Source organism: Arthrobacter sp. UYCu712, assembly GCF_040547005.1.
Taxonomy (GTDB): Bacteria; Actinomycetota; Actinomycetes; order Actinomycetales; family Micrococcaceae; genus Arthrobacter.
In genome coordinates this window covers 173015-285402 of record NZ_JBEPOZ010000004.1, presented here as the reverse complement: position 1 = coordinate 285402, position 112388 = coordinate 173015, and the positions used below count along the sequence as shown (strand labels likewise).

Sequence of the window (112388 nt, the reverse complement as noted above, 5' to 3'; positions counted from 1 at the left end):
GAAGGCGTCGGGGTTGAACTTCACGTAGGCTTCCGGGGCGTCGAGGAAACTCAGCACGGCGCGCATGGAGGACTGCATGACGGCCGTGCCGATGCTCCCGGGCGAGGCGCCGATGATGCCGGTGGGTTTGCGGGCGAACGAGTTGGTTCCCCAGGGGCGCGAGCCCCAGTCGATGGCGTTCTTCTTGGTCCCCGCTTCGGCCATGGCGTCGTCGCCCCCTGGTGTGGAGTTTCACGAGATAAGCGGCAGCCACGGGATCCAGGAGCTCAACCGGGTGGACCTGGAACTAGCCTGGAACGAACAAACAGCGAATCCCGCGGTGAGACGGCTGCTGGAGCTCGTTGACTCCACAGGACTGGACGCCCCGAAGCAGGAGGGCACAGGTTACTTGGGTACTCCGGCGACGCACGGCCATGCCCAAAGTGACTAGGCCGGCATCGAGTGGCCGGCCGGGGGAGTGGCCTTCCCAGCAAACCCCAAGGTTCGGCGACGCATAATGGTCCGAAGCTCCGGTCAACCGCTATTTGACCGGAGCTTCGCCGTTGAGTGGAAACGGCGGCGCGGCGCCCCCCCTGGATTTCAACGGCTGCCGATCAGCTGCGCAAAGAGTCGTTGCTTCCTGGTTGCAGGGAGGTACTGTGGGGCGCATGGAAATGCATCTTGAAGTCGTGCAAGTGCCGGTGGCCGATGTCGACGCGTCAAAGTCGTTCTATACGGAGAAGCTGGGCTTTGTCCTCGACCACGACGTTGAGTACATCCCCGGGATGAGGGTCGTGCAGCTGACCCCGCCAGGTTCGGCTGCTTCGATCGTGATTGGCACGGGAATGACGCGCATGACACCCGGCAGCCTCGAGGGGCTGCAGTTAGTCGTATCCAATATCAGCGCGGCCCGCGCCGAACTCCTGAGCCGGGGCGCCGAAATCAGCGAGATCCAGGACATGGGCGGGGTACAGTTTGCCTTCTTCGGTGACCCGGATGGAAACCGCTGGGTTGTCCAGGGCGCAACGCCTTCCGAGGTCAAGGACGCGCACCTGGGCCGGTAGCGGCGTCGATTCGACCCGAACCACCTGCGCGGAATGCCGGCGGGGGAGTGGCGCTCCAGGCCGGGCACTCTGATCTCAATCCGGCTCTTGCGCTGCCGCGTGGAATCTACAGCTTCAGGGTGGCTCGTGCCGGTACCGGACATTTGTTTGGCTTCCCGGGCGGGTCCCACGGGACGGCGTCCACCGTCGATTCAGCGACGACGGTTTGCGTGCCCTCCTCATAAACCATGACGTGGCCAGCCCGGACGCCGGGGAAGACAAAGACGGAACTTTCCGTATCGGCGTCAAAGCGCTTACCGGCGGGCTGGTCGGAGCAGGATTCCTTGCCCGGGCAGCCAATCACGAAGTCAAGACCCGAGCCGGACTGCTGTAGCGCAGAGAAGTCCAGCGTAAGGGTGTTGAGCCGGTCGTCAAGCAGGTGATCGGCCGGCCTGCTGGTGGGTCGGCTTCCTGCTACTTTACATAATGTTGATTATCGGCGTTATGGGAGAGTGGCCGGCAGGGGTCCGGAAACCACCGCGGTTTACGCTGCTCCCACAAGGATCCTCCGGGCGTTTGTCCCGGTCAGTGCATTGTCTTATCCGCCGGACTCGCTGAGAATGAACCATGACGGTCTACCTGAGGTCCCTGGAAACTGCTGTCCCGCCAACTGTCCTGATCCAAACCGAGGCCCGTGACGTCTTTGCGGCCCAGCCCGGGCTGACCAGGCTCGGCACCAGGCTCGTCAGCACGTGTTTTGACTCGGCAGCCATCGACACCCGATACACAGCTGTCGAGGAACTCACCAGGGACAACCAGGCGGAAAATCCGCGTTTCTTCGACTCCACAACAGGCCTGCTGCTGAGCCCCAGCACCAAGGTCCGGAACGAAATCTTCGCCACCGAGGCCACAAAGCTCTTCATCGAGGCGGCCCGGAAAGCCCTGGACGCCTGCCCCGGAATCGATCTACTTGACATAACTCATCTCATCACGGTTTCCTGCACCGGCTTCTTCAATCCCGGCCCGGACTACAAGATTGTCCGCGCCCTGGGGCTGAACCCCGCCGTGCAGCGGTACCACCTCGGATTCATGGGATGCTATGCCGCGTTTCCCGCGCTGCGGGCCGCCAAATCCTTCTGCGAGGCCGACCCGGAGGCCGTGGTGCTGGTGGTCTGCGCGGAACTTTGTTCGCTCCACGTCCGCACATCCAACGATCCGGACACCATCATGGGTTCGGCCCTCTTCGCCGACGGGGCGGCTGCGGCAATTGTCAGCGCGCGGGACATCCCGGGCGAACCGGCACTGCTGCAGCTGGACCACTTCGAGACCGTCCTGACACCAGTCGGCGAGGAATCCATGGCCTGGAACATCGGCGACGAAGGCTTTGAAATGGTCCTTGGCAACTACGTTCCGCACATCATCGACGACCACATCATCGGCGCCCTGGAACCGCTCCTGTCCCGGGAGGCTTCCCTGCTCGGACTCCCCTACCGGGACATCAGGCACTGGGCCATCCACCCCGGCGGCCGCAGCATCCTGGACAAGGTGCAGTCCCGGCTGGACCTCAGCGATGAACAACTCGTCCCGGCCCGGGAGACGCTCCGGAACTTCGGGAACATGAGCAGCGCGACGGTGCTGTTTGTGCTCAAGCACATCCTGGACCTTCCGCCGGAGGACGGCGACGGGCGGATCTGTTCGATGGCTTTCGGGCCCGGACTCACGGTGGAAACGGGGCTGTTCACGAAGCTAAGCGACACCCGGGCGGCGGACGCCCCGGAACGAAATGCCGCCTCCGCCCAACCGGAATCCGCGCTGGCCTGAGGCGCAGCGTGCAGCTCCTGCGGGACCGTGCGGCCGATGCCGTCGAAGAAATGGATCTGCCCGGCTGCGACCCGGCGCGGCTGGACCGCACCTACGCGCAGTTCGCCCTGGTCAACCGGGCCGTCTCGGGCTGGCGGGGCATCTATCTGCGCCAGCTGAGGCCCCTGCTCCGCACCGGCTCGGCCGGCACCCTCCTGGACATCGGCTGCGGCGGCGGCGACGTGCCGGCGATGCTGTCCCGCTGGGCCGCCCGGGACGGACTCCGGCTCGAGATCACGGGCATCGACCCGGATCCGCGGGCCAGCCGTTTCGCTGCGGCACGGCACACCGAAGCCAGCGTCGCATTCCGGCAGGCGACGGCAGCCCGGCTGGTCCAGGAGGGCCGCCGCTATGACTTCGTGGTGTCCAACCATGTTCTCCACCACCTCGCCGCGGACGAGCTGCCCGGGTTCCTGGCAGACTCGGCCGAGCTGTGCCGCGGACGGGTGATCCACAACGACCTGCGGCGCAGCGCCGCCGCTTATGCCCTCTTCTTTGCCGCTTCCTGGCCGTTGACCGGCTCCTACATCCGCAAGGACGGGCTGACGTCCATCCGGCGCAGCTACACCGCCCCGGAGCTCAGCGCAGCCGCTCCCCCGGGCTGGAAAGTATCCCGCCACTCCCCTTTCAGGAATCTGCTGACCCTCGACAAGAGTGCCGCCGGTGCCTGAGGTCCTGATCGTCGGCGGCGGGCCGGTGGGGCTCCTGATGGCCGCGCTGCTGCTGCAGGACGGCGTCGACGTGCGGGTGCTCGAACAGCGCGCCGGGCGGGAACGGCACTCCCGGGCCATCGGGATCCATCCCCCGTCGCTGGACGTGCTGCACCGGATCGGCGTCGCGCAGGACTTGGTTGACCTGGGCGTACCGATCCGGCACGGCATCGCCGTCGGCAGCGGACGGCGGCTCGCCGAGATGAGCTTTGCGGGCGTGTCGGACAGCTTCCCGTTCGTCTTGTCCCTGCCGCAAAGCCGGACTGAAGCGGTCCTTGAAGAACGCGTCCGGGAGCTCGATTCCGGCGCCCTGCACCGGGGCGTCCGGCTCACGGGCCTGCACGACGACGGCGGAAAGGTCACCGTGGAGGGCACCACACCGTCCGGCCGGGTAAGATATTCGGCGGCCCTCGTGATTGCCTGCGACGGCGTCCGCTCAGCCGTGCGGACCCTCCAAGGTACCGCGGTGACGGCCAAGGACTACCCGGACAGCTACCTGATGGGAGACTTCGCCGACGGCACCGGCCTCGGCCCGGATGCCGCGCTCTACCTGGCGCCCGAAGGCATCGTCGAGTCGTTCCCCTTGCCCGGTGCGCTGCGCCGTTGGGTTGTCCGGCTGGACGGCAGGAAGCCCTTGGGCAGCCCCGGAAACGCCGCCGTTCCCGACGCCGGCTGGCTGGCCGAGCGCGTCCGGGAACGCACAGGAGTCCGCCTCGACGTCCGCAGCAACAGCATGCTGAACAGGTTCGGCGTGCGGACCCGGCTGGCCCGCCGGATGGTCACCGGCCGGACTGTGCTGATCGGTGACGCCGCCCATGAAGTCAGCCCGATCGGGGGCCAGGGAATGAACCTCGGCTGGCTCGACGCCGTGGCGCTGGCACCGCTCGTCCTCGCCGCGCTGCAGGGTTCTGGTGCGGGAGCGCAGCTGCGGCGATTCGAACGCAGCCGGATGGCGGCAGCGGCCAGGGCGGTACGGCAGTCCGAAATTAACATGGCCCTGGGCCGGCCCCTGAGCGGCGCCCTGCTCAGCATGCGCAACCACGCGATTTCCGCAGCCGCCGCCGTTCCTGCGGTGAATTCGTTCGCCGCCCGCCGGTTCACCATGCAGTGACCGGTAGGCGGCTCAGGCCGGGGTGTAGTAGCAGTCGTAGCTGTCCTGGCTGACGATCCGGCCGTCCCGCACCTCAAAGACGGCGGCGAGCCGGGCCCGGATGACCTCCCCGGCGTCCCAGTGCCGCAAGTCCATCAGCAGGGTCGCGGTCCACTCGGCTTCGAGCACAACGCGGCCGGCCTCGCATGTTGTCCGCCGCACGTCGAAGCGCTGCCCGGACACCACCTGGCCGCTGGCTTCCGCGCCCGCCAGCGCCTCAGCCCTGGTGCGGCGCGCGCCGGCCGGGGCCAGCAGGTGCGGCGCCTCGGTGAGTACGTAGCCCTCGGCCAGGAACGGACCGATTTCCGCCGCCCCGCCGCCGGCCTCGATGGCACGCAGCAGGCCGAGGACGCAGTCCAGAGGGGTGGCGCCGACGGCGGCGCCAGGAGCAGGGGGCTGGGCAGTCATGAAACGAGACCAGCCGAACGCTGCGGACCAGGCACCCGGCGGGTCCCGTGCGGGGATTACACTGACCGCATGGGCTGCCACCGCGCTAGGCACCGGCGCTCCGGACTCCCAGCAGCGGCCATGGCGGCGGTGCTGGCCGTCACGGCGTGCAGTGCGGAACACGGAAGCGCCGCGGGCACCGCGGCGGCGACGCCGGCCGTCCCGGTGGCAGCCGAGATCAACCAGCTCCGCGACAACTACAGCAAGCAGATCGTCTCGATCCAGCTCACCAACACCTCCGGCGGCGTGGTCACGGTGCTGGGCGCCAGGCTCGGGAGCGCGCTGTTCACAGCGGGGATCAGCTGGCAGGGGCCGCCCGGCGGGATCGAGCTCCCTCCGGGGCAGACGAAGAGCCTCCCGGCACAATTGCCCCCGCCGGTCTGCGGGCCCGCGGCCGGGAGCGCGGAGGACGCCGCCACGGTCTCCATCATGTTGGCCGCGGCTCCGCCCGCGGCGGCCACCCCGCTGGCGACCGCACCCGCGGCAACACTGCCCGCGGCGGATCCGTTCGGTGTCCTCAGCCGGAACAACACCGAAATGTGCCTCGCGCAGGCGGCATCCGCGGCCGCCGGGTTCCGGCTGGACCCCGGTCTGGACGTTTCCGCGGACGGCCGCACCGCCGTCGTGCGTCTCCTCATTACGCCGCGGGACGCCGGACCCGCGGACGAACCGGCAACGTTAACGATCGACCGGATCGACGGCACCACGCTGCTGGCCGAGGACCCGGCAGTGCCCTGGCCGCGGGCCGTTCCGGTGCGCGCCGGCGGGCCGGCCCAGGAGCTCCGGCTGGGGATCCGGCCCGCGCGCTGCGACGCGCACGCCGTGGCGGAGGACAAGGTCGGGACGCTGCTGCCGCTGCGGGTCACCGCAGGAGCCCGGGAAGGCGTCCTGAAAATCGACGCAGGCGCCGTGCTGCGCGGCCGCATCTACGACTTTGTGACGGCGGCCTGCGCGCCCCAGTAGTCTGTTTCCATGTCACCATCGGCCAAGGCCACGGACTTCAGCGCCGCCCGCATTCACGAAACCGTCCAGGAAATCCTCACCGCCGGGGTCCTTCCGCCGATTGTCCAGGCGGGCCACCCGGCCCTCCGTCACATGGCGTCGCCGTTCGACGGCCAGTTGAACGGGGCAGAGCTCGGGCAGCTGATCGACCTCATGCACAGCGTCATGCACAAGGCGCCCGGCGTCGGCCTCGCCGCCCCGCAGCTCGGCATTCCGCTGCAGCTGGCCGTCCTCGAGGACCAGTTCGAGGTTGATCCCGAGGTGGCCGCGGCCCGCGGACGGGAGCCGCTGCCGTTCTTCGCCATGCTGAACCCGTCCTACCGTCCGCTCGGCACCTCAACGGTGGCGTTTTACGAAGGGTGCCTCTCCGTCCACGGCCTGCAGGCTGCCGCGTCCCGGGCCGAGACCGTCCGGCTCGATTACCTGACGCCCGATGAAGTCGTCCAACAGCGGGACTTCAACGGCTGGCAGGCCAGGATCGTCCAGCACGAGACGGACCATGTGCACGGCATCCTCTACCTGGACAAGGCCGAGCTGCGTTCCCTCAGCGACAACGCCGAATACTCCGCCCGCTGGGCCCAGCCGGACATCAGCCTCGCCCGGCAGGAACTGGGGTTCCTGCCTGACGGCCCGGCTGCCGGACTTCGGCCTAGTCCTGCCGCGCCGGGTTGGCCGCCGGCGGCAGGTGCCGGGACCACCACCGAAGGATCTCGTCGAAGCGCTGCTTCCGGTGATGCGGCGTTCCCGAGCGTGAAAGCTCATGGTTCTCCCCCGGGAACACCAGGAACGCTGCCTCAACGCCCAGTTGTTTGAGCGCCGTGAAATAGCGCTGTCCCTGCTCCACCGGGCAGCGCAGATCGTCCTCGCTGTGGATCACCAGGGACGGCGTGCGCACTTGCTCCACCCGTGCCATCGGGCTCTGGGCCTGCATCTGCTCGGCCGAGCCGCCGGTGTATTCACCGCCGAAGAACCAGCCGATGTCGGAGGACCCGGTAAAGCTGACGGGGTCCAGGAAGCCGCGCTCCACAATGGCCGCCTTGAAACGGTGGTCGTGGCTGATGGTCCACGCCGTGAGATAACCGCCGTAGGACCCGCCCATGATGCCCAGGGCCTCCGCATCGAGCTCGTCGAATTTGCCGAGGGCGCCGTCGAGGAACGCCAGGACGTCCTGCATGTCCAGCGTGCCCATCTTCTCTTTGATGGCCTGCCCGTGAGCCTGGCCGTAGCCGGCCGATCCGCGCGGATTGCACATCAGCACCGCATATCCGGCCCCGGCGTAGACCTGGGCTTCGTCGAACAGTGCCCCGGTGAACTGGGCAAACGGTCCGCCGTGGATGTTCAGCAGTACCGGATGCGGACCCTTCCCTGCCGGTTTCACGAGCCAGCCGTGCACCGGGTAGCCGTCCGTCGACGGGAACGTCAGCGCCTGCGGCTCGATGATGCCCGCGTCGGTGCGCAACCCGGCGGAGAAATCTGTCAGGAGGCGCAGCTCTCCGCTGTCGAGCACCGCAACGTCCCCGGCGGTCGCCGCGTCGCTGTAACTGAGCACGAGCGATCCGCCCCGGGCGGCAGCCCCGGTGACCACACGGTCACCGTGGACCAGCAACGCGTGGTCTCCGGTGGCACCGAACTGCAGCAGTTCCGTCGTCCCCCGGGCATCATTGAGCAGCAGCGCACTGTCCGGGCCGCGCAGTTCGATCCCGCCGCTGGACCCGAGGTCCATGCCCTCGATGTCGCTCAGCACTGTGGCGTCCCCGCCGCCCGCGGGCAGGACATACAGGGCGGTGTTCCGGGCCACGAAGTCCTGGCCCGAGCCGCCAAGGTCCTGGGCGAGGAAGAAGAGCCACTTGCCGTCCCGCGACTCACGGACCGCCTGCACGCTCTGCCGCCCGGTATTGGCCGGCGCCACGGCCCGGGGTTCCCCGCCGGCGACGGCGATCGCGTAGATGCCGCTGGCGAGGTCGGCATCGGCGCCCTCGTGCAGTGCGGCGGTGAAGTAGATGGTGTTCCCGTCGGCGCTGAAGCCGGCGCCCGTGTGGTCAGTGGCCGCGGTGGTCAGCTGCTTCGCGGCCGGCAGTGGCGCCGTGGCGGCTGCCTCTGCGTTGCCTGCCTGATCGGTGCCTGCCTGATCGGTGGCTGCTTGTTCAGCGGCTGTTTGATCCGCGGCTGCCGCTACGGTGTGGCGGGCTTTCAGTGCCCGCCCGGTCAGTGCCACCTTCGGCTCCTCGTCGAGGTCCGGGAGGTCCACCAGGAAGAGCTGAAGCGGCTTGTCGGCGGTGTAGCCCACGCCGTTCATCCGGTACTTGTACTCGGTGATCAGCCGGGCGTCCTCGCCTCCCGCGGAGACGCCGTCGACGCTGCCATAGCGGCCTTCCTCCGGGGTCCGTGCGCTGAAGACGATTCTGTGGGAATCGGGGGACCAGGAAAATGCGGAAACGCCGAGCGGCGCATCAGTGACCGCCTGGGGCTCACCGCCGTCAGCCTCCACGACGTGGAGCTGGGGTTTGCCGCCCGGAGCGGCGCGCAGGAATGCCAGCACCAGGCCGTCCGGGGAAAAGTCCGGATCCGTGTCCCGGAAACCACGGGTCAGCCGGCGCGGACGCTTGTCCGGATCCAGCGGGACGTTCCAGAGCTGGCCCACGTAGGAGTCGGCATCGAAGTCGGGGCGGACCACGGACACAACGGCGCGCGAGCCGTCGGGGTGGACGGCAGGAGCGGAGACGGAATGGAGCAGCGGCAGATGTTCGGATTTCACGTGTGCGAGCCTAGCCCTAGTTTCCCAAGCTGTGAAATAGCTCACTGTGGCCGGGCCGGCGAGGGCAGCCGCGCGCCGGCCGTCCAAGGGCCGCCCTAGGATGGACGGTATGCCCCCCGTCTCCGCTGCTTCCCTGCTCTGTCCGGTGTGCCGAAGCAGGCTCAGCGGCGGCAAGGCCCGGACGCTGGTGTGCCCGGCGGGGCACAGCTTCGATGCCGCCAAGCAGGGCTACTTCAATTTCCTGGTGGGCAAGGGCACCGTGTTCGAAGCCGACGGGGCCGACATGGTTGCGGCCCGCTTCGAATTCCTCGCCGCCGGACACTACCGGCCCCTCGCCGATGCTGTAGCCGAAGTCTCCGCCCTTGCCCTGGCCGCCCGGCAGGGAGCCGGACACGGGTCCACGGCCACCGTGCTCGACGCCGGAACCGGCACCGGGCAGTACCTGCGGGCCCTGCTAGACAGGACCGTACGGGACAGCACGCCCGCCGTGGCGATCGGGCTGGATATCTCGAAGTTCGCGCTCCGCCGCGCGGCCAAACTGAACCCCGAGGCCCTGAACCTGGTCAGCGACGTGTGGCAGCCGCTCCCTGTCGCGGACGCCGCCGTCGACGTCGTGACAGTGGTCTTCGCGCCCCGGAACGCATCGGAATTCGCCCGCGTGCTCCGGCCCGGTGGGCGCCTGGTGGTGGTGACGCCCCGGCCCGGCCATCTTGCCGAGGTCGCCGCACGCACGGGCATGCTCGGGATCGAACCGGCGAAGGACGAACGGCTCGCGGCGTCCCTGGCGGCGCATTTCACCGTGCTCAGCGGCCGGGACCTGGACGTGCCGCTGGCCCTCTCCCCCGCAGACGTCGCCAGGTTGGCCCTGATGGGACCGGCCGGGCACCACCTGGACCGCGGGAAGCTGTCCGCGCTGGCGGCCGGACTTCCGCCGGTCACCGACGTCTCCGCCCGTTTCAGGATCAGCGTCTTCGAACCCCGCTGAGAGCCGGCCCCCGGACACCGTTCGTGGACCGTGCTGCAGGTGCCCGCCGGGGCGTCCCGGACGCCCCGGCGGCGTGCGTCAAAGTAACGACTTGGCCACGTTGACCACCAGTTTTGCACTGCCGCCCACTGTCAGCGGCCTTCAGCCTAGGATGGAATCACAGTTACTGAGGGGCTGCGCCGGTAGCTCCCGTGGCGAAGGGGGAACAGATGTTTGATTGGCTGGCCGAAAACTGGTGGGCGCTGTGGCTCACGGGTTTCCTGGTGTTCGCGGTAGTGGAGATGATCACTCTCGACCTGTTCTTCATCATGCTCGGAGGCGGCGCCCTGGCCGGGCTGCTTGCCGACTTCGCCGGCGCCGACCTTTGGCTCCAGATCGTCGCGTTCTGCGTGGTGTCCCTTCTCATGATCGGCTTCGTGCGGCCGGTCGCCCTCAAGCACCTCCACAAGGGTCCGGCGGAACAGCGCAGCAACATCGAACGCCTCATCGGCGAATCCGCGCTGGTCATGGAGTCCGTCAGCCAGAGCGGCGGACTGGTCAAGATCGGCGGGGATATCTGGAGCGCCCGTTCGGAGACCGGCGTCCTCGCGCCCGGCCAGCACGCGGTGGTCAGTGCCATTGACGGCGCAACGGCCGTCGTGGCACCGCAGCCGGAACCCGCAGGTCCGTGAGGGCGGACCTCTGATGCACTCCAGCCATGCCCCGACACCGGGGAAACAGACTTCCTGCCGCCGTCACCGGCGATAGGACACGCGGCGGGCATTCGGCCGCAGCCATAGGAAGACCACAATCTGGGGAATAGGTGATGTATGGATATCGCAGTTGCAATAGTGCTGCTGGTGCTCGTTGCGTTCGTAATTATCGTGCTGGTGCGTTCGGTGCGGATTGTCCCGCAGGCGCGGGCCGGCGTCGTCGAAAGGCTGGGCAAGTACCAGCGCACGCTCAACCCCGGCCTCACCATCCTGATCCCCTTCGTGGACCGGCTGCTTCCGCTGCTGGACCTGCGCGAACAGGTGGTGTCATTCCCGCCGCAGCCCGTGATCACCGAGGACAACCTGGTGGTCTCGATCGACACCGTGGTCTACTTCCAGGTCACGGATGCCCGCGCCGCGACCTACGAGATCGCCAACTACATCCAGGCTGTCGAGCAGCTCACCACCACCACGCTCCGAAACGTCGTCGGTGGCCTGAACCTCGAAGAAGCGCTGACGTCCCGCGACCAGATCAACGGTCAACTCCGCGGCGTCCTGGATGAGGCGACCGGCCGCTGGGGTATCCGCGTCTCCCGGGTGGAGCTCAAGGCGATCGACCCGCCCCACTCCATCCAGGACTCGATGGAAAAGCAGATGCGCGCCGAGCGTGACCGCCGCGCCGCCATCCTGACCGCCGAAGGGACCAAGCAGTCGGCCATCCTCACGGCCGAAGGCCAGCGGCAGTCCTCCATCCTGAAGGCCGAAGGCGACGCCAAGGCGGCGATCCTTCGGGCCGACGGTGAGGCCCAGGCGATCCAGAAAGTGTTCGATGCCATCCACAAGGGCAACCCGGACCAGAAGCTGCTCGCCTACCAGTACCTGCAAACCCTGCCGAAAATCGCTGAGGGTTCGGCGAACAAGCTCTGGATCATTCCGAGCGAAGTGGGCGAAGCGCTCAAGGGAATCGGCAACGCACTGGGTGGCGCGGTCGCCGGCCAGGCCTCGGACGGGCTGTTCGGCCCGGACGCGGACGGCAGGGCCGCCAGCGCTCCGTCAACGGGTGCAGCATCGGGTGCCGTTGGTACGGAAGCTGTCGCCCCGTCCGCCGGGGCGACTCCCCCGGCCCGGCCGCCGGCCTAGCCAGGCAAACGGCCCGCAGGCATCAGCCGGCAGGCAATAGTAAGAGGCATAGGAGGAGGCATCCGCCAGGGCGGGTGCCTCCCTCTTTGTGTCGCGAGCGGACGCTGCAGGGCGAAAGGCGGGCGGCAGCGGCTTTACCTGAAGTGCGCCGTTCCCGTATACTTGAATATTTGTCCGGCTGGTTCAGACCGTTGGAACAATTATGCTTCGCAAAGCGTTGAATCCAGTGACGATTTATCCGGTATTTGCCCAGTGGTTGTCCACTCAAAGCAACGCAATGCACACAGTAGTCCGGCGAGGCCTCACGGCCCCCGGATCACGCAGGGCATGACCCTGCAACCGAATAGAGGGAGAAAACATGAGCGATCGCAGCCTGCGGGGAATGCGCCTTGGCGCACAGAGCATGGAGACCGAATCCGGCGTCGAACCGGCTCCGCGCCAGCGGGTCGAGTACCGCTGCGAGGACGGCGAGCAGGTATTCGTAACCTTCTCCTCCGAAGCGGAGATCCCCCCGGTCTGGGTTTCGAAGACGGGCAAGGAAGCCTTGCTGGTCGACGGCGAACGTCCCGTCAACAGCAACGAAAAGGCAGTCCGCACGCACTGGGACATGCTGCTGGAACGCCGCTCCCTCCCCGAGCTTGAGCAGATCCTGGCAGACCGCCTCACAATCCTCCGCGAACGCCGCGGCGAACGCCGCACGGCCTAACTGCCGGGCAGCGCACAAAAGGGCCGGGCCCGCACCGTCATCACTGACGGTGCGGGCCCGGCCCTTTGTTGTCCGGCGCCTATCCCGCAAGTGCGGGCTGCTGCTAGAGAGCCTTCTTGCCCGTGAGCTTGTTCCAGCGGGCCCTGATGCCCCACTTCGTGACGTTGATCATGGCTTCGACCACAATGTTGCCGCTCATCTTCGAGGCCCCGAGTTCACGTTCCACAAAGGTGATAGGGCGTTCCACGATTGTCAGCCCGAGCTTCGCCACACGCCAGGCGAGGTCCACCTGGAATCCGTAGCCGACCGAGTCGACGGCGTCGAGGTTGAGTTTCTCCAGTGTGGTGCGGCGGAACGCGCGGAAGCCGCCGGTGACGTCCTTGATCTTGACGCCGAGCATGATCCGCGAGTAGGTGCTGCCCACGCGGGAGATCGCCTGGCGGTACAGCGGCCAGTTCACCACACTGCCACCGGGGACCCAGCGCGAACCCATGGCAAGGTCCGCACCCTGCTCCACGGCGTCCAGCAGCTGGGGAAGCTGCTCAGGCTGGTGCGAGCCGTCTGCGTCCATCTCCACCAGGACGTCATAGCCGGCGTCGAGTCCCCACCTGAACCCGGCGATGTAGGCGGCGCCCAGGCCTGCCTTGCCTTCGCGGTGCAGGACGTGGACCTGGCTGTCCTCCGCGGCGAACCGGTCCGCCAACTGGCCCGTGCCGTCGGGGCTGTTGTCGTCAACAACCAGGACGTCGGAGGCAGGCACAGCGGTGCGCAGCCGCCCGAGGGTCTTGGGCAACGATTCCAGCTCGTTGTAGGTCGGGATGATCGTGAGGACACGCACAGCGAGGCCTTTCCTTGAAGGGGGCGGTCAACGCCGGGAAATCTGCCGTTAGCGGACACCAGGCGCAACTCTCCATTATAGGGAGTCGCCGGGCCCGCAAAGGCCGCCGTCATCCTCCGGGCAGGTCCATCCGCTTCGGGCCAGTTCCGGGAAGAAGCCAAGTGTGCCTCCGGAACTGTTTTCTGCTGCGAGATGGACCCGCCCCCTTGGGGGTACCCGTGGCCGCAACCAAGGCAGCCGACACGAAGTCGGCTGGCTGGAACTGACCGGGGACGTCCGGACCGTGCCACCTGCGCAACGCCCCGTTGACGGTCAATGCTACGGGCACCCCGGCATCTGTCAACCGGATCGTGACCTGCCCTTTTGTCCATCGCCGCAGGCCAGCGGCGTCCGCCGGCGGGCTATGTTTCGGCCCGAACGCCGGAGTGTGTCAGGCGTCCAGGGCGCCGCTCGAGAAGAGTTCACGACCGTCGCGGACGGTCAGCAGGCAGCCCGGTTCGGTGCCCGTGTCGAGAGCGGGAAGCAGGGGCGTACGGGCCCGGGGGTCCGTGCTCCATGACTGCACCCTGCCGTCGGACACCTGCACCATAAGCTCTTCGACCTCCCAGACGGCGAAACTCGCCGGAGCGCCGGGGACCAGCTGGCCGGCCATCGGGTTCCGGTAGCGGGCGGCCCGCCAGCCGGCACGGGTGTGGCCAAGGAACGCGGCGCGGGCAGAAATCTGCTCCGCCGGGTTGCTGTGCTGCAGGCACGCGCGGACGCTCGCCCAGGGCCGCAACGGCGTCACGGGGCTGTCGCTGCCGAAGCTGATCGGGACCCCGGCGGCGTAGAAGGAGGCGAAGGGATTCATCCTCAGGTGGCGGGACCCGAGCCGCTGCTCATAGAGCTTCCCGGCCCCGCCCCACGCGGAGTCGAAGCCGGGCTGCGCGCTGACCGTCACGGAGTACTTGGCCAGCCGGGCGATGGCGTCGGCGTCGGCGAGCTCGACGTGTTCGAAGCGGTGCCCGGCGGCGCGGACCCGTTGCTCCCCGACCTCGGCGGCGGCCAGGTCCAGGGCGTCCAGCGCCGCATCGAGCCCGGCGTCACCGATCACGTGGAAACCGGCCTGGATGCCCAGCAGCGAGCAGGCCGCCAGGTGCGCGGCGGCCTCCGCGACCCGGAGGTACAGGCTGCCCCGCTCCCCCGGCGCGTCGCTGTAGTCCGCGCGCAACGCAGCGGTGCGCGACCCGATGGAGCCATCGATGTTCAGGTCCCCGGCGAGGCCCAGGACGGAGACGCCCAGGCCGTCGAGGATGGACTGGGCGTGTTCCTGCGATGTGGCCAGCTCGCCCCAGTACGGCAGGATCTCGGGGGCAGCATCCGCGCCGTCGTTCCAGGCCGCGGCGAGCCGCAGGTCCTCAACGCTGCCGATATGCGGTGCCGCCATCTCGGCGAGGGCCACGTAGCCGTTGGCCGCCGCTTCTGCGAGTGCCTGCTGCTGGTAGCCGCGGAGCGCAGCGGCGGGCAGGTGACGTGCCGCGAGCCTGGCGGCCGTGTGCGCGGCCCGTTTGACCTGGCTGCCGGCGGACACGCCGTCGAGCCCCGCCAGTCCGGCCGACGCCGCAAGGGCAGGTGAAACGAGGGCCGAGTGGACATCGACCCGGGAAAGGTAGACCTTCCGGCCGACGGCGGCCCGTTCGAGCTCTTCCGGGGAGGGCAGGGTGGGATCGGCCCACAGGGTTTCGTCCCAGCCGTGGCCCAGAACGGTGCCGCCCGCGCTGGAAGCGGAGACGCAGAAGCCGGCGACGGCGTCGAGCAGTTCCCGTGCCGAGCTGACGCCGCCGAGCCGCAATGAGTCCAGCGCGATCCCGGTCTCAGTCAGGTGGGCGTGGGAGTCGACGAAGCCGGGCGCCAGCAGCGCGCCCTTCAGGTCCACGATGTCCATCGAGGAGTCGGCGATGGATGTGGCGGCCTGTTCGGAACCGACCCAGGCGACGGTGTCGCCGTCGACCAGCATCGCAGTCGCAAACGGGTCTGCCGCCGTGTAGACGGAGCCGTTGCGGTACAGCGTCACCTTGCGGGCTGCGGGGGTGGCCGGTGAATCGGTCATGGTGCGGGAGCTCCTTGTAGCTGGTGTCCGGCGCGCGGCGGCCGGGTCCGGAGTGGATTTCTGGGTATTGGTGTGGCTGTTCCAGGGTGCCGTGGTCAACGGAGCACTAGGCCACCGAGGAATACGCGACCACGCCGCGCTTGATGAGTTTGATCGCTTCCCCGCACAGCCGGGCGATACGCGGGTCCAGCCCGGGGATCTTGGCGAGCTGGTCCAGCAGGTCGATGACCTGCTTCACCCAGCGGACAAAGTCCCCGGCGGCGAGGTCCGTGCCGCTGAGGACCTCCTGCAGGTGCCGGCCCCTGGCCCACTTGTAGATCGGCCAGGCGAGGCCGAGCTCGGGCTCGCCGGTGAGCGGCAGCTTGCTGGCCTCTTCCACGTCCTCGAGCGCCGACCATTCGTGCACGACGATGTCGACGGCGGATTCGAGCGAGACGCTGGGCATCTTGGGCCGCAACCCCCGGTCCTCGCGCTTGGCCTGGTACACCAGGACGCTCGCGAGGGATGCGACTTCGGCGGCGTCGAGGTCATTGAAGGCGCCCATCCGCAGAGATTGGGATATCAGCAGGTCCTTCTCCCCGTAAATCCGTCGCAGCCGCTGGCCGTCGCGGCTGATGGTGAGGACACCGGAGTCCGAGGTTTCCAGGTAGCCGTAGCTGGAAAGGAGTCCGCAGACCCGGTCAAAGGTTTTGGCGATGGTGTTGGTGCGGCCCTGGATCTGGCGGACCAGTCCGTCGGTCTCCTGCCGCAGCTTCCACCAGCGTTCGGACCAGCGCGCGTGGTCTTCCCGTTCGCTGCAGCCGTGGCACGGGTGGGCGCGCAGCTCGCGCCGCAGCTCCGCAATCCGCTTTTCCTGGTTCGGCAGGGCCGCGGCGCGGCCGAAGTCGTCGTTCCGGCTGGGCGGCGCCGGCGGCCGGTTCTCCCGGATGGCGTTGCGCACCGAGGACGCGAGGTCACGCCGCGATTTGGGCACCTTGGCGTTGAACGACTTCGGGATCCGGATCCGCGTGATCGGCGCGAGCGGTCCCTCGACGTCTTGGATGCCGATCCGGCGCAGCTGGTTGTCCAGGGTCATCACGGCAGGGCGGGGTTCCCGCGAGCTGTGGTCCGAGCTGAGGACGACTGCGAGGCCCGGCGCCCTGCCGCTGGGAACGTCCACCACGTCGCCGGGCAGCAGCCGGCTCAGGGAGTCCTCGGTCAGTGATTTCTGGGCCCGGGAGCCGCTCTTGGAGGCGTTCTTCTCGGCGTCCGAGAGGGCCCGCAGCAGCCGGGAGTATTCGGTGAAGTCGCCGAGGTGGCACGTCATCGCCTTGCTGAACCCGGCGAGCGATTCTTCCCGGCTCCGGACCTGCTTGGCCAGCCCGACGACGGACCGGTCCGCCTGGAACTGGGCGAAGGAGGACTCCAGGATTTCCCGGGCGCGCGGCCGGCCGAACTGGGCCAGCAGGTTGATGGACATGTTGTACGTGGGCCGGAAGCTTGAGTTCAGCGGGTACGTCCGCCGCGAGGCGAGACCGGCGACGGCCGCGGGGTCGGTGCCGGGCTGCCACAGCACGACGGCGTGGCCCTCGACGTCGATCCCGCGCCGGCCGGCGCGTCCCGTCAGCTGGGTGTATTCCCCCGCCGTGATGTTGACGTGCGCCTCGCCGTTGAACTTGTCGAGTTTTTCCAGCACGACGCAGCGGGCAGGCATGTTGACCCCGAGCGCCAGGGTTTCGGTGGCGAACACGGCTTTGACGAACCCGTCGACGAAGAGCTTTTCCACGACCTCCTTGAAGGTCGGCAGCATCCCGGCGTGGTGGGCGGCCAGGCCGCGGAGCAGGCCGTCGCGCCAGCTCCAGAACCCAAGGACGTCCAGGTCATCGGAGGGGATGTCCTGCGCGGCTTCGTCGACGCGGCGGGCGATGATGAGCTGCTCCTGCTCGGTGGTCAGCCAGAGTCCGGCGGCGACACACTGGGCGACGGCGGCGTCGCAGCCGGCGCGGGAGAAGATGAAAGTGATGGCGGGCAGCAGGTCCTGCCGGTCCAGGCTGGCGATGACCTGTGGCCGGCTCGCTTTCCGGACCGGGCTCCGCGGGCCGCCCTGCGGGGCATCGTCCCGCTGGCGCTGCTGCCGCCGCTGGTTGCGGCCGCCGTGGCCGAACCGGCCGCGGAAGTTCATCTGGCTTTCAGCCCGTGCCATGGACAGCAGCTCCGGGTTGACCTCGAATCCGGGGCGGGCGCTGAGGTCGGCGGTTTCCGCGGTGGCGGAGACGTCGGCTTCCCCTTCCGGTGCGATCTCGTCAAAGGTCGTGTCGCCGGCGAAGAGGTCCACGATTTTCCGGCCCACCATGACGTGCTGCCAGAGCGGCACCGGGCGGTGTTCGGAGACGATCACGTCGGTCTGTCCGCGCACGGTGTCCAGCCAGGCGCCGAATTCTTCGGCGTTGGATACCGTGGCGCTCAGGGACGCCACCTGGACCTCGCTGGGCAGGTGGATGATGACCTCTTCCCAGACGGCGCCGCGGAAGCGGTCGGCGAGGTAGTGGACCTCGTCCATTACAACGAATCCCAGGTCGCCGAGCGTGTCCGAGTCCGCGTAGAGCATGTTGCGGAGCACCTCGGTGGTCATCACCACCACCGGAGCGTCTCCGTTGATGCTCGTGTCGCCCGTCAGCAGCCCCACCTGCGCGGCACCGTACTTCTCGGCCAGCTCGGAGTATTTCTGGTTGCTGAGCGCCTTGATCGGGGTGGTGTAGAAGGCCTTGAGGCCGCGCTGGAGCGCCAGATAGATGGCGAACTCCCCTACGATCGTCTTGCCGGCACCTGTGGGGGCCGCCACGAGGACCCCGCGGCCGGCCTGCAGCGACAGGCACGACTCGCGCTGGAAGTCGTCAAGTTCGAAGTCCAGCGAGCGGATGAACCCGCCCAGGGAGGTTTTGGCTTCTGCGGTCCGTTCGGCGCTGGCGCGGTAGCGTTCAGCCGGAGACTCGGGCCCGGGGAGTAAGGACATGCTTCCAGCCTAGTGCGCGAACGGCTAGAGATTCTCCAGCTCGCTGCTGGGAGTTCCCTGGTCCGCTGTGGCCTCGGTCTCCGCTGCGCGCTTGACCTCGCGCCGTTCCCGGCGGCGGTCATTGAGGAGGCAGAGGCCGATCGCGGCGAAGAAGAGTGCCAGCATGGGTCCGGCCAGGTAGAACATGCTCATGGCATCGGCTCCGGGGGCGGCCATGGCTGCGAAGAGGCAGACCAGGAACACCGTGATGCGCCAGCTCTTGACGAGCTGCTTGCCTTTGACCAGGCCGGCCAGATTGAGGCCGAACAGGACCACCGGCAGCAGGAAGGCGATGCCGAAGGCCAGCAGCAGGCGCAGGACGAAGGACAGGTACACCTGGGCGCTGATGAAGTTGGATCCCCCGGACGGGGTGAAATCGGTCAGGACGCGGACCGCGTTCGGGAGCACCAGCCAGGCCAGCAGCACGCCGCCGACAAACAGTGGGACGGCGGCGGCGACGAACGACAGGGCCAGGCGCCGTTCCTTCTTGTGCAGGCCGGGGACGATGAACGCCCAGAGCTGATACAGCCAGACGGGGCTGGCGACGATGAGGCCGAGGAACACGGACACCTGGATCATCAGGTCGAAGGAGCTCGCCACTCCGTCGAAGTTCAGGGTGGCCTGCCGGCCTTCGTGCTCATTGAGGTCGCGGATCGGCTTGATCAGCGCTGCCAGCATCGGCTGATAGACGAGGAAACCGACGACTGTTCCCAGAACGACGGCGATCGCCGATTTAAAGAGTCGGTTCCGCAGCTCTTTCAGATGGTCAAGGAGCGCCATCCGCCCCTCGGGGTTCGACCGACCGCCCATGGTTACTGCCATGTGTACTTAGGCGCGGTTCGGGGGCGGAACGTCGGTTCCTTCTGCCGGACGGCTTTCCGTGCCGGCCGTCCGCGGGTGGTTCACGACCCGGCCTTCGACGGCGTCGGAATCATCCTTTGCGTCGGTGTTGCCGTCCTTCTTCATTTCGCGGACTTCCGACTTGAAAATACGCATCGACTGGCCCAGACTGCGTGCCATGCCGGGGAGCTTTGGAGCCGCGAAAAGCACCAATGCCAGAACGATGATGATGATGAGATGCCAGCCTTCAAGCCTCATGACAAGAGGTCCTTTCGTTTGAATACATCCTATGTCTAACTGAATCCGATGTCGCGCAGCCGCTGGGGCTGGTCATGGTCCGTCTTGCGCTGGACGCGCCGCCGGCGGCGGGCTTCCTGTCGGGACAGTTTGGATGCGTGGTAATCGTGCCGCATTTGGGCGGGCGAGGCAAAAACGGCGGAGCCGGGTGCTGCGGGCGAGGGTGTCGCCGCGTCGGCGCCATCCGGGTCTTCCTGGCCGTCATGAACCGCGGCTGGACCGGAGGCCGTGGGGCCGGACGGCAGCTGGCCGAACCGGTCCCCCGCTTCGCCGAGTTCCTTGACCGTGGTCATGAACTGCCGGAACAAGCGCGCTCCGAGCACAACGAAGAACAGCAGGGAGAGCGCGACGAGCGCTATCCAGATTACGATCCAGGACCACCAAGGCATGCTGATCAGTCTAGCTGGCGCAGTGCCGGGTCTTCATATTGGGCCCGGGCGGCGTCCACCCACGCCCGGGCGCTGTCCGCAAGAACAGCCGGCTGCAGGATCCTGGCGGTGCCGCCATGCTGGGCGGCGAACATCGGCAGCCAGTCGGGGCTGCCGAACCGGATCTCGGCTAGCATGCCGCCGTCGGGCAGGGCCGCCGTCCGTTCGGCGTAATAGTCCTCGGCGAGCCCGAGGCCCTGGCGGGTCAACTGGACCACCACGACGGTATCGTCGTCGTTCGGCGTGAAAAGCTTGACCGGGAAACTCCCGGCCGGCATGGCCGGCGCGGCGACCGGGCGGCCGTTGGGGTGCAGCTCCTCGATCCGGTCGAGCCGGAAGTTGCGCAGGCCGTGCGCGGAGTGGCAGTACGCCTCGAGGTACCAGGTGTTGTCCAACGAATAGAGCCGGAGCGGATCCACGTCGCGTTCTGACACTGCGTCCCTCTGCGGGGAGAAGTAGCGGATCCGCAACTGCGCGCCGGAGCGGATGGCTGCCCCTGCTGCTTCCAGTGCGGCGGAGTTGCCCGGTCCCACCTCGGGGCCGCTGATGGCGGCTGCCTTAAGGCCCTGCTCTCCGGCCGCTGCCATGAGTTTGACCGTCACGGACTCCAGGGCGGTGCCCTCGGCGAGTTCCGGCAGGCCGTTGAGGGTCTCCAGCCCGGTGAGGAGCGCACAGGCTTCCTCCACGGTGAAGCGCACGGGCTTGAGGTCCAGGTCCTGGGTGATGAAGACGTGGTCATCGTCCCACTGGATGTCAAGCAGGTCGTCCGGGTAACCCTCCGGCAGGCCCGAGCAGATCAGGATCCGCAGGTCCTCCTCGAGTTCCTTACGGGTGATGCCGAACCGGGCGGCGACGTCGCTGATGTGCAGGCCCTGGTTGTGCACGAGGAACGGGACCAGCTGGAGCATCCGTTTGAGCTGGTCCTCGGAGGTGCGCTTCCGGCCGCGCTTGGCCGGACCGGCCTCCGGGAAACTGATCGGCGGGACCGGCGCGGCGGCGAAGTCCGCCGCGGCTGCCAGCCGGCGGCGCACTGCGGTGACCAGCTCGGGCGGGGACACGACCTTCACCCGGGGTCCGTAGGAGGCGAGCTCCTCGCCGAACGTCTCCGCGTCCCGGAACGGCACCACGAACCGGTCGCGGCCGGCGTCGGGCTGCTTCGCTCCGGGTTCCGCCAGGCCGTCCGCCGGGCCGGGCGCGGCCCGTTTCCGCAGTCCCCGCAGCCTGCCGTGCTGGACATCGACGACGGCGGTGCGGACCGGCAGCTCCGCGAGCCCGGCAAGCTCGGCGCGGACGTTGAAACCGGCCGGCGGGGCGAAGGACGCCTTCTCCAGTACGGTCACGGCCGACGTCAGCCGGGAGAGCCGGAAGAAGCGTTTGTCCCAGCGGGTCCGGTCGTGCCCTACCAGGTACCACTGGCCGAAGCGGCTGCCCAGGCCCCAGGGCTCCACGAGCCGGTCCTCTTCTTTCCCGGTGCTGCCGGCAAGGTAGCGGAAGCTGACCGGGTGCTGGGCGTGCATGGCGGCGACGAGGTCCTCGAAGGCCTGCCCGGCGGGACGGATGCGCGGCTGGACGCCGGCGGGGAGTTCGGCGTCGGGAAGACCGCCGGCTGCCTGGAGTTTGCGCACCGCGTCCAGGGCGGCGGAGCCGAGTGCGGCGTGTTCCCAGAGCTGCGCGGCCAGGATCAGGACCGTGCACTCTTCGGGGGTGAGGCTGACGTCCGGCAGGCGGTTGGATTCCTTGCCGATCCGGTACCGGGTGGTGGCGGGGTCATCGGAGCCCCAGCCCTTGTCCGTCACCGTCTCGACTTCGAAGCCGAAGTGGCGCAGCTCGCCCTTGTCCCGTTCGAACATCCGCCCGAAGGCGACGCCGCTGCTGGTGGTGTCGTGGTAGACCTTGTCGCGCAGCTCACCGCGGCGAAGCCCGTACTTGGTGTTGAGCAGGGCGATGAGCAGGTTCAGGAGGCGTTCTGTACGTGAGGCTGACACCCCGCAAGGCTACTAAAGTCCGTGCCGGAAAATGACCAAAGCGCGGCAACAGCCGGAAGTACTTTTCCGATTGTTACCGCGCTTTGTAATTCGGAACGGCCTGTCTGTAAGGACGGCCGCTACGAGGCCCGCTGAAATTCTTAGCGGACGGCGACGAGGTCGACGACGAAGATCAGGGCTTCGTTCGGGCCGATGGCCCCGCCGGCGCCGCGGGAGCCGTAAGCCAGCTCGGACGGGATTTCCAGGCGGCGGCGGCCGCCGACCTTCATACCGAGCAGGCCCTGGTCCCAGCCCTGGATGACCTGGCCGACGCCGACCCGGAAGTCCAGCGGTGCGCCGCGGCCCCAGGACGCGTCGAATTCTTCGCCGGTGGACCAGGCCACGCCGACGTAGTGGGCGGAGACGGTGGTGCCGGTCGTGGCTTCGGCGCCGTCGCCCTCGATGAGGTCGGTGATAACGAGTTCGGTGGGAACGTCGCCCGCGGGGAAGTCAATTTCCGGCTTCTGGCGGTCGATGTTGCGCTGTCCAAATGACATGGTTGCTCCTTATTACGTGACTTGGGGTGGTGTTGTTACTTGACGCCGAGGATGTCGACGACGAAGACGAGGTCGCCCTTGGCTTCGCCCTGGCCTTCGTCACCGTAGGCGAGGTCCTTCGGGATGACCAGCAGGACGCGGGAGCCGACAGTCTTGCCGGCCAGGCCCTGGGTCCAGCCCTTGATGACGCCGGTGAGCGGGAAGGTGGCCTTCTCGCCGCGGTCGAAGCTGGAATCGAACACCTTGCCTTCGGTGAGGGTCACGCCAACGTAGTTGACGGTGAGGGTGTCGGTTTCCTTGACCACGGGTCCGGTGCCCTTGATGAGCTCCTGGGACACGAGGGCGGTCGGGGCGGCTACACCGGCGACGGAGATCTCGGGGATGCCCTTGTCGTTTTCCTTGACCGTGGGCAGACCTGCCGGCGGGGTGACGGCGTCGCCTTCGGGCTTGTCCATGACCTTCGGGGCCTCCTTGGCGGAGAGCACCTTAACAACCAGGAGCTGGGTCGGCTGGGCTTCGGCGCCCTCGGCCGCGGCCTTGCCCGGAACGGCGAGAGCCAGGTGGGAGCCGATCTTGGCGCCCACAAAGGCGTTGTAGATGACGGCGCTGCTGGTCTTGAGCTCCTCGTTCAGTTCGAGCGGCTCGGGATCGCCGGCGAAGGTGTCTTCGAGGGTGGAACCATCGGCGCCGCTGAGGGCGAGGATGGAGATCTCAGCGATCTGGTTGGCCTTGACCCGTTCGCCGCTGCCTTCCTTGATCACCTTGACGGTGGGTTCCGTGACGTCCAGCGGCTGAGTGAACTTTACGCCGGGGGCCTTCTTGTCGCCGTTCTCCGTCAGCTCAACGGAGTCCAGTTTCGCGGTCTCGCCCGCGGATTGGCTGGTGGGCTCCGGGGCGGGGGGTTCGCCGCCGCCGCAAGCGGTCAGCAGCAGCAGCCCGGGGAGAAGAATTGCTAGTAGTCGGCGCACTTAAAAACTTTCGTCGAGGCAGGATGGACGCAATGCCGCGCGGTTTCCAGCGGCAAAGAAAGCACTGGCCGTTGGACGGCCGCTACCAGAATAACGCGGAAAGCTGGGTATCAGCCCATAGAGTCCAGCAGCGCATCCACCCGCTCGTCGACGCTGCGGAACGGATCCTTGCAGAGAATGGTCTGGTGGGCGCGGTCGTTGAGCTTCAGGTGCACCCAGTCCACGGTGTAGTCACGGCCGAGTTCCTGCGCGCGCCGGACGAAGTCACCGCGGAGTTTGGCCCGCGTGGTCTGCGGCGGCGCGTCCACCGCGTCCTTGACCGCGGTGTCGTCCACCACGCGGCGTACGGCGCCGCGGGACTGCAGCAGGTAGTACAGCCCGCGGGTACGGGAGATGTCGTGGTAGGTCAGGTCCAGTTGCGCGATCCGGGGGGCATCGAGGCCCAGCCCGTGCCGTTCGCGGTAATTGTCCATCAGCTTCTTTTTGATCGCCCAGTCCACCTCGGTGTCGATGGTGCTGGTGTTGCCGCTTTCGATCGCGTCGAGCGTGCGTTCCCACAGATCCAGGATCAGCGGGACGTGGGGATTGTGGGCGCCGTGTTCGGCCACGAAGGCCGTGACTTTACCCAGGTATTCGCGCTGGATCTCCAGGGCGGTGAGCTGCCGGCCGTTGGCCAGCCGGACCAGCGCCCGGCCGCTCAGGTCATGGGAGATTTCGCGGATGCTGCGGATCGGGTTCTCCATCCTCATGTCGCGCATGATCACCCCTGCCTCGATCATCCGCAGGATCAGGTCCACGGTGCCGACCTTGAGCAGTGCCGTGGTCTCGGACATGTTGGAGTCGCCCACAATGACGTGCAGCCGGCGGTAGAACTCGGCGTCGGCGTGCGGCTCGTCCCGGGTGTTGATGATGGGCCGGGACCTGGTGGTGGCAGAGGAGACGCCCTCCCAGATGTGATCGGCCCGCTGCGAGAACGCGAAGGTGGCCCCGTGCGGGGTCTTCAGGATCTTGCCCGCCCCCGCGATGAGCTGGCGCGTGACGAGGAACGGGATCAGGATTTCCGCGAGCCGGGAGAACTCCCCGCGCCGCGGAATGAGGTAGTTCTCGTGGCTGCCGTAGGAGTTGCCGGCCGAGTCGGTGTTGTTCTTGAACAGGTACACGGTGCCGTTGAACCCCTCGGCCGCGAGCCGCTCCTGGGCTTCATCGACGAGGTCGTCCAGGATCAGTTCACCGGCGCGGTCGTGCGCTATCAGCTGGGCGAGATCGTCGCATTCGGCCGTGGCGTACTCCGGGTGCGAGCCGACGTCGAGGTACAGACGGGAGCCGTTGGTCAGGAACACGTTGGAGGACCGTCCCCAGCTGACCACTTTCCGGAACAGGTAGCGGGCCACTTCCTCGGGAGCCAGCGGGCGCGACTCCGGGCTCGAATAGGAAATCCCGAACTCGGTTTCGATGCCGAAAATTCGCTTGTCCATCTCAGTCCTCCTCAGCGAGCAATGCCACGATGTCGTCGTCGTCCAGGCGGCGGAACGCGCGGCGGGTGCCGCGCCTGCTTTCCGAACCGCGGTCCAGTACGGCCACTTCCACAGCCGACGCCGGCAGGGTGGCGGTTTCCTTGTCCGTCACGAGCGCCGCCAGGGCGAGCCGGATGGCGCCGGCGAAGTCGAGTTCGCTCTGCCAGCCGGCCCCGACGGCCTCGGCGACTTTCTCCGCCTGGCCTCCCATGACGACGAACCGTTTCTCGTCGGCGATGGATCCGTCGAACGTCAGCCGGTACAGGTGGTCCTCGTCCTGGCCGGTGCCGACCTCGGCCACGGCGAGCTCGACTTCGAACGGCTTCTGCTCGGCCGTGAAGACGGCGCCCAGGCTCTGGGCGTACACGCTGGCCAGCCCCCGGGCCGTGACGTCCTCCCGGTCGTACGAGTAGCCGCGCACGTCCGCGTACCGCACGCCCGCCTGCCGGAGGCTTTCGAACTCGTTGTATTTGCCGACGGCGGCGAAGGCGATTTTGTCGTAGATCTCGCCGATCTTGTGCAGCGACGGTGAGGGGTTTTCCGCCACGAGGGCGATCCCTTCCCGGCAGCTGATGACGACGACGGAGCGGCCCCTGGCGATGCCCTTCCGGGCGAAATCCGCACGGTCCTTCATCAGCTGTTCGGGCGATACGTAGAACTGCTGCGTCATCTCAGGCCTCCCGCTGGGCTATGGCCCTTGATTCTATGATCCTGCCCGCCACCTCGGCGAGTTCACGGTCCGGTATCCGGGAGGCACCGGAGCGGTTCACGATGTACACCACCGGCCAGAGCTGCCGGACGGGGTCCGGGCCGCCGGTGGCGGAGTCGTCGTCGGCGGCGTCGTAGAGCGCTTCGACGGCGACGGCCACGGCGTCCTGTTCGGCGAGGTTGGGGCGCCAGAGTTTCTTCAGCGCGCCGCGGGCGAACATGGACCCGGATCCCACAGTGTGGTGTTCCTGTTCCTCGTAGCGCCCGCCGGTGACGTCATAGGAGAAGAGCCGTCCGATGCCGGCGGGCCGGTCGAACCCGGCGAACAGCGGCACCACGGCGAGTCCCTGCATGGCCATCGGGAGGTTGCCGCGGATCATCGCGCCGAGCCGGTTGGCCTTGCCTTCCAGGCTCAGCAGGGTCCCTTCAATCTTTTCGTAGTGCTCGAGTTCCACCTGGAACAGCCGGGTGATGTCGAGCGCGATCCCGGCGGTCCCGGCGATGCCCAGCACGGAGTACTGGTCCGCCGGGAAGACTTTTTCGATGTGCCGGCTGGCGATGACGTTGCCCATGGTGGCGCGCCGGTCCCCCGCCATCAGCACACCCCCGGCGTAGCTGAGGGCGACGATCGTCGTCCCGTGCGGCACCTGGAGCGGTGCGGCGGCGTGCGACACATTCGGCAGATCGCCGGACGGAAGCCGGCCGAAGGTCAGCTGGCCGAGGGTCACATGGCCAAGAGGCAGTAGATCGGGCCGTTCGCGTTGCAGGTGCTCGGTGAAGGACGACGTCGCGTTGGCTGCTACCTGGTTGGCTGTTGTTTCCTGCACTGATGCGCTCCCTCAACGTGGTGTGGATCAACGAGTTCCTCGAGCCCGGTGCCGCCCGACCGGCGGCCGCACCGCGGCCCTACTGGCCGCCCTTTTGGACGAAGGCACGGACGAATTCCTCGGCGTTGGATTCAAGCACGCCGTCGATCTCATCGAGCAGATCGTCCACGCCCTGCGTGGCGGCTGATGCCTGTCCTTCCGCCGGTGCGGGCGGGGCGGCGGGGACGTCCTCGTCAACCTCGGTATCGCGTGACTGCGGCTTCTGCTGCTCCTGGCCTGCCATTGTTTTCTCCTTCTGTCCGTCCCTTTTGCCAGGGACATCCTGTAAGCAATATTGCCACGCCCGGGGCCCTGACGGGGCACTTTGTCCTCACGAACCCGGGGCGAGCCCCAGAAGCTCCGAGAGGAACGGACCGGCCTCGCGGTGCCTCGCAAACAGGGCGCCGGTGAGGGCCTCCGTCCCGCGCAGCGGCTCCCGGGTGGGGACCCGCTGCAGCCTCCCGCGGCCGGGCACATCGAAGATCACGGAGTCCCAGCTGGCACCGACCAGGTCGGATCCGAAGCGGCTGACACAGCGTCCCCGGAAGAAGGCGCGGGTGTCCGGCGGCGGTTCGGTCACGGCCCGCTGGATGGTGGCGTCGTCGACGATCCGCTTCATCCGGTCCCGGGCGAGGAGGCGGTAGTAGAGGCCCTTCTCCGGCCGGATATCGGCCCATTGCAGGTCCACGAGACCAAGCCGGGCGCTGTTCCAGTCCAGCCCGTCGCGTTCCCGGTAGCCTTCGAGCAGGGACAGCTTGGCAAGCCACTCCACAGACGACGCGGCGGCAGCGCGGTCGCTGCCCAGCTCGGTCAGCGTCGCCGACCAGCGTTCCAGCACGGCGTGAGTATGCCCGTCACCGTCCACGGCATCGGCTACGCCGGTGTCCTGGGCGTGCTTGGCGGCGGCCTCATAGTAGATCCACTGCAGGTCCAGGGCGGTGATCCGGCGGCCGTCCAGCAGGCGCAGCGTGGCCGTGAGCGAGGTGTCATGGCTGATGGCCTGGAGCGCCCCGACCGGTTCGTGGACTTCCAGGCGCGGGGCCAGTCCGGCCTCGATCAGGCTCAGGACCATCGCGGTGGTGCCGAACTTGAGGTAGTTGGACGCCTGGCTGAGGTTGGCGTCGCCGATGATGACGTGGAGCCGGCGGTACTTGTCGGCGGTGGCATGCGGTTCGTCGCGGGTGTTGATGATGGGGCGGCGGATGGTGGTCTCAAGGCCCACTTCCGTCTCGAAGAAATCCGCGCGCTGGCTGATCTGGAAACCGTGCCGGGAGCTGTCCTGGCCCAGGCCGACCCGGCCGGAGCCGCAGATGATCTGTCGGGTGACAAAGAACGGCGTCAGGCCGCGGACGATGTCCCCGAAGGGGACGGAGCGGGGCATGAGGTAGTTCTCATGGGAGCCGTAGGACACCGATTTGTTGTCGGTGTTGTTTTTGTAGAGGTTGATCGGCGGCAGCTCCGGATCGCTTGCCAGCCGGCGCACCGCGGCCAGGGCCACGAGGTCGCCCGCGGCGTCCCAGGCGACGACGTCCCGCGGGTTGGTGACCTCCGGGCTCGAGTACTCGGGATGGGCGTGGTCGACGTAGAGTCTGGCGCCGTTCCCCAGCACCATGTTCATCAGCAGCGTCCCGGACTCGTCCTCGCCGTCGTGGTCCAGTTCCGCCCGGCCGTAGGCGAGGGCAACCGCCTCGGCGTCGAGGACCGGCGGCTGGTCGGTGAGCTGCTCCGGGTCGGCGGCGGCGCGCTCAAGGGTCCAGCCCCGGGCGTCGTGCAGCGGTTCCTCGTCGGTGTAGTCCCAGCGGGTCTCGGCACCGCCGGCGGCACGCTGCCGCGTCACCTGGGCGTAGGCCTGGATCACCCGGGCCGACATCATGGTGGCGTTCGCCCCCGGCGCGGAGGGCGCGTGGATGCCGTATTCCGTCTCCGAGCCCATCACCCGCATGGCGCCACCCGCGGGCAGGCCGCCGGAAGCGTCGGCCGGCCGGCCGGTCACTGGTCCCGTCACAGGTACTGCCCTGTGCTGGGCATCGTCTCGATCGCCTTCCCGGGCTCCTGGCCCGCCTTGCCCTGGACGATGGTGCGGATGTATGTGATGCGCTCGCCCTTCTTGCCCGAGATCCGTGCCCAGTCATCCGGGTTGGTGGTGTTCGGCATGTCCTCGTGTTCGCGGAATTCGTCCACGACGGCCCGCAGCAGGTGGTCGATCCGGATCCCCTTCTGCCCGACGGTGAGCAGGTCCTTGATCGCGTACTTCTTGGCCCGGTCCACGACGTTCTGCACCACGGCCCCGGAGTTGAAGTCCTTGAAGTACAGCATTTCCGTGTCGCCGTTGGCGTACGTCACTTCCAGGTATTCGTTGGACTTGTCGGTCGAATACATGGCCTCGACGGTGCGCTGGACCATCGCGTCCACGGTGGCCTGCACATCGCCGTCGTGTTCGGCGAGGTCGGACTGGTGGAAGGGCAGGTCCACGGTGATGTACTTCTGGAAGATGTCCGCCGCGGCTTCGGCGTCGGGCCGCTGGATCTTGACCTTCACATCCAGCCGGCCGGGCCGCAGGATGGCCGGATCGATCATGTCTTCCCGGTTGGAGGCGCCGATGACGATCACGTTGTCGAGACGTTCCACGCCGTCGATCTCGCTCAGGAGCTGCGGGACGATGGTGGTTTCAACGTCGGAGGAGATGCCCGTGCCGCGGGTGCGGAACAGGGAATCCATTTCGTCGAAGAAGACGACCACCGGGCTGCCCTCGGAGGCCTTCTCCCGGGCGCGGGCGAAGATCAGCCGGATGTGCCGTTCGGTTTCGCCGACGTACTTGTCGAGGAGCTCCGGTCCCTTGATGTTCAGGAAGTAGCTCTTCATGTCGGTTTTGCCGGTGCGCTCCGCTGCCCGGGCCGCGAGGGAGTTGGCGACCGCCTTGGCGATCAGCGTCTTGCCGCAGCCCGGCGGACCGTACAGAAGGATGCCCTTGGGTGCCTTCAGCCCGTGCTCGCGGTACAGGTCCGGGTGCAGGAACGGCAGTTCGACGGCGTCGCGGATCTGCTCGATCTGGGGCCCGAGGCCGCCGATGTCCTGGTAGGTGATGTCCGGGACCTCTTCGAGGACCAGGTTCTCCACTTCGGAGCGCGGAATCTTCTCGAGACCGTAGCCCGTGCGGGAGTCGATGGAGAGGGCATCGCCCACCCGGAGATTCTGGGACAGCAAGGCACCGGAGAGCCGGATGACGCGTTCCTCGTCAGCGCGGCCCACCACGAGGGCGCGGTCCGCCCCGAGCATTTCCTTGAGCGTGACGAGGTCACCGGCCCGCTCGTAGCCGAGGCCCGCCACCACCAGCAGTGCCTCGTTGAGCAGCACTTCCTGGCCCACCGCGAGCTGGTTCATGTTCACCAGCGGGCTGATCCCGACCCGCATCTTGCGGCCGGCATTGAAGATGTCCACCGATTCCTCGGTGGCTGCCTGCCCGCTGTTGCCTGCCGTGGGCAGGCGTTTCGGGTTCAGCTGCAGCACCGTGCCGAAGCTGTAGGGCGGCTGGCCCTCCTGGTCGAGGGCGCTCTTGAGCCGGAGGATTTCCGTCTTCGCGGCCTCCAGCATGCCCACGAGCTTGGAGTTGTTCTGCGTCGCGGCGGCGAGCTGGCGGTCAATATGCCGGAGCTTGTCCCGGAGGATATTGACCTGCCGCTCTGCCACGGACAGTTCGTTGGCGGCATAGCGGTCGCCCTCGGCACCCTGTGCCGAGGCCGAATACCCTGCTGCCCCTCCTGCCTCTGCGTCGTCTGCCGGTGTGCGGCCCGGGTCCGTGTTCGGAGTCACCATCGTGAATCAGCCCCTTCCTGCGCTTCTATTTAGACATTAGCCCCAAGAAGCCGGGTGCTGCTGAAGACTTCCGAAATACGGACTAGTTCGTAATCTCCGGATCATCCTTGACATTGGTTCCCGCGATGGCGTCCCTGGCGGCACGGCGCAGCTTCTTGTCCGAGACTGCCCGCTCCCCCACGGCACCGGGCGTCCAGGCGTTGACGTCCTCTTCGTTGAAGTCGGTCTTGGAGGGGCGGCGCTTGACGGAGATGCCGGTGACGCCGTCGGCCAGCCTGCGCGTGACAAGGAGGAAGCCGGTGTGGGCGACCATCCGGTGGTCCGGACGCACGGCCAGCCCTTCCAGGTGCCAGCCGCGGACCATGGATTCCCAGGCATCGGGCTCGGTGAAGCGGCCGTCTGCACGGATGGCTTCGGCCGTGCGGGACAGCTGTGTCACAGTGGCGACATAATTGATCCACACGCCGCCGGGAGCGAGGACGGTGGCGACAGCGTCAAGGCATTCCCACGGCGCGAGCATGTCCAGGACCACACGGTCCACGGAGCCCGGCGCCTCCGCGCGGAGAACTTGCTCCTGGAAGTCGCCGATCGAGATCTGCCAGGCCGGGTGCGGGCCGCCGAAGATCGTCTCGACGTTGCCGCGCGCAATGTCGGCGAATTCTTCCCGGCGTTCAAAGGAGTGCAGGTAGCCGCTGTCCCCCACGGCGCGCAGCAGCGAGATGGACAGCGCACCCGAGCCGACCCCGGCCTCCACGACGCGGGCGCCGGGGAAGATGTCCGCCATGGTCACGATCTGGCCGGCGTCCTTGGGGTAGACAACTGCCGCGCCGCGGGGCATCGACAGCACGAAGTCGGAGAGCAGGGGCCGCAGGGTCTGGTACTGCTGGCCGACGTTGTTGACCACGACGGAGCCGTCCGGCCGGCCGATGATCTCGTCGTGGTTCAGGAAGCCGCGGTGGGTGTGGAAGGCGCCGCCTGCTTCCAGGCTGATCGTGTTCATCCGGCCGCGTTCGTCGGTGAGCTGCACACGCTCGCCCTCGCGGAACGGGCCGCGGCGGCGGGCGGCGCCGACGGGCGCCGTGGCGGCGGCCGGTCGCGCAGCGGTGCTGGCAGCCGTCCCGGCTGCGCCGGGGCCGGTCGGGTTGGTGTTGGCGGCGGTGTCGCTGCTCATGAAGTTTCCTCGCTCCTGTAAAGCTGTGTGGCCGCGGATCTGCCGGCGGCCCGGCTGGCCCGTGCCCAAGGCATTGCGCCCGGGGCCGGAAAATCACGGCCGGCAGGTAACTCTACCCGTTCCGGCCGTCCGGACGCCCGCTGCCGCCGGGAGCCTTGCCCGTGAGGGCCTTCAGGACGGTCGACTGCCGGAGCAGGCCGGTGACGGCTCCATCCCGGTTGACCACTGCGTACTCCTGGCCGTCGAGCTGGGCCAAATACTCGAGCAGTTCCTGCCCGCGGGACCATTCGGGGACGTACGCGCCGGCGCCGAGGGCGTAGGAAACGGCCGTGAGCGGCGTAGTGGCAGCGGCCATTGGGGGCACCAGGGCGACAGCGCCGTTGTCGACGACGGCCACAGGGCGGCCGTCCGGACCGCACAAGACGACGGCGGGCCGCGGACGCACGGTGGAGACGGGTGCCAGGTTCAGCAGTTCCTCGACCGTGGCGCTTGCGGGAAGGCCGACCGCGGGCTCGGCGAGGGCGCCGGCCTCCACGAAATGCAGTCTGCCCCGGAGGCGTGCCTGCTGGATCGACGCTGTCGCGCCCATCCAGAGGAAACCGCCGACGAGGACCGTGATGAGCATCAGCGAAATGTCCGGGCGCTCACCGCTGAGCAAGGGCAGCGCGACGAACCACACCACGAGGGCGACCACGATGATCCGGCCGCTCCAGCCGGCGGCAACAGTGCCCTTCTCCTGGCTGCCGGTTGCCTTCCAGACGGCTGATTCGACCAGCCGGCCGCCGTCCAGTGGCAGCCCGGGAAGGACGTTGAAGATGCCGATCAGCAGGTTGGCCCAGACAAAGATGTTGGCCAGGATGTCCGCCACGCCGCTGAGGTGTCCGGTGGTGAGCAGTACCCAGCCGCCTCCGGCCAGGACGAAGTTGGCGGCGGGCCCGGCCAGGGCCACCAGGACAGAACGGCCCGGGGAGGCGGTGAAACTCTCGAACTGGGTATGCCCGCCCCACAGATTGAGGACGATTTTCTCGGTGGGCCAGTGGTAGATCTTGGCGGTCAGCGCGTGTGCGAGTTCGTGTACGAGCACCGAGATCAGCAGCAGCACGGCGTAGGCAAAGGCCACGAAGTAGGCGGCGACGCCCAGGTCGGCGTTGTTCCGCTCGAGGACGGGGCCGTAGACGATCACGGTGAAGCCCGCGATGATGAACCAGGAGTAGGAAAGCACCACCGGGATGCCGGCGATCCGGCCCAGCTGGATCCCCTCTTTGCGGGATGCCTCAGATTTCACCGGCGGTCCTTGGGTCTCGGTGTCAGGCACGGGCTGCGGTTCCGGTGGTGGCGGGTTCCAGCCCGAAGGTGGCGTCCGGAAACTCCTGGCGGAGCGCGACAAGCTCTTCGAGGTCGGCCACGGTGCGTCCGGCCAGGGTGCCCCAGGTGGCGCGGCGGGGATCGTCAGGTAACGGCACGATGTGCGGAATGGCCACGGTGGTGACGCCGGACGCCAACGCCGAGGCCACGCCCGGCGCCGAGTCCTCGAGCGCCACGCAGTGCTCCGTTCCGAGTTCGGGATCCAGTTCCCGCAGGAGGTCCACGGCCGTCAAGTAGGCCTCGGGGTGCGGCTTGCCCTGGGTGACGATGTCTCCCGTGACGAGGAATTCGAAGTACGGTTCCGGCAGGCTGGCGACGATCTCGCGGGCCAGCGGGGCCTCGGACATGGTCACGAGGACGCAGCGGATTCCGGCCGTGTGGAGCTCATCGAGCAGTTCGCGGGCGCCCGGCCGCCAGGGCACGGACGTCCGGACGCGGCTGATCACGTGCCCGGTGAGGGTGTCGATGATTTCGCGGCGCCCCAGCTTGACGCCGGCCTCCTGCAGGATCCCTGCCGAGACCACCAGGGACTGGCCGACGAGCTGCAGTGCCTGGTCGTGCGACCACTGTCCGCCGTGGGCCGCGACGAGGCTGTGTTCGGCTTCCATCCAGTACGCCTCGGTGTCGACGATGGTGCCATCCATGTCCCATAACGCGGCTTTCAGGGGGGACGGGGCAGCTGAGGATCGCATGCCCCCAAGTCTACGGTGCGGCCCTGATTCGGCACCCGTTACTACGCCCACGGCGAATATCCGGCGCTGAACGGCCCCCAGCGGAGCGGATTTCAGCGTGCGGGGCCAGATTTGCGGCGCTTCGTTCCATGCGTGTGCCGGGTCCTTGGACGTAGGGTGAAGAAATGAATAGCTTCGAGGCAGACACCACGGAAGCGGGCGGCGTGCCCGAGCCGGAACGGCTCCTGCAGCCGGTGCCCGCGGGCCAGCGCATCACCGTGATGCTTGCCGCCTTTGAGGGCTGGAACGACGCCGGCGAGGCCGCAAGCGATGCCCTGCGCTACCTGAACAAACTCTGGGGCGGGAAGAAAGCCGGCACGATCGACGCCGATGAGTATTACGACTTCCAGTTCACCCGGCCCACCATCCGGCGGACCTCATCCGGTGAACGCAAGATCAAGTGGCCGTCCACCAGGATTTTCAAAGCCAGTGTTCCGGACTCCAACGTGGACGTCATCTTTGTCCAGGGCACGGAGCCGTCCTACAAGTGGCGTGCCTACACGGCAGAACTGCTGGTCCACGCGGAGGCCCTCCACGTGGACTACGTGATCCTGGTGGGGGCCCTGCTCGCCGATGTGCCGCACAGCCGGCCGATCCCCGTCAGCGCGTCCACGGACGACAACGCCCTGCGCGAGCGTATGGACCTCGAGGCCTCGCAGTACGAAGGACCGGTGGGTATTGTCGGAGTGCTTGCCGAGGTGGCGCTGCTGGCCGGGCTTCCCACAGTGTCGCTGTGGGCCGCCGTGCCGCACTATGTCGCCCAGGCGCCCTCGCCGAAGGCCCAGCTGGCATTGCTGCACCGGATCGAGGAACTGCTCCAGGTGCCGCTGGACACCACCGAACTCGTCGAGGAGTCTGACGCCTGGGAGCGGGGCGTCGACGAGCTCGCCACCGAGGACCCGGAAATCGCGGCCTACGTCCGCCAGCTGGAGGAGGCCAAGGACACCGCCGACCTCCCCGAGGCAAGCGGCGAGTCGATCGCCCGGGAGTTCGAGCGCTACCTCAAGCGCCGCGGCAAGGACAAGCCCTAGCGAAGCTTCCGGTTACAGTTCGACGCCGAGGAGCGCGTCGACGGCGTCGCTGACCAGCGCGGCGTCACCGGCAGCGCCGGTACCGCCGCCGTCGAGGGCAGTCCGGGCCCATTCGTCCACGGCGACGAGCGCGCCGGGGGCATCCAGGTCGTCGGACAGCGCACCGCGCACACCGGCCACGAGCGCGGCCGCCGAGCCTGCGGGAGCCACGGCTAGGGCCTCACGCCACGTACGGAGCCGGTTTTTGGCCTCGGCGAATCCCTCGCCGGTCCAGGACCAGTCCGTGCGGTAGTGGTGGGCGAGGATGGCGAGCCGGATCGCGGCCGGATCCTCGCCGTCGGCGCGCAGCCGGGACACGAGCACCAGGTTGCCCTTGGACTTGCTCATCTTCTCGCCGTTGAGGCCCACCATGCCGGAATGGGTGAAGTGGCGTGCCAGCGGTTTCCCGGCCAGGGAGTACGCGTGGCCTGCCCCCATCTCGTGGTGGGGGAAGATCAGGTCCGAGCCGCCGCCCTGCACGGTGAACGGGGCGGGCAGGTACTTTTGCGCGATGACGGTACATTCGATGTGCCAGCCGGGGCGCCCCTCCCCCAGTCCGCCGCCGGGCCAGCTGGGCTCCCCTGCCCGGGCAACCCGCCACAGCAGCGGATCCAGAGCCTGGCGCTTGCCGGCGCGGCCGGGATCCCCGCCGCGTTCGGCGAACAGCTCGAGCATCTCGGCGTCGGTCAGGCGGGATACGGCACCGAGGGTCCAGGCGTCCGTGGCCTCGGCGGCGTGCTTCCCGGCGGCTTCGACGTCATAGTAGACATCGCCGTCCGGCTCGCCGCCGGTGCCGGCCACCCGGTACGCGAGGCCCAGTTCCACGAGCCGCTCGATCGCGGGCACAATCGTGGGCACCGATTCGACCGCGCCCACATAGTGGTCCGGAGCGAGGACGTTGAGGGCTTCCATATCGGTCTGGAAGAGTTCGATCTGGCTCGCCGCAAGATCGCGCCAGTCGACGCCGGTGGCCGTCGCCCGCTCCAGCAGGGGGTCGTCGACGTCGGTCACGTTCTGGACGTACGAGACCTGCTGGCCGCCGTCGCGCCAGGCACGGTTGAGGAGATCGAAGGCCACGTAGCTGGCCGCGTGACCCATATGGGTGGCGTCATAGGGGGTGATGCCACAGACATACATGGACTGTTCACCCGTGGCCTCCAGGGTGACGATTCCGCCTATGACGGTGTCGAAAAGGCGGAGGGCAGGCATGCTGCCCGGGAGCTGGGGAACAGGGCGGGAGATCCAGGATTTCACAGACCAAGCCTAGTGCTAGGCGCTGATGACATTGAAACCGAGCAGCAGGTACAGCGCCAGGCCCAGGAATATCCGGTACCAGACGAACAGGCGGTAGCTGCGGGTCGAGACATACTTTAGGAACCAACCGATGATCACGTAGCCCACCACGAGGGCGATGACGGTGGCCAGCGCGGTTTCCGGCAGTCCGTACGGGCCCGTGATGCCCTCTTTGGAGACCACCTTGTAGAGCTGGTACAAGCCGCTGCCGAACACCGCAGGGATGGCGAGCAGGAAGGAATACCGGGCCGCGGCCTCCCGGGTGTAGCCCATCAGGAGACCGGCGGTGATGGTGCCGCCGGAGCGCGAAACCCCGGGGATCAGTGCCATCGCCTGGGCGAGGCCGTACAGGAGACCGTGTTTGTAGGTCAGCTGTGTGAGGTCGCGGTCCTGGCGCCCGATTGCGTCGGCGACGGCCAGGAACAGTCCGAAGACGATCAGCGTGGTCGCCGCGATCCACAGGCTGCGGAGCACGGACTCGATCTGGTCCTGGAACAGCAATCCGAGGACAATGATCGGCAGGCTGCCCAGGATCACCAGCCAGCCCATCCGCGCGTCCGGGTCCTGCCGGGAGACTTTGCCCCGGAGCGAGCCGAACCACGCTTTCACGATCCGCACGATGTCGTGCCGGAAGTAGATGATCACGGCGGTTTCGGTGCCCAGCTGGGTGATGGCGGTAAACGCCGCGCCGGGATCGGCCGCACCCGGCAGGAACGAGCCGACAATCCGCAGGTGGGCGCTGGAAGAAATCGGAAGGAATTCTGTCAGGCCTTGGACAAGGCCCAGCAGGGCCGCTTCAAACCAGTTCACGTTTATAGACCCTACGTCATGAACCATTCCGAATCCCCGTAAGCTAGCTGACATGCAGCAGCGTTATGTCGGCAACAGTGGGTTGCGCGTGTCCGCCCTTTCCCTTGGCACCATGTCCTGGGCCCGGGAGACCGATGAGCAGGATGCCTCCGCACTGCTCCGCACCTTTGTGGAGTCGGGCGGCACCCTGATCGACACCGCCGCCTCGTACGCCGGCGGACAGGCCGAGGCCATGCTCGGCGGGATGCTCGGCGACGTCGTGGCACGGTCCGAGGTGGTCATCTCCACGAAGGCGGGCCTTTCGACGCCGGACAGCCGGCGCAGCGTTGACACCTCGCGGAACGGGATGCTCTCCGGGCTGGACGCGAGCCTCGCCCGGCTCGGCACCGACTACGTGGACATCTGGTTCGCCCAGGCCTGGGATCCCAATGTCCCGCTGGAGGAAACACTGTCCGCGCTGGAGTTTGCGGTCCGTTCCGGCCGTGCCCGGTACGCGGGCGTCTCCAACTTCAACGGCTGGCAGACAGCCAAGGCGGCCGCCGTCGCCGGCTTCCCGCTCGTCGCGAACCAGTCGGAATACTCGCTGGTGCACCGGACCCCGGAGGCGGAGCTGATCCCGGCGGTCGAGGACGCCGGACTAGGCCTGATGGCGTGGGGTCCGGTGGGCCGCGGCGTGCTGACCGGCAAATACCGCGGGCACATCCCTGCGGACTCCCGGGCGGCGCATTCGCGGCTGGCCAGCTATGTGGAGCCGTACCTTGAGGGTGCCGCTTCCAGCGTGGTGGAGGCCGTGGCGATGGCGGCCAAGGGACTGGGCCGGACAGCGCTCGATGTCTCCCTGAGCTGGTTGCTGTCACAGCACGGCGTCGCCACCGCGATTGTGGGCGCCCGGAACCCGGTGCAGCTCAAGGAAGTGCTGGATGCCACCCTGGCGCCGCTGCCGCCGGAGATTGCGAAGGCGCTGGAAGACGTGTCCAACCCCACCTGACCGGATCCTCACCACCCGGCCTGCCGGGTTAAGTCCTGCCGGGTTCAGTCCTGCCGGGTTCAGTCCTGGAGGATTTCAAGGTCTTCCTCGTCGTCGACGTCTTCTTCATCGTCCTCGTCGCTGTCGTCGTCGATCACCTCAAGCGGGGTAACTTCGCCATACGCTTCGTAGAGGGAGTCGTCGTAGACTTCAAAGGCGTCAGCAACGGCAAAAAACGCCGCCTCGACCGCGGGGTCCCCATCGCCCCGGCGCGACGCGGCGGCGGTCAGATGTTCCTCCAGGGCGGCGGTCAGGGACTGCAGCGCGACACGCGGATCGATGCTCATGACTTCACGTTAGTCGGAAAAGGACGAAAATGGAGAGCAATGAAGGAACATTTTCTGAGCAGTTCAGTCCGGCGGGAGCGGGACTACCTGAAGCAGTACGAGTACCTCGTACTGACTGTCAGTCCTGACGATTCCCTGTCCGAAGCACGCCGCCGCCTCGTGGAACATTCCGAGTACGGCAAGTGGGAACTGGAGCGCAGCGTGCTCTACCTGGGCGGCGGTCGGCGTTTCTGGCTCCGCCGGAAGGTCATCCAGGTCCAGCGGACCGTCTAGCGCCACCGCTCCGGCAAAGAGCGGCACAGCCGGCCGTCCAGCTTCGCTTTCAGGTCGTTTCCAGCGGACCCAGCCAGGCGTTCGCCACGGTGTTGTGCGCCGATTCGTCGTCGGACGGGTGGAACATCCCCGCCAGCACGTCGCGGTACAGCCGTTCCAGCTCTGAACCGCGGAAGTAGCTTGAGCCGCCGGACACCCGGATGGCCAAATCCACCACGGTGCGGGCCGTCTCCGTCGCCCGGACCTTGACCCCCACCAGTTGCGGGAACCACTGGCTGCCGTGTTCGGCCAGTTCATCCACGTCGGCCGCCACGCGGGAGAGCTGGGGGTAGAGCGCGTCCATGGCCATCGCCGCCTCCGCGACCTTCCAGCGGATGTCCGGGTCCTGCGCGTAGCTGCGTCCGCCGTTCTTTAGCGAGGTGCGGCGTTTGACCGCCTGGACTCCCAGCTGCAGCGCGCGTTCGCCGATCCCGGTGTACACGGCTGCGAGCAGGGTCTCGAAGCAGGCGAAGATCGCGAAAATCAGCGGATCGGCGTTGGGTCCGACGGGCAGTTTCCGGAAGATCCGGTCCGCCGGCACGACGGCGCCGTCCAGCACCGTGGTGTTCGACTGGCTGGCCCGCATGCCCAGGGTGTCCCAGTCGTCGAGGATCCGGTATCCGGGAGTGTCCCGAGTGATGAAGCCGTGCACCAGTTCCCCCTCGCCGTCCCGCGCCGCCGGGTCCTTTCCGAAGATGCCGAGCCGGGTCCACGCCGGCGAGAGGCTCGTGAAGATCTTGCGGCCGGTGAAGGAGTAGCCCCCGTCCGGCTGCGGGACCGCGTCGGTGCGGGAGTCAAAGAGCACCGAGTCGTTGCCCGCTTCAGAGTTCCCGAAGGCGAAGATCTCCCCGCGGGCGGCTTCCTCGAGCACGAATCCGAGTGAGGAGTCGCCGCGGGCGGCCAGGACGTGCGCGACGCCGGTCCACACGAGGTGCATGTTGATCGCCAGCGCCGTGGCCGGGGCCGCCGTGGCGAGCCGCCGCTGGAGATGGGCCGCCGCCGCGAGTCCGAGTCCCAGGCCGCCCTCGGAGGCCGGAACGAAGATCTTCAGGTACCCTGCCGCGGCGAGCTCGTCCAGGTCGTCGTGGAAGAACGCGTTGTCCCGGTCATAGCCGGCGGCCCGGCCGCGGATCCGGTCCAGCAGGGACTCCGGAAGGATTTCGGCGGGGTCCATAGTGGCCGTCGGGCTGTCGGTGCTCAAGGTCCGGGCTGGCTCAGTAGTTGGTCAGCAGGGTGTCGAGCACCCTCGCGCCGAATTTCAACGACTCGGCCGGGACACGTTCGTCCACGCCGTGGAACATGCCGGTGAAATCCAGTTCGTCGGGCAGCTGGAGCGGGGCGAAGCCGTAGCCGGTGATGCCGAGCCGGCTCAGCGACTTGTTGTCCGTGCCGCCGGAGAGCGTGTAGGGCAGGACCTTGGCGCCGGGATCCTCGGAGTGCAGGGCGTCGATCATCGAATCCACGAGGTTTCCGGCGAAGGGAACCTCCAGCGAGACGTCGTTATGGACGTAGCTCACATCCACGCCGGTGCCGGCGAGTTCCCGGACGATCTCCAGGACCTGCTGCTCCTGGCCGGGCAGCGTCCGGCAGTCGACCAGGGCCTCGGCAGACTCGGGGATGACGTTGTGCTTGTAGCCGCCCTTCAGGAGTGTCGGGTTGGTGGTGTTCTGCAGCGTTGCCCCGACAAAACGGGCGACGGTGCCGAGCTCCTTGAGGATCTTGTCCGGATCATCGGGATCGAACTCAACCCCCGTGAGTTCCGTCACTCCGTCCAGGAACTGCCGCGTGGTGGGCGTCAGCTCCACGGGCCACTTGTATTCACCGATCCGCGAGACGGCGCTTGCCAGCCGCGTCACGGCGTTGTCCGTGTTGATCTGCGAGCCGTGGCCCGCCCGGCCGTGGGCCACGAGCCGGAGCCAGGAAAGGCCCTTTTCGGCGGTCTGCAGCAGGTAGGTGCGCTGGCCGCCAATGGTGGCGGAGAAGCCGCCCACTTCGGAGATCGCTTCCGTGGCGCCCTCGAACAGTTCCGGGCGTTTGTCGACGGCGTACCCGGCACCGTATTTGCCGCCGGCTTCCTCGTCGGCGAAGAACGCGAAGATCAGGTCCCGCTTGGGTTTCCGGCCGGTGCGGGCAAAGTTCCGCAGCACAGAAAGGATCATGGCGTCCATGTCCTTCATGTCGACGGCGCCGCGGCCCCAGATCAGGCCGTCTTTAAATTCCGCGCCGAAGGGATCAACGGACCACTGGTCACGAAGGGCCGGAACGACGTCCAGGTGCCCGTGGACCACGAGGGCGCTGGCGGAGGGGTCCTCCCCCGAGAGCCGGGTCACCACGCTGGCACGGCCGGGAGCGGATTCGAAGATTTCGGCGTCGAGCCCGACCTCGGCCATGAGCCCGGCCGTGTATTCGGCCGCCGCACGCTCCCCCGGGCCGGAACTGTCGCCGTAGTTGGAGGTGTCGATCCGGATCAGTTCCTGGCAGATCCTGACAACTTCGTCCTCGGGCCGGATTTCAGTCATGGGGCACTCCTTGCGGCGGGGGCTGATTACTGGCTTCAGCCTACCCACAAGCCCCGATTATTTGTTTCCGGAAACTTCATGCTAGAGTCTTTCTCGCTGCTTCGGAGAAAAGCGAAACGCTGAAAGGCGGAAAACTTCTCCGAAATACCACCTGCGCGGGTGGCGGAATGGCAGACGCGCTAGCTTGAGGTGCTAGTCCTCGAAAGGGGGTGGGGGTTCAAGTCCCCCTCCGCGCACAACAGGAAACGCCCTGGAATCCGAGGATTCCAGGGCGTTTTTTTGTGTCCCGGTTGGGGCCGGCTCCCGTATTCCCGGATGTGGCGCTAGTTCCCGCCGGAGTATGACATGGTGCCGCCGAAGTCCGGACCGCCGGGGAAGGGCCCGCCCGGGAACGGCCCGCCCGGGAACGGCCCGCCCGGGAACGGCCCGCCGAAGCCCGGCCCGCCCGGGAAGGGACCGGCGGGGCCGCCCCCTTCGATGCCTGCGCCGCTGCCGAGAAGGCTCCGGGTGAGCGCCTCGCCGTCGGCCATCAGCCCGTCCACCGCCGCGCCCAGGTGACTGTCCGCGACCGGTAGTCCTTCCAATGCGGCGGCAACAACCGCGCGTCGGACGAGTTCACGGGCGAACGAGGCGGACGTGCCTTCCGTGCGCTGTGCCGCGTCCTCTACCGCACCGGTGCTGAACGGAATCCCGTGGGCGTACAGGTCCACGAGCCGGATGCGTTCGCCCCGGGCCGGGAGGGGAATGTCCACGGCCAGGTCGACCCGCCCGGGCCGCTGCGCCAAGGCGCGTTCGAGCATGTCCACACGGTTGGTGGTGAGGACGAACGCAACGTCGGCGTCGTTATCCAGTCCGTCCATGGCGTCCAGCACCTCAAACAGCAGCGGCTGGGGTCCGTGCCCAAAGCTCCGGTCCTCGGCGATGAGGTCGCAGTCCTCCAGGACCACGATGGAGGGTTGCAAGGCCCGGGCCATCGTTGCAGCCTCCGAGATTCTGGCCAGTGATCCCCCGGACAGCAGGATTGCGGTGGTGCCTTCGCTCTGGCTCAACAAATACTTCACGGTGTGGGTTTTGCCCGTCCCCGGCTTGCCATAGAGCAGGATCCCGCGCTTGAGGTGCTGGCCGTGGCGGTTCAGCGTATCCCGGTGCCTGGCGATACCCAGGGCGTGATCCGACACCTTTTGCAGCAGGCCGTCCGGGAGGATGACATCGGACGCGGCGAGGGCCGGCCGGGCATGGAAGGTCACCCCGGCCGCGCTGGGACCATACTCGCCCATGACCAGGGAAATGACCTGTCCCTTCAGGACACTGCGGTGCTGCATCCGCCGGCGGAACTCGGACAGGAAGCCCGCAGCGTCGGGCGTAGCGCCTGCCAGGACTTCGAGGGAGGCCGACTGCCGCCCGTACCGGGGGATGGCGTCCCGCTGGAGTACCGCGACCGGGGCGCCGCCGAAGCGGAACAGCCACAGCCCCAGGGCGACCGCCTGCCGCTGCTCGTCCGGGCCCACAGCGAGGTTGGTGTAGTCCGGCTGGGACAGCGGGAACTGCGGGTAGAAGCGGGATTGCTGCAACATGTCGCTCAACGACTGGTGGTGGCGCTGGTCTCCCCCGCCGATGCCGACCAACCGGAAACCGGCATCCTCTCCCGCGAGCTCAGCCATCAAAATGTCTGCGTCGACGAACCGGTGCGGCGGAATCTCTTCCACCACCACGGACAGCGTTTCTGCCGGCAGCGCCAGATGCTCCGTGAGCACGGTCAGCACCTGCGTTCCCGCCTTGCCCCGGTGCTGCCCCGACTGTGCAAGCTGCACCAGCTCGGCAAAATTGTCGATGAACTTCCCCAAATTTTCATCCATGCGCAGACCCTACCAGCCGCCCGTGGACAACAGGACCCGCACGCCGTAGCTGTGCGGGTCCTGCGAGGGGGCTGCGGCTGGTTATGCCAGCCGGCTCCGGACAATCTCACTGACGGTCTTGCCGTCGAACCGGCCGGCAACTTTGGCGGTGACAGGTTTCATCACGAGCCCGATCGAGCGCATCGACAGCTCCTGGCCATCCGCCTTCAGTGCGGCGATCGCCTCGTCGACGATCGCCTCGACCTCCTGACGGGTGAGCGCCTTGGGCAGGTATGCCTCGATGATCTCCGCTTCGGCAACCTCTGCCGCGGCCCGGTCCGGCTCGCCCGCTTCGGTGTAGATGCGGGCGGTGTCGCGGCGTTTGGCGGCTTCCTTCTGCAGCAGCGAGGTTACCTGGGCGTCGTCGAGCTCCACAGGGGCTTTGCCGGACTTCTCCCGGGTGCTGATCTCGCCCAGGACATTGCGGACCGTCGTCAGGGCGGTCTTGTTGCCGGCCTTCATATGGGCGACGACGTCTTCTTTCAGGCGCTCTTTCAGCGACATGGTGTTCCTCGTTTCAAAATGGGGTGAACGGGTCCGGGCGGCCGGTTCCCGGCGCCCTGCGGCGACGCGGTGGTGGGCTGCCGGTGTCTCCTCTCCATCATGCAGGAAAAGGCCCCCATCCAGTCCATCCATGGTCCCGGACTATCAGAAGGCCCCGCCGTCAGTGACGGCGGGGCCTTCTGATAGGGCAATTGGTGCCGGCCCGGCGGGCTTGGCGCCGTTAGTGGCTGACTGGCTTGTCGAACCGCTGGCCTGCCGGGTTCGCCGGCAGGATCGTCATGACCAGCACCGCGAGGCCGCCAAGGAACGGCACCAGGACGAGGAGGTACAGCCAGCCGCTGAAGTTGGCGTCGTGAAGGCGCCGCACCGTCAGGGCAATCGAGGGGATGATGGTGGCAAGGCCCCACACCACCATGATGATGATCACCGGAATGGCGCCCGGGCCCGGCATGGTTCCGGAGGCGGTGGTGGTTGCCCCGGCCGCGCCGGCCACTGTGAGGACAATCTGCAGGACGATGCTGATGATGACCGCAATGAGGGTCCACCACCAGTATTCGCTGCGGCTCGCCCGCCCGGAGAACGCGGTGTACTTCTTCCAGAAGCGTTTGACCGCGGCCGGGAGCGGAGCGCCGTAGTACGGGGCCCCCAGCGGGGGCTCACCGGCCTGCCACGCCTGCTGGTGCTGCTGTGGATATTGCGGATAGCTCAAGGAATTCCCCCAGGACGTCGGATTGATAAGACGAGCTCATCGTACGGGCTCAAGAGTACATAATGGCTGTTCAGCGGCCTAAGGTTTCCGAATCCTGCGTACCCGGCCGCAATGATGTCCGGACGGTATTGATAAGGGAACGGAACCGCGGGTTGTCCGGCAGCCCGTCGAGCAGCGCCGGGCCGTCGGGGCCGGCCAGCGGTACGCGCCAGTTTGGATATTGTGTGCTGGTCCCGGGCTGGTTCTGTGTCCGGGTTTCGCCGACCGCATCCACGAGGGCCACGCCCAGCAACGACGACGGCGCCAGCGCTGAAAACGCGTACAGGGCTTCGACCGTGGCCTGCACGTCCGGGCGGCCGCCCTCGGGTCCGGCCGGCAGCAGCCCGCGCTCCCGGACCAGGGCCAGCACGGCTTCCTGTTCGGCGGCGGCCTCGGCGTGTTCCTCCTCGACCGGGCGCTCCAGCAGTCCGAGGGACTCGCGGAGGGTGACGTGTTCACCGGCCAGGTAGCCCGCCGTTGGCGGCAGATCATGGGTGTTGACGCTGGTCAGGCACTGCTGGCGGTACTTTTCGGGCGGGATGGGTCCGGCCGCGTCATGTTCGAACCAGAGAATGGACGTGCCGAAAATTCCCCGTTCCGCGAGGTAGTCCCGGACCCAGGGCTCGAACACCCCAAGGTCCTCCCCGATCACGACCGCCCCGGCCCGCTGCGCTTCCAGGGCGAGGATGCCGATCAGTGCTTCGTGGTCGTAGTAGACGTAGGTGCCTTGCCCCGGGCCCGCTCCGGCCGGGATCCACCACAGGCGGAACAGGCCCAGGATGTGGTCCACTCGGATTCCGCCGGCGTGGCGCAGTACCGTCCGGAGCATGTCGCGGTACGCGGCGTAACCGGATTCCGCGAGACGCCCCGGGTGCCATGGGGGCTGGGTCCAGTTCTGGCCTTGCTGATTGAACATGTCCGGCGGCGCGCCCACGGTGACATTCCGGGCGAGCACTCCCGCTAGCGTCCAGGCATCGGCGCCGCCCTGCTTCACGCCCACGGCGAGATCGTGGATGACGCCGATTTCCATTCCCGACTGCCTGGCGGAACGCTGCGCCGCTTCCAGTTGCCGGTCGCAGCACCACTGCAGCCAGCGGTGGAATTCGATCCGATCGGCGAGCAGGGTCCGCTGCTCGGCGCAGTACGGGGTATCCGGCGCCGACGCCTTCCCGGCCCATTCCGGCGACTCCGGGGGCAACGTCTCGGCCAGCGCGCACCACAGCGCGAAGTCGGCGAGCCCCTGCCCCTCATCGGCACAAAAGTCCGTGAACGCGCGTTCACGGCCCGGTCCCCGACGGACGCGGAACACCAGTTCGAGGGCGGCCAGTTTCGCCGCGTAACTGGCATTGCGGTCCAGCAGCTCCGCGGAGCGGTTGGCGGGGTGTTGCCGGTCTGCGAGCCGCCGGACCTCGGACCGGCCGGCCGGGTCCAGGTACGCGCATTCGGGGATCTCCTCGACCCGGAGGTAGAGCGGGTTGAAGAAGCGCCTGGTGGTGGGCAGGTACGGCGAGTCTTCGACCGGCGGGCGCGGTTCGGCGGCGTGCAAGGGGTTGACCAGCACAAAGCCGGCGCCGTCCTGCCCCGAGATCGCGGCCAGCTCGGCCAGATCGGCGAAGTCACCGATCCCCCAGGACCGGGAGGAACGGACGGAGTAGAGCTGTGCGGTCAGTCCCCAGTTACGTCTGTCCGCGAGCGCCTCGGTGGTGCGGAGCCGGAGCGGTGTGACCACCAGCGGGCAGTCGGTCACGGTGCCGGCCGCGTCCGCCAGCAGCGTGTGCCACCCCAGTGGAAGGCCGGCCGGGACGGCAAACACCGCCCGTCCCGTCAGGACGCCGTCGACGTCGGCGGGCTCGTCCCAGTTCTCCCGCTGCGCGGCCGCATGCCTGCTGCCGTCCTCGGCCTCTATCCAGACGCTGACGTCGCTTCCATGCGGCACATGGACGTTGACGTGGGTCTCCTGCCCTTCCCGGGCGACGACGACGGGCGGCAGGACTCGCCGCCACGGCGCCAGCCGGGACTCGAGCAGCGCCTGTTGCATTTCCCCCGCCCCGTGGCTCGCGACGCCCAGCGCCGCAAGGATACCGTGGAGGGTGCTGTCCCGCACGGAGCGTTCAAGGCCGTCCCAGCCCCAGTATGTGGTCCCTACCCCGTGTGCCGCCGCGAGCTCCCGCAGCAGCCCGGTTTCGAGGTCGGAGTCGTCATCGTGCTTAGCGTCCACCATGGGGCCACTCTAGACGCTGCCCCCGCGCCCGGTGTGGGCTCTGTGCACATGCGTTTCCCCGACCAGTTCGGAGAGGCCTTCAACAGCCTGCGCCAGCGACAGCCCCTCGGATGCTCCGATAAGGGGCATAAGGAGGCGGTCCTCCTTGGCCACATGCGACGCGAACACATGCCTGAGGGCCCCGGCAGCCGATGCTCCAGCGACGCCCGCGGCGCCCCGCAGTTCCTCGACGATGCCCGCGATCGCCTGGTGGTCCGTCAGCATTCCGTCAACGAGCAGTCTGCCCTCGGGCAGTTCCCGGGCACCCGGGTATAGGACGGCCTCTTCGGCGAGCGCATGCGGGACGAGTTCGGTTTCGCACCACTCCACCAGCACCCCGTGCGCATCGTGCTCCGCCACGGTGTCTCCCGCCGTGACGGCGTGCGTGAGCGTGGAAACCAGGGCGTCGAGCCGCCTGCGCATGCCGGCATGATGCTTCTCGACCGCTTCCAGCGCCCCGGCTTCGTCGCGAGCCTCTTTGGCTGCCGGCTCCCCCGGCTCCGTGTTCAGCGGCTTGGACCCGTCCATGTGGCTGCCTCCCTGGACTGACTCAGCAGGCATCAGTCGTCGCACACCTGCTGGTTTTCCCACTGTACGTCCGGGCAGTCCGTGACAGAGGGGCCTTTTGGCCTGACTCCCGTGCGTTGACCCGTGTACGATGATCCGCTCTCGACGCGGCGGCGCGTTCCGCGCTAGCCTTGCAGCCCATGGTCGACGTCGAACGGTTCCGGATGCTCCTCCAGGAGGAACGCGGCCGGAAACTAACCCTCCTCCCCGCGCTCCGGCAGGACATCACCTCGGTGAATGCCGCCCGGCATGACTCCAATGTGGACGATGAACACGATCCGGAGGGGGCGACCATCGCGTTCGAGCTTTCCCAGGCCTCTGCACTGCTGGAGCAAAGCGAGGCCGGCCTGGCGCAGATCGATGCCGCGCTGGCCCGTATCGATGACGGCAGGTACGGTACCTGCGAAGTCTGCGGCGAAGAGATCGCGGAGGGACGCCTTGAGGCCCGGCCGTGGACCCCGTACTGCATCCGCCACACTTCGGGCAGGGCATGACAGGGGACAACCTTGCCGGTGCCTGGTGGGACCGGATCGTCGCGGGCTTCAGCCAGGCTCCCCTCCCCCACGTCACGGGCACCGAGCTCGCCGTCGTGATCCTCCTGGCAATCGCGGTGTCCCTTCCGCGTGTCACCTGGCGCTACTTCGGCCTGCTGGCCACCGTGACGCACGAACTCGGCCACGCCTTCACGGCTCTCATGACCGGCCAGCGGCTCGGCGGGATCCGGTTGCGCCTTGACCACTCCGGGACCACCACGACGTACAGCCGGGGCCGGCTGCCGGCTGTCTGGTCCACGTTTTGGGGCTACCCGGTGCCGGCCGTCGTCGGGGCCGCCATGGTCTGGTGCGGTTTCAACGGCTGGGGTCCCGCGGCAATGTCGGTCGGGACCCTGCTGCTGCTGGCCTCGTTGGTGTTCATCCGCAACGGGATGGGACTGCTGATCACGGTGGCCGCGGTGCTGGCCGCCGCGCTCCTCGTGGTGTTCGTACCGCCGGAATTCAACGGCCACGTCATGATCGTGCTCGGACTGGCCCTCCTGGTTGCCGCCGTCCGGGACCTCGGGAAACTGGCGAACGTCCATCTGCGGCGCCGGGACAGGTTGTCGACGTCGGACGCGTACTTGCTGTTCCGCGCCACCTCCGTACCGGCCGTCGTGTGGATCCTGCTGTTCGCCGCCGTCGTGGCGGGCGCCTGGTGGTTCGCCTGGCAGCCGATGGCGCATGTGCTGGCCGCCCTTCTGGGTCACGGCGTTCCCCCGGCATAGGCTGGGTGCATGAGCCAGACATCCACGAGCACGAGTCCCTCCGGCGCGGGCAGCGGCGCCGCCCATACCGATGACGCCGGGTTCAGCACCCTGGGCGCCTACGTCACCGGCGGAGCGGAGTTCACGAGGGACACCAACTACATCGAGGACCGCATCACGCGGGACGGCACGCCGGGCAGCCACGGCGAACCCGGCTGGCCCGTGGAACCGGGGCGCTACCGGCTGGTCGCTGCCCGCGCCTGCCCCTGGGCCAACCGGACGGTGATCGTGCGACGGCTGCTGGGCCTGGAGGACGTGATCTCGCTCGGGCAGCCCGGCCCCACCCACGACGCACGCTCCTGGACCTTCGACCTCGATCCCGGCGGCAAGGACCCCGTCCTGGGCATCGAGAGAATCCAGGACGCCTACTTCCGCCGGTTCCCGGACTATCCGCGCGGCATCACGGTGCCGGCGGTGGTTGATGTCCCCACCGGCCAGGTGGTCACCAACAACTTCCCGCAGATCACCCTGGACTTCTCCACCGAGTGGACCGCTTACCACCGGCCCGGCGCCCCGGAGCTGTACCCCGAACATCTGCGGGAGGAGATCGACGCGGTCAACAAGCGCGTCTTCACCGAGGTCAACAACGGTGTGTACCGGTGCGGTTTCGCCGGCTCCCAGGAAGCGTACGACGCTGCCTACGATCGACTCTGGGCCGCCCTTGACTGGCTGGAAGAGCGGCTCTCCGGGCAGCGGTACCTTGTGGGCGACACCATCACCGAGGCCGATGTCCGCCTCTTCACCACACTGGCCCGCTTCGACGCGGTCTACCACGGCCATTTCAAGTGCAACCGGCAGAAACTGACCGAAATGCCGGTGCTCTGGGCCTACGCGAGGGACCTGTTCCAGACGCCGGGTTTTGGCGACACCACAGATTTCGTGCAGATCAAGCAGCACTATTACCTGGTCCATGAGGACATCAACCCCACCGGGATTGTCCCGAAGGGGCCGGGGCTGGGCAACTGGCTCAGCGAACACGGCCGCGAGGCGCTCGGCGGCCGGCCCTTCGGCGACGGCACGCCGCCGGGCCCGGTCCGCGCGGGCGAAGAAGTCGCACCGGGACACGGCGCGGCCTGAACATTCGTCCACTTGTAGCACCAATGTCCCGCGCCTAGGGTGAGCCGGGATGAGTACTACAAAAGAAGCGACCGACGCCGGACATCCCCCGCCGTTCCTCCGGCTTTGGGGGATGGTAAAGGGCAGTGTGGGGTCGGCTCTCCTGTGGCCCCGGCTGCAGCTTGCCATGAAGGCGGCGTTCGCCGCGGGCCTGGCCTTCTACATTGCCCCCTTTATGCCCGGCTCCGCGGCCGAGTACCCCTACTACGCCCCGCTTGGCGCGTTGGTCGCCATGTACGAGAACGTTTCCGGCTCTGTGCGCCAGGGGGTGCAGACGCTGGTGGGTCTGGCGTTGGGGATCGGCCTGGCCTTCATGCTCTTCAGCTTCGGCGAACCGAGCCCGCTGACAGTCGCAGTCGTGATGGGCCTGGGGGTCATCCTTGGCGGGCTTCCCCGGATCGGCTCCGGCAGCGACTGGATCCCGACCGCGGCGCTGCTGGTCCTGCTGGTGGGCGGCCACGACCCGGACAAGTTCTCGTTCGGTTACCTGGTCCAGATGGGAGCCGGCGTCACCGTGGGCATCATCGTCAACCTCTTACTCTTCCCGCCGCTGCACTTCAAAGCCGCGGCACTGAGCATCGCGGAGTTGCGCCTGGCGCTTGCCCGGCAGTTGCGGGAGATGAGCAAGGCCCTGGGCGAGAACTGGCCGCCGGAACACGAGGACTGGTCGCGCCGGTCCGAGACCCTCGAAGCCTCGGCCCGCTCCGTGCGCCTGGCGGTGGAGAAGGCGGACGCCAGCCGGCGGGCGAACCCCAGGCGGCGGCTCCATCCGCGGGACATCCAGCAGGACTACCGCAACCTGCGGGACCTGGAACGGGTGACGTTCCACGTGCAGGACGTGACCCAGGTGCTCTCTGACGTCATCTGGGCCGAGGACACCCCGTTCGTTGTGCCGGACGAATACTTGGCACAGCTGGCCGAGGCGATGTCGGCGGTTAGTGACGTGCTGACCTCCGTCGAAGAGGAAAGCATGGAACGGCAGCTGGAGCTGGTCGAGGCGGCCGACACCGCCGTCAAGGAACTGACCCGGCGCATCGGTGCTGAGGAGGCCGCCACTGACGCGCCCAGCGCGGTCGAGTCAATTCTGTTGAGCCTGCACCGGATGCTCCGTGTCGTGAAGACGTCGATGGAAAAGGACAGGGGCCAGGATTAACGTACGACGGCGGCGGCCGCCCCTACTCTCTGGGGCCGCCACCGCCGTCACCGCCGTCGTCGACGGGTCAGTGCGACGCGCTACAGGGCCGCCACTGACCCGCTGAAGTGCTTGCGGCCGGAACGCGCGTTCCAGGCGACGTAGTCCGAGCGTCGCCAGCCGCGGTGGTCCTGGCCGGTACTGATATCCAGGGCCACGCGGGCGGGCAGGAAGACGGGAGCCTCGAAGGCGACGTCCCAGCGGAATGCTTCCCCCTTGGCGGCACCCACATCCGCCAGCGCCCTCGAAGCGAGGTACATTCCATGCGCGATCGACCTCCGCAGTCCCAGCGCCTTGGCCGAGAGGACGCTCAAGTGGATCGGGTTGAAATCCCCAGACACTGCGGCGTAGGCCCGTCCTGTATCCACGCCCAGTTGCCAGATCGCCGTCGGGTCCGGCGTCGAGAAGTGCACCGGCGCAGAGGGCGCCGAGGATTTGTCGATTCCGGGCAGGAACACCCCCTTCGCCAGGTACGTCGAGACACCACGCCAGCGGAGGGCATTGTCGCCTGCCCCACGCACCTCGGCCACGAGATCCAGCTGCGTGCCGGCGCGGTGGCAGCGGAGGTTTTCCGCCCAGGCGCTGACGTCCACGGCCTCGGTGAAGAGCACGGGAGCGGTCTGCACCACGTGGTTGCCAAGGTGGATCATGCCAAGCAGGGGCAGCGGGAAGTCATCGCGGTTCATCACGCTCATGGCCAGCGGGAACGCCAGCGTATGGATGAAGCCGGCCGGGAGGGTGTCGCTCGCGGTCTCGCCGACGAGGTGCTGGTACGCCGTGAGGTTTTCCACCCCTGCCCTCACGCCCCGCACCTCATGGCTGCCGTCCGGAAGGGCCGTGCCCGTATGGGTGCCCATTACCCGCCGCCGGGCCGCCGTTGCTGCCGCATTCACGTACAGCTTCGACAACGATGGCATCTCGCCGAGGATGAGTGGTTGGGAGCCGGTCATGCCCCCACCAGGTTCTGCCCGCACACGCGCAGCACGTCGCCGGAGATCCCTCCGGCCGCGTCGCTGGCCAGGAACGCGATGGCCTCGGCCACGTCTCCGGGCTGGCCGCCCTGCTGCAGCGAGTTCAGCCGCCGGGCCACCTCGCGGGTGGCGAACGGGATCCGGGCCGTCATCTCGGTCTCGATGAAACCCGGGGCCACGGCGTTGATGGAGCCCCCGTGCACGGCGATCAGCGGAGCCGTGGAACGGACCATGCCCATGACGCCGCCCTTGGACGCCGCATAGTTGGTCTGGCCGCGGTTGCCGGCGATCCCGCTGGTGGAGGCCACCGACACGATCCGGGGCGAATTCCGGAAATGCTCGGACGCCAGCAGCGCGTCGTTGATGCGCAGCTGGGCCGCAATGTTGACGTTGATGACCGAGTTCCAGCGGCCCTGGTCCATGTTCGCGAGCAGCTTGTCCCGGGTGATGCCGGCGTTGTGGATCACGATGTCGAGCCGGCCGTGCCGCTGGACTGCATGCTCGATGATCCGCTGGCCCGCATCCGCACGGCTGATGTCGAGCTGCAGCGCCGTGCCGCGCACGTCGTTGGCGACCTTGGCGAGGTGGTCCCCGGCTGCCGGGATGTCCACCACCACCAGGGTGGCGCCATCCCGGTGCAGGGTCCGCGCAATCGCCGCGCCGATTCCGCGTGCGGCTCCGGTCACGACGGCGACCTTGCCGGCCAGCGGCTTCTCGACGTCGGCGGGCAGCTGACCGGCGCCGGAACCTACGGTGAGGAACTGCCCGTCCACGAACGCGGAGCGGCCGGAGAGGAAGAACCGCAGCGCGCCCAGGCTGCTGGGGCTCGTGGTGCCCGCGCCGTTCCCGAGGATGATGCCGTTGCCGGTGGCACCGGCGCGGAGTTCCTTGGCGAGCGATCGCAGCAGGCCGTCGACGCCCTGGCGGGCCGCGGCCACCGCGGGATCGGTGGTGTCCGAGGCGGCACGGGAGACGGTGATGACGCGGGAGTTGGGCGCCAGGTCCCGCAGCGACGTGGCGGCCGTGAGGACTGGCTTCTCCAGGTCCTCGGGGCCGGTGAGCCCGTCCAGGACCAGGATGATGGCGCCGAGCCTTTCCTTCGGCACCGCATGCCGCCGGACATCCAGGTTCCAGGACAGGAGGGTGGAGGCCAGGTCCTCGGCGCCGGTTCCGGTGCCCTGGACCAGTACCGGACCGTCAATGAGCGGCTGGCCCGGCTTATGGCGCCGGAGTTCCACGGGCTGCGGCAGGCCGAGTTTCCGCGCGATGTCCTTGCCCAGGCCACGGCTCACCAGCTGGGTGTATTTGTCGGTCATCGGATCCCCCTAGTTCGCTTCAAGAAGAGCAACGACGCCCTGGCCGCCTGCGGCGCAGATCGAAATCAGTCCGCGGGCCGGACGGCCGTCAACGGGGCCCGTGGCGTGCAGCAGCTTCGCGAGGGAGGCGACGATCCGTCCGCCCGTGGCCGCGAAGGGGTGGCCGGCGGCGAGCGAGGAGCCGTTGACGTTGAGCCGGGTCCGGTCGATGCTGCCGAAGGCACCCTCGAGTCCGAGACGGGTGCGGCCGAATTCCTCGTCCTCCCAGGCGGCCAGGGTGCTGAGTACGGTGCCGGCAAAAGCCTCGTGGATCTCGAAGAAGTCGATGTCATCGAGCGTGAGTCCGTTGCGGGCGAGCAGACGCGGCACGGCGAAGGCGGGAGCCATCAGGAGCCCGTCCTTGCCGTGCACAAAGTCCACGGCCGCCGCTTCGCCGTCAACGACGGTGGCCAGCTTGGGCAGATCGTGGGCGTCAGCCCATTCCTCGGAGGCGAGCAGCACGGTGGAGGCGCCGTCGGTGAGGGGGGTGGAGTTCCCGGCGGTCATGGTGGCCGCGGCGCCCAGGTTTTTGCCGAACACCGGTTTGAGCGTGGCCAGCTTCGCAAGGCTGGTGTCGGCGCGCAGGTTGGAGTCCTTCGTGAGGCCGCGGTAGGGAGTGAGCAGGTCGTCGAAGAAGCCCGCGTCGTAAGCGGCGGCAAGGTTCCGGTGGCTGTTGTACGCCAGTTCGTCCTGCGCCTCCCGGGTGATCTTCCACTGGGCGGTGGTGAGCGCCTGGTGCTCGCCCATCGACAACCCGGTGCGCGGTTCGCCGGTGTTCGGGGCATCCGGGGCGAGGTCCCTGGGCCGGAGGCGGCTGAGGACCTGGAGCCGCTGCGGCAGCGTCTTGGCGCGGTTGAGGTCCAGCAGGACTTCACGGAGTCCCTCGCTCACGGCGATCGGTGCATCCGAGGCCGAGTCGACGCCGCCGGCGATTGCGGAGTCGATCTGGCCGAGTTTAATCTTGTTGGCGAGGCCAAGAACCGTTTCCAGCCCGGTCGCGCAGGCCTGCTGCAGGTCATAGGCCGGGGTCTCGGCGGAGAGCGCCGAGCCAAGCACGGCCTCACGCGTGAGGTTGAAATCGCGGGAGTGCTTCAGCACGGCGCCCGCTGCCACTTCGCCGATGCGTTCGTCCTGCAGGCCGAACCGGGCGATCAGGCCGTCCAGGGCCGCAGTGAGCATGTCCTGGTTGGAGGACTTGGTGTAGGCGCCTCCGGTCCGGGCGAAGGGAATCCGGTTGCCACCGACCACCACTGCTTTGCGGAGGCGCGGGGCTGCTGCCGGAGCGGCGGACGGGGTCGAATCCTTGAGCCCGGGTGCGGACTCTCCGTGGACGGACATGGCTGTCTCCTTCAGATCAAAGCGGGTTACCGATACCCAGCGTACCTGATACGCTGGGTATCGTGAATAACCACGCTGAGCTTCCCAACTCCGGCGCTGCCGATAGCAGCCCGTCAGCCGTGGACGGCCGCGCCTCCCGCTGGCAGTCGCACCGCGAGGAGCGGCGTCGGGAACTGATCAAGTCCGCCCGCAGGGCCGTCCATGCGCTCGGCAGCGATGCCTCCATGGAGGAGATTGCCGCCGCGGCCGGCACCTCGAAGTCGGTGTTCTACCGCTATTTCGGGGACAAGGCCGGGCTCCAGCAGGCGGTGGGCGAAGTGGTGCTGAGCCAGATGCAGCGGCGCATCCAGGAGGCAGCCCAGAGCGCCCCGACGCCCCGCCAAGGACTGTTCGCCATGGTCTCCGCGTACCTGCAGATGGCCGAAACCAGCCCCAACGTCTATGCCTTCGTGACCCGCTACGCGCCCGGCGAAGCGGGCACCGCGAACGGGTCGATCGCAACGGCCGGGGCACTGGGGCACTTTTTCGCCGCCATCAGCGACATGATCGCCCGGCCCATGCGCAGCCACCTGGCCCCCTCCGCCGGACGGGAAGCCGTGATCGGCTACTGGCCCAATGCCGCGATCGGGCTGGTCCGGAACGCCGGCGAACAATGGCTGGCCAGCCCGGCGTCCCCCGGCAAACCCGATCAAGAGGCGATGGCTCGCCAGATTACCGACTGGTTGTGCCTCGGGCTCGCACCCGAGCTCCGGAACATCGAACCCAAGACTTCAGACCCGACCTCGTCGGAGCCACCACTGTCAGAACCAAAGAAGGAATCGACATGACTGAACTAGCGGACCGCACCACCGGAATCCCCGCCGGCAACGCCAGCCGGACCAGCCCGGCCCCGTCCCCGCAGGCAGCCACACCGGCCGCGGCGGCAGGAACCGCGGCCGTCGACGTTGCGGCCCTTGGCGAGCTGCTGCTGGGAAAGTGGGCCGACACCCGGCTGAAGTCCAGGGCCCTGGCCGGCCGTCCGGAACTGTACAAGACCGAGGGCCTGACCCACACCGAACACCGCAAGCGCGCCTTCGGCCAGCTCCGGATCCTGGTAGACAACGGCGCCGTGCACCGCGCCTTCCCGACGTCCGTGGGCGGCGCGGATGATCACGGCGGCAACGTGGCCGGTTTCCAGGAACTCGTTATCGCCGACCCCTCGCTGCAGATCAAGGCCGGCGTCCAGTGGGGACTGTTCGGCTCCGCCGTGAACCACCTGGGCACCGCGGAACACCACGAGAAGTGGCTGCCCGGCATTATGAGCCTGGACATCCCGGGCTGCTTCGCCATGACCGAAACGGGGCACGGCTCGGACGTGGCCAGCATTGCCACCACGGCCACCTACGACCCCGCAAGCGGGGAATTTGTGGTGCACACACCCTTCCGGGCCGCCTGGAAGGACTACATCGGCAACGCCGCCGCCGACGGCCTGGCCGCCGTCGTGTTCGCCCAGCTGGTGACCAAGGGCGTCAACCACGGCGTCCATGCGTTCTATATGGACCTCCGGGATCCCGGGACCAAGGAGTTCCTGCCGGGCATCGGCGGCGAGGATGACGGCGTCAAGGGCGGCCTGAACGGCATCGACAACGGCCGGCTGCACTTCACCCGGGTCCGGATCCCGCGCACCAACCTGCTGAACCGCTACGGGAACGTGGCTGCTGACGGCAGCTACAGCTCCCCCATCCCCAGCCCGGGCCGCCGCTTCTTCACCATGCTCGGAACCCTGGTCCAGGGCCGGGTCTCCCTCGACGGCGCCGCCGTGACGGCCTCGAAACTGGCCCTGAAAACGGCCATCCAGTACGCCACGGAACGCCGGCAGTTCAACGCCTCCTCGCAGACCGATGAGGAAGTGCTGCTGGACTACCAGCGGCACCAGCGCAGGCTGTTCACCCGGCTCGCCACGACGTACGCCGCGAGCTTCGCCAGCGAGCAGCTGCTGCAGAAGTTCGACGACGTCTTCTCCGGCCGCAGCGACACCGACGAGGACCGCCAGGACCTCGAGACCCTCGCCGCGGCCCTCAAACCGCTCAGCACCTGGCACGCCCTGGACACTCTGCAGGAATGCCGCGAAGCCTGCGGCGGCGCCGGCTTCCTGATCGAGAACCGGTTTGCCTCGCTGCGCGCCGACCTCGACGTCTACGCCACCTTCGAAGGCGACAATACGGTCCTGCTGCAGCTGGTCGCCAAGCGCCTGCTGGCCGACTACGCCAAGGAATTCCGTTCCGTGAACTTCGGTGTGCTGGCCCGCTATGTCGTGGGCCAGGCCACCGGTGTCGCGATCCACCGCACCGGCCTGCGCGGCGTCGCCCAGTTCGTTGCCGACTCCGGGTCAGTGCAGAAAGCGGCCCTGGCGATCAAGGACGAATCCAGCCAGCGGACCCTGCTGACGGACCGCGTCCAGACCATGGTCGCCGAGGTCGCCGCCGCCCTGAAGGGTGCCAACAAGCTGCCCCAGCACCAGGGTGCCGCGCTGTTCAACAGCCACCAGAACGAACTCATCGAAGCAGCGCAGGCGCATGCCGAACTGCTGCAGTGGGAGGCCTTCACCGAAGCCCTTGGCAAGGTCACGGACCCGGGCACCAAAGTGGTCCTCACGTGGCTAAGGGACCTCTTCGGCCTGTCCCTGATCGAGAAGAACCTGTCCTGGTACCTCATGAACGGCCGGCTCTCCATGCAGCGCGGGCGCACCGTGGGTGAATACATCAACCGGCTCCTGGTGAAAATCCGCCCGCACGCCCTGGATCTGGTCGACGCCTTCGGCTTCGGCCCCGAGCACCTCCGGGCCGAAATCGCCACCGGCGCGGAGAAGCTCCGCCAGGATGAGGCCCGGGCCTACTTCCGCCGGCAGCGCGCCAGCGGCCAGGCACCCGTGGACGAGAAGATCCTGCTGGCCCGCACTGCCCGCGACAATAAGGCGTCCCGGGGCTGACGGGCCTGCCGCCCAACAACCGCCCGAACGACGACGGCGCCGCCCCTGAGCCGGGGCGGCGCCGTCGTCGTCTGCTGTAGAAGGGGACGTCAGGAACCCTGCGGGAGCACCGAGCGGTACACCTCGAGGGTGGTCTCGGTAATGGATTCCCAGGAGAAATGCTCCTCCGCGCGGCGCCGGCCGGCCACGCCCATGGCACGCGCCCGCTCGGGATCGGTCACGACCTCGGTGAGCGCGGCGGCAAATTCGGTGACGAATTTCTCCGGGTCCAGCGGGATGCCCGTGCCGTCCGTGACCTGCTCGATGGGGACCAGCAGCCCGGTCTCGCCGTGCTGGACCACTTCGGGGATGCCGCCGGTGGCGCTGGCCACGACGGCGGCGCCACAGGCCATTGCCTCCAGGTTCACGATGCCCAGCGGCTCGTAAATGGACGGGCACGCGAACGCGGTCGCGTGGCTGAGCACCTGGATCACCTCGTTGCGCGGCAGCATCCGCTCAATGAGGATGACGCCGCTGCGCTGGCTCTGCAGTTCCTCGATCAGGCGGGCCGTTTCGGCAGCAAGCTCGGGGGTGTCCGCCGCACCCAGGCAAAGGACCAGCTGGACGTCGGCCGGCAGCTTCGCGGCGGCCCGCAGCAGGTACGGGACGCCCTTCTGCCGGGTGTTCCGGCCCACGAAGACCACGCTCGGGCGCTCCGGATCGATGCCAAGGCCGCGGATGATGTCGTCACCCTCGTCCCGGTTCCACTGGCTCACGTCGATGCCGTTGTGGACCACCTTGACCTTGCCCGGGTCGACGTCAGGGTAGCTGCGCAGGATGTCCTGACGCATGCCCTCCGACACGGCGATGATCGCGGCGGCGGACTCGTAGGCGGTTTTTTCCACCCAGGAGGACACGGCGTAGCCGCCACCGAGCTGTTCGGCCTTCCATGGTCGCAGCGGCTCCAGGCTGTGCGCGCTGAGCACATGGGGGATCCCGTGCAGCAGCGAGGCGATATGCCCGGCCATGTTGGCGTACCAGGTATGCGAGTGCACAAGGTCCGCCCCGGCGATGTCCGGGACGATCCGGACATCCACGCCCAGGGTCTGCATGGCGGCGTTCACCCCGCCCAGGTCCTCGGGCACCGCGTAGGACGTGACGGTCGCTCCGTGGTAGTCGGGTTCACGCGGCGCACCGAAGGCCCGAACCTGCAGCTCCACGTGTTTGGCCAGCACCCGGCTGAGCTCGGCCACATGGACTCCGGCGCCGCCATAGATTTCGGGCGGGAATTCTTTAGTCACAATGTCTATTCGCACAAAATCCAAGGTAGTCGTTACGGTGGAACTGATCTAGTGTGAAGACGTCCGGGCGTGCCGGATATTTTTGGGGAGAAACAAGGGCGTTCAGGAGCGATCACTATGCCGCATCAAAAGAAGGTCTTGGCAATTGTCCTCGCAGGTGGCGAGGGGAACCGGCTCATGCCGTTGACGGCGGACCGGGCCAAGCCCGCTGTCCCGTTTGCGGGCAGCTACCGGCTCATCGACTTTGCTTTATCGAACCTGGTCAATTCCCGATACCTGCAGATCGTCGTCCTGACGCAATACAAGTCCCACAGCCTCGACCGGCACATCTCCGAAACCTGGCGGATGTCCACCCAGCTGGGCAACTACGTCGCCTCCGTCCCGGCACAGCAGCGCGTGGGCAAGAGCTGGTTCCTCGGCAGCGCCAACGCCATCTACCAGTCGCTCAACCTGATCCATGACGCCAACCCGGACATCGTGGTGGTGGTCGGCGCGGACCACGTTTACCGCATGGACTTCGCCCAGATGGTGGCCCAGCATGTCGCCAGCGGCGCCAAGGCCAGCGTCGCCGCCGTCCGCCAGCCGCTGAGCATGGCCGACCAGTTCGGCGTCATCGAAGTCGACCGGGACGATCCAACAAAGATCGCCGCGTTCGTCGAGAAGCCGTCCTCCACGCCCGGCCTGGCTGCCGACCCCACCCAGTTCCTGGCCTCCATGGGAAACTACGTCTTCGACGCCGACGCCCTCGTCGAGGCACTGCACGTCGACGCCGAACGCCTCGACACCAAGCACGATATGGGCGGGGACATCATCCCCTACTTCGTCAACAAGGGTGAGGCCGGGGTCTACGATTTCACCCTCAACGACATTCCGGGATCCACCGAACGCGACCGCACCTACTGGCGCGACGTCGGGACCATCGATTCGTTCTACGACGCCCACATGGACCTCATCTCGCCTGTACCGGTGTTCAATCTTTACAACTCGGAATGGCCGATCTACACGCGGCAGAGCATTTCACCTCCCGCAAAGTTCGTCCGCGGCCAGGGCAACACAGTCGGCTCGGCGCTGGATTCGATCGTCGCGAGCGGGACAGTGATCTCCGGCGGCATCGTGGAGGGCTCGGTACTCTCCAATGACGTCTATATCGGTACATCCAGCCGCGTGCTCGATTCCGTGCTGATGGACAAGGTTGAAATCGGTGCCGGTGCCGTCGTCAAGCGCGCAATCATCGACAAAAACGTCAAGGTGCCGGCAGGCGCCGCGATCGGCCTCGATGCTGACCTTGACCGGGCCCGCGGCTTCAAGGTCACGGACTCAGGCATCACGGTGCTGTCCAAGGGAGCGCAAGTCCCTGAGCCCGGCGACGCGGAGCGCGCCTTGTCGGCCGCCAACCTGATCCTCGTACCGGATGCGGTCAAGGCCGCCACGGAGAAGTGGACCGAGCTGCGGGAATCGGTGGACAAGGTCGTCGCCGTCCAGGCCGCCGCCGTCGGCGTCAACACGCCCGGCTCGGGGTCAGCCGAGCCGTAACGCCCCGGGAGGCCGGTACCGCCGGTGGCGGCGGGCCGGGCTCCCCGCAGGCTGTAAAATTGGGGCAATGAGCTCCATCGATCTGACTCCTGAGGAAATCCAGGCCTGCCTCAAGGTCTTGAACAGCATCCATATCTACGACGAGGAGCACCCGGACTACGTGTCCGTGCGCCGCGCCACCGGCAAGATGTTCAAGGCCGTCAAGCGGCACCGCCGGGTCGCCAAACGGGACCTGATCGCCGACGCCGACCGCGCGGTCATCGCCCAGACCGCGACGGCGGCCCCGGACCGGATCGACGACGAAACGCGAGGCAACAAGCTCGCGCCGTCCGCGACGGGAGAGATCGCCGGGCACCTGATCAAGTCACGTCCCTGCTACATCTGCAAGCAGCATTTCACCCAGGTCGATGCCTTCTACCATCAGCTTTGTCCCGAGTGCGCCGAGTTCAGCCACAGCAAGCGGGATGCCCGCACGGACCTCACCGGACGCCGTGCGCTCCTCACCGGCGGCCGGGCGAAGATCGGCATGTACATCGCGCTCCGGCTGCTGCGCGACGGCGCACACACCACCATTACCACCCGTTTCCCCAAGGACGCTGCCCGCCGTTTCGCCGCCATGGAGGACAGCGGCGACTGGCTGCACCGGCTCCGGATCGTCGGGATCGACCTCCGCGATCCGTCCCAGGTGATGGCTTTGACGGATTCGCTGGATGCTGCCGGGCCGCTCGACATCATCATCAACAACGCGGCCCAGACCGTGCGCCGCTCCGGCAACGCCTACAAGCCCCTGGTCGACGCCGAGGACGAGCCGCTGCCCGCTGCCCTGCAGGCCGCCAACGGCGGACCCGAGCTCGTCACCTTCGGCCACGCACACGACAAGCACCCGCTGGCGCTGGCGAGCACCGTGCTGGAGCACCCTGTGCTCGCCGGTGACGCCATCACCTCGCTGGCTTTGTCGACCGGTTCGGCCTCGCTGGAGCGCATCTCGGCGGGCACCGCGATCGACGCGGGCGGGCTGGTTCCGGACCTGGCCGCCATGAACAGCTGGACCCAGGTGGTGGACGAGGTGGACCCGCTCGAAATGCTTGAAGTGCAGCTCTGCAACGTCACGGCGCCGTTCCTGCTGGTCAGCCGGTTGCGCGGGGCCATGAAACGGTCCACCGCGAAGCGCAAGTACATCGTGAACGTCAGCGCGATGGAGGGCCAGTTCTCCCGTGCCTACAAAGGCCCCGGACACCCGCACACCAACATGGCCAAGGCCGCGCTGAACATGATGACGCGGACCAGCGCCCAGGAAATGCTGGACGCGGACGGCATCCTGATGACCGCCGTCGACACCGGCTGGATCACCGACGAACGCCCGCACTTCACCAAGGTCCGGCTGATGGAGGAAGGTTTCCACGCCCCCCTGGACCTCGTCGACGGCGCCGCCCGGGTGTACGATCCGATCGTCATGGGCGAGTCCGGCGAGGACCAGTTCGGGGTTTTCCTCAAGGATTACAAGCCCAGCCCCTGGTAACCGCTCCCCCGGGGGGCTGCCGGGCCGGACCCCGATGCCGCACGCGCTCCGCGGGCCTTATGGCCCTGCCGGGCCGGCCGCCCAGTCCGTAGCGTGGGCGGCTATGAACATGAGCCAAACGCCGCCTGAGGGCCAGCTGTCCATCGACCAATGCTGGGCCCTGCTGGGCACCGAGGTCCTGGGACGGATCGCCTTGATCGTGGATGGCCATCCGGAGATCTTTCCGGTCAACTTTGTCCTGGACCGCCGGGCAATTGTGTTCCGCACCGGTGGCGGCACCAAGCTCTGGGGTGCCATGACCGCCAAACCCGCAGCCTTCGAAATCGACGGCTACGACGTTCACGAGGAAACTGCCTGGAGCGTCATGGCGCGCGGCGAGATCGAACTGATCGAAAGCGAGGAACACCAACGCACCGTCGATGCCCTGCTGCTTGAGCCGTGGCAACCGGGCGACAAAAACCACTACGTCCGGCTCGCACCAAAGGCATTGACCGGCCGGCGTTTCAAGGTCAGCCAGCCCGACCTTTGGACCACGCGTCCCGCCGATCCGCGCCGGGCCTCCTTCGAGTAGCGGCCCGGGGCTGACTTTCCTTATTTGGTGTTGCGCGAGTGGACCACGAGCACCGGGCAATGGGCGTGCGCCACCAGGGCAGAACTCACCGAGCCCAGCAGCAGACCGCCGAATCCCCCATGCCCGCGGCGGCCAAGCACCAGCAAGTCGGCGGAACCGCTGAGGTCAATCAGGGTGCGCCGCGGATGCCCCTGCACCAGACGTGTTTCCACATTGGCCGGAGTCTCGGGGCCAAAGGCCTTTTCGACGGCCTCCTGCAGGATCTCCTTGGCGCGGACGTCGAAGTCGTTGATCCCCATCGCGACGTATCCGTCGTAGACCGCCGGGATGTCCCAGCAGGCCAGCGCCACCACCTTGGCCGACAGCGGGCCAGCAAGGCCCTGTGCGTGGCGGAGCGCCTCTATGGATGCGTCAGAGCCGTCGACTCCGACCACGATGGTCTTGACGTCCCAGGTGTCGCCCACGGCGGATCCCTTCGTTGCGGTGGCATCTCCTGGCCCCAGCATCCCGCCGATGCCCCGAGGCGCCCAGTGCCAAAAGTCACGGGCAAATTTTCGGCGTCGGGCGGCCCGGATCCGCGGACCGGCCTCCCGGTGGGTCAAACGGCCCTTGCCCGGGACCGGTGGGCTGGACAACAATTGCAGAGTCCGCCGACCGAAAGCGTCCCCGGGCTGTGACAATGAAGTCAGTGACACTTAGGACGGCGCCAACGCCCTCGACAGGCTAAGGGCAACAGCATGCACAGTCCGCAGACACGATCGGCACCCCAGGTTGGGGACCAACGCATCACACGAGGCAGCGCCAGCGGCCGGACGGGAGAATCATGATTGCCTGGGCAGATGCAGGTCTCACTGCGCACGAGGGCCACCCGGCCGTCAACCGCGTCTTCATCCTCGATGACCACGAACTCGTCAGACGAGGGCTGCAGGAACTCCTGGAGGGCGAGGGCTTCGTCGTCGTGGGCAGTTCCGGGTCCGCTGTGGAGGCGACCCGCCGCATCCCGGCCCTGCATCCGGACGTCTGTGTTTTGGACGCCCGCCTGCCGGACGGGACGGGCATTGAAGTCTGCCGCGACGTCCGTTCCGTGGACCCCTCGCTCAACTGCATCATCCTCACGAGCTACGACGACGAACAGGCCCTGCGGGGCGCGGTGCTGGCCGGTGCCAGCGGCTACGTGCTCAAGGAAATCGGCGGCGTGGACCTGATCGGTGCGCTGAGGCGGGCGGCCCGCGGAGAGTCACTGTTCGAAGACGGCGTCGCGTCTGGCATCGTCGACAGCCTGGTCGAAGCCGAAGAGGTGGACCCCCGGACCTCGTCCCTGACACCGCAGGAGCGCCGCGTGCTTGAACTTGTCGGCGGCGGACTCACCAACCGGCAGATAGCAGCCGAAATGTTCCTCGCGGAGAAGACGGTCAAGAACTATGTCTCCTCGCTGCTGGCCAAGCTTGGCTTTGAGCGGCGCACCCAGGCCGCCGTTTTCATCGCGAGTCCGGCCCCTGCCGCACCGGCCGCGGGCCATGCCGCCGTCGACGGGAGCCGTCCGCACAGCGTCCACTAGTGCCGCGACCCGCTGGGACCACAGGGAGCTAGAGCGGCACCGACCACTCGAGGCTGGTGCCGGCGTCGAGGGCGCTGCTGATGATGCACTCGCCGTCGAGCATCCGCGCACGGTCCTCGAGGTTGGCCAGTCCGTTGCGCTTGGAAGGATCGGTAAAGCCCGAGCCGTTATCCGTGATGACCACAGTCACGCGGCCTTTGATCACGGCAACGGACACGGATATCGCGTCGGCGCCGGAGTGCCGGATGGCGTTGCTGAGTCCTTCGGACACAACGGCGACCACGTTGTCCGCCCTGTCGGGCGTGACGGCGTCGATCGGGCCGGTGATGGTCAGCCGCGGCGTAAAGGCCATGGACTTGGCCGAGCTCCGCGCCACCCGGCGGATCCTTCCACTGAGGAGTTCGGTTTCGGCGCTGTTGCTCTTGAGCGAGTAGATGGTGTCGCGCAGGCTGCGGATTGCCTCGTCGAGCTCGCCGGTGATGGCGCGGATCCGTTCCGTCGCCTGGTCGTCCTTGGTGAAGCGGGTCAGGCTCTGTACACTCAACCCGGCCGCGAACATCCGCTGGATGACGAGGTCATGCAGGTCGCGGGCGATCCGGTCCCGGTCCGTGAACACCAGCAATTCCTCGCGGAGCCGGTGCACGCGGGCCAGTTCCAGCGCGAGGGCCACGTGCGAGCCGAAGACGGCGCCCATTTCAATGTCCGTGCGGGTGAAGTGCAGCGAGCCGGGGTCGCGGACCAGCAGCAGGAGGCCGTGGTGCGCGCCCTGAGTGCTCAGCGCCACCGCGAGCAGCGGACCGGAGATCCCGCCGTCGACCTCCGCGAAGAGGACGGACGCGTCGTCCAGCAGCACCGGGTCGCCGCCCTCGAGGACTCCCTGAAGCACAGGCGATTCCAACGCCAGGGACCGGCCCGAGAACACGGGACCGAGGTCCCCGGCGGCACCGGCAACGATGTAGCCGGGACCGTTCGCCGCCGGAGCCACCAGCAGGGCAAGCTGCGACTGGGACTCCTGCAGGGCCCGGCCGGCGATGGGATCCAGCCCGCCGGAGGTGTAGTCGCGGTCGCTGCTGAGCATCAGCCCGGAGACGTCCATACAGGCCTCCAGCCAGCGGGCACGGCGCCGCGCGTCGTCATACAGGCGCGCGTTCTCGATCGCCACGCCGGCCGCGGCGGCAAGGGCAACGGCGAGGCCTTCGTCTTCGTCGGTGAAGTCGCTGCCGTCTTCCTTCTCGGTCAGGTAGAGGTTGCCGAAGACGACTTCCCGGACCCGCACCGGGACGCCGAGGAATGATTGCATCGGCGGGTGGTGCGCGGGGAAGCCGAAGGACTCCGGGTGCTTGCGCAGGTCCTTGAGCCGCAGCGGCCGGGGGTCCGTGATGAGCAGCCCCAGGACACCATGGCCGGTGGGCAGCGGGCCGATCCTGTGAGCCAGTTCACCGTCGATGCCGACGGTGATGAAATGGCTCAGCGCCTGGTCATCGCCAATGACGCCCAGGGCGCCGTAGCGTGCGCGCAGCAGCCGGCAAGCTGATTCAACGACTCGTTCCAGGACGGCATCCAAACTCAGGTCTTCGGCCACAGCCACGACGGCTTCCAGGAGGCCGGCCATACGCTCCTGGGACTGCAGCAACTCCTCCGCCCGGGAGACGAACCCTTTCAGCGCGTCATCGGTCCTGGGCTGAGGCTCGACGGCGGCTTGGTCCGGACTTATACCCATGGAATGCATATTGTTGGCCCCAATTCACTACAACGCACGTCAACGCTGACGACGTTTGATGTCAGAATACCCGTCCGGATACCTAAAGTCCTTAGAAGTCGGCCCGCAACGGCGCCTGTGTGACCTTGTGCCCTAGCTTCCGTCGCTGTTCCGGCATAGCCTCGGCGCCATGAGCACCGATCCTAAGCCGGGCGCCGGGCAACCACCGGCCGTTGAAGACCTCGATCATCACGAATGCTGGCGGCTGTTGCGCGGCGTGTCCGTGGGCAGGCTGGCGGTCTGGGTGGACGACCATCCGGACATCTTTCCGATCAACTACACGGTGGACCACGGAACGCTCGTGTTCCGGACGGGTGACGGCACCAAGCTTCAGGCGGCCACCGGAGACACCCCGGTGGCTGTCGAAGCGGACGGCGTGGACGCGGACACCGGCATCGCGTGGAGCGTTGTCATCAAGGGCCAGGCTGCCCCGGTCCGCAACCAGCAGGAGGTGCTGGAAACGGTCGGCTTGCAGCTGTTCCCCTGGCAGCCCGGCCGGAAGGAGCACTTTGTGCGGATCACCCCGGACACCGTCACCGGCCGGCGCTTCAAGGTGGCCCCGCCGCTGACCTGGTGGACGCCGCTGGACGGCACTACCCCGTCCGCGCCCGAATAGGCCCTTAAACACCGGTTGCGCTATCAGTTGGGGCTGCTCTGAGGCCTTCAGAGCAGCCCCAACTGATAGCGCAACATGGAGCGGCGGGCTAGGCGAGGCGGGTGATCTCGACAGTGACGCTCAGGGCTGAGCCGCCGCCGCCGGAGAGGATTCCCTTGAGGGGCGGCACGTCGCGGTAGTCCCGCCCGCGTGCCACGGTGACGTGGAAGTCACCGGCCGGCTTGTGGTTGGTGGGGTCCCAGCTCCGCCATTCGCCGTCCCACCATTCAAGCCACGCGTGCGACTGCCCGGCCACGGTTTCGCCGAGTGCCGCCGTGGACCGCGGGTGCAGGTAGCCGGAGACGTACCGGGCCGGGATCCCGCAGCTGCGCAACGAACCGATCGCGAGGTGGGCGAGGTCCTGGCAGACGCCCTGCCGCTGCGTCCAGGCTTCCTCGGCGTTGGTGGTGACGCCGGTGGAGCCCAACATGTAGGTCATCTCACCGCGCATCCACTCGAAGACGGCGAGGGCAGCCTCATGCGGATTGCGTCCCTCGACGACGCCCGGAATGATGCCGAGCACCTCGGTGCCCGGGCCGGTGAGCTGGGACTGCGGGATCCAGTCGCTGAACTGGTTCTGCGTTTCCGGCGTGGCCAGCGTGTCCCAGCCGACGATGTCCGCCTCGGACGGGATTTTTTCCACCCGGTGCACCTCGACGGTGGTGGTGGACAGCACTTCGAGGTGCTCGTGCGGCATCTGCATGTCAAAGGCCGTCACGCGGGTGCCCCAGAAGTCGCGGTAGCTGCTCAGTGCGGCCTGCGACGGCGAGACCTTCATCGAGGACTCCAACACCACCTGCTGGGGGTCCGTCAGCGGGGTCATGCGGGCCTCGTTGTAGGAGAGCGTGACGCGCTTGTTGTACTTGTACGCGGTCTTGTGGATGATGCTCAGCCGGGTCATGAAACTTCTCCCACCCAGGCCAGTTCGTCTGCCTGATTGAAGTACTTACGGGAAATGGCGTCGGAGGCCTGCGAAACGGCCTTCTGCACCCGTTCCATGTGCTCCGGCAGTTCCGACATCAGGTCATCCGTGCGGTGGAACTCGAGGAAGGTGCGGGCCTGGCCCACAATCCGCCGGGCGTCGTTGATGAAGCCAACGCGCTGGGCCGAGGGGTCGAGCTTGGCCAGGCACTCGTCCGCGTCGCTCAGGGCGTAGACGATGGAGCGCGGGAACAGCCGGTCCAGGAGCAGGAACTCGGCTGCGTGCTGGTCGCCGAAGGCAGCGCGCCGGGTCCGCAGGAAGGACTCGTAGGCCCCGGCGCAGCGGAGCATGTTCACCCACGACATCCCGGCCGAGAGGACATCGCGGGTGGAGAGCATCCGCGCCGTCATGTCGGCGCGTTCGAGGGAGCGACCCAGGACCAGGAACTGCCAGCTTTCGTCGTGGCTGACGGTGGTGTCCGCGAGGCCGCTGACCATGGCCGTGCGCTCGAGCACCCAGTTGCAGAAGCGGTAGGTGCCCACCACGTCCTTGCGGTGCTGGTTGAGCCCGTAGTACGTGGTGTTCAGGCTCTCCCAGAGCCCGGACGACACGGTTTCCCGGGCGCGGCGGGCGTTCTCCCGCGCCGCGCCGAGGGAGCCGGCGATGGACGTGGCACTCTGCTTGTCGTAGGCCAGGGCATTGAGCAGTTCGGGGAGGCCGAAGTCCTCGCTCTGCGCCCGGGCGCCCATGACGGCGAGGAGTTCCTGCGCCACGCTGCGCTGTTCCTCCATCGGCAGATGATTCAGCCGCTCGAGGTGGACATCGAGGATTCGGGCGGTGCCGTCGGCCCGCTCCACATAGCGGCCGATCCAAAAAAGTGACTCGGCAATACGGCTAAGCATTCGCGGTTACCTCCTGCGCGTCAGAGATCTGCTGTTGTTGCTGCTCTTTCTGGCTGTCGCGCCAGTTGCTCTCGACGGGCCAGACCGAAACCCGTTCGCGGACCGCGATGGGCGGGCGCGGCAGGGTCTCCACCGGCACCTCCGGGGAATCAGCGAGCACCCAGGTGTCCTTGGAGCCGCCGCCCTGGCTCGAGTTCACGATCAGGGAGCCTTCTTTCAGCGCCACGCGGGTCAGCCCGCCGGGCAGGACCCAGACGTCGTCGCCGTCGTTCACGGCGAAGGGACGCAGGTCCACATGGCGGGGGCCGAACTTGTCGCCGCTGAGCGTGGGGACGGTGGAGAGCTGCAGCACGGGTTGGGCGATCCAGCCGCGGGGGTCGGCGATGACGCGTTTCCGCAGGGCCTCCAGCTCGTCCTTGGACGCGTCCGGCCCGATCACGAGGCCCTTGCCGCCGGAACCGTCGACGGGCTTGACCACGAGCTCGGCCAGGCGGTCCAGGACTTCCTCGCGGGCGTCCTTTTCTTCCAGCCGGAAGGTGTCCACGTTGGCGATCACGGGCTCTTCGTTCAGGTAGTAACGGATCAGGTCCGGCACGTAGCTGTAAACGAGCTTGTCGTCGGCAACACCGTTGCCCACGGCATTGGCGATCGTGACGCCGCCGGCGCGGGCCGCGTTCACCAGCCCCGGGCAGCCCAGCATGGAGTCGGCGCGGAACTGCAACGGGTCCAGGTACTCATCGTCGATTCGTTTGTAGATGACATCGACGCGCTGCTCGCCCGCCGTGGTCCGCATGTAAACCCGGTTGCCGCGGCAGATGAGGTCCCGGCCCTCGACCAGTTCGACGCCCATCAGCCCCGCGAGCAGGGTGTGCTCGAAGTAGGCGCTGTTGAACACGCCGGGGGTCAGGACCACCACGGTGGGATCGTCGACGCCGGACGGCGCGGTTTTCCGCAGGGCTGACAGCAGCCGGCGGGGGTACTCCTCCACCGGCCTGATCAGTTGCTGGCCGAACGCTTCGGGAAGGCCCTTGGCCATCGCACGGCGGTTCTCCAGGACGTAGCTGACGCCGGAGGGCACCCGCACGTTGTCCTCCAGGACGCGGAACGTGCCCGCGGCATCGCGGACGACGTCGATGCCGGAAATGTGGACGCGGACGCCGCCGGCCGGTTCGAAGCCGTGCACCTGGCGGTGGAAGTGGGCGCTCGTGGTGACGAGCTGGCGCGGGATGACGCCGTCCGTGACCACGGTCATCTTGTCGTAGACGTCGTTGAGGAAGGCTTCGAGGGCCCGGACCCGCTGGGCCACGCCCTTCTCCAGTATGGTCCACTCATCGGCCGGGATCACCCGGGGCACGATGTCCAGCGGGAAGGGCCGCTCCTCGCCCGCGAAGTCGAACGTGACGCCCCTGTCGAGGAAGGTGCGGGCCATGGAGTCGGCGCGGGCAGTCACGTCGGCCAGCGAGAGCTCCCGAAGGGCCCCGGCAACCTGCCCGTAGGACTCCCTGGCCAGTTGGCCGGGGGTAAACATCTCGTCGTAAGCGCCGGTGCGGGCGGCGGCCTCGGAGTAATCCTGGAAAAGGTCAGACATGGTCACTAGCCAACCACCTTTTCGTTACGAAATCATTTCGGCTGCGCCGCGGCGCCGCGACGTGTTCGGCTGCCCGGCCCGGGGACAGACGGGGCGCCTGCCCCACGGTTGCCGGGCCCGGCCGTGGCGGTTGCGCAAATCCGGGCTGTGTACGGCAATGTTGGGGGCGTGCCAGAGTTCAGCCCCACGTCCCCGCCAGCGCAGCCCCCGCCAGCGCAGCCCCCGTCGGGGCAGCCCCGAACCACGCTTCAGGCCGTGGCGCCCGGCCTGCTGGCAGCCGCGGCCGCCGTCGGGCTTGCCCTTGCGATCCACACCCTGGTCCCGGTGCTGCCCGCGATGACCCTGGCCGTGGTGCTGGGACTCCTGTCCGCAAACCTGCCCGGGGTGTCCGGCTGGATCGGCGGACGGGCGCGGCCGGGGCTGGACTTCGCGGGCAAACACCTCATGCGCAGCGGGATCGTGGTCCTGGGCCTGAAGGTCAGCCTCGTGGACGTCCTCGGCCTGGGCGGCCCCGCCCTGCTCCTGATCACCGGTGTGGTGCTGGCCGCCTTCGCGGGAACCTACGGCATCAGCCGGCTCTTCCGGCTGCCGCCCCCGGTGTCGCTGCTGATCGCCACCGGCTTTTCCATCTGCGGTGCCTCGGCCATCGGCGCCATGGCGGCGGTACGCCGGATCCGCCAGCAGGACACCGTGCTGCCGATCGCGCTCGTGACGTTGTGCGGCACCCTGGCCATCGGCGTTCTGCCGCTGCTGACGCAGCCGCTGGGACTGGGTCCGGAAGTGTTCGGGGCGTGGGCGGGGGCGTCGGTGCACGACGTCGGCCAAGTGGTCGCGACTGCGCAGACGGCCGGGGCCTCGGCGCTTGCGGTCGCCGTCGTCGTCAAGCTCACCCGGGTGGTCCTGCTGGCGCCGATGGTGGCCGCCGCGGGACTGCACCACCGCAACGGCGCCGGGGCAGGCGGCGACGACGGAAGGCCCCCGATCGTCCCGCTGTTCGTCGTCGGCTTCCTGGCCCTGGCCGCCCTGCGCTCCACCGGCTGGCTGCCCCCGGCCGTGCTGGAGGCGGCCGCCGTCCTCCAGGACCTGCTGCTGGGCATGGCCCTCTACGGTCTCGGCTCGGCCGTCCGGGTCGCCCAGCTGCTTCATACCGGGGCCCGGCCGCTCCTGGCCGCCCTCGCTTCCTGGCTTTTGATTGGAGTGCTGGGGCTGGGCGCCGCCGTCATCATGATTAGATAGCTGGGTGTCGAACCAGAACCTGCTCCGCGATGAGGCGGCAACGCGCTCAGCCCTGATCACCACGCACAGCTATGACGTCTCCCTGGACGTGCGGCAGGCGGTGGATCCGAGCGTTGCCGGCTACGTCAGCCGCAGCGTCATCAACTTCTCAGCGAGCGAGCCCGGCACCTCGACCTTCCTCGACTTCATCAGCAGCGAGGTGCACAGCGTCTTCCTGAACGGCAAGGAACTGGCGGTCGCCGAGATCGCGGACGGCGCCCGGATCCGGCTCGATAACCTGCAGGCGGAAAACCAGGTCACTGTCACCGGCACCGCGCTGTTCAGCACCTCCGGCGAGGGGATGCACCGTTTCTTCGACCCGGCCGACGGGCAGTGCTACCTGTACACGCAGTACGAGCCCGCCGAGGCGCGCCGGGTTTTCGCGAACTTCGAGCAGCCCGACCTCAAGGCCGAATTCACCTTCCACGCCATGGCCCCCTCGGAATGGCACGTGGCCTCCAACGGCGTCGAGACACAGCGCACGCTCCTGACCAGCGATCCCGCCGCGAGCCGCTGGGACTTCGCCGCCACCAGGCCGATGTCCACCTACATCACCACTTTGCTGGCCGGCCCGTACTTCAAGGCCGAAGACCACTGGACCGGAACCCTTGCCGACGGGACGGCCCTTGAGGTGCCGCTCGCCCTGTACTGCCGGGCGTCCATGGCCCCCTCCTTCGACACCGCGGCGCTCTTCACGCTCACCAGGAACGGCCTCGACTTCTTCAACGCGCTCTTCGACTTCCCCTACCCGTGGGGGAAGTACGACCAGGCCTTTGTCCCCGAGTACAACCTGGGCGCTATGGAAAACCCGGGCCTCGTGACCTTCACCGAGAGCTACGTGTTCACCTCCCGCGCCGCCGATTCCCAGTACCAGGCCCGCGCCAATACGCTCCTGCACGAGATGGCGCACATGTGGTTCGGCGACCTCGTCACGATGCAGTGGTGGGACGACCTGTGGCTCAAGGAGTCCTTCGCGGACTACATGGGCACCCTCGGCGTGGACCGGACCACGGGCTGGGACACGGCCTGGGTGAACTTCGCCAACAACCGCAAGGCCTGGGCGTACGTCCAGGACCAGCTGCCCACGACGCACCCGATCGTCGCCGACATCCCGGACCTTGAGGCCGCGAAGCAGAACTTCGACGGGATCACCTACGCCAAGGGCGCCTCGGTGCTCAAGCAGCTGGTCGCGTATGTGGGCTTCGATGCCTTCATCGCCGGCTCGCGCCAGTACTTCAGGGACCATGCCTACGGCAACACCACCTTGGCCGAGCTCCTGGCCGCGCTCAGCGCTGCCTCCGGCCGCGACCTCGGAGAATGGGCCCGCCAGTGGCTCCAGACCTCGGGCATCTCCACCCTGTCCAGCGAGATCGACGGGCACGACGGCGTGCTGGGCACCGTGACCGTCGTCCAGGACGCCGAGGACCCGATCACCGGCAGGCAGGAACCGCGGCCGCACCGCTTGCGGATCGGCTTCTATGACCTGGACGACGCCGGCGCCCTGGTCCGCAGTGACAGCGTGGAGACCGATGTCAGCGGCCCGCGGACGGAACTCGCTGAGCTCGCCGGAAAACGGCGGCCGGCCCTGCTGCTGGTCAACGACGACGACCTCACGTACGCCAAGGTGCGGCTCGATGCGCACTCCGAGGCCACCGTCCGGAGCTCCCTGGACCGCCTCAGCGACCCGATGGCCCGGGCCCTGTGCTGGACCGCGCTGTGGGATTCCGCCCGCGACGCCGTCACGCCGTCGTCCCTGTATGTCGACGCAGTGCAGCGCTTCGGCCCGGCCGAGACCGGGATCGGCGTCCTGCTCAACGTGCTGGGCAACGCCTCCACCGCGATTGAACGCTACGTGCCGCGGCCGCAGCGGGACGCGGTGCGCCACGGATTCCTCTCGCTGGCAGCCGACGAGCTGCTCGCGGCCGGACCGGGCTCCGACCAGCAGCTGGCCTGGGCCCGCACGCTGGCCGCGACCAGCCGCTACGACGCCGGCCGGCTGGACCTGCTCCGCGGCACCCTGGCCGGCACCACGGTGATCGAAGGCCTCGCGGTGGACGCGGAACTGCGCTGGACCTTCTGGCACGCCCTGGCTGCCCACGGCCAGGCGTCCCCCGCGCAGCTCGATGAGGAACTGGTCCGGGACAACACCGCCGCGGGCAAATCCGGCCACGCCACGGCCATGGCGGCCCGCCCCGAGGCCGAGGTCAAGGAGGCTGCCTGGCATGAGGCGGTCCACGGCACGGCGCTGTCCAACCAGCTACTCAGCGCCACCATCGCGGGCTTCAACACCGGGCCAGCGGCCCTGCTCGGGGACTTCACGGACCGCTACTTCGAGTGTCTGGGACAGGTGTGGGCGGACCGGAGCATCGAGATCGCCAGCCGGATCGTCCGCGGCCTCTACCCGGCCGCACAGGACCTCGACGGCCACGGCGGCACCCCGGAAACCCACCCCGTGATGGTCCGGACCGACAACTGGCTGGCCGAACACCCGGACGCGCCGCGTGCGCTGCGCCGCATCATCATTGAACAGCGCAGCCAGCTGCACCGCGCTTTTACGGCCCAGGCCGTGAACGCCCCGGAATCCCGAGCGTCTGCTCCCTAACTGCCCTTTAGGCGGGTCAGAACGGCCGTTACGGAGCAACCGATGGGATATTACGGGACCCGGTGCAGCCACTCCGCGGTGCCGAACTTTTCATCGACGCGGCGTCGGGCGGCGTCGAGTTCGGCGTCGGTGAGTTCCGAGGGCGTGGCCCCGTAGCGTTCGGTGAAGACGTCCATCATCGCGGCCACGATCTCGCTGCGGGCCAGGCCGGTCTGGCGCCGGAGCGGGTCCACCCGCTTCTTGGCGCTGGCGGTGCCCTTGTCGGAGAGTTTCTCCTTGCCGATCCGCAGGACCTCAACCATCTTGTCGGCGTCGATGTCGTAGCTCATGGTGACGTGGTGCAGCATCCCGCCGTTGGCGAGCCGTTTCTGCGCTGCTCCGCCGATTTTGCCCTGGTCCGTGGCGATGTCGTTCAGTGGGACGTAGAACGCGCTGATGCCCATCTTCTCAAGCGCCGCCATCACCCACGCGTCCAGGAAGCCGTAGGAATCGGCGAAGCTGATGCCGTCCACGAGGGTCTGCGGGAGGTACAGCGAGTAGGTGATGCAGTTGCCGGCTTCCATAAACATCGCTCCCCCGCCGCTGATCCTGCGGACCACACTGATGCTGTGCCGGGCCACGCCCTCGGGGTGGAGCTCGTTCCGGACGGACTGGAAGCTGCCGATCACAACGGACGGTTCCTCCCAGTCCCAGAAGCGCAGCGTGGGATTGCGGCGGCCGGCGCCGACCTCCTCGGTGAGGACCTCGTCGAGGGCGACATTGACGTGGGTGGGCAGCACCGACGGGGCGATGATATCCCAGTGGTGGTCCGCCCAGCCGGTGGCTTTCGCGAGGGCGCGGCGGACGGTGACCGCCACGGCGCCGGCGGAGAAGCCGAACAGGACGGCGTCGGGCGGCAGGGCGGCTTCCACGGCCCCGGCGATGTCCGGGGCTCCTGCGTCCGCCGGGAGGCCGGTCAGCGCCCGGTTGATCTCCAGCAGCGCCTCGTCCGGTTCCAGGAAGAAGTCCCCGCTCAGCGAGACGTTGGCGAGCACGCCGTCCACGACGTCGAAGTCGGCCACCACGAGCTTGCCGCCGGGTACCTTGTACTCCCCGTGGTGACGGGCGCCGCCGTCGTCAGCGTTGCCGGAACCGGGAGCCATGGGGAGGGTTGTCATGCCGTTAATCCTGCCACGGCGCATTGCGCCGAAGGCACAGGATTGGGCACAAAAGTCCGGCACCCTCGCCGGGGCCGGAACGCAAAAAGCCCGCACCGTAAACGGTGCGGGCTTTTCCAACAGACCTTGGGGCGAAGTTGTTACTTCTTGCCGCCGAAGCCCTTGAAGCGAGCGTTGAAGCGCTCGACGCGGCCAGCAGAGTCCATGATGCGCTGCTTGCCCGTGTAGAACGGGTGGGACTCCGAGGAGATTTCGACGTCGATGACCGGGTAGGTGTTTCCGTCTTCCCACTCGATGGTCTTCTTGGAAGACACGGTGGACTTGGTCAGGAATTTGGCGCCGGAAGCCAGGTCGTTGAAAACAACAGCTTCGTACTTCGGGTGGGTATTAGACTTCATAATTGGACCTTTGTTCGCACAACTGGATTTTGCCAGCTGCCAGGTATGAATGGGATGGCATGCCGGCACCTGTCGGCGCAGCACAGCCAGCTACCAATAATAGCGGATAACGGTGCGGCCGACGAACACTCCGGCGCGGGTCCCGGAACGCCTCAGTCCCGGGACCGCAGCTCCCAGAACGCGACGGCGGACGCCGCCGCGACGTTGAGCGAATCGACGCCGGCGCGCATCGGGATCTTCACGGCGAGGTCGACGGCGGCGAGTGTGCCTTCGCTCATGCCGGCGCCCTCGGTTCCGAGCACCAGCGCCAGCCGTTCCGGGTTCCGGGCTGCCAGTTCCTCGAGGGAGACGGCGTCCTCCGTGAGTTCCATCGCCGCCACGGTGAACCCCAGGTCCCGGAGCATGGCGAGATCCCCGGGCCAGTCCTCCAGCCGCGCCCACGGCACCTGGAAAACCGTCCCCATGCTGACCCGGACACTGCGGCGGTACAGCGGGTCCCCGCAGCGCGGCGAGACCAGGACTGCGTCCACTCCCAGGGCGGCCGCGGAACGGAAGATCGCCCCGACGTTGGTGTGGTCCACGATGTCTTCGAGCACGGCGACCCGGCGGGCGGCGGCGAGCAGTTCGGGCAGCGGGACCGGCGCCGGCCGGTGCATGGCCGCCATGGCTCCGCGGTGCAGGTGGAAGCCGGTGATGTCCTCAAGGAGCCCGGCAGAACCGATGTAGGCGGGCACGTCTGGGTATTCCTCGAAGACGTCCGCGAGGTCCTTCACCCATTTCTCGGCGAGGAAGAAGGAGCGCGGCCGGTGCCCGGCCGCCAGCGCCCGCCGCAACACGCGCGAGGACTCCGCGATGTACATGCCCTCGGCAGGTTCGCGGAGCTTGCGCAGGTGCACGTCCGTCAGCTGGGTGTAGTCCGCGACGCGGGGATCGTCCGCGGACTCGAGGTGGTGGAAAGTCACGGGCAGGTCATTTCAGGAGGTTGGCGATCATAAAGCCCAGGGCGACGAGGCCCAGGGTGAAGATGACTCCGCGCAGGACGGCCGGGGAGAGCCGGCGGCCCACCTTGGAGCCGATCAGGCCGCCGATCAACGAGCTGACGGCGATGAGCCCGACGACGGTCCAGTCGATCCGGCCGAAGGCGAAAAGCAGGTAGGAGGCCGCCGCGACGATGTTCACGCCCAGGACCAGGATGTTCTTCATGGCGTTGGCGTTCTGGATGGTCCCGGACATAAAGATGCCGAGGATCCCGACCAGGAGGATCCCCTGGGCCGCGACGAAGTAGCCGCCATAGACCCCGGCCAGATACACCAGGACCACCAGCAGGACGCTGTGGCTCCGGTCGCGGATCGCGTGTTCGGGGTTCTCCTCGCGGTTACGGACCCACTGTTGGAGCTTGGGCTGGAAGACCACCATGAGCAGGGCGAGCACGATCAGCACGGGGGCCGCGTAGTGGAAGACCTTCTCCGGCAGGTGCAGCAGCAGGTAGGCCCCGCTGATGCCGCCCAGGAGTGAGGCCGGCAGGAGCCGGAGCAGTTGCCTGCCGCGGCCGGTGAGTTCCTTGCGGTACCCCCAGGCTCCGGCGGCGTTGCCTGCCACGAGCCCCATGGCGTTGCTGATGGACGCCGTGACCGGCGCGTAGCCGAGGGCGATCAGCACCGGGAAGGTGACGAGGGTTCCGGAACCGACCACGCTGTTGATGGTGCCTGCCCAGAGTCCGGCAAAGAAAATGAAGACACTATTGAGGAACTCCACGCGCTGGCCGGGCCGCCGTCAGCGGCGGGCCGTGGCGGTGTAGCGTCCCGCCGTGACGCTGACATCCAGCGGCAGGCCGAAGGTCGCGCTCAGGTTTTCCCCGGTGAGGACGTCGGCCAGCGGCCCCTGGGCCACCACGCCGCCGTCGCGCATCAGCATGGCATGGGTGAAGCCCGGCGGGACCTCTTCGAGGTGGTGCGTGACGAGGATGATCGCCGGGGCGGACTCGTCGCGGGCGAGTTCGCTGAGGCGGTAGACGAGGTCCTCGCGGCCGCCGAGGTCGAGCCCGGCAGCAGGTTCGTCAAGCAGCAGCAGTTCCGGGTCCGTCATGAGCGCACGGGCGATCTGGACGCGCTTGCGCTCACCCTCGGACAGCGAGGCGAAAGGCCGGTTGAGCAGCGGGCCCATGCCCCATTCGTTCAGGAGGCCGAAGGCGCGGCGCTCATCGTCCTTCTCGTAGCCCTCACGCCAGCGGCCGGTGACGCCGTAGGCGGCCGTGACGACGACGTTGAGCACCTTCTCGTGCTCGGGGATCTGGTTGGCCAGGGCCGCCGAGGACAGGCCGATCCTGGGCCGGAGTTCGAACACGTCGACGGCGCCGAGGATTTCCTCCAGGATGCCGGCCATGCCGCTGGTGGGGTGGATCCGGGCGGCGGCGATCTGCAGCAGTGTGGTCTTGCCGGCGCCGTTGGGGCCCAGGATCACCCAACGCTCGCCTTCCTTGACCTGCCAGTCCACCTTGTCCAGGAGCGTTTTTGCCCCACGTACAACGCTGACGGCGGCCATTTCAAGAACATCACTCATAGGAGTAGACACTAGGACAAAAAAGCGGACTATTGATAACCGGACGCGCATCCCCGCGCGGGTGCGCACACCGGACCTGCCCGGGGACGTCGACGGAACGTCAATGGAAGGAAACGGATTCGGGCGCCGCCCGCGCGCTGGCTAGGATTGCAGCCATGAGTTCGAACGTGACTGCGGTCAGCTATGCCCCGAAATTGTCCCTCCCCGACGTGCAGCGCCTCCGCGCCTCGCTCACCGGCGCCGGCGCAAGCATCGACGCGGAAACCCGGGCCGGGGACGGCCGGTTCGAGGTGTACACGGCGGACTGCGGTTGGGAGCCCGGGACCACGGCGGACCTCGCGGAACTCCGCCGGGCGGCAGCCGGCGCCATCGAGGGTGTCGACACGGCGATCGTGCCGGCCGGACTCCGGAACGCCGGGCGGAAGTTCCTGATCATGGATGTGGACTCCACCCTGATCCAGCAGGAGGTCATTGAATTACTCGCCGCCCACGCCGGCAAGCGCGAGGAAGTCGCGGCCGTGACCGAAGCTGCCATGCGAGGCGAGCTTGATTTTGCCCAGAGCCTGCACGCCCGTGTGGCGGTGCTCGCCGGACTGCCGGCCGGCGTCGTGGATTCCGTCCGGGCCGAGGTGAAGCTCAGCGACGGCGCGGCGGACCTGGTGGCCGCCTTCAAGGCCGCCGGCCACGTCGTTGCGGTGGTGTCCGGCGGGTTCAACCAGATCCTCCAGCCCATCGCCGAAGACCTCGGTCTCGATTACTGGATTGCCAATGAACTCGAAATCGTGGACGGGGCCCTGACGGGCAAGGTGCTCGGCGATGTGATCGACCGGGCGGCCAAGGAAAAGTACCTGCGCGAATGGGCCGCCGCAGAAGGCGTCCCCATGGAGCACACCATCGCGGTGGGTGACGGCGCCAATGACCTGGACATGCTCGGTGCGGCCGGGATCGGCGTCGCATTCAACGCGAAGCCGGCGGTCCGCGCGGTGGCCGACGCCGCCATCAACATGCCGTACCTCGACGCCGTGCGGTACATCGCCGGCGTCTGAGGCCGCTCAAAGTCCCCGGACGGCCCCGGATACAGAGCGAGATGACAGTTCGCGGCAATGTTCGCCCCGGGAACACTGCCACGAACTGTCATCTCGCGGGTGAAGAGCGTTAGTTGTTGCTCTTATCGAAGTAGTCGGCGCCGCCGACGTATTCGGTGTGGCCGGTCTTGACGTCGGCCGTGACCATCTTGGCCACCTCGGCGGCGAACTCGGAAACCGAGTACAGCTTGCCGGCCTCGGCGCGGCGGGCCTCGATGGCGCCCGGGTTGGAGCGGTCCAGCAGGGTTGCCGTGACGGTTCCCTCGATCATGTCGCCGGAGACGACGACGAGCGAGATGCCCTTTTCGGCGAGGGCCGGGACGAGTTCGCGGAGGGCGTCCTCGCCGGCGCGCTTGCTGCGGGCCACCGGCTCATACTCCGGCATGGTGGTCACGGTGTTGATGAAGTGGGCCTGGTGGCTCGTCACAAACACAACGCGGGAGCCTTCGCGCATAAGCGGCACGGCAGCGTTGAGCATGTTGACCTGGGCGTCACGGTTGAGCTTGAGCGCGTAGCCCTCTTCCATGCCGGACTCCATCCCGCCGGAGGCATTCAGCACCAGGACGTCGAGCGAGCCGAAGTTTTCCATGGCGGCGCTGGCCAGGGCCTGCACGCCTTCCTGCGTGGTGAGATCCGCGCCCACGGCCGCCGCGCGGCCGCCGGCTGCCTCGATCTCCGTGACCACCTTGTTGGCGCGCGGTGCCTTCTGGCGGTAGTTCACGACGACGGCGGCACCCTCGCCAGCCAGGTACTTGGCGACTTCGGCGCCGATTCCCCGCGATGAACCGGTCACAATTGCGGTCTTGTTGTCCAGCAGTCCCATACGTGCTCCTTTGTTCCAAACGTCCAAAAAACGGTGAGTCTGCAGTCCATCATGCCAGCGTCGGGGGGCATTTCCGTTGTCCAGGATCCACAAAGAAGCGCCACCAGGCTAGTTTCGGCGCCGCCCGGGGCGCGGGGTGCGGGGGCGTGAGCGGGGAATCGACGCCCGAGGAAATGTTCAGCGGCTCGCCGCCGGGCCTGGAAGTTTTCCACGCCGTCGAGGACCTGCCGGCCCGGGCGGCACCTGACACCGTCGGTCCTGGTGCCGGTCCTCTCAGCTGTGTTCGATCCTGATCTTCTTCGCGGTCGACTCCGGCGGTGTCGCGGTCGCCGGGGCGCGGACTTCCAGGACGCCATCCTTGTAGGTGGCTGTGATGTCTTCTTCCTTCGCGCCGCGGGGCAGGGCGATGCTGCGCTGGGAAGAGCCGTAGCGGAACTCCGAGCGGTACCCCATTTTGCTCTTGTGTTCGGACCTCTCCACGCGCTCCGCCTTGATGTGGAGCATGCCTTCGCTGACGGAGACGTCGACGTCCTGGTCGGGATCGATCCCGGGCACCTCCGCCCGGACCACGAGCGTGTCGCCGTCCTGGAACTGCTCGATCTTCATGGACGACGTCATCGCCAGCTCGCCGTCGAGGAACCGCTTGATCGGCTCCAGCATGTCCGAGGGCGCCCATTTGCTGAGTTCAGCCATGATGTTCCTCCTGGTTCCATGCCCCTGCCCATGCGTAGTCAGGGGCTGTAGCCCCATTACACACCCCTTGCGGGGCGCTGGTAAGGGCAAAAAGTCCTATCGTGGCTGCTCCGCGGGGGCGCCGGACGGCCGTCGTCCCCGTTGTCGCGGCTGCCTTAGTGGCCCATGCCGAGGCCGCCGTCGACCGGAATGACCGCGCCGGAGATGTAGGCCGCCTCTTCGCTGGCGATCCAGCGGACGACGTCGGCGACCTCGCGCGCCTCGGCGAAACGGCCTGCGGGAACCTTGGAGAGGTAGTCCTTCTGGGTGGCCTCGGGCAGTTCCGCCGTCATGTCGGTGTTGATGAAGCCGGGCGCGACGACGTTGGCGGTGATGCCGCGGCCGCCGAGTTCACGGGTCAGCGAACGGGCGATGCCCACGAGGCCCGCTTTGGACGCGGAGTAGTTGATCTGGCCCGGGGCGCCGTAAAGGCCGGAGACGGAGGAGATGAGGACCACGCGGCCCTTGCGCGCCCGGATCATGCCCTTTGAGGCCCGCTTGATGACACGGAAAGCGCCGGTCAGGTTGGTGTCGATGACGGAAGTGAAGTCGTCCTCGCTCATGCGCATCAGCAGCGTGTCCTTCGTGATGCCGGCATTGGCCACGAGCACCTCGACGGGCCCGTGCGCGGCCTCAACTTCGGCGAAGGCAGCGTCCACGGAGGCTTCGTCGGTGACGTCGGCCTTGACACCGAGGATCCCGGCCGGCAGCGTCGACTCGCTGCGGTACGTGACCGCCACTTTGTCGCCGTTGGCGAGGAAGGATTCAGCGATAGCGAGGCCGATCCCGCGGTTTCCGCCGGTAATCAGGACGCTGCGTCCGGTGGTTGCTGCTTCAGACATAGTGGTGCTCCGGATTCTGCGGCAGACGGCGCCGCGCTGGGGGCTGGATTTTCCTGCCTCCGATCTTAGCGCCCGGGCGGCCCGCGTTTGGGCGGCTCTCCCGATGGTGCGAGAATTGAAGTAAGCCTTGGGAGCGTGATCTGACAGCCTTGACACACAAAAACCGACACGGTGAAGCGATGCCCGGGGACCGGGATGCGCTTTCCGCTGACAGCGAGGTCCACAGCATCACTGACGCCGCGACGGCGCACTCGGAAGAGATGCGCCAGCGGATGATCAAGTACGCCGTGGCCATGGGCATCCGCATGGTGTGCCTGATCCTGATTTTTGTGGTGGACGGCTGGTTCAAGGTCATTCCCATCATCGGCGCCGTATTCCTGCCCTGGATTGCCGTGGTCATCGCGAACGGCAGCGACAAGGCGGAGATCCACAGTGACTCATTGCTGGATTACGCCCCGATGGCCGAACTGGACGCGCCCGGGGCACCCGCAGGGCCACCGGCCGACGCGGACGACGATGCTTCCACGACTCTGTTGCAGGGCGAACTGATCGAAGAAGAGGATGGAATTGCTGACGATGAAGGCGACACCGGGCGGGCTGCTTCATGAACCTGTTTGACCTTGCCGGCAACGGGAATCCGACGCCGGGCCCCGCCGAGGCGGTGTGCTCGCGTAAGGCCTGCCGCGCCGGAGCCGAGTGGCAGTTGCTCTGGAACAACCCGAAGATCCACACGCCCGAACGGCGGAAGATCTGGCTTGCCTGTTCCGAGCACCGGCCCTGGCTGGAGGACTACCTCCAGACCCGTGGCCTGTGGAAAGAAACCGTGGCCTTGGTCCCGGCCGGCGGGGTCGGCTGAATGTACCGCTTCCTCTTCTCCAGCAAGTGGCTGGGCTACCTCCTGCTGGCTGCCATCTTCGCGACCGCCTGCGTCTTCCTCGGCCGCTGGCAGATGGACCGCCGCGCCGAAACGCTGGCCGAAATCAACCGCGTCACCTCCAACTACTCCGCCACGCCTGTCCCGTTTGCCGACGTCAAGGACCAGTTCAGCAGCCTGGACGCGGACCGCGAGTGGACCCAGGTGGAACTGAAGGGCACCTACGACGTCGGCGGCCAGCGCGTCGTCCGCAACCGCCCGCTCAACGGCCAGCCCGGCTACGAAGTGGTGGTCCCCTTCAGGCTGGAGACCGGCGAGACAGTGGTGATCGACCGCGGCTGGCTGCCGATCGGCAACAACAGTCCCGGCCGGCCGGATTCGGTTCCCGCGCCGCCGGCGGGCAATGTGACAGTGGTCGCCCGGCTCAAGCACGCCGAGCCCGAACTGCAGCGCGGCGCCCCGGACGGGCAGCTCGCATCCATCGACCTGGTCGCCTACTCCACGCAACTGGGTTACCCGCTGCTCACGGGCGCCTATGGACAGTTGGCGTCGGAAACCCCGCCGGTTGCGGACATGCCCATCGCTTTCCCCATGCCCTCGACCGCGGAGGGCACGCACCTGTCTTACTCGCTGCAGTGGTTTGCCTTCGGTGTCCTGATGTTCATCGGCTTCGGCTATGCGGCCCGGCAGCAGGCCCGCAACGCGGCCATCGACGCCGAGGACGCGGAAGCCCAGGACACAGAAACAGGCGGCGGGTTCATGCACTCGAGCGGGCCGGTGGCCCGGCGTCGTCCTGCGCCCCGGAAGCGCAGGAACGCGACCGCCGAGGAAGAAGAAGACGCCATCCTGGACGCCCAGGGCTACTAAGGGGACCTCTGCATGTATGCGGAACCAGTGGCACATCTCAAACATGCGCTGACAGTCGCGGGCGCCGAGGACACTGTGACGGTTTTCGAGTTGACAGTCCCCACCGCAGCCGCTGCGGCGGCCGCCCTGGGCTGCGACGTCGCCGCGATCACCAACAGCCTGGTGTTCGACCTCGGGGGCGCTCCCCTGCTGATCCTGGCCAGCGGCGCCGCGAAGGTGGACGTCCGCAAGGTCGCAGCGCAACTCGGCGCGGGAAAAATCCGCCGCGCCAGTCCCGACTTCGTGCTGGAGCACACCGGCCAGGAAGTGGGCGGAGTGGCCCCGCTGGGCCACCCGGAACGGATCAGGACGTTGCTGGACGTCTCACTGGCCGCCCACCCCGTGCTGTGGGCGGGCGCGGGCGACCATAACTCGATGTTCTCGATCAGCTACGAGGAGCTCCGCAGGATCACCGGCGCCGAAGAGATGGACGTCCGTTAAGGCCCGTGCCGGGTGGGGCTACGCGAGGGTGATGAGGTCCAGGTAGTCTTCGTTCCAGTGGTCCTCGATGCCGTCGGGCAGCAGCACGACACGCTCGGGATTCAGCGCTTCGACGGCACCTTCATCGTGGCTCACGAGGACGACGGCGCCGGTGTAGTTGCTCAGGGCCCCGAGAATTTCGGCGCGGCTGGCCGGGTCGAGGTTGTTGGTGGGCTCGTCAAGGAGCAGCACGTTGGCGCTCGAGGCCACGATCGTGGCCAGGGCCAGCCGGGTCTTCTCGCCGCCGGAGAGCACACCGGCAGGCTTGTCGACGTCGTCTCCGGAGAACAGGAACGAGCCCAGGATGTTGCGGACTTCCGCGTCGTTCATGTCCGGGGCGGAGGAGCGCATGTTCTGCAGGACGGTGCGGTCGACGTCGAGCGTCTCGTGCTCCTGGGCGTAGTAGCCCACCTTCAGGCCGTGGCCCGCCACGACCTCGCCGGTGTCCGGCTTGTCGACGCCGGCGAGCATCCGCAGGAGGGTGGTCTTGCCGGCGCCGTTGAGGCCCAGGATGACCACCTTGGAGCCGCGGTCGATGGCCAGGTCCACGTCGGTGAAGATCTCCAGGGAGCCGTAGGACTTGCTGAGGCCGTCCGCGGTGAGCGGGGTCTTGCCGCAGGGTGACGGATCCGGGAAGCGCAGGGCAGCCACGCGGTCGGTCGCGCGGACGGCTTCGAGGCCCCCGAGCAGACGTTCGGCACGCTTGGCCATGTTCTGCGCTGCGACGGCCTTGGTGGCCTTGGCGCGCATTTTGTTGGCCTGGTCGATGAGGACCTGGGCCTTCTTCTCCGCGTTGGCGCGCTCACGCTTGCGGGCGCGCTCGTCCGTTTCGCGCTGCTGGAGGTAGCGCTTCCAGTTCATGTTGTAGAAGTCGACCTTGGCGCGGTTGGGATCCAGCAGGAACACTTTGTTGACGGTGGCTTCGAGCAGCTCGGTGTCGTGGCTGATCACGATCAGGCCGCCCTGGTGGTTCTTCAGGAATTCGCGCAGCCAGGTGATGGAGTCCGCGTCGAGGTGGTTGGTGGGCTCATCGAGGAGCATCGTTTCGGCGTCCGAGTAAAGGATCCGGGCGAGTTCCACACGACGGCGCTGGCCGCCGGACAGGGTCTTGAGCGGCTGGTTCAGCAGCCGGTCCGGGAGCGCAAGGTTGGAGCAGATCGCGGCGGCCTCGGCCTCGGCCGCGTATCCGCCGGCGGCCAGGAACTCGGATTCCAGCCGGTCGTAGCGGTTCATCGCTTTGCGCTGGACCTCGGCGTCCTCGCTGGCCATGTCCTCATGGGTCTGCTTGAGCTTGTTGACGGCGATGTCCAGGCCGCGGGCGGAGAGGATGCGGTCGCGGGCCAGCTGTTCCATGTCCGGGGTCCGGGGATCCTGCGGCAGGTAGCCGATCTCGCCGCTGCGGGTAACCTTGCCGCCGGCGGGCAGGCCTTCGCCCGCGAGCACCCGGGTCAGTGTGGTCTTGCCTGCACCGTTACGGCCGACGAGGCCGATCTTGTCTCCCTTGTCGATCCGGAAGCTCACCTGGTCCATGAGGAGGCGGGCGCCGGCGCGCAATTCGAGATCCTGGACGGTAATCAATGCAGCTAAAGCCTTTCACAACAGGGAACGCCGCGGCACAACAGGTGGTGCCTGGAAGGGGCCGGGGCAGTGTGGCCGAGAGAACGGCCTCTCCAAGTCTACCGGCCCCGCATCCGGCGGATGACAAGGGGCCCGGGATTCCGGCCGTCGGCGGTCTTTGGCGGCGCTCTCCAGCATCCGGGCCGCCGGTTAGTGGAGCACCTACAAAATAGTGACCGCGCCGCCGTCGTAATGTCGGAAGTAAGAACTGCTCTCCATATGATGCGACAGGAAATCCGATGACCGAGACACCCCGCACCGCCACCGCCACCACCCCGAGGCCCGTGCGACGCCACCGCTGGAATGCCACCGACCTCGGCCTGATCGCCGTGTTCGCCGCCCTCGTGGCCGCATCGGCACTGATCGCCGCCATTCCCGTGGGCGGACTCGGCGTCCCCATCACGCTGCAGACCCTCGCCGTCATGCTGACAGGGCTGGCCCTGGGCCCCGGGCGGGCCTTCGCCGCCGTCGGACTGTACGTTCTTCTGGGCCTCGCGGGGCTGCCGATCTTCAGCGGCGGGCGCAGCGGACTCGGCATCCTGGCCGGCCCCTCGGCGGGCTACATCGTCGGTTTCGTGTTTGCGGCCACGGCGGTGGGCTGGCTGGCCGTCGTCGTACTGCGCCGCACTGCGGGGCGTCCCGGCAAGCTCCGCGCGGCGTTGCTTTTCGCGGCCGCGATGGTGAGCAGCATCATCTTTGTCCACGGCCTGGGCATCCTTGGCATGATGGTCAACGCGAAGCTTGACTTCTCCAAGGCGTTCCTGGCCGACCTTGTCTTTTACCCCGGAGATGTGATCAAGAACGCACTGGCCGTAACCATTGCGCTGTCCCTGCACAAGGCTTTCCCGGACCTGCTCATCCGCCGCGCCCGGGCCGCCGACCCGGTGAAAGCGGAAGTCCGCCCGTGAGCATCGTCCTGGACCGGGTGGCGGTGCGGGTCCAGGTTGACGGCCGCGCCGGACCCAAGACCCTGCTCGAAGATGTGTCGCTGGACCTCGCGGAGCAGCGGATCGGCGTCATCGGCGCCAACGGCTCCGGCAAGTCCACCCTGCTGCGGCTCCTGAACGGACTCGTGGCACCGAGCAGCGGCTCCGTGCTGGTGGGCGGCGCGGAGACCGTCCGCGCGGTCCGGGAAGTCCGCCGCCGCGTGGGATTTGTCTTCACGGACCCGCTGTCCCAACTGGTGATGCCGACCGGGCGCGAGGACGTCGAACTGTCGCTCCGGCGCTCGGTCCGGAATTCTGCGGAGCGGCGCAGGCAGGCCGAGGCGACCCTGGACCGCTTCGGGCTGCTGCCGCTGGCGGACCAGAGCATCTACGAACTCTCCGGCGGGGAACGCCAGCTGCTGGCCCTCGCCGCAGTCCTCGCCGTGTGCCCGGAAGTGCTCGTCCTGGACGAGCCTTCCACGCTGCTGGACCTGCGCAACCGGGAACTGCTCCGCCGGACCCTCGCCGGGCTCGGCCAGCAGGTCATCCTGTCCACCCACGACTTGGACCTCGCCCTCGACATGGACCGGGTGCTCGTGGTGCATGCCGGCCGGGTTGTGTTCGACGGCGGGCCGGCGGCCGCCGTCGACCATTACCGGGCGCTGAGCGCGGCGTCCCCGGAGTCGCCGCAGGAGGCGCCTCTGGAGTCGCCGGCTGTGGAGCAGCCGTGAGCGGGCACGGCTTCCTGCTGGCCAACTACGCGCCCGGCAGTTCCGTGGTCCACCGCGCGCCGTTGTGGCTGAAATTCCTGCTGGTCCTTGGCTGCGGCATGGCCTCCTTCCTGATTCTGGACTGGGCGGTTGCGGCCGGAGTGCTGGTGCTGATGTGCGGGGTGTTCCTGCTCAGCGCGGCGGGGGCGGCACGCCTGTGGCGCGCGGTCCGGCCCGTGCTGCCGGTCCTGGCGGCGATCGGGCTCTTCCAGTGGTGGCAGCTGGGCGGGCCCACGGCGGCGCGGATCGTGCTGAACGTGCTGGTCTGCGTCGTGGCGGCGTCGATCCTCACGGCGACGACGCCGGTCCAGGCGCTGCTCGACGGGGTGGCGTCCCTGGCGAGGCCGTTCCGGCGCTTCGGGGCGGATCCCGAACGGTTCGCCCTGACGATTGCCATCATGTTGCGCAGCATCCCGTTCATCGCCGGCGCGTACTCCGATGTCAGGGATTCCGCCCGGGCCCGCGGGCTGGAGCACAACCCCAGGGCCCTCGTGCTCCCGGTTTTCATCACCACCGTGGCCTTCGCACGGCAGACCGGTGAGGCCCTGGCGGCCCGCGGGCTGGGCGAAGCCGAGGACAGGGACGGCTGACAGCCCTCCCCGCAGCTGTAACCACGGGACATGCCCTCCCCCGCCCGCAGCCACAGGACATATGCCCACCATGCCCATTCCTCAAGCCCAGGACTGGACATGTCCCCCCGGCTGACACACCCGGAACGCCTCCCCGCAGCCGTAACCACGGGACATGCCCTCCCCCGCCCGCAGCCACAGGACATATGCCCACGATGCCCATTCCTCAAGCCCAGGACTGGACATGTCCCCCCGGGAGTCAGGACAAGCTGCGGTATTCCAGCAGCGCGGCCGTGCCCATGCCTCCGGCGCTGCTGATCAGTGCCAGCGCCAGCTGCCCGGGCGTCGAAGTGCGGCGGGCCTGGGCCAGCAGCCGGGTCACGAGCACCGCACCGGACGCACCGTAGGCATGGCCCAAGGCCAGGGCGCCGCCGTCGAGGTTGGCGCGTTCCGGGTCGATGCCGAGCTGCTCGAGGCAGGCAATAGTCTGCGACGCGAACGCCTCGTTGAATTCGACCAGGCCAAGGTCCGCCGCCGTCAGGCCGTGGGCCGCGAGCAGCCGTTCGCCCGCGGCGCCCGCGCCAATCCCCAGCAGCTGCGGGTCCACCCCGGCGGTGTCCGTGCCCAGAAGCAGCAAGCCGTCGCTGGCTCCGAGTTCGCGGGCGCGCCGGAGCGACGTGATTACGACGGCGGCCGCGCCGTCCGCGTCGAAGCAGGAGTTCCCGGCCGTGACGCTGCCGCCGGCCACGAATGCGGGCGGGAACCGGGCCAGCACCGCCGCGGTCAGCCCGCGGCGGGGCCCGTCGTCGGCACGGACCGTGCCGGCACCAACGGCCGGAACGGCACCCGCCGGCCCGGACGAAACGGCAACCGGGACAATTTCGGCGTCGAATGCTCCGGCAGCGGCGGATGCCAGCGCGCGCTGGTGGCTGCGCAACGCCACGGCGTCCTGCCGGGCGCGGCTGATCCCGAACCGGGCAGCCACGTTTTCGGCGGCCACCCCCATGTCCGGGTCGCCGTGGCTAACCGGTGCGAACTGTGCCCGCGCGAAGAATTCGGGCTCACCGTCGCAATTGCGGTGGGCGCGCAGCGGTGCCGTGCTGATGCTTTCCACACCGCCGGCCAGGTACACGCCGTCGCCGCCGGCCGCCACGAGGCGGGAGGCGAGGGCGATCGCGTCGAGCCCGGAGCCGCACTGCCGGTCCACGGTGAGGCCGGGAACGCTGACCGGCAGGCCTGCTTCGAGCGCCGCGAGCCTGGCCACGTTCCCGCCGCCGCCCACGGCGTTGCCGATCACCACATCGGCCACCGACTCCGGCGCCACTCCGGCGCCCGCGAGCAGGCTGCGCAGCACCGGGGCCAGCAGTTCGTGCGCGCGGAGCGGCTTCAGGACCCCGTTCGCGCGGCAGATCGGCGTCCGGCGGGCGGCGATGATGACGGGCTGCCGGTCCTCCGGAAGCGGAGCGCGCGGGGCAGGCTGCTGCTCAGCCAAGACGGCGGATTCTCGGATCACTGCCGGCGATCCAGTCGAGCAGAAGCTGCCGGCTGAGTTTGCCGCGGTCCGTCAGCGGAAGCTCAGTCACGGCGAAGTACTCCAGCGGCCGTTTGCTGCGGGCGAGCACGTCCTCCACACCCGCCTTCAGCAGGGTTGCGGTGATTCCGCCGTGGGACGGCAGGACGGCGGCCACCACACGCTGTCCGCGGAGGTCATCGGCCAGCCCGGCGGCCACCGCTGAGGCGACGCCGGGAACGGACGCGAGGGCGAGTTCAACTTCGTGCGGGTACACGTTGGTACCCGCTGTAATGATCATGTCCGAGCGGCGGCCCAGAAGGTGCAGGGTCCCGTCCGCCAGGTAGCCCTGGTCCCCCACGGTGTACCAGCCGTCGAAGCACTGCAGCGCCTCGCCGTCGTCGCCCCAGAGGTATCCGTCGCTGACCATGCCGCTGCGGACGCAGACGTTGCCGTCGCTTCCTTCCGGAACCTGGGCACCGGCGCCGTCGAGGATCCGGATCTCGACGCCGGGGAACGGCTTGCCGATCCCCGTGCCGCCGAGCCGGGGCTGCTCCCCGGGCAGCAAGCCGGCACCGGCAACGAAACTCAGTTCCGAGGCGCCGTAGTACTCAAAAATGGTGGCGTTGGGTGCCCAGCGGCGTGCCGCTTCCAGTGTCCGGGCATCCAGTTTGGACCCGGCGCAGACGATGCTGCGGATCCCGGCGGCGTCGACGCCGCCGGCCAGGCCCCGCTCGCTGAGCAGCCGGAGCATGGTGGGGACGAGGACCAGTCGGCTGATCCCGTCGTGCACCACGGCGGCGTGCGCGTCGCCGACGTCGAAATCCTCCAGGGTGTGGAATTCCGACCCCGCGTAGAGGCATTCGGCCAGGGCGTAGAGGTTCAGGCTGGCGGCCAGCGGCCCGGGCGCCAGCGTTTTGTCGTCCGCCGTGAGGCCGAAGAACTCGATCGAGGCGTCGAAGGACTGCTGCCAGGACCGCCGGGTGCGGGTGAAGGCTTTCGGCACGGACGTTGTGCCCGACGTCAGCCCGATCAGGAAGGGAGAATCCGGACGTCCGTCAAAGAGCCCGTCGGACAGGCCGTCGCCGGGCTCCGGCTTGAGCGGGCCGGGCCGGACAGATTCGGTGATGCGCCCGGCAATCGCCTCCTGCAGCGGCCGGGGCCACGTCGGGTCCAGCACGGCGCACTGCCGCGCCCCCGCGACCGACGCGGCGAGGGACACGGCGAATTGCACCGAGTTCGCTTCGGAGAGCAGAGTGACGGCGGGCGCCGCGGGCACCTGCATAGCGGCAGCATCACGCAACTGCTCCCAGCTGAGTCCCTGGCCGGCAACGACGACGGCGGTACTGTCGGGGCGCTCGTCGGCCCAGCGCTGGAGTCTGTCGAGAAATGGCATCACCCCAACTTTACCGGCGGGTGGCTCCGCCGAAGCCTGCGGAGGATATTGTGACAGCATGAGTTTCAATGACAACGTCCAGCTGGACCCTTCACAGGTGCAGGACCGGCGCGGCATGGGCCGCGGCGTCAAAGTCGGGGGCGGGATCGGCGGCGGCATCGTCCTGCTCATCGCCGTTCTGCTCGGCATCAATCCGAGCATGCTGGAGGAACTGGCCGGCACAGCCCAGGACCCCGGGGCGCAGAGCCAGGGCACTGCCCCTGCCTGCAAGACCGGCGCCGACGCCGACGCCCGTCTCGATTGCCGGATCACCGGCACAGTGAACAGTCTCAATGCCTTCTGGCCGGCCTACCTGGCCGAGTACAAGAGGGAATATCCGCAGCCCACGACGGTGATTTTCGAGCAGGCGACCAATACCGGCTGCGGCGCCGCGACGTCGGACGTCGGCCCGTTCTACTGCCCCGCCGACACGACGGCCTATTTCGACCCCGGCTTCTTCCAGGAACTTGTGGACCGCTTCGGGTCTTCCGGCGGACCGCTTGCGCAGGAGTATGTGGTGGCCCACGAGTTCGGCCACCACGTCCAGAACCTGCTGGGCAACCTTGACCGCGCCCAGCAGGATCCGCAGGGACCCGAGTCCGGCGGTGTCCGGGTGGAACTGCAGGCCGACTGCTACGCCGGGCTCTGGGCGAAGTACGCCACCACCACGAAAGACCCCGCCACCGGGCAACCGTACCTGGATCCCCTGACGGAAAAGGACCTGCAGGATGCCCTCTCCGCGGCCTCGGCCGTCGGCGATGACCGGATCCAGAAGGCAGCCACCGGCCGGGTATCCCCGGAGGCGTGGACCCACGGGTCCAGCGCGCAGCGGCAGAAGTGGTTCTACCAGGGCTACAGCACCGGCGACATCAACCAGTGCGACACCTTCGGCGTAGCCAGCCCCTGACAGCCCATCGGCTGCTCCGTAACAGCCGTTTTGACGCCCCGGAAGGGCCCTTGCGGGGCAATCGATGAAACGACGACGGCGGGCCCGCCTCTGGGAGGTGGGCCCGCCGTTCGTTTGGCGCGGGAAGGCGCCAGGGATTTAGATGTTGAAGCCGAGGGCCCGCATCTGGTCGCGGCCGTCTTCGGTGATCCGTTCCGGACCCCACGGCGGCATCCAGACCCAGTTGAGGCGCCATTCGTCGACGACCCCGTCAAGGGCCTTGCCGACCTGCTCCTCGATCACGTCGGTGAGCGGGCAGGCGGCCGTGGTCAACGTCATGTCGATCAGCAGCGCGCCGTCGTCGTCGGAGTACTTCAGACCGTACAGCAGGCCCAGATCAACGATGTTGACACCGAGTTCCGGGTCGATCACATCCTTGAGCGCTTCTTCGACATCATCGAGGCCCGTGCGGGCCACATTGAGTTCGGTCATCGGGGAGTCCTAACTACGCCTGGGCTGCAGCGTCAGCAGCAGCGATGGTGGCCGCACCTGCGCCGGTGGCGTAGCGGTCGTAGCCTTCGTCTTCGAGGCGGTCGGCGAGCTCCGGGCCGCCCTCTTCCACAACCTGGCCGTCAACGAACACGTGCACGAAGTCCGGCTTGATGTAGCGCAGGATCCGGGTGTAGTGCGTGATGAGCAGGGTGCCCATGTTGCCTTCGCCGTGGGCGCGGTTGACGCCCTCGGAGACAACCTTGAGCGCGTCGACGTCGAGGCCGGAGTCGGTCTCGTCGAGGATGGCGAACTTCGGCTTGAAGAGTTCCAGCTGGAGGATCTCCACGCGCTTCTTTTCGCCGCCGGAGAAGCCTTCGTTGACGTTGCGCTGGGTGAAGTCGGCGTCGATGCGCAGCTGCGCCATGGCAGCCTTGACGTCCTTGGTCCAGGTGCGCAGTTTGGGTGCTTCGCCGTCGATGGCCGTCTTGGCGGTGCGCAGGAAGTTCGTCATGCTGACGCCGGGGACCTCGACCGGGTACTGCATGGCCAAAAACACACCGGCGCGTGCGCGCTGGTCCACGCTCATCGCGAGGACGTTCTCGCCGTCCAGCGTGATGGTGCCGGAGGTGACGTTGTAGCGCGGGTGCCCGGCGATCGTGGACGCCAGGGTGGACTTGCCGGAGCCGTTCGGGCCCATGATGGCGTGCGTTTCGCCGGTCCGGATAATCAGGCTGACGCCCTTCAGGATTTCCTTGGTGCCCTGCTCGGTGTCAATGCTGACGTGCAGGTCCTTGATCTCAAGAGTCGACATATGTCTTGTTCTCCTCTGCACCGTGCCCTCTGGCAGTGTGCGGTTTCTTGGCGATAAGTTCTTTTGTGCGGGTAGCCGGCTGCGGGCAGCTAGCTGAAGTTTGGTGCCTCGGCGCCGTTCAGGACGTTGGTGAAGTCCACATAGACCTCGTCATCCAGGACGGTCACGGCGAACACAGGAACGGGATCATAGGCCGGCAGCTGGAGCGGCTCGCCGCTGCGGAGGTCGAACTGGGAACCGTGGCCCCAGCATTCGATCTTGCAGCCTTCAACCTCTCCTTCGGAGAGGGAAATGTCCGCGTGCGAGCAGGTGTCGCCGATGGCGTGGATCTCCCCCATCGAGTCCTTCACGATCGCTACGGGGTAGTCATCGATCAGGATCCGCAGCGCCTGCTTGAGTTGGATCTCGCTGGCGTTGCAGACTAGCTCGCCCTTTGGCTGTTCAGTCATTGATGTATTCCTGTGCTTCTGTGCTGGCTAATGATTCGTTGCCGCGAGTTCGCGCTCGACAGCGGCCGTGAGGCGCTCTTCGATGGCCGGAACCTTGATCTGCTGGATGATCTCGTTCAGGAAGCCGCGGACCACCAGACGGCGGGCCACCTCTTCCGGGATGCCACGGGCCATCAGGTAGAACAGGTGCTGGTCGTCGAAACGTCCGGTGGCGCTGGCGTGCCCGGCACCGGCGATCAAACCGGTCTCGATCTCAAGGTTCGGCACGGAATCCGCGCGGGCACCGTCGGTCAGGACCAGGTTGCGGTTGGCCTCGTAGGTGTCGGTGCCTTCTGCTTCCTTGCGGATCAGAACGTCACCCACCCACACGGTGTGCGCGTTGCGGCCCTGCAGGGCGCCCTTGTACAGGACGTTGGACTTGCAGTTGGCGACGGCGTGGTCCACGAACAGGCGCTGCTCGAGGTGCTGGCCGGCGTCGGCGAAGTACAGGCCGAACAGTTCCACTTCGGCGCCCGGGGCGGTGAAGCGTGCCGAGGGCGTGACGCGCACGAGGTCGCCGCCGAGGCTGACGACGATGTGCTTGAGTTTGGCGTCGCGGCCGAGCTTCGCCTGCTGGGAGGAGGCGTGCACGGCGTCGTCTTTCCATTCCTGGAGCGAGATGACGGTCAGCTGCGCGCCGTCCTCGACGAGGATCTCGACGTTTTCCGCAACGACGGCGGTGCCCTGGTGGTCCAGGACCACAACGGACTTGGAGAACTTTTCGGCAACGATCACAACGTGCTGCGCGGAAGCCCCGGTGCCCTGGCCGGTCAGCAGGACGCTGACCTCGCCGTCGACCTGGACTCCGGTCGGCACCGTGATGACGGTGGCCTCGGAGAAGTTCTCCCAGGCGTTCGCGGAGACGCGGTCCTCGGGGATGGCGGCGGAGCCTATCCGGCGGTCGTCACGCCCAACGGTCTCGACCGTGACACTGTCCGGGGCGGTCACGCTCACGGACGGCGCGGCACCGTTGAGGACCTCGGTGTGCAGGCCACGGAGGCGCTTGAGCGGGGTGAACCGCCAGTCCTCCTCCATGCCGGTCAGCGGCTTGAAGTCCGCCAGCTTGTAGGAGGTCAGGCGTCCGGCGCGTGAGCTGTCCGGAACGCCGACGCCGCCGCCGTGCGAGTGGCGCTTGACGGCTTCGCCGGCGAGCGGCGACTTGGACTCCGCGGCGTTCAGCGGTGAAAGGCTTTCGCCTTCCTCGGTAAAACCGTTGATGAACGGCTTGGCTGAGGGCGCGCCGATGCGGGCCTTTTCAGTAGTGATGTCAGTCATTAACCGACCGATCCTTCCATCTGCAGTTCAATCAGGCGGTTCAGCTCAAGGGCGTATTCCATCGGCAGTTCGCGGGCGATCGGCTCGATGAAGCCGCGGACGATCATCGCCATGGCCTCGTCTTCGCGCATGCCGCGGGACATCAGGTAGAACAGCTGCTCTTCGCTGACCCGCGAGACCGTGGCCTCGTGGCCCATCGTGACGTCGTCCTCGCGGATGTCAATGTACGGGTACGTGTCCGACCGGCTGATGGTGTCCACCAGGAGGGCGTCGCAGCGGACCGTGTTGGCCGAGTGCTTGGCACCTTCGCGGACCTGGACCAGGCCGCGGTAGGCAGCACGGCCGCCGCCACGAGCCACGGACTTGGAGATGATCGAGCTCTTGGTGTTGGGCGCAATGTGGACCATCTTGGAGCCGGTGTCCTGGTGTTGGCCTTCACCGGCGAACGCGATGGACAGGGTCTCGCCCTTGGCGCCCTCGCCCACAAGGTAGACGGCCGGGTACTTCATGGTGACCTTGGAGCCGATGTTGCCATCGATCCACTCCATGGTGGCGTTCTCTTCGCAGATGGCGCGCTTGGTGACCAGGTTGTACACGTTGGTGGACCAGTTCTGGATGGTCGTGTAGCGGACGCGGGCGCCCTTCTTCACGACGATCTCGACGACGGCGGAGTGCAGCGAGTCCGAGGTGTAGATCGGCGCGGTGCAGCCTTCGATGTAGTGGACGTAGGAGTCCTCGTCGGCGATGATCAGCGTGCGCTCGAACTGGCCCATGTTTTCCGTGTTGATGCGGAAGTAAGCCTGCAGCGGGATGTCCACGTGGACGCCCTTGGGGACGTACACGAAGGATCCGCCGGACCAGACGGCCGTGTTCAGCGACGCGAACTTGTTGTCGCCCACCGGGATGATGGTGCCGAAGTACTCCTGGAAGATCTCCGGGTGTTCGCGCAGCGCGGTGTCGGTGTCCAGGAAGATGACGCCCTGCTGTTCCAGGTCCTCGCGGATCTGGTGGTAGACGACCTCGGACTCGTACTGGGCTGCGACGCCGGAGACGAGGCGGCTGCGCTCGGCTTCCGGGATGCCCAGCTTCTCGTAGGTGTTCCGGATGTCCTCGGGGAGGTCTTCCCAGGTTGCGGCCTGCTTCTCGGTGGACCGCACGAAGTATTTGATGTTGTCGAAGTCGATGCCGGAGAGGTCTGCACCCCAGGTGGGCATGGGCTTGCGGTCGAAGTACTTCAGGCCCTTGAGTCGAAGGTCCAGCATCCACTCCGGCTCGTTCTTTTTAGCCGAAATGTCGCGGACGACGTCCTCATTGATACCGCGGCGGGCGTTGGCCCCGACGTCGTTCTTGTCGGACCAGCCGTACTCATAGGTGCCGATTCCGTGGAGCTCGGGATTCTTTTCCAGAATCTCCGAAATCACAGTAGATTCAGCAACCTTCTTCTCTGATAGTTGGTCCGTCATCACGGCCTTTCTTGCAGATGGTTGGATACTTCGTCCAGGTTGCCCGGGGTGGTTGCAGGGCGGTGATGCCCCGTGGCCGCCGGACGGCCTGTAGGTATATGGGTGGTGCAGACGTGGCCGCCGCGTGCCAGCGTGGAGAGCCGGCGGACGTCGACGCCCACCAGGCGGGCGAACAGTTCGGTCTCCACATCGCAGAACACGGGGAACTGCGCGGCCAGCTGCTGGATGGGGCAGTGTCCCTGGCACAGCTGGACGCTGGAGAGCGCCGCCGGCAGGGGTGCCCTGGCTTCAATGGACGCCGTGGAGGCCACGAATCCGTCGCGGCTGAGCGCCGCGGAGAGCGCCTGCGCGCGGGCCGTGATGTCTGGTCCGGCCGCATCTATTTCCGGGGCGTACCGGCGTTCCATCTCGCCGAAGCGCTCGACGGCGAACTGGCGCACCGCGTCGGGGCCGGCCGTCTCGCCGAGCCGCTGCAGCGCCAGAGAGGCGATGTCGAGGTAGTCGTCGCCGAGGGTGGACTGGCCCTGCGAGCTGAGCACGTAGCGGCGCGCGGGGCGTCCCGCTCCGGCGCCGGCGCGGGCAACACGCTTGACCTCGATCACGCCGCTGCGCGCAAGGTGGTCCAGGTGGCGGCGGACCGCGGCCGGGGTGAATCCGAGCAGCTCGCCGAGTTCGGCGGCACTGATCGGCCCATGCTCCAGCACCGCGTTGAGCACGCGGTCCCGGGTGCGCTCATCCGCGTCGGCAGCCTGCAGCCCTGCGGCGGGCCCGTGGGACGCCTGCGGCGCGTGTTTAGCGCCGTGCCCGGCAAGGGCAGCAGAAGAGGAGTGGCTCATAGAATACACAACACAATCATGTCGTAATTTAGTCCCCGGTTCCAGTAAGGCATGGCTTCCCTCCGGGCCCCGCCCGGCCACGTCGCAGTGCGGCATCCACGCCCTGCCGTGCCGTACTACATCGCGTAGAATGCTCTGGTGCGATCTCCCGAATCCCCCGTCCTGTCAATCAGCGGGCTAGTCAAGGATGTTGGTCCACTGCCCACCTTAGACGGCAAGATGCTGAGGGTGGTCAGCGGGCTTTCCCTCGTCGCCGAACGGGGACAGGTCACGGCCCTGCTGGGGGCCAACGGGGCCGGCAAGACCACCACCATCGAATGCGCCCAGGGCCTGCAGAAGCGCACCGCGGGAAGCATCAGCCTGCTCGGCCAGGATCCGGCTACCGCCGGCGCCGGGCTGCGCGCCCGCGTCGGGGTGATGCTGCAGGACGGCGGGTTGCCGCCGTCGGCCCGGCCCATCCCGCTGCTCAAGCACATCGCCGGCATGTACCGGGACCCCTGGCCGGTCGAGGAACTCATCGCACGCCTCGGCATCGACACGTTCAGCCGGACGTCGGTGCGGCGGCTGTCCGGCGGACAGAAGCAGCGCCTCGCCCTGGCCGCCGCCCTGGTCGGGAATCCGGAAGTGCTCTTCCTGGACGAGCCGAGCGCCGGCCTGGACCCGCAATCCCGCCAGCTTGTCTTCGAGCTCATCTCCGAACTCCGCAACCGCGGGATGGGCATTGTCCTGACCACGCACCTGATGGACGACGCCCAACGCCTGGCCGACTACGTTTACATCATCGACGCCGGGCGCAATGTCGCCGAAGGCACCGTGGCGCAGCTGCTGCAGCACCGGCTCCCGGCCGGCGCCGGCGAACAGCACATCCGGACCCTCCTGTTCGAGACGGATCCCGGGCTGGATTTCACCGGAGTGCTGCCCGACGGCGTCGACGTCACCGAGGCGCGGGCCGGCAGCTACGCCGCCACCGGCGCCCTGACCCCGGCCCACCTCGCTTCGATCACCGCGTGGTGGGCCTCGCGCGGGATCATGCCGAGTTCGATGAGCCTTGAAGCACGCAGCCTCGAGGACGTCTTCCTGGACATCTCCGGAAGGGAGATCCGATGACCCGTGTTTCCGCTGGCGCGCCGCTTGGCAGTGCGCCCGCCACGCTGTTGCGGCGGATCGTGCTGCAGGGCAAGTACGAGACCGTCACCATGCTCCGGAACGGCGAACAGCTGATCCTCGCGATTGTGCTGCCATTGCTGGCCTTGGTCGGGCTGACCGTCACGCCGCTGCTGGACGGCCTGGGTTCCAGCCGGATCAACGTCGCCGTCCCCGGCATCCTGGCACTGTGCGCCATGTCCACCGCCTTCACGGGCCAGGGCATCGCCACCGGCTTCGACCGCCGCTACGGCGTCCTGCGCTTCCTCTCCACCACTCCGCTGGGCCGCACGGGGCTGATCGCCGGCAAGGTCCTGGCCGTACTGGTCGTGCTGTTCCTGCAGGTCCTCGTCGTAGCGGCGGTGGCGCTAACCCTGGGCTGGCAGCCCGAGCCGGCAGGCTGGCTGCCCGGCCTCGCCCTGCTCGTCCTGGGCGCCGCGTCCTTTACGGCGCTGGGCCTCCTGGTCGCCGGGACGGTGCGGCCGGAAGCCACGCTGGCCATCACCAACCTGCTCTGGATCCTGCTCGGGGCACTCGGCGGGATCGTCATCCCGGCCGAGCGGCTCCCCGCACTGGCGCAGGCCGTGGTGCATTTCCTCCCCTCCGGCGCGCTGGGTCAGGCGCTGAGGGACGCTTTCCTGCATGGCAGCGTCAACGCGCCTGCCGTGTTTGTCCTGCTGTTCTGGACGGCAATTGCCGGCGGCGCAGCAACCCGTTGGTTCAAGTGGAATTGAGAAAACTGTGAGTACGGCGTCACGCCCACCCCGGGTTGCTTCCCGGATCACCTCCCGGCTGCCCGTCACCGTCGATAAGACAGTCAAGCGGCTGGCCGTGTTGTCCCTGATCGGCCAGACGGTGCTGGTGGTGACCGGCGGCGCTGTCCGGCTGACCGCCTCGGGGCTTGGCTGCCCCACCTGGCCGCGCTGCACGGATGTCTCGCTCGTGAACACCCCGGAAATGGGGATCCACGGCATCATTGAGTTCGGGAACCGGCTCCTGACCTTCGCGCTGGCCGCCGTCGCCGTCATGATGCTTGTGTACCTGTGGAACCTCCGCAAGGAGCGCCGTGACCTCTTCCTGCTGGCCCTGGGGCTGCTCGCCAGCATCCCGGCGCAGGCCGTGATCGGCGGCATCACGGTGCTGACTCGGCTGAACCCGTGGGTGGTGGGCCTGCACTTCCTCGTGTCCATGGCCCTGGTGGTCCTCGCGACGCTTCTGGTGAACCGCGCCTACGGCCGCACCGGCAACACCCGGGTGAGTGAGCTGACCGCCCTGCCGGGCGCCGCACGCCCGGTGATGACGGCCGTCGCGCTCATCTCCGGCGTCGCCGTCTGCCTGGGCGTCGTGGTGACCGGGGCGGGTCCGCACGCGGGCGACGCCGATGCTCCGCGCAACGGACTGGACTGGGACTTGTTCTCGCACATCCACGCCGTTCCGGCCTACCTGGTGACCGCCGGTGCCCTGTTCGGGCTGTTCCTGGTACTCCGCGACCGGATCAGCGGGCCGTTCCGCACCGCCGTGCTGATGCTCCTGGGCGTCACCGTGCTGCAGGCCGTCATCGGATTCACGCAGTACTACAACGGCATCCCGGCGCTGCTCGTCGGAGCCCACATGCTGGGAGCCGCCCTGCTAATGAGCGCCGCCGCCAACGCCGCAGACCTGGCCCGCTACAGCCCGGTCAAGTAGGCGTCCGAAGCAGGAGAGCAGCTGCCCGCATTGCCACTGAAGGAGCACTCCGGTCCCAACGGACCGGGGTGCTTCTGCATTCCACGGGACGGCGTCGATAGTGGGCTGTGCCAAGGCTTTCATTCACCGACCCTACGGCTCGCCCGGGTGCCGGCAGTTAGCTCAACCCGGGGCCCCCGCCGCTCCTCCACCCAACGACAGACGCTCCCCCACCATGAGGTGAGGGAGCGTCGTATGAATCGGGCCGTAGGACCCTGGAACGTCCTAGCCGCCCACGATGGCGGAACCGACGAACGGGTCCACGGCCAGGGCGATGAAGAGCAGGGTCAGGTAGCTGATGGAGCCATGGAAGACCTTCATGGCGCCCTTGTCGGACACGTCGCCGCCCTGGGCGCGCTTGTACAGCGCGTGCGATTCGGACAGGAACCAGGCGCCCGCGACGACGGCGGTGACCGTGTAGACCCAGCCGGCGCCGCCGGCGGGAACCATCAGCAGCGAACACACGACCATGGCCCACGCGTACAGGACCACCTGCACCGAGACCACCTTGGCGCCGGCGATGGCGCCGAGCATCGGCACGTTCGCGTTGCGGTAGTCCTCGCCGTAACGCATGGACAGCGGCCAGTAGTGCGGCGGGGTCCAGAGGAAGATGACCATAAAGAGAATAACGGCGGGCCACTCCACCGTGTTGGTTACGGCCGCCCAGGCAATCAGCACCGGGAAGCAGCCGGCGGCCCCGCCCCAGACAATGTTCTGCGCGGTGCGGCGCTTGAGAATCATCGTGTAGATGACGACGTAGAAGACGATGGCGCCCAGACCGAGCCAGGCCGAGAGGGGGTTGGCCCCGAACCAGAGAATCGCGATTGCCGCGGCGCCCAGGAGCCAGGAGAAGACGAGCGCCTCGCGGGGCGTGACCTCGCCCGTGACCAGCGGCCGCTTTTCCGTGCGGTGCATGAGCTTGTCGATGTCGCGGTCGATGTAGCAGTTGAAGGCACCGGCGCTGCCTGCGGCGAAGGCGCCGCCCACCAGGGTCGCCAGGATCAGGCCGATCGACGGGAACCCGCGCTCCGCGTAGATCATGGTCGGCAGCGTGCTGACCAGCAAAAGCTCAATGACGCGGGGCTTCGTGAGCGCCAGGTAGGCCTTGGCTTTGCGGGCGAAGCCGATCTTTCCGGGGATCGAAGAGGCGTTCAGCGGCGTATCGGTTGTGCTCACGATGGCAGTCACTCTGTTCTGTCTGGCTGTTCAGTCCGGCTGGTTGTCGCAACGCGCGTTGCGTATCGAAGGGGTCCACGCGCAGCGCTCGGGCGTGTCCTCGCCCCCGTTGGTAGCCACGAACCATCATACCGTGGCCCCACCTGCGCCGAGGTCCGCCCCATGGCTCCACAAGTCCGGCATGTTAACCCCGGCTCACCGCCGCGCCGGCGGACGGTGATTCATATAAGCGCTAATCCCGTCCAATTAGTGAGATATACGCTGCCCGGCAGATGGAATAGGGCTAAGCTATCTGCAGATCAGCGCGTACGGTCGGCGGCCGGAAATGCCGACCCCGGATCTGCACAGTGCCTCTGCGCACGTGCACTTGCACACGCGACTGAGTGATAGATCAACGTTTCGATGGTGAACGGCTGGTACGTACCGCAGCGGGCACCGAACTGTGCCCGGCGGGACTGACCGCTCCATCCACCGTCAGCACAGAGAGGGGCCCGGTTTTCGTGCCACATTTGGAAGAGCAAGAACTGTCATGGACCAGCTTGGATCAGCGTGCGGTGGACACCATCCGTGTTCTCGCTGCGGATGCCGTGGAGAAGGTCGGTAACGGCCACCCGGGGACCGCGATGAGCCTGGCGCCGGCCGCTTACCTTCTCTTCCAGAAGCTGATGCGGCACGACCCGAAGAACCCGGACTGGCTGGGCCGGGACCGTTTCGTGCTCTCCCCGGGCCACACCTCCCTGACGCTGTACATCCAGCTGTTCCTCTCCGGCTACGGCCTGGAACTGAAGGACCTTGAGGCGCTGCGGACCTGGGGTTCGCTGACGCCGGGGCACCCGGAGTACAAGCACACCAAGGGTGTGGAGATCACCACCGGCCCGCTGGGCCAGGGCCTGGCCTCCGCGGTCGGCTTCGCGTACTCCCAGCGCCGGATGCGCGGGCTCTTCGACGCCGACGCCGCCGCGGGGACCTCCCCGTTCGACCACACCATCTGGGTGATCGCCTCCGACGGGGACCTGCAGGAAGGCGTAACGTCCGAGGCGTCCTCGCTCGCCGGGCACCAGGAACTCGGGAACCTCGTGGTGATCTACGACGAGAACCACATCTCGATCGAGGACGACACCGACATCTCCTTCACCGAGGATGTCCTGGCCCGCTACGAGGCCTACGGCTGGCACACCCAGCGCGTCGACTGGACCCGGACCGGGGAATACAAGGAGGACGTGGCGGAACTGCATGCCGCGCTGCTCGCCGCGAAGGCCGAAACCGGCAAGCCGTCCATCGTGTCGCTGCGGACCATCATCGGCTACCCGGCGCCGAAGAAGCAGAACACCGGCAAGATCCACGGCTCCGCCCTGGGCTCCGAGGAAGTCGCGGCGCTGAAGAAGGTCCTCGGCTTCGACCCGGAGCGTTCCTTCCAGGTCGACGAGGACGTCCTGGCCCACGCCCGTGAAGCCGTGGACCGCGGCGCGGCCGCCCGCACCACCTGGCAGGAGGCCTTCGAGGCCTGGCAGTCCGGGAACGTCGAGGCCGCTGCCCTGCTCGAGCGCGTCGAGGCCCGCAAGCTCCCGGCCGACCTCGATTCCGCCCTGCCGGTCTTCGAGGCCGGCAAGGACGTCTCGACCCGCGCCGCCTCCGGGAAGGTCCTGAACGCGATCGGCCCGGTCATGCCCGAACTCTGGGGCGGCTCCGCGGACCTGGCCGAGTCGAACAACACCACGATCGAGGGGTCGCCCTCGTTCATCCCGGCCTCCCGCTCCACGGCCGCCTGGAAGGGCAACCCCTACGGCCGGGTGCTGCACTTCGGCATCCGCGAACACGCTGCCGCGTCGATCGTGAACGGGATCTCCCTGCACGGGAACACCCGGGCGTTCTCGGGCACGTTCCTGATCTTCAGCGACTACCAGCGCCCCGCGATCCGGCTCGGCGCCCTCATGGGAGTCCCGTCGCTGTACGTCTGGACGCACGACTCGATCGGCCTCGGCGAGGACGGACCGACGCACCAGCCGGTCGAGCAGCTCGCCTCCCTCCGCGCCATCCCGGGCCTGGACGTCGTCCGCCCCGGAGATGCGAACGAGGTCGCCGCGGCCTGGAAGGTGATGCTCGAGAACCACGAGAACCCCGCCGGGATCGTGCTGACCCGCCAGAACATCCCCACCTACGCCCGCGGCACCGGCGAGGCCGAAGCTGACACCTTCGGGTCCGCCGCCGGCGTCGCGAAGGGCGGCTACGTCCTGGCCGAAGCCTCCGCCAACGGCCGGACCGCCGACGCCCGGGTCATCCTGATCGGCACCGGCTCCGAGGTCCAGCTCGCCGTCGCGGCCCGGACCGCACTGCAGGCCGAAGGCATCCCGACCCGCGTCATCTCCATGCCCTGCGTGGAGTGGTTCAACAAGCAGGACGCCGCCTACCGCGAAGCGGTCCTCCCGGCCGCCGTCAAGGCACGGGTATCCGTCGAAGCCGGACTCGCCCTGGGCTGGAAGGAATTCGTCGGCGACGCCGGCCGTTCCGTCTCCCTAGAGCACTACGGCGCCTCCGCGGACTACAAGCGCCTGTTCCAGGAATTCGGCATCACCGCGGAAGCCGTTGCCGCCGCCGCCAAAGAATCCCTCGCCAGCCTCACGGCCTGATCCAAACCTCACGCTTTCCGGGCCGCCGCCCAACACGGCGGCGGCCCCAGACTTCAGGAGTCACACATGAGCACCACCCCCACCCAACAGCTGTCCGACGCCGGCGTCTCCATCTGGCTCGATGACCTGTCCCGCGGCCGCCTCACCACCGGCACGCTGCGCAAGCTGATCGAAGAGAAGAACGTTGTTGGTGTCACCACGAACCCCAGCATCTTCCACGCCGCGATCACCGCCGGCCACGACTACGACGCCGTGATTGCCGCCCAGGCCGCAGCCGGCGCCACCGTTGAAGAGACCGTCTTCGAAATCACCACCACCGACGTGGCCGACGCCTGCGAGCTGTTCGCACCGGTCGCCGCCGCCACCAAGGGTGTAGACGGCCGCGTGTCCATCGAAGTGGATCCCCGCCTCGCCTGGGACACCGCCGGCACCATCGCCGAAGCCAAGCACCTCTACAAGAAGGTCAACAAGGACAACGTCCACATCAAGATCCCGGCAACCCTCGAGGGCCTCGAGGCCATCACGGCCACCCTGGCCGAGGGCATCAGCGTCAACGTGACCCTGATCTTCTCGCTCGAACGCTACCGTGCCGTCATCAACGCCTTCCAGTCCGGCCTGGAGCAGGCCAAGGACAACGGCCACGACCTCGCAAAGATCCATTCGGTCGCGTCCTTCTTCGTCTCCCGCGTGGACTCCGAAATCGACAAGCGCCTCGACGCCATCGGCACCGACGAGGCACGCGCCCTCAAGGGCAAGGCCGGAGTGGCCAACGCCCGCCTGGCTTACCAGGTGCACGAGGAACTCTTCTCCACCGAGCGCTGGGCCGTACTGGCCGGCGCCGGCGCGCTCCCCCAGCGCCCGCTGTGGGCCTCCACCGGCGTGAAGGACCAGGCATACCCGGACACCCTCTACGTCACGGAACTCGTCGCCCCGGGCGTCGTGAACACCATGCCGGAGAAGACCCTCGACGCTACGTTCGACCACGGCACCGTCACGGGCAACACCATCACCCGCGGCTACGACGACGCCAACGCCACGCTCAACGCGCTCGATGCGCTGGGCATCTCCTACAACGAGGTCGTCGCGGTGCTCGAGTCCGAAGGCCTTGACAAGTTCGTGGCCAGCTGGAAGGAACTGCTCGCCGACGTCGAGGGAGCCCTCGCCGCTGCACGGAAGGACGCATAGTCCACCATGACCTCACTCAGCTACGACGCCACGGGCGCAGCCCGTCAGGCCCACGAACAGCACCTCCCGGCCCTGCTGGAAGACAAGGTTGCCACCCGGATCTTCGCCAAGGACGCCACCCTGTGGGGTCCCGACGCCGAGGCCGATGCTTCGGTCCGGCTCGGCTGGGTTGAGGCGGCCACCGTCTCCCGGCCGCTCGTCGCGGACATCCTCGCGCTCCGCGATGCGCTCCGCGCAGAGGGCGTCAGCCGGATTGTCCTGTGCGGCATGGGCGGTTCCTCCCTGGCCCCCGAGGTCATCGCCGGGACCGCCGGCGTCGAGCTGACCGTGCTGGACAGCACCGATCCCGAACAGGTTGCGGCCGCCCTGGCGGACCGGCTCGCGGAGACCGCGATTGTGGTGTCCTCGAAGTCCGGCTCCACCCTGGAAACTGACTCGCAGCGCCGGATCTTCGAACACGCCTTCACCGAGGCGGGCATCGACGCCAAGAGCCGGATCATCATCGTCACCGATCCCGGTTCCCCGCTGGACAAGTCCGCCCGTGAAGCCGGCTACCGTGCCGTCTTCAACGCGGACCCGAACGTCGGCGGGCGCTACTCGGCCCTCACCGCTTTCGGGCTGGTGCCCTGCGGCCTGGCCGGCGTGGACATCCAGGCATTCCTGGACGAGGCCGAGGAAGCCGCCGAGGTCCTGAACGATGACTCCGAGGAGAACATCGGCCTCGCCCTCGGCGCGGCACTGGGCGGCACCAACCCCCTGCGCAACAAGATCGTCATCGCCGAGGACGGCTCCGGGATCGTAGGCTTCGCCGACTGGGCAGAACAGCTCATCGCCGAATCCACCGGCAAGCTCGGCACTGGTGTGCTGCCCGTCGTCGCCGGACCGAAGTCACCCGAGGCCACCCTCGGCGCTCCCGACGTCCTCGTCATCCGCCTCGTCCCGGCCGATGCCGACGTCGAACTCGGCGAAAACGAGGTCGCGATCGCGGGCGGGCTCCCCACCCAGCTGATGGCGTGGGAGTTCGCCACTGCCGTAGCCGGCCGCCTGCTAGGCATCAACCCCTACGACCAGCCCGACGTCGAGGCCGCCAAGATCGCCGCACGCGGACTGCTGGATGCCCAGCCGGAACCGACGCCCGCCAACTTCACCGACGGCGTCATCGAGGTCCGGGGCGGGGAATGGCTCGGCCATGCCGGCACGGCGGCCGAAGCGGTCAGCGCGCTGCTCGCCGAGCTGGGTCCGGACGGCTACCTGAGCGTCCAGGCGTATTTCGACCGGCTCGCCTTCGCGTCCCTCGAGGGCACCCGGGACCAGCTGGCTGCCCTCAGCGGCCGCCCCGTGACCTTCGGCTGGGGTCCGCGGTTCCTGCACTCCACCGGGCAGTTCCACAAGGGCGGCCCCGCCATCGGTGTGTTCCTTCAGGTCACAGCGGCATCCGGGACGGACCTGGCTATCCCGGACCGTCCCTTCACCTTCGGTGAGCTGATCTCGGCGCAGGCCGCCGGGGACGCCCAGGTCCTGACCGAACACGGCCGTCCGGTCCTCCGCCTGCACCTCACGGACCGCCCGGCGGGCGTCCGGCAGCTGCAGGAACTGGTCTCAGCCCTGGCCGGCCAGGCAGCACCCTCCACCAAAAGCTAAGGCGCCCACGCAACCATGCCAGAAACACTCAACGGCGGCCGGAAGTCCGCGGGCCGGGGGCGCAACCCGCTCCGGGACCCGCGGGACCGCCGCCTGAACCGTATCGCCGGACCGTCATCGCTGGTCCTTTTCGGGGTCACGGGAGACCTTGCCCGCAAGAAACTCATGCCGGCGGTGTACGACCTCGCCAACCGCGGGCTGCTCCCGCCGAGCTTCGCCCTGGTCGGCTTTGCCCGGCGTCAATGGGACAACGAGGACTTCGCCTCCGAGGTCAAGGACGCGGTGAAGGCGTACGCCCGCACCCCGTTCGATGAGACGGTGTGGAAGCAGCTTTCCGAGGGAATCCGCTTCGTGCAGGGCGAGTTCGACGACGACGACGCCTTCGAGCGGCTCAGCGCCACGATCGATGAGCTGGATGAGCAGCGCGGCACGCGGGGCAACCACGCGTTCTACCTGTCCATCCCGCCCAAGGCGTTTGAGCTGGTCTGCCGGCAGCTGTCCAAGCACGGCCTGGCCCAGGCCGAGGGCGACAAGTGGCGCCGCGTCGTCATCGAGAAGCCGTTCGGGCACGACCTCGAGTCGGCGCGGCAGCTCAACGACATCGTCGAGTCGGTCTTCCCGCCGGATGCGGTCTTCCGGATCGACCACTACCTCGGCAAGGAGACGGTCCAGAACATCCTGGCGCTGCGCTTCGCCAACCAGCTCTTCGAACCGCTGTGGAACGCCAACTACGTGGACCACGTCCAGATCACCATGGCCGAGGACATCGGCACGGGCGGCCGGGCCGGCTACTACGACGGCGTCGGCGCCGCCCGCGACGTCATCCAGAACCACCTGCTGCAACTGCTGGCCCTGACCGCGATGGAGGAGCCCATCTCCTTCAACGCCGACGACCTCCGCGCCGAGAAGGAAAAGGTCCTCGCCGCCGTCCGGCTGCCCGAGGACCTCTCCACGCACTGCGCGCGCGGTCAGTTCACCGGCGGCTGGCAGGGCGGCGAGCAGGTTGTGGGCTACCTGGAGGAAGACGGCATTCCGGCTGACTCCAAGACCGAGACGTTCGCCGCGATCCGGGTGGACATCAATACCCGCCGCTGGTCCGGAGTTCCGTTCTACCTGCGCGCCGGCAAGCGCCTTGGCCGCCGGGTGACCGAGATCGCCGTCGTGCTCAAGAGGGCACCGAACCTGCTGTTCACCGATCACGGTGAGGACGACTTCGGCCAGAACGCCGTTGTGATCCGGGTCCAGCCCGACGAGGGCGCAACGATCCGCTTCGGTTCCAAGGTCCCCGGCACGCAGATGGAAGTCCGCGACGTCACCATGGACTTCGGCTATGGACACTCCTTCACGGAGTCCAGCCCCGAAGCCTACGAACGGCTCATCCTGGATGTGCTGCTGGGCGAGCCTCCGTTGTTCCCCCGGCACGCTGAAGTCGAACTGTCCTGGAAGATCCTGGATCCGTTCGAGGACTACTGGGCCAGCCTCGATGAACAGCCCGAGCCGTACGGGCCCGGAAGCTGGGGCCCCGCCTCCGCCGATGAGCTCCTTGCCCGCGATGGACGAACCTGGAGAAGGCCATGATCGTAGATCTTCCGAATACAACAACCTCCAAGATCTCCAAGAAGATCATGGCCCTGCGCGAGCAGGGCGGCGTGATCGCCCTGGGCCGCGTCCTGACCCTCGTGGTGGTCACCAAGTCCGGGCTGGAGGAGGAGGCGATCGAGGCAGCCAACGAGGCCAGCCGGGAGCACCCCTGCCGGATCATCGTGCTGGCGGACGCAGGCGCTTCGGCTCCGACGCGGCTAGATGCGCAGATCCGGGTCGGCGGGGACGCGGGAGCCTCCGAGGTGATCCTGCTCCGCGGCTACGGCGAACTCGCTGAGGAAAGCGAGTCGCTCGTGGCTGCCCTCCTGCTGCCCGACGCGCCGATCGTGGCCTGGTGGCCGCATGGGGCGCCGAAGAACGCGTGCGAGACCTCGATCGGGCGGATCGCGCACCGCCGGATCACGGACTCCGCCAACGAGGCCGATCCGCAGCTCGCCCTGGCGAATGTCCGCCGGACCTACAAGGCCGGCGACACGGACCTGGCCTGGACCCGCCTCACCAACTGGCGGATCCAGCTGGCGGCGGTACTGGACCAGGTGGACGGCTCCCCCGTGACAGCGGTCGCCGTCGAGGGCGCCTCGGACTCCCCCAGCACCATCCTGCTCGCGGCCTGGCTCACGCTGGCCCTCGATGCCCCCGTCACGATCGTCGCCGATCCCGCCGGCACGGGCATCCGCCGGGTCCGGCTGACTCGGGCCGGCGGCGACGTCCAGCTGTTCCGGCCGGGCCTCACCGTGGCGGAACTGACCCAGCCGGGCCAGCCCGCGCAACGCATCTCGCTGCCGCGCCGGGACCTGAAGGATTGCCTGGCCGAAGAACTCCGCCGCCTGGATCCGGACGAAGTGTTCGGTGAAGTGATTACTATTGGACTGCCCCGTACCAATCTAAGGAGTGTCCGTCCCAGTGAGCGCTGACCCCAGAGTAAGCATCCATCCCGACTCGACCGTCCTCATGGCTGCGATCGCGGCCCGCCTGATAACCAAGCTTGTGGATATCCAGGACAAACACGGCGAGGCGACGGTGGTGCTTACCGGGGGCAGCATGGGCATCGGATCACTCAAGGCTGTCGCCGAGTCGCCCGCCTCCCCGGCCGTCGACTGGTCCAAGGTCAATTTCTGGTGGGGCGACGAACGCTTCGTCGCCGCCGACGACGCCGAACGCAACGCGCACCAGGCGCACGGGGCGCTGCTCTCGCACATCCCGGTGGACCCTGCCCGGGTACACGTCCCGGGCGCCGCAGACGAGTTCGGCAGCCCGGAAGAGGCAGCCGAGGACTATGCCCGCCGGTTGGCCGAAGCGGCCCGCGTCGAGCACGCCGCCGACATGTCCGACGACCGTCCGGAAACCCCGGGAACCCTCCCCCGGTTCGACATCGTCCTGCTGGGTGTCGGACCCGATGCCCACGTGGCGTCGCTGTTCCCGGAGCAGGCGGGCATCCGCGAGAAGGAACGGACGGTGGTGGGCGTCCGCAATTCACCCAAGCCGCCGCCGGCCAGGGTTTCCCTCACGCTGCCGGCCATCAATACGGCCTCGGAAGTGTGGATGGTGGTGGCGGGCGAGGATAAGGCCGGGGCCGTGGGACTCGCTCTCGCCGGCGCCAACCCGGTGCAGGTTCCGGCCGCCGGTCCGCGTGGACGGGACCGGACCCTGTGGCTTATTGATGAGAACGCGGCGGCGCGGGTGCCGGAGCAGCTAGTCCGGAAAGGCGCGTCCGGCTCGTAACCGCTCCAGCGCTCCAGCCAGGACGTCTTCGGCGTCCTGGCTGGAGCGCCGTTCTTTAACATATTCCAGGTGGCTTTTGAAGCCTTCGACCGGGGTGTCCTCGAGGGCGAACTGTGCTTCGTCCCGGGTGGCCGTGCCGCCGCAGCGGCGGCAGTCCCAGACCCCGGGGATCTGGTCTTCGGGAAGCTGTGCGAAGACGAGGGCCGTTTCGTGTCCCTTGGCGCACACGTAGGAGACACGGATACGGGGCTGGCGTACGCCAGCCCCGTCCAGTGGCTCGTGGCGGGGGGTGGCCCCCTCGGTGGCTCCTACACGGATGCCCTTGAATCCTGAAGCAGAATGCAGCATCGGGAACTCCTGGCTACTGGACTGATTGGAATATATTTGCCATCAGCGACAGTAGTTCGGAGTTCCCGATGCCGGGAGGGCCATAAGGACCCACTTATGAAATTTTTGCGTAGCGTCCTAGGAATCGGCGCCGGTGCTGAACCGCATCAGCAGGCCGAGCGCGATGATCACGACGCCCCAGGTGATGCCCAGGATGACCGTGAAGCGGTTGAGGTTCCGCTCGGCGACTCCGGAGGAGCTGAGTCCCGAGCTCATGCCGCCGCCGAACATGTCGGACAGACCGCCACCACGGCCCTTGTGGAGCAGGATGAGCAAGGTCAGCAGGAGGCTGGTGATGCCCAGAAGCACCTGCAGAATGACATGAAGAACGTCCACGACGGCCTTTCAGAAGAATTGGATTGCGGGGGCCAAACCTGTGTCCGGACTAATCCGTCAGCAGGTGACTCTCGAACCTGACAATATTAGCAAACTCGGCAGCATCCAGGCTGGCACCGCCGACAAGCAGGCCGTCCACGTCGCGTTCCTTCAGGATTGACGCCGCATTGTTGGCCTTCACGGAGCCGCCGTAGAGCAGCCGGGTCTTGGCGGCGACATCCGCGCCGAAGAGCGTGGAGAGCTCGGCCCGGATGGCGGCGCACATCTCCTGCGCGTCTTCGGGGCCGGCGACCTCGCCGGTTCCGATCGCCCAGACGGGCTCATAGGCGACCACGAGCTCGGCGGCCTGCTCGGCAGTGAGGCCCTCGACGTCGGCGCGCAGCTGAGTGAGCGTGTGCTCGACGTGGGTGCCGGCCTGGCGGATTTCGAGGCCCTCACCGACGCAGAGCACGGGGGCCAGGCCGTGGCGGAACGCTGCCTTGGTCTTGGCGTTGAGCACGTCGTCGGACTCGTTGTGGTGGGTGCGGCGTTCACTGTGGCCCACCAGGACATACTTGCAGCCCAGCTTGGCGAGGAACTGCCCGGAGGTGTCGCCGGTGTAGGCGCCGGAATCGAACTGGGAGAGGTCCTGGCCGCCGTAGGCAACCTCCAGTTCGTCCCCCTGGACGAGGGTCTGGACTCCGCGGAGATCCGTGAACGGCGGGAAGACTGAGACCTCCACCCGGCTGTAGTCGTGCTTGGCGTCGGATAGGGTCCAGGCCAGCTTCTGCAGGAGGGTGATGCCCTGGACGTGGTCCATGTTCATCTTCCAGTTGCCTGCGATGAAGGGCTTGCGGTCGAACTTGCCGTTCGTTGACGTAGTCACATGATCTCCAAAAAAGAGGTGCGGATCGAAAGAGTGTGTCGGATAAAACAGCCGGCAGCGCGCCCTGGTTGTCGCGGACCCGCGTGGTGCGGGACGGGCGCGCTGCCGGCTGGCTCGCTTAGCGGTCCAGGACCGTGAGTCCGGGGAGTTCCTTGCCTTCGAGGTATTCCAGGCTGGCGCCGCCGCCGGTGGAAATGTGGCCGAACTGCTCGTCAGCGAAGCCGAGCGTGCGGACTGCCGCGGCGGAGTCGCCACCACCGACGACAGTGAACGCTTCCGTTTCCGTCAGCGCCTGGGCGATCGCCCGGGTGCCGGCGGCGAACGCCGGGAACTCGAACACGCCCATGGGGCCGTTCCAGAACACGGTCTTGGCGCCCGTGATCCGTTCCGCGAAGGCGGCTGCCGACTCCGGGCCGATGTCCAGGCCGATGCCCTGGGCGCCGAAGCTGCTGCCCTCGATCGCGTCGGCACGGACCGTCTCATGCTCGGCGTCCGCGGCGAACTTGCTGGCCACGACGACGTCGGTGGGGATGACGAAGTCGGTTCCGGCATCCGCGGCACGCTTGATGTACTCCTGGACAACCGGGATCTGGTCTTCTTCCAGCAGGCTGCCGGCCACCTTGTGGCCTGCCGCGGCGAGGAAGGTGAACAGCATGCCGCCGCCGACCAGGATGGTGTCCGCTTTGCCGATCAGGTTGTCGATCACGGCGAGCTTGTCCGAGACCTTGGAACCTCCGAGCACCACCGCATAGGGGCGCCGGGTGTCGGCGGTGAGCTTGCGCAGCACCTCCACCTCCGTGCGGACCAGGTCGCCCTGGTAGGACGGCAGCCGGGTGGCGACGTCGTACACGCTGGCGTGCTTGCGGTGCACGGCACCGAAGGCGTCGTCCACGAAGGCGCCGTTGGGGCCCGTGAGTGCCACCAGCTCATCCGCGAAGGCGCCGCGTTCGGCATCGTCCTTGGACGTCTCGCGGGCGTCGAAGCGCACGTTCTCCAGCACGAGGGCTTCCCCGTCCTGCAGCGCCGCGGCGAGTTCCTTCGCGGAGCCGCCGACGGTGTCCTCCGCGAGGGAGACCTTGAACGAGGCAAGCTCGGCCAGGCGGGTCACGGCGGGCGTGAGGGAGTACTTCTCTTCCGGGGCGCCCTTGGGGCGGCCGAGGTGTGCTGTGACCAGCACGCGGGCACCGGCGTCCGTAAGCTTCGCCAGCACTGGCAGGGAGGCCTTGATCCGGCCGTCGTCAGTCACTGTAGAGCCGTCGAGCGGCACGTTCAGGTCACTTCTGACCAGAACGTACCGCCCGCGGACACCATCAGCGATGAGTTCGTTGAGGGTGTGGAATGTCATGTGTCTTACCCTAGCCCAGCTTGGCTGCGACAAGCTCCGTGAGGTCCACGAGGCGGTTCGAGTAGCCCCACTCGTTGTCATACCAGGAAACAACCTTGACCTGGTTGCCGATCACCTTGGTCAGCCCGGAGTCGAAGATCGACGACGCCGGATCGCCCACGATGTCCGAGGAAACAATCGGCTCGTCGGTGTAGGTCAGGAGGCCCTGAAGCGCCTCGGTCTCGGAAGCTGCCTTGAGGGCTGCGTTGACTTCCTCGACCGTGGTCTCGCGGGACACCGTGACCGTGAGGTCCGTTGCCGAACCGGTCGGGACCGGGACGCGGATGGCGAAGCCGTCAAGCTTGCCCTTCAGTTC

106 protein-coding genes, 1 tRNA gene and 2 pseudogenes (2 of these 109 running past the window's edge) are annotated in these 112388 nt (G+C 67.8%); 46 read left to right on the top strand and 63 right to left on the bottom strand.

The window, feature by feature from the left end; genetic code table 11:
• A pseudogene (locus tag ABIB51_RS06635) lies at positions 1-192 on the bottom strand (NADPH-dependent FMN reductase) (its annotated part extends 153 nt beyond the left edge of the window); the annotation flags it as partial.
• 455 nt (positions 193-647) lie between these two features.
• On the opposite strand from ABIB51_RS06635, the gene ABIB51_RS06630 reads away from it, so the two are divergent.
• The 5 genes from ABIB51_RS06630 to ABIB51_RS06610 all read left to right on the top strand — a co-directional run bounded on the left by ABIB51_RS06630 (position 648) and on the right by ABIB51_RS06610 (position 4703).
• Positions 648-1043: a VOC family protein gene (locus tag ABIB51_RS06630; protein WP_354186659.1), complete on the top strand. Its 396-nt coding sequence runs from the start codon at positions 648-650 to the stop codon at positions 1041-1043.
• Between the two features lie 232 nt (positions 1044-1275).
• Entirely contained in the window at positions 1276-1416 is a 141-nt protein-coding gene (locus ABIB51_RS06625; RefSeq protein WP_354186657.1) for a hypothetical protein, read from the top strand.
• Positions 1417-1649: 233 nt separating this feature from the next.
• Positions 1650-2843, top strand: a complete 1194-nt coding sequence (locus tag ABIB51_RS06620) for a type III polyketide synthase (RefSeq protein ID WP_354186655.1) — start codon at positions 1650-1652, stop codon at positions 2841-2843.
• A gap of 50 nt (positions 2844-2893) precedes the next feature.
• A complete protein-coding gene (locus ABIB51_RS06615; RefSeq protein ID WP_502916082.1) occupies positions 2894-3553 on the top strand; it encodes a class I SAM-dependent methyltransferase in 660 nt (219 codons plus the stop codon).
• Positions 3546-4703, top strand: coding sequence for an FAD-dependent oxidoreductase (locus ABIB51_RS06610; RefSeq protein WP_354186651.1), 1158 nt, complete (start codon positions 3546-3548; stop codon positions 4701-4703). The genes ABIB51_RS06615 and ABIB51_RS06610 overlap by 8 nt, the downstream gene beginning before the upstream one ends.
• A gap of 12 nt (positions 4704-4715) precedes the next feature.
• On the opposite strand, the gene ABIB51_RS06605 is transcribed toward ABIB51_RS06610, so the two are convergent.
• On the bottom strand, positions 4716-5150 hold the full coding sequence (locus tag ABIB51_RS06605) for a nuclear transport factor 2 family protein (protein ID WP_354186649.1): 435 nt from the start codon (positions 5148-5150) through the stop codon (positions 4716-4718).
• A 69-nt stretch (positions 5151-5219) separates the two neighbouring features.
• Here ABIB51_RS06605 and ABIB51_RS06600 point away from each other — a divergent pair, with 69 nt between their 5' ends.
• Entirely contained in the window at positions 5220-6152 is a 933-nt protein-coding gene (locus tag ABIB51_RS06600) for a hypothetical protein (protein ID WP_354186647.1), read from the top strand.
• Positions 6153-6161: 9 nt separating this feature from the next.
• Positions 6162-6818: pseudogene (locus ABIB51_RS06595) on the top strand (peptide deformylase); the annotation flags it as partial.
• A gap of 22 nt (positions 6819-6840) precedes the next feature.
• Here the strand turns inward: ABIB51_RS06595 and ABIB51_RS06590 are convergent.
• Positions 6841-8946 carry a S9 family peptidase gene (locus ABIB51_RS06590; RefSeq protein WP_354186645.1) on the bottom strand — a complete coding sequence of 702 codons (2106 nt, stop codon included), beginning with the start codon at positions 8944-8946 and terminating at the stop codon, positions 6841-6843.
• Between the two features lie 109 nt (positions 8947-9055).
• Between ABIB51_RS06590 and ABIB51_RS06585 the strand changes: the two genes are divergently transcribed.
• The 4 genes from ABIB51_RS06585 (at position 9056) to ABIB51_RS06570 (ending at position 12469) form a co-directional block, all read left to right on the top strand.
• Positions 9056-9931 carry a methyltransferase domain-containing protein gene (locus ABIB51_RS06585; RefSeq protein WP_354186643.1) on the top strand — a complete coding sequence of 292 codons (876 nt, stop codon included), beginning with the start codon at positions 9056-9058 and terminating at the stop codon, positions 9929-9931.
• A 209-nt stretch (positions 9932-10140) separates the two neighbouring features.
• The gene (locus ABIB51_RS06580; RefSeq protein WP_354186641.1) at positions 10141-10602 is read left to right on the top strand and encodes an NfeD family protein; all 462 of its coding nucleotides are present in this window, start codon (positions 10141-10143) and stop codon (positions 10600-10602) included.
• Positions 10603-10740: 138 nt separating this feature from the next.
• Positions 10741-11763, top strand: coding sequence for an SPFH domain-containing protein (locus ABIB51_RS06575; protein WP_354186639.1), 1023 nt, complete (start codon positions 10741-10743; stop codon positions 11761-11763).
• Positions 11764-12121: 358 nt separating this feature from the next.
• Positions 12122-12469, top strand: coding sequence for an RNA polymerase-binding protein RbpA (locus ABIB51_RS06570; protein WP_354186637.1), 348 nt, complete (start codon positions 12122-12124; stop codon positions 12467-12469).
• A 103-nt stretch (positions 12470-12572) separates the two neighbouring features.
• Here ABIB51_RS06570 and ABIB51_RS06565 read toward each other — a convergent pair whose 3' ends face one another.
• From ABIB51_RS06565 to ABIB51_RS06480, 18 genes are all read right to left on the bottom strand, one after another.
• On the bottom strand, positions 12573-13307 hold the full coding sequence (locus ABIB51_RS06565) for a polyprenol monophosphomannose synthase (RefSeq protein WP_354186635.1): 735 nt from the start codon (positions 13305-13307) through the stop codon (positions 12573-12575).
• A gap of 430 nt (positions 13308-13737) precedes the next feature.
• Positions 13738-15396 carry an amidohydrolase gene (locus tag ABIB51_RS06560; protein ID WP_354186633.1) on the bottom strand — a complete coding sequence of 553 codons (1659 nt, stop codon included), beginning with the start codon at positions 15394-15396 and terminating at the stop codon, positions 13738-13740.
• 106 nt (positions 15397-15502) lie between these two features.
• Positions 15503-18388 (bottom strand): DEAD/DEAH box helicase, encoded by a 2886-nt coding sequence (locus ABIB51_RS06555; protein ID WP_354186631.1) that lies wholly within the window; start codon positions 18386-18388, stop codon positions 15503-15505.
• Positions 18389-18412: 24 nt separating this feature from the next.
• Positions 18413-19207, bottom strand: a complete 795-nt coding sequence (tatC, locus tag ABIB51_RS06550) for a twin-arginine translocase subunit TatC (protein ID WP_354186705.1) — start codon at positions 19205-19207, stop codon at positions 18413-18415.
• 48 nt (positions 19208-19255) lie between these two features.
• Positions 19256-19525 (bottom strand): Sec-independent protein translocase subunit TatA, encoded by a 270-nt coding sequence (tatA, locus tag ABIB51_RS06545; RefSeq protein WP_354186629.1) that lies wholly within the window; start codon positions 19523-19525, stop codon positions 19256-19258.
• 35 nt (positions 19526-19560) lie between these two features.
• Positions 19561-19953, bottom strand: coding sequence for a hypothetical protein (locus ABIB51_RS06540; RefSeq protein WP_354186627.1), 393 nt, complete (start codon positions 19951-19953; stop codon positions 19561-19563).
• Positions 19954-19958: 5 nt separating this feature from the next.
• A complete protein-coding gene (locus ABIB51_RS06535) occupies positions 19959-21977 on the bottom strand; it encodes a helix-turn-helix transcriptional regulator (protein ID WP_354186625.1) in 2019 nt (672 codons plus the stop codon).
• A gap of 140 nt (positions 21978-22117) precedes the next feature.
• Positions 22118-22513 (bottom strand): FKBP-type peptidyl-prolyl cis-trans isomerase, encoded by a 396-nt coding sequence (locus tag ABIB51_RS06530; protein WP_354186623.1) that lies wholly within the window; start codon positions 22511-22513, stop codon positions 22118-22120.
• A 35-nt stretch (positions 22514-22548) separates the two neighbouring features.
• Positions 22549-23481, bottom strand: coding sequence for an FKBP-type peptidyl-prolyl cis-trans isomerase (locus ABIB51_RS06525; protein WP_354186622.1), 933 nt, complete (start codon positions 23479-23481; stop codon positions 22549-22551).
• Between the two features lie 110 nt (positions 23482-23591).
• The gene (pafA, locus tag ABIB51_RS06520; protein WP_354186621.1) at positions 23592-24956 is read right to left on the bottom strand and encodes a Pup--protein ligase; all 1365 of its coding nucleotides are present in this window, start codon (positions 24954-24956) and stop codon (positions 23592-23594) included.
• Position 24957: 1 nt separating this feature from the next.
• The gene (gene prcA, locus ABIB51_RS06515; RefSeq protein ID WP_354186619.1) at positions 24958-25665 is read right to left on the bottom strand and encodes a proteasome subunit alpha; all 708 of its coding nucleotides are present in this window, start codon (positions 25663-25665) and stop codon (positions 24958-24960) included.
• A 1-nt stretch (position 25666) separates the two neighbouring features.
• A complete protein-coding gene (prcB, locus tag ABIB51_RS06510) occupies positions 25667-26530 on the bottom strand; it encodes a proteasome subunit beta (protein ID WP_354186617.1) in 864 nt (287 codons plus the stop codon).
• 79 nt (positions 26531-26609) lie between these two features.
• Positions 26610-26813 (bottom strand): ubiquitin-like protein Pup, encoded by a 204-nt coding sequence (locus ABIB51_RS06505; protein WP_354186615.1) that lies wholly within the window; start codon positions 26811-26813, stop codon positions 26610-26612.
• 87 nt (positions 26814-26900) lie between these two features.
• Complete coding sequence (gene dop, locus ABIB51_RS06500) at positions 26901-28511, bottom strand: depupylase/deamidase Dop (protein ID WP_354186703.1); 1611 nt, start codon at positions 28509-28511, stop codon at positions 26901-26903.
• Between the two features lie 59 nt (positions 28512-28570).
• On the bottom strand, positions 28571-30382 hold the full coding sequence (arc, locus tag ABIB51_RS06495; protein WP_354186613.1) for a proteasome ATPase: 1812 nt from the start codon (positions 30380-30382) through the stop codon (positions 28571-28573).
• A gap of 82 nt (positions 30383-30464) precedes the next feature.
• Complete coding sequence (locus tag ABIB51_RS06490) at positions 30465-31553, bottom strand: tRNA (adenine-N1)-methyltransferase (protein WP_354186611.1); 1089 nt, start codon at positions 31551-31553, stop codon at positions 30465-30467.
• Between the two features lie 112 nt (positions 31554-31665).
• Complete coding sequence (locus tag ABIB51_RS06485) at positions 31666-32838, bottom strand: site-2 protease family protein (RefSeq protein WP_354186609.1); 1173 nt, start codon at positions 32836-32838, stop codon at positions 31666-31668.
• 22 nt (positions 32839-32860) lie between these two features.
• Positions 32861-33610, bottom strand: a complete 750-nt coding sequence (locus tag ABIB51_RS06480) for an HAD family hydrolase (RefSeq protein ID WP_354186607.1) — start codon at positions 33608-33610, stop codon at positions 32861-32863.
• A gap of 164 nt (positions 33611-33774) precedes the next feature.
• Between ABIB51_RS06480 and ABIB51_RS06475 the strand changes: the two genes are divergently transcribed.
• The gene (locus ABIB51_RS06475; protein ID WP_354186605.1) at positions 33775-34680 is read left to right on the top strand and encodes a PAC2 family protein; all 906 of its coding nucleotides are present in this window, start codon (positions 33775-33777) and stop codon (positions 34678-34680) included.
• A 12-nt stretch (positions 34681-34692) separates the two neighbouring features.
• Here ABIB51_RS06475 and mshC read toward each other — a convergent pair whose 3' ends face one another.
• Both mshC and ABIB51_RS06465 read right to left on the bottom strand, forming a co-directional pair.
• Positions 34693-35973: a cysteine--1-D-myo-inosityl 2-amino-2-deoxy-alpha-D-glucopyranoside ligase gene (gene mshC / locus ABIB51_RS06470; RefSeq protein ID WP_354186603.1), complete on the bottom strand. Its 1281-nt coding sequence runs from the start codon at positions 35971-35973 to the stop codon at positions 34693-34695.
• 15 nt (positions 35974-35988) lie between these two features.
• Positions 35989-36822 carry an undecaprenyl-diphosphate phosphatase gene (locus ABIB51_RS06465; RefSeq protein WP_354186601.1) on the bottom strand — a complete coding sequence of 278 codons (834 nt, stop codon included), beginning with the start codon at positions 36820-36822 and terminating at the stop codon, positions 35989-35991.
• A 52-nt stretch (positions 36823-36874) separates the two neighbouring features.
• Between ABIB51_RS06465 and ABIB51_RS06460 the strand changes: the two genes are divergently transcribed.
• Positions 36875-37810 carry an aldo/keto reductase gene (locus tag ABIB51_RS06460; RefSeq protein WP_354186599.1) on the top strand — a complete coding sequence of 312 codons (936 nt, stop codon included), beginning with the start codon at positions 36875-36877 and terminating at the stop codon, positions 37808-37810.
• A 59-nt stretch (positions 37811-37869) separates the two neighbouring features.
• Here ABIB51_RS06460 and ABIB51_RS06455 read toward each other — a convergent pair whose 3' ends face one another.
• Complete coding sequence (locus ABIB51_RS06455) at positions 37870-38136, bottom strand: hypothetical protein (protein ID WP_354186597.1); 267 nt, start codon at positions 38134-38136, stop codon at positions 37870-37872.
• A 39-nt stretch (positions 38137-38175) separates the two neighbouring features.
• Between ABIB51_RS06455 and ABIB51_RS06450 the strand changes: the two genes are divergently transcribed.
• Complete coding sequence (locus ABIB51_RS06450) at positions 38176-38409, top strand: DUF5703 family protein (protein WP_354186595.1); 234 nt, start codon at positions 38176-38178, stop codon at positions 38407-38409.
• Between the two features lie 49 nt (positions 38410-38458).
• Here the strand turns inward: ABIB51_RS06450 and ABIB51_RS06445 are convergent, their stop codons facing one another.
• Positions 38459-39622 carry an acyl-CoA dehydrogenase family protein gene (locus ABIB51_RS06445; RefSeq protein WP_354186701.1) on the bottom strand — a complete coding sequence of 388 codons (1164 nt, stop codon included), beginning with the start codon at positions 39620-39622 and terminating at the stop codon, positions 38459-38461.
• Positions 39623-39662: 40 nt separating this feature from the next.
• Entirely contained in the window at positions 39663-40967 is a 1305-nt protein-coding gene (locus ABIB51_RS06440; protein ID WP_354186593.1) for a M20/M25/M40 family metallo-hydrolase, read from the bottom strand.
• Between the two features lie 153 nt (positions 40968-41120).
• On the opposite strand from ABIB51_RS06440, the gene ABIB51_RS06435 reads away from it, so the two are divergent.
• Positions 41121-41203: transfer RNA gene (locus ABIB51_RS06435), tRNA-Leu, on the top strand.
• An 87-nt stretch (positions 41204-41290) separates the two neighbouring features.
• Here the strand turns inward: ABIB51_RS06435 and ABIB51_RS06430 are convergent.
• From ABIB51_RS06430 to ABIB51_RS06410, 5 genes are all read right to left on the bottom strand, one after another.
• Positions 41291-42823: an AAA family ATPase gene (locus tag ABIB51_RS06430; RefSeq protein WP_354186591.1), complete on the bottom strand. Its 1533-nt coding sequence runs from the start codon at positions 42821-42823 to the stop codon at positions 41291-41293.
• A gap of 81 nt (positions 42824-42904) precedes the next feature.
• Positions 42905-43366, bottom strand: a complete 462-nt coding sequence (locus tag ABIB51_RS06425) for a GatB/YqeY domain-containing protein (RefSeq protein WP_354186589.1) — start codon at positions 43364-43366, stop codon at positions 42905-42907.
• A 220-nt stretch (positions 43367-43586) separates the two neighbouring features.
• The gene (locus ABIB51_RS06420) at positions 43587-44075 is read right to left on the bottom strand and encodes a DUF805 domain-containing protein (protein WP_354186587.1); all 489 of its coding nucleotides are present in this window, start codon (positions 44073-44075) and stop codon (positions 43587-43589) included.
• Positions 44076-44145: 70 nt separating this feature from the next.
• Positions 44146-46335 carry a 4-alpha-glucanotransferase gene (malQ, locus tag ABIB51_RS06415; protein ID WP_354186585.1) on the bottom strand — a complete coding sequence of 730 codons (2190 nt, stop codon included), beginning with the start codon at positions 46333-46335 and terminating at the stop codon, positions 44146-44148.
• A gap of 9 nt (positions 46336-46344) precedes the next feature.
• Positions 46345-46902, bottom strand: coding sequence for a hemerythrin domain-containing protein (locus ABIB51_RS06410; protein WP_354186583.1), 558 nt, complete (start codon positions 46900-46902; stop codon positions 46345-46347).
• A gap of 179 nt (positions 46903-47081) precedes the next feature.
• Here ABIB51_RS06410 and ABIB51_RS06405 point away from each other — a divergent pair, with 179 nt between their 5' ends.
• The 4 genes from ABIB51_RS06405 to ABIB51_RS06390 all read left to right on the top strand — a co-directional run bounded on the left by ABIB51_RS06405 (position 47082) and on the right by ABIB51_RS06390 (position 50510).
• Positions 47082-47435, top strand: coding sequence for a TraR/DksA family transcriptional regulator (locus ABIB51_RS06405; protein WP_354186581.1), 354 nt, complete (start codon positions 47082-47084; stop codon positions 47433-47435).
• A complete protein-coding gene (locus tag ABIB51_RS06400; protein WP_354186579.1) occupies positions 47432-48202 on the top strand; it encodes a M50 family metallopeptidase in 771 nt (256 codons plus the stop codon). Before ABIB51_RS06405 ends, ABIB51_RS06400 begins: the two co-directional genes overlap by 4 nt.
• Before the next feature lie 9 nt (positions 48203-48211).
• Complete coding sequence (locus ABIB51_RS06395) at positions 48212-49318, top strand: glutathione S-transferase family protein (RefSeq protein ID WP_354186577.1); 1107 nt, start codon at positions 48212-48214, stop codon at positions 49316-49318.
• Between the two features lie 112 nt (positions 49319-49430).
• Positions 49431-50510 (top strand): FUSC family protein, encoded by a 1080-nt coding sequence (locus ABIB51_RS06390; protein WP_354186699.1) that lies wholly within the window; start codon positions 49431-49433, stop codon positions 50508-50510.
• Between the two features lie 80 nt (positions 50511-50590).
• On the opposite strand, the gene ABIB51_RS06385 is transcribed toward ABIB51_RS06390, so the two are convergent.
• Genes ABIB51_RS06385 through ABIB51_RS06375 form a run of 3 tightly spaced genes read right to left on the bottom strand, consistent with a single transcriptional unit; the run spans position 50591 to position 54213 of the window.
• Positions 50591-51499 (bottom strand): MaoC family dehydratase, encoded by a 909-nt coding sequence (locus ABIB51_RS06385; protein WP_354186575.1) that lies wholly within the window; start codon positions 51497-51499, stop codon positions 50591-50593.
• Entirely contained in the window at positions 51496-52836 is a 1341-nt protein-coding gene (locus ABIB51_RS06380) for a 3-oxoacyl-ACP reductase (protein ID WP_354186573.1), read from the bottom strand. The genes ABIB51_RS06385 and ABIB51_RS06380 overlap by 4 nt, the downstream gene beginning before the upstream one ends.
• A gap of 9 nt (positions 52837-52845) precedes the next feature.
• Positions 52846-54213, bottom strand: coding sequence for an acetyl-CoA C-acetyltransferase (locus tag ABIB51_RS06375; protein ID WP_354186571.1), 1368 nt, complete (start codon positions 54211-54213; stop codon positions 52846-52848).
• Positions 54214-54275: 62 nt separating this feature from the next.
• On the opposite strand from ABIB51_RS06375, the gene ABIB51_RS06370 reads away from it, so the two are divergent.
• Complete coding sequence (locus ABIB51_RS06370) at positions 54276-55040, top strand: TetR family transcriptional regulator (RefSeq protein ID WP_354186569.1); 765 nt, start codon at positions 54276-54278, stop codon at positions 55038-55040.
• Positions 55037-57181 carry an acyl-CoA dehydrogenase family protein gene (locus tag ABIB51_RS06365; RefSeq protein WP_354186567.1) on the top strand — a complete coding sequence of 715 codons (2145 nt, stop codon included), beginning with the start codon at positions 55037-55039 and terminating at the stop codon, positions 57179-57181. Before ABIB51_RS06370 ends, ABIB51_RS06365 begins: the two co-directional genes overlap by 4 nt.
• Positions 57182-57270: 89 nt before the next feature.
• Here the strand turns inward: ABIB51_RS06365 and glgA are convergent, their stop codons facing one another.
• Complete coding sequence (glgA, locus tag ABIB51_RS06360) at positions 57271-58476, bottom strand: glycogen synthase (RefSeq protein WP_354186565.1); 1206 nt, start codon at positions 58474-58476, stop codon at positions 57271-57273.
• Between the two features lie 102 nt (positions 58477-58578).
• Between glgA and glgC the strand changes: the two genes are divergently transcribed.
• The 3 genes from glgC (at position 58579) to ABIB51_RS06345 (ending at position 62084) form a co-directional block, all read left to right on the top strand.
• Positions 58579-59994, top strand: coding sequence for a glucose-1-phosphate adenylyltransferase (gene glgC / locus ABIB51_RS06355; RefSeq protein ID WP_502916079.1), 1416 nt, complete (start codon positions 58579-58581; stop codon positions 59992-59994).
• 67 nt (positions 59995-60061) lie between these two features.
• Entirely contained in the window at positions 60062-61513 is a 1452-nt protein-coding gene (locus ABIB51_RS06350) for an SDR family NAD(P)-dependent oxidoreductase (RefSeq protein ID WP_502916078.1), read from the top strand.
• A gap of 109 nt (positions 61514-61622) precedes the next feature.
• Complete coding sequence (locus tag ABIB51_RS06345; protein ID WP_502916077.1) at positions 61623-62084, top strand: pyridoxamine 5'-phosphate oxidase family protein; 462 nt, start codon at positions 61623-61625, stop codon at positions 62082-62084.
• A 20-nt stretch (positions 62085-62104) separates the two neighbouring features.
• Here ABIB51_RS06345 and ABIB51_RS06340 read toward each other — a convergent pair whose 3' ends face one another.
• Positions 62105-62548, bottom strand: coding sequence for a universal stress protein (locus ABIB51_RS06340; RefSeq protein ID WP_354186561.1), 444 nt, complete (start codon positions 62546-62548; stop codon positions 62105-62107).
• Between the two features lie 359 nt (positions 62549-62907).
• On the opposite strand from ABIB51_RS06340, the gene ABIB51_RS06335 reads away from it, so the two are divergent.
• Positions 62908-63642 (top strand): response regulator, encoded by a 735-nt coding sequence (locus ABIB51_RS06335; RefSeq protein WP_354186559.1) that lies wholly within the window; start codon positions 62908-62910, stop codon positions 63640-63642.
• Between the two features lie 28 nt (positions 63643-63670).
• On the opposite strand, the gene ABIB51_RS06330 is transcribed toward ABIB51_RS06335, so the two are convergent.
• The gene (locus ABIB51_RS06330; protein WP_354186557.1) at positions 63671-65362 is read right to left on the bottom strand and encodes a sensor histidine kinase; all 1692 of its coding nucleotides are present in this window, start codon (positions 65360-65362) and stop codon (positions 63671-63673) included.
• Positions 65363-65531: 169 nt separating this feature from the next.
• Between ABIB51_RS06330 and ABIB51_RS06325 the strand changes: the two genes are divergently transcribed.
• The gene (locus ABIB51_RS06325) at positions 65532-66017 is read left to right on the top strand and encodes a pyridoxamine 5'-phosphate oxidase family protein (protein WP_354186555.1); all 486 of its coding nucleotides are present in this window, start codon (positions 65532-65534) and stop codon (positions 66015-66017) included.
• An 88-nt stretch (positions 66018-66105) separates the two neighbouring features.
• On the opposite strand, the gene ABIB51_RS06320 is transcribed toward ABIB51_RS06325, so the two are convergent.
• From ABIB51_RS06320 to ABIB51_RS06310, 3 genes are read right to left on the bottom strand one after another with little or no spacing between them, the layout of a single operon-like run.
• On the bottom strand, positions 66106-66957 hold the full coding sequence (locus ABIB51_RS06320) for a transglutaminase family protein (RefSeq protein ID WP_354186553.1): 852 nt from the start codon (positions 66955-66957) through the stop codon (positions 66106-66108).
• A complete protein-coding gene (locus tag ABIB51_RS06315; RefSeq protein ID WP_354186551.1) occupies positions 66954-67880 on the bottom strand; it encodes an alpha-E domain-containing protein in 927 nt (308 codons plus the stop codon). The genes ABIB51_RS06320 and ABIB51_RS06315 overlap by 4 nt, the downstream gene beginning before the upstream one ends.
• Positions 67873-69468, bottom strand: coding sequence for a circularly permuted type 2 ATP-grasp protein (locus tag ABIB51_RS06310; protein WP_354186549.1), 1596 nt, complete (start codon positions 69466-69468; stop codon positions 67873-67875). The genes ABIB51_RS06315 and ABIB51_RS06310 overlap by 8 nt, the downstream gene beginning before the upstream one ends.
• Before the next feature lie 255 nt (positions 69469-69723).
• Here ABIB51_RS06310 and ABIB51_RS06305 point away from each other — a divergent pair, with 255 nt between their 5' ends.
• Together ABIB51_RS06305 and pepN are read left to right on the top strand one after the other, a co-directional pair.
• Positions 69724-70704, top strand: coding sequence for a YeiH family protein (locus tag ABIB51_RS06305; protein WP_354186547.1), 981 nt, complete (start codon positions 69724-69726; stop codon positions 70702-70704).
• 4 nt (positions 70705-70708) lie between these two features.
• Complete coding sequence (pepN, locus tag ABIB51_RS06300; protein ID WP_354186545.1) at positions 70709-73345, top strand: aminopeptidase N; 2637 nt, start codon at positions 70709-70711, stop codon at positions 73343-73345.
• Positions 73346-73395: 50 nt separating this feature from the next.
• On the opposite strand, the gene lplAB is transcribed toward pepN, so the two are convergent.
• The 5 genes from lplAB to ABIB51_RS06275 form a co-directional block, all read right to left on the bottom strand.
• Entirely contained in the window at positions 73396-74502 is a 1107-nt protein-coding gene (gene lplAB, locus ABIB51_RS06295; protein ID WP_354186543.1) for a lipoate-protein ligase LplAB, read from the bottom strand.
• Positions 74503-74642: 140 nt separating this feature from the next.
• Positions 74643-74900, bottom strand: coding sequence for a type B 50S ribosomal protein L31 (locus tag ABIB51_RS06290; protein ID WP_354186541.1), 258 nt, complete (start codon positions 74898-74900; stop codon positions 74643-74645).
• A gap of 152 nt (positions 74901-75052) precedes the next feature.
• Positions 75053-75862, bottom strand: a complete 810-nt coding sequence (locus ABIB51_RS06285; protein WP_354186539.1) for a TrmH family RNA methyltransferase — start codon at positions 75860-75862, stop codon at positions 75053-75055.
• Positions 75863-75869: 7 nt separating this feature from the next.
• Entirely contained in the window at positions 75870-76655 is a 786-nt protein-coding gene (locus ABIB51_RS06280) for a sulfite exporter TauE/SafE family protein (RefSeq protein WP_354186537.1), read from the bottom strand.
• An 18-nt stretch (positions 76656-76673) separates the two neighbouring features.
• Entirely contained in the window at positions 76674-77459 is a 786-nt protein-coding gene (locus ABIB51_RS06275) for an ABC transporter ATP-binding protein (protein WP_354186535.1), read from the bottom strand.
• Positions 77460-77614: 155 nt separating this feature from the next.
• On the opposite strand from ABIB51_RS06275, the gene serB reads away from it, so the two are divergent.
• Complete coding sequence (serB, locus tag ABIB51_RS06270; protein ID WP_354186533.1) at positions 77615-78505, top strand: phosphoserine phosphatase SerB; 891 nt, start codon at positions 77615-77617, stop codon at positions 78503-78505.
• A 109-nt stretch (positions 78506-78614) separates the two neighbouring features.
• Here serB and ABIB51_RS06265 read toward each other — a convergent pair whose 3' ends face one another.
• The 3 genes from ABIB51_RS06265 to fabG all read right to left on the bottom strand — a co-directional run bounded on the left by ABIB51_RS06265 (position 78615) and on the right by fabG (position 80941).
• On the bottom strand, positions 78615-79367 hold the full coding sequence (locus tag ABIB51_RS06265) for an SDR family oxidoreductase (protein WP_354186531.1): 753 nt from the start codon (positions 79365-79367) through the stop codon (positions 78615-78617).
• Between the two features lie 273 nt (positions 79368-79640).
• The gene (locus ABIB51_RS06260; protein WP_354186529.1) at positions 79641-80060 is read right to left on the bottom strand and encodes an Hsp20/alpha crystallin family protein; all 420 of its coding nucleotides are present in this window, start codon (positions 80058-80060) and stop codon (positions 79641-79643) included.
• Between the two features lie 155 nt (positions 80061-80215).
• Positions 80216-80941 (bottom strand): 3-oxoacyl-ACP reductase FabG, encoded by a 726-nt coding sequence (gene fabG, locus ABIB51_RS06255; RefSeq protein ID WP_354186527.1) that lies wholly within the window; start codon positions 80939-80941, stop codon positions 80216-80218.
• Positions 80942-81120: 179 nt separating this feature from the next.
• On the opposite strand from fabG, the gene ABIB51_RS06250 reads away from it, so the two are divergent.
• From ABIB51_RS06250 to ABIB51_RS06235, 4 genes are read left to right on the top strand one after another with little or no spacing between them, the layout of a single operon-like run.
• Positions 81121-81549 carry a DUF3099 domain-containing protein gene (locus ABIB51_RS06250; protein ID WP_354186526.1) on the top strand — a complete coding sequence of 143 codons (429 nt, stop codon included), beginning with the start codon at positions 81121-81123 and terminating at the stop codon, positions 81547-81549.
• On the top strand, positions 81546-81797 hold the full coding sequence (locus ABIB51_RS06245; RefSeq protein WP_354186524.1) for a hypothetical protein: 252 nt from the start codon (positions 81546-81548) through the stop codon (positions 81795-81797). Before ABIB51_RS06250 ends, ABIB51_RS06245 begins: the two co-directional genes overlap by 4 nt.
• Positions 81798-82682: an SURF1 family cytochrome oxidase biogenesis protein gene (locus ABIB51_RS06240; RefSeq protein WP_354186522.1), complete on the top strand. Its 885-nt coding sequence runs from the start codon at positions 81798-81800 to the stop codon at positions 82680-82682. It abuts the gene before it with no gap.
• A 12-nt stretch (positions 82683-82694) separates the two neighbouring features.
• Positions 82695-83162, top strand: coding sequence for a YbaK/EbsC family protein (locus tag ABIB51_RS06235; protein ID WP_354186520.1), 468 nt, complete (start codon positions 82695-82697; stop codon positions 83160-83162).
• An 18-nt stretch (positions 83163-83180) separates the two neighbouring features.
• Here the strand turns inward: ABIB51_RS06235 and ABIB51_RS06230 are convergent, their stop codons facing one another.
• The gene (locus ABIB51_RS06230) at positions 83181-84779 is read right to left on the bottom strand and encodes an ABC-F family ATP-binding cassette domain-containing protein (protein ID WP_354186518.1); all 1599 of its coding nucleotides are present in this window, start codon (positions 84777-84779) and stop codon (positions 83181-83183) included.
• Between the two features lie 278 nt (positions 84780-85057).
• Here ABIB51_RS06230 and ABIB51_RS06225 point away from each other — a divergent pair, with 278 nt between their 5' ends.
• From ABIB51_RS06225 to ABIB51_RS06215, 3 genes are read left to right on the top strand one after another with little or no spacing between them, the layout of a single operon-like run.
• Complete coding sequence (locus tag ABIB51_RS06225) at positions 85058-85726, top strand: biotin transporter BioY (RefSeq protein ID WP_354186516.1); 669 nt, start codon at positions 85058-85060, stop codon at positions 85724-85726.
• On the top strand, positions 85723-86475 hold the full coding sequence (locus ABIB51_RS06220) for an energy-coupling factor ABC transporter ATP-binding protein (RefSeq protein WP_354186514.1): 753 nt from the start codon (positions 85723-85725) through the stop codon (positions 86473-86475). The genes ABIB51_RS06225 and ABIB51_RS06220 overlap by 4 nt, the downstream gene beginning before the upstream one ends.
• Positions 86472-87104, top strand: a complete 633-nt coding sequence (locus ABIB51_RS06215; RefSeq protein ID WP_354186512.1) for an energy-coupling factor transporter transmembrane component T family protein — start codon at positions 86472-86474, stop codon at positions 87102-87104. Before ABIB51_RS06220 ends, ABIB51_RS06215 begins: the two co-directional genes overlap by 4 nt.
• A 238-nt stretch (positions 87105-87342) precedes the next feature.
• Here the strand turns inward: ABIB51_RS06215 and ABIB51_RS06210 are convergent, their stop codons facing one another.
• Together ABIB51_RS06210 and ABIB51_RS06205 are read right to left on the bottom strand one after the other, a co-directional pair.
• Positions 87343-88575: a thiolase family protein gene (locus ABIB51_RS06210; protein ID WP_354186510.1), complete on the bottom strand. Its 1233-nt coding sequence runs from the start codon at positions 88573-88575 to the stop codon at positions 87343-87345.
• Positions 88568-89989: a class I adenylate-forming enzyme family protein gene (locus ABIB51_RS06205; protein ID WP_354186508.1), complete on the bottom strand. Its 1422-nt coding sequence runs from the start codon at positions 89987-89989 to the stop codon at positions 88568-88570. The genes ABIB51_RS06210 and ABIB51_RS06205 overlap by 8 nt, the downstream gene beginning before the upstream one ends.
• A gap of 58 nt (positions 89990-90047) precedes the next feature.
• Here ABIB51_RS06205 and ypfJ point away from each other — a divergent pair, with 58 nt between their 5' ends.
• Complete coding sequence (gene ypfJ, locus ABIB51_RS06200) at positions 90048-90935, top strand: KPN_02809 family neutral zinc metallopeptidase (RefSeq protein WP_354186506.1); 888 nt, start codon at positions 90048-90050, stop codon at positions 90933-90935.
• A 138-nt stretch (positions 90936-91073) separates the two neighbouring features.
• Here ypfJ and ABIB51_RS06195 read toward each other — a convergent pair whose 3' ends face one another.
• The 6 genes from ABIB51_RS06195 to ABIB51_RS06170 all read right to left on the bottom strand — a co-directional run bounded on the left by ABIB51_RS06195 (position 91074) and on the right by ABIB51_RS06170 (position 96288).
• Positions 91074-91406, bottom strand: a complete 333-nt coding sequence (locus ABIB51_RS06195) for a metal-sulfur cluster assembly factor (protein WP_354186504.1) — start codon at positions 91404-91406, stop codon at positions 91074-91076.
• A gap of 13 nt (positions 91407-91419) precedes the next feature.
• Complete coding sequence (sufC, locus tag ABIB51_RS06190) at positions 91420-92217, bottom strand: Fe-S cluster assembly ATPase SufC (RefSeq protein WP_354186502.1); 798 nt, start codon at positions 92215-92217, stop codon at positions 91420-91422.
• A gap of 89 nt (positions 92218-92306) precedes the next feature.
• The gene (locus tag ABIB51_RS06185) at positions 92307-92666 is read right to left on the bottom strand and encodes a non-heme iron oxygenase ferredoxin subunit (protein WP_223917407.1); all 360 of its coding nucleotides are present in this window, start codon (positions 92664-92666) and stop codon (positions 92307-92309) included.
• Between the two features lie 27 nt (positions 92667-92693).
• Positions 92694-93980 (bottom strand): Fe-S cluster assembly protein SufD, encoded by a 1287-nt coding sequence (gene sufD / locus ABIB51_RS06180; protein WP_354186501.1) that lies wholly within the window; start codon positions 93978-93980, stop codon positions 92694-92696.
• Positions 93980-95443 carry a Fe-S cluster assembly protein SufB gene (gene sufB, locus ABIB51_RS06175; protein WP_354186500.1) on the bottom strand — a complete coding sequence of 488 codons (1464 nt, stop codon included), beginning with the start codon at positions 95441-95443 and terminating at the stop codon, positions 93980-93982. Before sufB ends, sufD begins: the two co-directional genes overlap by 1 nt.
• Positions 95443-96288: a helix-turn-helix transcriptional regulator gene (locus tag ABIB51_RS06170; protein WP_354186498.1), complete on the bottom strand. Its 846-nt coding sequence runs from the start codon at positions 96286-96288 to the stop codon at positions 95443-95445. Before ABIB51_RS06170 ends, sufB begins: the two co-directional genes overlap by 1 nt.
• A 129-nt stretch (positions 96289-96417) precedes the next feature.
• Between ABIB51_RS06170 and ABIB51_RS06165 the strand changes: the two genes are divergently transcribed.
• From ABIB51_RS06165 to ABIB51_RS06155, 3 genes are read left to right on the top strand one after another with little or no spacing between them, the layout of a single operon-like run.
• Positions 96418-97386, top strand: a complete 969-nt coding sequence (locus ABIB51_RS06165; RefSeq protein WP_354186496.1) for an ABC transporter ATP-binding protein — start codon at positions 96418-96420, stop codon at positions 97384-97386.
• Positions 97383-98156, top strand: a complete 774-nt coding sequence (locus ABIB51_RS06160) for an ABC transporter permease (RefSeq protein ID WP_354186494.1) — start codon at positions 97383-97385, stop codon at positions 98154-98156. Before ABIB51_RS06165 ends, ABIB51_RS06160 begins: the two co-directional genes overlap by 4 nt.
• 7 nt (positions 98157-98163) lie before the next feature.
• On the top strand, positions 98164-99108 hold the full coding sequence (locus ABIB51_RS06155; RefSeq protein WP_354186492.1) for a COX15/CtaA family protein: 945 nt from the start codon (positions 98164-98166) through the stop codon (positions 99106-99108).
• 264 nt (positions 99109-99372) lie between these two features.
• On the opposite strand, the gene ABIB51_RS06150 is transcribed toward ABIB51_RS06155, so the two are convergent.
• The gene (locus tag ABIB51_RS06150) at positions 99373-100335 is read right to left on the bottom strand and encodes a heme o synthase (RefSeq protein WP_354186490.1); all 963 of its coding nucleotides are present in this window, start codon (positions 100333-100335) and stop codon (positions 99373-99375) included.
• Between the two features lie 497 nt (positions 100336-100832).
• Between ABIB51_RS06150 and tkt the strand changes: the two genes are divergently transcribed.
• From tkt to pgl, 6 genes are all read left to right on the top strand, one after another.
• Positions 100833-102950: a transketolase gene (gene tkt / locus ABIB51_RS06145; RefSeq protein WP_354186695.1), complete on the top strand. Its 2118-nt coding sequence runs from the start codon at positions 100833-100835 to the stop codon at positions 102948-102950.
• Positions 102951-103016: 66 nt separating this feature from the next.
• Positions 103017-104135, top strand: a complete 1119-nt coding sequence (gene tal / locus ABIB51_RS06140) for a transaldolase (RefSeq protein WP_354186488.1) — start codon at positions 103017-103019, stop codon at positions 104133-104135.
• A 6-nt stretch (positions 104136-104141) separates the two neighbouring features.
• Complete coding sequence (locus tag ABIB51_RS06135; RefSeq protein ID WP_354186486.1) at positions 104142-105776, top strand: phosphoglucose isomerase-related protein; 1635 nt, start codon at positions 104142-104144, stop codon at positions 105774-105776.
• Between the two features lie 15 nt (positions 105777-105791).
• Positions 105792-107354: a glucose-6-phosphate dehydrogenase gene (gene zwf / locus ABIB51_RS06130; RefSeq protein WP_354186484.1), complete on the top strand. Its 1563-nt coding sequence runs from the start codon at positions 105792-105794 to the stop codon at positions 107352-107354.
• Entirely contained in the window at positions 107351-108292 is a 942-nt protein-coding gene (locus tag ABIB51_RS06125) for a glucose-6-phosphate dehydrogenase assembly protein OpcA (protein ID WP_354186482.1), read from the top strand. Before zwf ends, ABIB51_RS06125 begins: the two co-directional genes overlap by 4 nt.
• The gene (gene pgl, locus ABIB51_RS06120) at positions 108282-109100 is read left to right on the top strand and encodes a 6-phosphogluconolactonase (protein ID WP_354186480.1); all 819 of its coding nucleotides are present in this window, start codon (positions 108282-108284) and stop codon (positions 109098-109100) included. The genes ABIB51_RS06125 and pgl overlap by 11 nt, the downstream gene beginning before the upstream one ends.
• Here pgl and ABIB51_RS06115 read toward each other — a convergent pair.
• From ABIB51_RS06115 to gap, 5 genes are all read right to left on the bottom strand, one after another.
• Positions 109071-109448, bottom strand: a complete 378-nt coding sequence (locus ABIB51_RS06115; RefSeq protein ID WP_354186478.1) for an RNA polymerase-binding protein RbpA — start codon at positions 109446-109448, stop codon at positions 109071-109073. The two genes, pgl and ABIB51_RS06115, sit on opposite strands and share 30 nt — an antisense overlap.
• A gap of 117 nt (positions 109449-109565) precedes the next feature.
• Positions 109566-109823 carry a preprotein translocase subunit SecG gene (secG, locus tag ABIB51_RS06110; protein WP_018772994.1) on the bottom strand — a complete coding sequence of 86 codons (258 nt, stop codon included), beginning with the start codon at positions 109821-109823 and terminating at the stop codon, positions 109566-109568.
• A 49-nt stretch (positions 109824-109872) separates the two neighbouring features.
• On the bottom strand, positions 109873-110688 hold the full coding sequence (gene tpiA / locus ABIB51_RS06105; protein WP_354186476.1) for a triose-phosphate isomerase: 816 nt from the start codon (positions 110686-110688) through the stop codon (positions 109873-109875).
• Positions 110689-110806: 118 nt separating this feature from the next.
• On the bottom strand, positions 110807-112033 hold the full coding sequence (locus ABIB51_RS06100; RefSeq protein WP_354186474.1) for a phosphoglycerate kinase: 1227 nt from the start codon (positions 112031-112033) through the stop codon (positions 110807-110809).
• 10 nt (positions 112034-112043) lie between these two features.
• A protein-coding gene (gene gap, locus ABIB51_RS06095) for a type I glyceraldehyde-3-phosphate dehydrogenase (RefSeq protein ID WP_354186472.1) crosses the window boundary here: on the bottom strand, positions 112044-112388 show its 3' end. Its footprint extends 666 nt past the window's final position; only the last 345 of its 1011 coding nucleotides appear in the window; the start codon falls outside the window, past its right edge; its stop codon occupies positions 112044-112046.

Coding starts and splice junctions, on each gene's coding strand:
- ABIB51_RS06385 (WP_354186575.1), bottom strand. CDS start 51,499: ATGACCGGCTCCCAACCACTCATCCTCGGCGAGATGCCATCGTTGTCG.
- ABIB51_RS06320 (WP_354186553.1), bottom strand. CDS start 66,957: ATGACCCGGCTGAGCATCATCCACAAGACCGCGTACAAGTACAACAAG.
- glgC (WP_502916079.1), top strand. CDS start 58,579: ATGCCGCATCAAAAGAAGGTCTTGGCAATTGTCCTCGCAGGTGGCGAG.
- tatA (WP_354186629.1), bottom strand. CDS start 19,525: ATGAGGCTTGAAGGCTGGCATCTCATCATCATCATCGTTCTGGCATTG.
- dop (WP_354186703.1), bottom strand. CDS start 28,511: ATGCGGGTGATGGGCTCGGAGACGGAATACGGCATCCACGCGCCCTCC.
- ABIB51_RS06585 (WP_354186643.1), top strand. CDS start 9,056: ATGCCCCCCGTCTCCGCTGCTTCCCTGCTCTGTCCGGTGTGCCGAAGC.
- zwf (WP_354186484.1), top strand. CDS start 105,792: ATGCCAGAAACACTCAACGGCGGCCGGAAGTCCGCGGGCCGGGGGCGC.
- ABIB51_RS06265 (WP_354186531.1), bottom strand. CDS start 79,367: ATGGGACTGCTGGACAACAAGACCGCAATTGTGACCGGTTCATCGCGG.
- ABIB51_RS06260 (WP_354186529.1), bottom strand. CDS start 80,060: ATGGCTGAACTCAGCAAATGGGCGCCCTCGGACATGCTGGAGCCGATC.
- ABIB51_RS06575 (WP_354186639.1), top strand. CDS start 10,741: ATGGATATCGCAGTTGCAATAGTGCTGCTGGTGCTCGTTGCGTTCGTA.
- pafA (WP_354186621.1), bottom strand. CDS start 24,956: ATGGACAAGCGAATTTTCGGCATCGAAACCGAGTTCGGGATTTCCTAT.
- ABIB51_RS06185 (WP_223917407.1), bottom strand. CDS start 92,666: ATGACTGAACAGCCAAAGGGCGAGCTAGTCTGCAACGCCAGCGAGATC.
- ABIB51_RS06325 (WP_354186555.1), top strand. CDS start 65,532: ATGAGCACCGATCCTAAGCCGGGCGCCGGGCAACCACCGGCCGTTGAA.
- ABIB51_RS06345 (WP_502916077.1), top strand. CDS start 61,623: ATGAGCCAAACGCCGCCTGAGGGCCAGCTGTCCATCGACCAATGCTGG.
- ABIB51_RS06475 (WP_354186605.1), top strand. CDS start 33,775: ATGAATAGCTTCGAGGCAGACACCACGGAAGCGGGCGGCGTGCCCGAG.
- ABIB51_RS06195 (WP_354186504.1), bottom strand. CDS start 91,406: ATGACCGAACTCAATGTGGCCCGCACGGGCCTCGATGATGTCGAAGAA.
- ABIB51_RS06245 (WP_354186524.1), top strand. CDS start 81,546: ATGAACCTGTTTGACCTTGCCGGCAACGGGAATCCGACGCCGGGCCCC.
- ABIB51_RS06505 (WP_354186615.1), bottom strand. CDS start 26,813: ATGGCAGGCCAGGAGCAGCAGAAGCCGCAGTCACGCGATACCGAGGTT.
- ABIB51_RS06205 (WP_354186508.1), bottom strand. CDS start 89,989: ATGCCATTTCTCGACAGACTCCAGCGCTGGGCCGACGAGCGCCCCGAC.
- arc (WP_354186613.1), bottom strand. CDS start 30,382: ATGGTGACTCCGAACACGGACCCGGGCCGCACACCGGCAGACGACGCA.
- ABIB51_RS06395 (WP_354186577.1), top strand. CDS start 48,212: ATGAGCCAGACATCCACGAGCACGAGTCCCTCCGGCGCGGGCAGCGGC.
- ABIB51_RS06315 (WP_354186551.1), bottom strand. CDS start 67,880: ATGCTTAGCCGTATTGCCGAGTCACTTTTTTGGATCGGCCGCTATGTG.
- malQ (WP_354186585.1), bottom strand. CDS start 46,335: ATGGTGGACGCTAAGCACGATGACGACTCCGACCTCGAAACCGGGCTG.
- ABIB51_RS06555 (WP_354186631.1), bottom strand. CDS start 18,388: ATGTCCTTACTCCCCGGGCCCGAGTCTCCGGCTGAACGCTACCGCGCC.
- ABIB51_RS06335 (WP_354186559.1), top strand. CDS start 62,908: ATGATTGCCTGGGCAGATGCAGGTCTCACTGCGCACGAGGGCCACCCG.
- ABIB51_RS06410 (WP_354186583.1), bottom strand. CDS start 46,902: ATGGACGGGTCCAAGCCGCTGAACACGGAGCCGGGGGAGCCGGCAGCC.
- ABIB51_RS06570 (WP_354186637.1), top strand. CDS start 12,122: ATGAGCGATCGCAGCCTGCGGGGAATGCGCCTTGGCGCACAGAGCATG.
- fabG (WP_354186527.1), bottom strand. CDS start 80,941: ATGTCTGAAGCAGCAACCACCGGACGCAGCGTCCTGATTACCGGCGGA.
- sufC (WP_354186502.1), bottom strand. CDS start 92,217: ATGTCGACTCTTGAGATCAAGGACCTGCACGTCAGCATTGACACCGAG.
- ABIB51_RS06460 (WP_354186599.1), top strand. CDS start 36,875: ATGCAGCAGCGTTATGTCGGCAACAGTGGGTTGCGCGTGTCCGCCCTT.
- ABIB51_RS06425 (WP_354186589.1), bottom strand. CDS start 43,366: ATGTCGCTGAAAGAGCGCCTGAAAGAAGACGTCGTCGCCCATATGAAG.
- ABIB51_RS06375 (WP_354186571.1), bottom strand. CDS start 54,213: ATGTCCGTCCACGGAGAGTCCGCACCCGGGCTCAAGGATTCGACCCCG.
- ABIB51_RS06380 (WP_354186573.1), bottom strand. CDS start 52,836: ATGACCGACAAATACACCCAGCTGGTGAGCCGTGGCCTGGGCAAGGAC.
- tatC (WP_354186705.1), bottom strand. CDS start 19,207: ATGGCGCTCCTTGACCATCTGAAAGAGCTGCGGAACCGACTCTTTAAA.
- ABIB51_RS06365 (WP_354186567.1), top strand. CDS start 55,037: ATGACTGAACTAGCGGACCGCACCACCGGAATCCCCGCCGGCAACGCC.
- ABIB51_RS06250 (WP_354186526.1), top strand. CDS start 81,121: ATGCCCGGGGACCGGGATGCGCTTTCCGCTGACAGCGAGGTCCACAGC.
- sufB (WP_354186500.1), bottom strand. CDS start 95,443: ATGACGGACCAACTATCAGAGAAGAAGGTTGCTGAATCTACTGTGATT.
- sufD (WP_354186501.1), bottom strand. CDS start 93,980: ATGACTGACATCACTACTGAAAAGGCCCGCATCGGCGCGCCCTCAGCC.
- ABIB51_RS06445 (WP_354186701.1), bottom strand. CDS start 39,622: ATGGACCCCGCCGAAATCCTTCCGGAGTCCCTGCTGGACCGGATCCGC.
- ABIB51_RS06290 (WP_354186541.1), bottom strand. CDS start 74,900: ATGAAGTCTAATACCCACCCGAAGTACGAAGCTGTTGTTTTCAACGAC.
- ABIB51_RS06240 (WP_354186522.1), top strand. CDS start 81,798: ATGTACCGCTTCCTCTTCTCCAGCAAGTGGCTGGGCTACCTCCTGCTG.
- lplAB (WP_354186543.1), bottom strand. CDS start 74,502: ATGACAACCCTCCCCATGGCTCCCGGTTCCGGCAACGCTGACGACGGC.
- ABIB51_RS06530 (WP_354186623.1), bottom strand. CDS start 22,513: ATGTCATTTGGACAGCGCAACATCGACCGCCAGAAGCCGGAAATTGAC.
- ABIB51_RS06455 (WP_354186597.1), bottom strand. CDS start 38,136: ATGAGCATCGATCCGCGTGTCGCGCTGCAGTCCCTGACCGCCGCCCTG.
- ABIB51_RS06115 (WP_354186478.1), bottom strand. CDS start 109,448: ATGCTGCATTCTGCTTCAGGATTCAAGGGCATCCGTGTAGGAGCCACC.
- ABIB51_RS06620 (WP_354186655.1), top strand. CDS start 1,650: ATGACGGTCTACCTGAGGTCCCTGGAAACTGCTGTCCCGCCAACTGTC.
- ABIB51_RS06275 (WP_354186535.1), bottom strand. CDS start 77,459: ATGAGTGATGTTCTTGAAATGGCCGCCGTCAGCGTTGTACGTGGGGCA.
- ABIB51_RS06390 (WP_354186699.1), top strand. CDS start 49,431: ATGGTAAAGGGCAGTGTGGGGTCGGCTCTCCTGTGGCCCCGGCTGCAG.
- ABIB51_RS06100 (WP_354186474.1), bottom strand. CDS start 112,033: ATGACATTCCACACCCTCAACGAACTCATCGCTGATGGTGTCCGCGGG.
- serB (WP_354186533.1), top strand. CDS start 77,615: ATGAGTTCGAACGTGACTGCGGTCAGCTATGCCCCGAAATTGTCCCTC.
- tal (WP_354186488.1), top strand. CDS start 103,017: ATGAGCACCACCCCCACCCAACAGCTGTCCGACGCCGGCGTCTCCATC.
- ABIB51_RS06400 (WP_354186579.1), top strand. CDS start 47,432: ATGACAGGGGACAACCTTGCCGGTGCCTGGTGGGACCGGATCGTCGCG.
- ABIB51_RS06405 (WP_354186581.1), top strand. CDS start 47,082: ATGGTCGACGTCGAACGGTTCCGGATGCTCCTCCAGGAGGAACGCGGC.
- ABIB51_RS06600 (WP_354186647.1), top strand. CDS start 5,220: ATGGGCTGCCACCGCGCTAGGCACCGGCGCTCCGGACTCCCAGCAGCG.
- ABIB51_RS06580 (WP_354186641.1), top strand. CDS start 10,141: ATGTTTGATTGGCTGGCCGAAAACTGGTGGGCGCTGTGGCTCACGGGT.
- ABIB51_RS06630 (WP_354186659.1), top strand. CDS start 648: ATGGAAATGCATCTTGAAGTCGTGCAAGTGCCGGTGGCCGATGTCGAC.
- ABIB51_RS06450 (WP_354186595.1), top strand. CDS start 38,176: ATGAAGGAACATTTTCTGAGCAGTTCAGTCCGGCGGGAGCGGGACTAC.
- ABIB51_RS06125 (WP_354186482.1), top strand. CDS start 107,351: ATGATCGTAGATCTTCCGAATACAACAACCTCCAAGATCTCCAAGAAG.
- ABIB51_RS06330 (WP_354186557.1), bottom strand. CDS start 65,362: ATGGGTATAAGTCCGGACCAAGCCGCCGTCGAGCCTCAGCCCAGGACC.
- ABIB51_RS06605 (WP_354186649.1), bottom strand. CDS start 5,150: ATGACTGCCCAGCCCCCTGCTCCTGGCGCCGCCGTCGGCGCCACCCCT.
- ABIB51_RS06560 (WP_354186633.1), bottom strand. CDS start 15,396: ATGACCGATTCACCGGCCACCCCCGCAGCCCGCAAGGTGACGCTGTAC.
- ABIB51_RS06440 (WP_354186593.1), bottom strand. CDS start 40,967: ATGACTGAAATCCGGCCCGAGGACGAAGTTGTCAGGATCTGCCAGGAA.
- ypfJ (WP_354186506.1), top strand. CDS start 90,048: ATGAGTTTCAATGACAACGTCCAGCTGGACCCTTCACAGGTGCAGGAC.
- ABIB51_RS06490 (WP_354186611.1), bottom strand. CDS start 31,553: ATGAGCAGCGACACCGCCGCCAACACCAACCCGACCGGCCCCGGCGCA.
- ABIB51_RS06310 (WP_354186549.1), bottom strand. CDS start 69,468: ATGTCTGACCTTTTCCAGGATTACTCCGAGGCCGCCGCCCGCACCGGC.
- ABIB51_RS06160 (WP_354186494.1), top strand. CDS start 97,383: ATGACCCGTGTTTCCGCTGGCGCGCCGCTTGGCAGTGCGCCCGCCACG.
- ABIB51_RS06350 (WP_502916078.1), top strand. CDS start 60,062: ATGAGCTCCATCGATCTGACTCCTGAGGAAATCCAGGCCTGCCTCAAG.
- prcA (WP_354186619.1), bottom strand. CDS start 25,665: ATGACGCAGCAGTTCTACGTATCGCCCGAACAGCTGATGAAGGACCGT.
- ABIB51_RS06235 (WP_354186520.1), top strand. CDS start 82,695: ATGTATGCGGAACCAGTGGCACATCTCAAACATGCGCTGACAGTCGCG.
- ABIB51_RS06430 (WP_354186591.1), bottom strand. CDS start 42,823: ATGGATGAAAATTTGGGGAAGTTCATCGACAATTTTGCCGAGCTGGTG.
- ABIB51_RS06480 (WP_354186607.1), bottom strand. CDS start 33,610: ATGCGATCCTCAGCTGCCCCGTCCCCCCTGAAAGCCGCGTTATGGGAC.
- ABIB51_RS06540 (WP_354186627.1), bottom strand. CDS start 19,953: ATGCCTTGGTGGTCCTGGATCGTAATCTGGATAGCGCTCGTCGCGCTC.
- ABIB51_RS06615 (WP_502916082.1), top strand. CDS start 2,894: ATGGATCTGCCCGGCTGCGACCCGGCGCGGCTGGACCGCACCTACGCG.
- ABIB51_RS06135 (WP_354186486.1), top strand. CDS start 104,142: ATGACCTCACTCAGCTACGACGCCACGGGCGCAGCCCGTCAGGCCCAC.
- ABIB51_RS06225 (WP_354186516.1), top strand. CDS start 85,058: ATGACCGAGACACCCCGCACCGCCACCGCCACCACCCCGAGGCCCGTG.